The following is a 114732-nucleotide window of genomic DNA, read 5'->3' as shown; positions in this document are numbered from 1 at the left end:
CGCTGAAGATGGCGACATGGCTTATGTGTCGTCCAAAACTCATGGACTTTGCAGGATTTATGGCGCGTAAAATGGTGCCTATTTTACCGCGTTTTCTTGTTTATTCTAAATTCAATCTGTGGGGTAAAAATAGAGAGTTACCACCATTCCCAAAAAACAGTTTTAAAGAACTTTACAAAGCGAAAAAGGGTATTAAATGAGTTCACGCGAAGCCATTTTAAAAGCAATCAAAGAAGGCAAACCTCGAAGTGAAAACGCTTTGCCAGAGGTGAATATTCTTCATACGACCTATGAGGATTTGGATGCAAAATTTGCGACAACGCTATCTAGTGTGGGTGGAAATGCGGTTCATTTGGAAAATAAACAAGCCGTGGAAGCGTACATTAAAGAGCATTACAAAGATGCAACCGTCATCGTTTCAACCGTAGAAGATTTACATGTAAACACCAAAGAACTGAATGCAACAGACGATCCGCATACGCTTAAAGATGTGGATTTGGCGATCATTAAAGGTGAATTTGCCGTGGCAGAAAACGGTGCCGTATGGGTTAAAGAGGCCGATGCAAGGCATCGTGCACTTTACTTCATCGCTCAAAAGTTAATGATCATTGTTCCCAAAGGTGAGATCGTCCACAGCATGCACGAAGCTTACACGAGAGTACGCTTTGGTGACAAAGACATCTTTGGTCTTTTCATCAGTGGACCATCAAAAACAGCGGACATTGAACAGTCTTTGGTTATCGGTGCGCATGGCGCAACTGAGGCGTGTGTGGTGTTCATTTAGTTCGGATGCGCTCTGAGGATATAAGCCTCAGAGCGTATTTAAATAGATCGATTTTATCTTTACATGTAAAGTCTACGTTAACTTCTCTTTCGCTCTAAATCTAGGCAGTTGAGAGATAATAATTCCCCCAAAAATCACAAAGCTTGCCATCATTTCGGTTTGTGTCAACACTTCACCTAAAAGAAGGTATGCCAACAAAACCGTAAAAACAGGAATGAGGTTGACAAACACGGAAGCTCGACTCGCTTCGATGCGGCTCAGGGCGAGGTTGAACATGCCATACCCTCCAAGCGTAACGACAATCCCCAGATAACACATCCAGCTAAATACTTCCCATGTGATACTCATCGGAAGTGTCACATACTCCCACAGAGCAAGTGGTGCAAAGAAGATCGTGCCAATGAATGCTTGAATAGCAGTGAGAAAGAGTGCTGAAAACCTTTGGCTCAGGTATCGCACGGAGATGGCATACCACGTACCGCAGACCATCGCACAAAATTCTAGGAAATTGCCTAAAAGAGGGTTACTTGCATGCTCACTGCTTTGCGCTCCAAGACTGAGCCAAACAGCTCCTGCTACGGCTAATGCCGAGCCTATGACCACACGTTTGCTTAGGTACTCTTTAAGCACAAAACTCGCTGCTATGGCGGTCATAAGAGGCATCATAGAAGTAATCATACCTGCTTGCGAAGCGGTGGTGAGTTGCAGTGCTTTGGCTTCAAAAACAAAGTAAAGGCATGGCTCAAAAAAAGTGAGCAGAAGAATGTATTTGACATCTTTTTTGGTAAATTCAAGTTTGCGAAACCCGTTGATAAAATAGACAAAACAGAGGCTTGCAATGAGCATACGACCAAACATCAAACTCATAGGTCCAAGCGGACCAAGAGCAGCTTTAAAGGCTATAAACGAGCTCGCCCATGTCAACATAGCGGTCAATAAAAATAAAATACCAATCAAATCAATACGTTGTTGCTTCACGGGATCTCTTTATGAAAAATTGTGCGCCATTGTACCCTTAGTTTGCTAAAACCAGTGGAAAACACTCAAAGCATTTATCCACGCAAACGCTTTACAATCCCTTTTAAATACTCTTCCGCCAAGCGAGTAATTTCACCTTCAGCAAGGGTAATGGGTGTAGTTTGACTCGGTACATTGTTTAAGAGGACAGAAAGCTGTGTGCAGGTTTTAAAAAGCTCTTCAGGACTCATGGAAACCATTACATGTAAAACATCACTGGGAAGATTTTTAGGTTCTAATTGGTGAAGGGCGGTAATATTCGCTAAAAAAGTTTCAATCGTTGGATGCAAGTCTATTTCCTTATTTTTTGTGTGCAATTATGCCACATTCTTGGCTTATCTTTTACACTAACATTTACATGTAAGAACTTCTTTCAATCTTCCACGTTACAATCTAGCTATTACAGAAAAAAGGCTTTGCATGAGTATGTACGATCTTGAGGCGTTTTTACGCTCCATTCATCCGTTTCAACTGCTTTCCAAAACCGAGATAAGTAAAGCCATCGGTGCGATGAATATCGCCTACTATAAAAAAGAGACAGTCCTTTTCTCCGCTTCTTCGCCTTCTGAGTTTCTCTACATCATCATCAAAGGTGAAGTAGGGGAGTTTCATGAAGAGGAGCTTCTTAAAGTTTATAGCAAATCCAACTCGTTTGATGCGGACGCGCTCATTTACTCCAAAAGCGAGAGCAGCTTTAAAGTTTTAGAAGAACTCATTTGCTACGAGCTTAAAAAAGAGGATTTTTTAGCATTACTCGACAGCAATGCCTCATTTAAGGCTTATTTTATTCAAGACCTTGCCAATAAAATTCAATCCGCTAAAGCCAAAGAGTACACCACCGAGCTTTCAGGTTTTATGATGGCGCGCGTGCAAGATAGCTACTTGCATCAGCCGACCATTGTGGAAAAAGAGTGCTCCATTATGGAAGCACTGCGCCAGATGGAGGCGAAAAAAAGCAACTGCATCATCGTGCGCAATGGCGACGGGTATGAGTATGGCATCGTCACCGATAGTATTGTGCGCAAGCATGTACTTTTTGAGGAGTATGATAAACATGCCGCGATCGGCCCTATAGCACTTCACCCCATCATTACCATCGAAGCCGATGACTACCTTTTTAACGCATTGCTGGCTTTTACAAAACACTCTATCAAACGTCTTATCGTCACACGCGATGGAGAGATCATCGGCATTTTAGAGCAACTCGACCTACTCAGTTACTTTGCCAATCACACCTATTTGGTTGCCGTTCAGATCCGCAAAGCAACAACCATCGAAGAGTTGAAACAAGCCAGCAGTGATCTTATCAACATTGTGAAAAAGTTACATGTAAAAGGCACGAAGGTTGATTATATTGCGAAGCTTATCTCTGAGATTAACGAGAAGATCTATGAAAAACTCTATGGCATGATTGTGCCAGAGGCACTTGCCAAAAAAGCCTGTTTGATCGTAATGGGCAGTGAAGGGCGTAAAGAGCAACTCCTGAAAACCGACCAAGACAATGCTCTCATCATCGATGATAGTATGGATGCAAGCCTTTATATACCTTACATGCAGCGCTTCACAGAAACGCTCATCGACTTTGGATTTCCGCGCTGTGAGGGAAACATCATGGTCTCCAATCCGTATTGGTGCAAACATTGGAGTGCCTACCATAAGGAGATCGTACGCTGGTTTGATGCACCTACGATGGAAGATGTCATGAACCTTGCGATCTTTTTTGATGCCATCCCTGTAGCAGGCGATGCGTCGATGTTGCGTCATCTCAAAGAAGAAGTGTTTGAGCATGTGGAAGAGCAGAGTCCTTTTTTAGCAAACTTTGCCAAAGCTGCAACGGCATTTGAAACACCCATCGGCATCTTTACAACCCTCATTTCCGAGAACAATAAAATCGATGTTAAAAAAGGGGGCATCTTCCCCATTGTCCAAGGGGTTCGTGCCCTTGCGTTGGAACATAAAATTGAGCCAACCGATACGGTGACACGTATCAAAAAACTAGCAAAGCTCGATGTCATCGACAGTGATTTTGCGGGTGCTCTCACCGAGGCACTCGATACACTCTTAAATTTGCGTCTTAAAGAGCGTTTGGGGCGAGGTGAAGAGAAAGGGTTAGATAACTTTGTGAACATCGAAAATCTCAACCAATTAGAGCTAGAACTGCTCAAAGACAGCTTTAAAATCGTCAATAAATTTAAGAAGTTTTTGACGCACCATTTTAAACTCTCGATGGTCAGCTAACATGTTCGCCTCTTTTTTTGCCAAACGCAATGCCCGAAAACTCAACGATGAGCAGTACCGCTTTTTATTTGATAAAGCCCCCGAAGATGAAGTCGTAGTGTTCGATACCGAAACCACAGGACTGAACCCTAAAAAAGATGAGATTCTCTCTATCGGCGCAGTGAAGCTCAAAGGCAATAAAATCTTGATGTCCCAAAAGTTCGAGCTCTTTGTCAAACCCACACGTGAGATAAACGAGCAAAGCATCAAGATTCATCAAATTCGCAATATTGACTTAGAGAATGGATGCGAAGCACGCGAGGCGATCACGCAGTTTTTACACTTCATCGGCTCACGCCCACTGGTTGGCTATTACCTCGAATTTGACATAAAGATGATCAACAAATACGTTAAACCCTATCTTGGCATAAACTTACCAAACGACCAAATAGAAGTTTCAGGACTCTACCACGATAAAAAGATAAAGTTCATCCCCGATGGCGTGATAGACCTGCGATTTGATGTGATGATGAATGACTTGGGATTGCCCATCTTTGGAAAACATGATGCGCTGAATGATGCGGTGATGACGGCGATGATGTATATTAAACTTCAAAATATTTCAAAACTCTAGCACTTTCTATGAAGATCTTTGAGGGTAGAGTTTTTGAACATTTCATCAATAAGTTGTTTGGGTTTAGACCAACATTCATGCAATGCGCAATGCTCTCCTTTTCCACACAATCCTTCACCCATGATGCAAACATCATCATTAAGATCGTTCATCGCTTCTAAAATAGCATAAAGTGTTATCTCCTCCACAGGCTTTGAAAAAACAAATCCACCATTTTTTCCTCTTGTTGAACTAATAAATCCAGCTTTTCCTAGATTGGTCATAATCCTTGTAAGGTATTTGTAGGGGATATTCAGTGTTTGGGAGAGTTCTTTTGCTGTATGCTGCTCTTCATCGTGGAGGCTCATGTAAGATAAAATGCGTAGGGCATATTCTGAAGTTGTTTTAAGTTTCATGCTATTCTCCGTCAATTCATGGACTTCTTGATCTATAAAATCAATCGTATTGTGCTAAGAAGTCATTTGTATTGTATAGAAAAAATATTAAACACAGATAACACAGTAAATATAGTATTTTTAAAGTAAGAATCTATCAGCAATTTTTAATTTTCGCTTTAGTAATATTACATTGGTTAAATACTACCTATAGGTAGTAATAAAAAACAAAGGATGAGGTATGACGTTCTTGAACTCTTTAGAGTTGTTGGCATTCCACAATGTTGCCTATACCATTTATGCATTGCTGATTATTGCGATCATTGCATGGTTTGGGTATAACCTTACACGGAAGGAAGTGGCCAAACCTTTAGTGCGAATCCCTTTTTATGTGTTTATTGCATTTTTGGTCGCAGCGGGTGTCGGGCACCATATATTTACGTACAATGTCGTTCCTTGGGTTGCCCAGGACATTATGCGCGAAAGTATAAAACCTGATCAGGTTTATAAAGTGGTGATTGAAAAACATCAGTTTCAACTTCCTAGTGAAAAATTGGTGGTTGAATGCGGGCAAAAAATATTGTTTGATGTAACGAGTAAAGATTTGGTTTACGGATTTGGATTGTTTCGTAAAAATGGAACAATGGTAACGCAAATGCAAGTCAATCCTGGTTCTAAAAACACCATTTTATGGACATTCCATGATGAAGGTGTTTTTGATCTTATGTCCACGGAGTATTCAGGTCCCAAAGGAAATGGTATGTTTGTACCTAACATTATGGAAGTTAGAGGTTGTAAAACCACATTGTCTCAAGGAGGTTCTAAATGAGTTTTATGCATGATCTCATTCATGGCGCAGACAATCAATTTGATCATCTGAGTTTGAATGCTTTACAAAAAGCAACGCTAAGAGCGGTTGTCGTTTCATTTTTATTTTATGGATTGGCAGCATTAGAGGGTATGATTATGCGTGCAGCTTCCATCAACCCTTCGATTCCTCCTGTCAATGGCAGTGTCGATCATTACTTCTCCATCATGACCGTTCATCCCATCGTTGGTATTTTTGGCTCAACCTATCAGCTTGTCTTTGCGGCATTTCTCTTTTTAGTGCCATTTTTAACAAAAAAACCACTTTATAGCATTAAAGTAGCTAATGCGACATGGATTTTAATTACTATTGGAACCATCATGTCATGGTTGGCTTCATTTGTCTATAACTATGCGCCACTTTACACACTTTATTGGCCGTTACCTGCGGACACAACGCAGTTTAAAGCGATTGGCGGTGTGATGTTTATTGTGGGTGTTGCACTGATTATGGTGGGAACGTTACTGTTTATTTACAACATTTACGCAACCGTATTTTCAAAAGTAGGTGTTCATCAAAATAAAACAACCAAAGAGCTTTTGATTTCTGGTTTTGGTATTGACGGTATGCTCAATCTTTTCAATAAACTAACAGGCAAACAACCTTACTCGAAAGAGCCTGCACTCTCTTTACCTGTTGTTGCGATCTTTAGAGGAACCGTCGATACGTTTTTGGACGCATTGGTCATTTTATCCGCAGGTGTTTTAGTTCTTGTCTATCTTCTTGCTGATATGGGTGGTGTGAAATTAGACGTTGCTTCCATTGATGCACTTTTATATAAAAACTGGTTCTGGTGGGGACTTGATCTTGTAGCGGATGGCTTGGTGCTTATTTACGTTGCGGGTTCATGGTATCTTTTAGCAACGCTCATTACGGGTCAAAAGCTTTTTATGGAAAACGTTGCACGTGCGGCGTTAATGCTTGAACTTTTGGTTTCATGGATGGTTTGGTCTCACCACTTGCTTGCCGATCAAGGTCAACCTGAAATGATGAAACTTATCTCAGGAGAGATGGTCACCGCGTTCGAGCTTTTAACACAAGGTTTAGCCCTTTTTATTACGCTTGTCACACTTTGGAAAGCACGACCGCTTAAAATGACGATGGAACTCAAATACCTTCTTGGTGGTTTGATCGGCTTTGGTTTAGCTGTTCCTGCGGGTATCATTCAAGCCGATATGGCAATGAACCGTGTCCTTCATAACACACAGTGGATCATCGGTGCGCACGTTCATATCGCGATTATTGTTGGTCTTTATATGACACTTTACAGTGCTGTTTATGTGCTTTGGCCACTGGTAACCAACAATGCAAAGCTTTGGAGTACGAAACTTGCCAATGCGCACTTTTGGTTGCATCTTATTGGTGGTATCGGTATGGGTGCATTTATGGGTATGGCAGGACTTGATGGTATGCTAAGACGTCATCTTTATTTCAATGGCGAATACAATTTATTTATGATTCTTTCAGCGATTTGTGGCACGATGTTACTTGTTGCTTGGTTGCTTTTCTTGTTCAACGTTATTATGTCTGTTGGACTCAAAGGTCTTATTGGTATCTTCTTACCATCAAAGAACAAAGCGTCAAGCTATGGCATTGAGCCTGCAAATGCCTAACCTTTTTCGCACCGCTTTATGCGGTGCGATTTCTTGATAAAGTATAAACCATGATACATTTAGAGCGTGTTGCGCGAGAGATTAAGACGATTGGTCTTTATGATTTGGTCTATCAAGATGTGGAAAAAGTGCTTGGTAAAAAGAGTATCGAACTGATTGATATTGAGCAGTGTTTACGCACATATCCGCATATTTTAGAAGCCTACAAACAAACCAATCTTGAATATAACATTAGCAATATTCACCTCAAAAACATTGATGACAAAAATGTTGCGTTTACATGTAAAGAAGATGTAAGGCGAGTGAATGCGAATTTATCGACGCTTCGAGAGATTGAAAAATATACACTTGATTTTGAACAAAGCTCCATTTTAGTCATCATCATGTCCATCGAATTTTTTGTCCTCTTCTCCGTGCAGTATTTTATTGTCTTGCTCAATCTTAAAGCGTGGCAATGGGAGATTTACGGTGTTTTCGGACTCTCCGTGCTTTGGGCTTGGATATACGCTAAAAAAGAGCGCAAAAAATTTGAACAGCATGCAAAAACGTATGAAAAACTCTACAATGAGACACTTCACCTTTTAGATGACCTCGAAAAACGAGGTTGTATTGACAAAAAAAATTTAATGATTGAACAAACCAGTGATGAGCACATCTAAATATTTATAATATATTTTTATTATAAATATCATTTTTTAAAGTTGTATTATGCTTTTCTTAAGTATTAGGATTGTAAGGTTCTGCTAATTTTTATACTGCAAAAGGATGTTAATGTTGTTTACGACGATTAAAAGAAAATTGATTCTTATGTTGAGTGTTTTACTCATAGGTGTTGTAATTTTAGGATATGAGATTGTCATTTTAAGCCACGATGGAAAAATGACTGCAACAAGACTATGGATCATTGGAAAAGTAGAAACGCATGTAGCACAAAGCATGATGGAGTTAAGAGGTTACCAACTCTTTCTTGAACCTACACGGCTAGAAGCATTTGAAAAAAATTATAAAGACTCAATTTCTACCATCGATACGCTTTTTCCTATTTTGCTTGTAAAGGTGAATCAAGAAAGAATTTTAGCGTTAAAGCAGAATGTTGAAAAGTGGTATGGTATCAGTCAACAACGTATCACTTTACTCAAAAAATATGGTTCAATGTTCACAGAACCTACATTTATGCAAACACATAAACAAGAATACGATACGTTTATGAGCTTAACCACAGAATCTGCTACACTTTTTGACACGATTATTAATCAGACAAACGTTTTGGGTGAAAGCGTGAAAAAAGTCAATTATGATAGTTTGGATAATAATGCAATGTTGGGGAAAATAGCACTTGGTATGGTCTCTTCTTTCTTACTCCTTTTGTTTGTAATAACCAATCGAAGTATCCAAAATTCTGTTAATAATGCAAAAAAATGGATAGGGTATATCCAAAGTCATAAAGATTTACATGTAAAGATAGAAACAGGTTCAAAAGATGAAATTAATGACACAATGAACTCTTTAAATATACTTTTAAGTGAAATATCACAAACACTTAATGATGCAAAGAATAATGCTCTTGAAAATGCTTCTGTTGCAGAAGAACTTTCTCACACAAGCTTTCAAATAGGTCAAAGAGCAGAGGAAGAAGCGGGTATTGTCAACATAACGACAAAAGAGGCTCAACAAGTTTTGGTGCAGATGGAAGAGATGAATCAGAGTACACATGAGGCGGAGCGTATTACACTAGAGGCACAAAAAAGCTTAATGATTGCACAGCACTCCTTACATGAAACATTGATGAAGCTAAATGAAACTGTTGTGATAGAAGCGCAGATGAATGATAGACTCAATCATCTTTCAACCGAAGCGGTTCAAGTGAAAACTGTTTTAGATGTTATTAGTGAGATTGCCGATCAAACCAACCTTTTAGCGCTTAATGCTGCCATTGAAGCTGCAAGGGCTGGGGAACATGGACGTGGTTTTGCCGTTGTTGCTGATGAAGTGCGAAAACTAGCAGAACGTACGCAAAAAAGTTTGTTGGAAACCAATACAACGGTGAATTTGATTGTTCAATCCATCAGTGATATTAGCAATGAAATGAATGAAAATAATGTGCGTATTCAATCGTTATGCGATCTTTCCGAGAAAGTTTCTCTACAGACAGATGAAGCAGTCGTTATGCTCAATCAAACAACAGATGTCACACATCACGTCGTTCTTAAAATGAACGTAAATATGCAACTCGTTAATGATGCTGTGATTCATAAAATGAGTTTGATCAATGAACTTTCAAGTTCGAATGCAAGAAGCGTTGAAGAAATTGCTGCTTCTGCAAAACATTTATCTGCATTATCACAGACGCTTAGCCAATCATTGGCAGTGTTTAAAACAACATAAATATGAGGAGAAATTTCTCCTCATATCTGTTTTAACGCGATAGTTTAACGGCTTTCATCATATTGGTGAGGGCTGCTTTAGTCTCACTCCATCCTCTGGTTTTTAAACCACAATCAGGGTTGATCCAGAGTTGCTCTTTAGGAAGTACTTGCAAGAACGCTTTGATCTGCTCGCTCATCTCCTCCACACTTGGCACACGAGGGGAATGGATGTCGTACACACCTGGTCCTATTTGTGCCCTATAATTGGCCTTTTGGAAGACTTTGAGCAGTTTATTGCCACTGCGTGACGTCTCGATGGTGATGACATCGGCATCCATTCTCTCAATGGTGTCGATGATGTCGTTAAAATTGCTGTAACACATATGGGTGTGAATCTGCGTTTGGTCCCATGCTGTGCCAACAGATGCTTTAAAGCTCTCGACGGCCCATTTTTCATACGCTTTGATCTTCTCTTCGCGCAGAGGATAGCCCTCTTTGAATGCCGCTTCATCGACTTGAATGATCTTGATGTCACTTCGTTGTAACTCATCGACCTCTTCAGCGATAGCCGTAGCAACTTCGTAAGCGACTTCACTTTTAGGGATGTCATCACGTACAAATGACCAGTTGAGGATGGTCACAGGTCCTGTGAGCATGCCCTTCATTGGCTTCTCAGTCAAGCTTTGCGCATACACTGTCCAGTCAACGCTGAGAGGTTGTTTGCGTTTAACATTGCCGTATAAAAGCGGTGGCTTAACGCAACGGCTTCCATAGCTTTGTACCCAACCATTTTGACTGAATGCAAACCCCTCTAGAAGTTCGCCAAAGTACTCGACCATGTCGTTACGCTCAAACTCACCATGCACGAGGACATCCAGCCCTAATGCTTCTTGGAACTCAACGCATTCTTTGATGGATTCTTTTAAAGAGGACTCGTACTGCTCTTGTGAAATCTCCCCCTTTTTATAGGCATTGCGTACTGCTCTGGTCTCTTTAGTTTGAGGGAAAGAGCCGATGGTGGTGGTTGGGAAAAGCGGTAAGTTCAGCGCTTTTTGTTGTAAGACAAAACGGGTGGCATACGCTGATCTTGTGTACGAAATGCCACTATTTTTAAGCGATGGTGCTTTTTGGGTGCAAACACTCGCTTCAGGTTTTTCTCGTTTCTCCCAAAGTGTGTTGATCTGCTCTAACTCTGCTAGTTTTTCAAGTGCAAAACTCAGACGACTTTTGACTTCAGGTGCCAATTTCTCTTCAAAACGGGTTGAAAATGGCACATGGAGCAGCGAGCATGAAGTCGAAATGATGATCTGCTTAGGATCAATTTTATCGCTTATTTTCTCCAACAATTCATACGTTTTAGAAGCGTTATTTTTCCAAACATTACGCCCATCAATCACACCTGCTATGAGCATTTTGTCGTTTACATGTAAAAGTGCTTGAAGGTTCTCTTCGCCGTAAACAAAATCAAGCCCGATCGCCCAAATAGGGCAATTTCCCAAGATTTCAACGGCTTCATTGGCACGGTCAAAGTACGTTACAACAGCGATTTTAAGCGCTTTGCTCACCGAGCCTAAACGCTCATAAGCAATTTTAAGCAGACTCAAAAATTTTGGCTCTAACGTTTTGGCAAAAAGTGGTTCATCGAACTGCACAACGATGCCTTCTCCTAAACTCTCAATGGCGTGAAGTACTTTGACATACGCTTCAAGAACATCATCAAAAAGCGTGAAGATATCGCTTCCATCTACGGGATTGCAGAGCGCTAAAAAGGTGAGTGGTCCAATGAGATTGATCTTAGGATTAAACCCTTGCGCTTTGGCTTCAATGTATTCGTCGGCAATTTTGCTAATGTCAACGCGAAAAGCCATATGTGCATGAATCTCGGGAACAATGTAGTGGTAGTTGGTGTTAAACCACTTGGTCATCTCCATGGCTGAGCGTTGTTCATCGCCTCTTGCCATTGCAAAATAACGCTCTATTTTGTCTTCAATGCCTTGGAAACGAGGAGGAATGGCTCCAAGCATAACGGCGGTGTCAAGCATCGTGTCGTAGAGACTAAAGTCATTGCATGAAATAAAATCAACATGGCGCTCTTTTTGGTAGTTCCAATGGCGTTGACGTAAGGTTTTGGCGACGGTTTTAACCTCTTCAAAAGAGGAATTTCCTGCCCAATAGGCTTCTAAAGCAAATTTGAGTTCACGTTTTTCCCCAATGCGAGGGAACCCTGTAACGTAGGTTTTTGACATACTTCTTTCCTTGTTCATTTACACATCAAAAAAGCAGTGCTTTTTTGAGAAATTAAGCCAGCATGTATGCGTGGCAAAGCTCGTTGTTTAATGGTTGTAACAAAGGAAAAAATGGAGGATGAACACCGGTTCGGCGGAAGCTAAAGTAGCGGGAGTGGCAGTTGCATTTACGTCTTTTTTTGGCACGCTTTATGGCGGAGTGGGCGCGCTTTGCAAAAAGTCGACTACATTTGCAAAGTCTTGGGCGGTACGATGAGACAAATCCGAGAAGGGCAGGGCTAAGCGGTGGTGGATCGTCCTCAACTTCTTCAGGAGAACAGGTATCGGCGAAGAGACGCGTGGTATGAAGTAGGCGTGCGTGATGGCGTTTGGTTTTGACTTCGCTGGTCGAAGCTTGTATCGTGGCAAGAGAAAAGTAGCCTTTTTTACCAAAGCCCTGAGGCAGTCTCACGTACGTCCTTATTTTTTATTGCGGCATTATAGCACAATGGTTTACATGTAAAAACTATTTACCAAAGTTAGCTAAAATAGGAGATAAATTTTTAAAGGAGCTTGTATGGAAGTGTTTAAAACCGTCGTATTGTTGACCTTGATGAGCGTGTTGTTTGTATGGGTTGGTGGCATGATGGGAGGCACACAAGGTATGATGATAGCACTTGTTTTAGCGGGTGTCATGAACTTTGTGAGCTATTTTTACTCTGACCAACTCGTTCTTCGTCACTACAATGCGGTGCCTATTTCAAGGCAAGACGCCAATGGGCTTTACGCTATTGTTGAGCGTATCAGCCAAAAAGCCAATCTTCCTTTGCCTCAAGTGTATATCATTCCCGACTCAACGCCAAACGCATTTGCTACAGGACGCAATCCCTCACACGCCGCAGTTGCGGTGACAGAGGGACTGTTAGAGTTACTGGATGATGAGGAAATCGAAGCCGTTTTAGCCCATGAACTCAGTCACGTCAGACACTATGATATTTTAGTGGGTACTATTGCCGCGACGATTGCAGGTGCTATTGGCGTGATTGCCAATATGATGCAATTTGGAGCGATGTTTGGAGGGAGCAGGGAAAATCGTCCTAATCCCATCGTGATGATCGCGCTTGCCATTATTTTACCCCTTGCGGCTGCGGTCATTCAGATGGCAATTAGCCGTAACCGTGAATACATGGCTGACGAGGGTGCGGCGCGTTTGACAGAACATCCTGAATGGCTTCAAAGCGCACTGGCAAAGCTCTCAAACTACAACCGCCAAAGTATGGTTCACGAAGCGACACCTGAGAGTGCGCATATGTTTATCATCAACCCTTTTTCAGGCAAAGACATCTCGTTTGCTTCACTTTTTTCAACGCATCCTTCTACGGAAGACCGCATTGCACGACTTGAAGAGCTCAAATTAGAGTTGAAAGCATAAGGCGCACTTAAAATCTTTGCGCTAGAATAAAGCACTTTAAAAGTAAAAATTATCGAATATTATCGTTACATGTAAAGGATAAATCATGAAAAGATCTCTCCACGAAATAGCAAGTACGCCGCTTCAAGCAGGCGAAGGTGCAAGTATGCAAATGCTCATTGCTCCAAGCATTGAAACAAACTTTGCGATGCGAAAATTTGTCATTAAAAAAGACGGACATATGCCTTTTCATACGAACACCGTAGAGCATGAACAGTACGTTCTTAAAGGCAAAGCACGCGTTCGAATGGGAGACGAGAGTTTTATCGCCGTGAAAGATGACATTATTTTTATTCCAGCGGGTGTACCTCATTCGTATAATGTCATTGGTGATGAGGATTATGAATTTCTCTGTTTAGTTCCAAATAAAGACGATAACATAGAGATGGTTGCCTCAGGCGGCCAAAGTTGTGGCTGTTAGAGCGCATCTACAACCTATCATTGCAGGCGTTCTTGTCGTTTTTGCCTGCCTTGGGTTAGCTCGCTTTGCCTTTGGGATGATTCTCCCAAGTATGCAAGGCGAGCTTTTGATGGATGCCACGGAAGCGGGCATCGTTGGAAGTGCCAATTTTGTGGGGTACTTTATAGGGCTTTTTGTCACATCCCCGTTTTACCGCAAATTTGGGGCGGCAACGCTTATTACACGTTCGCTTCTCACACAAGCGCTTAGTATGGGATTGATGGTGCTGGCACCTAATTACTGGAGTGCAGCACTTATTTTTTCCATTACGGGCTTTTTTGGCGCTCTTGCCAATATCGCTATTATGACCTACATTGCGCAAGTTGTTCCTTCTCACATCAAAGGGCAAGCGACAGGTTTGGTGGTCGCGGGCATTGGTTTTGGTATTATCACCAGTGGTGTTATTGTCCCGTATCTTGAATTTTTCCCTTTCCCTGAATGGCGTTTGGGTTGGAGTCTGTTTGCACTCATTATTATGCTCATTGCGTGGTTTGCACACGGTACCCTAAAAGCTTTTGCCATTCATAGCTCCTTTTCATCGGATTACGATGCTCTCGAATTCAAAACGATTTTAAGCTCACGAGCTTTCTTGAAAACAGGTGTTTTGTTTGGAATTTTCGGTATGACTGCCATTATGTATATGACTTTTTTTGTTTTAACGGCTGTGCGAAAATGGGGCGTCAGCACAGAAATATCAGGAATATTTTGGTCAATTTTGGGTTTTGCAAGTCTCTTTTCGGGACCATTGTTTGGCATGGTTAGTGATCGTTTAGGACGTCACAAAACGCTAGGAGTTCTTTTTTTACTGCAAGCTGTGGCGCACTCTATGCTTGCTTCATCCTTGCCTCCGAGTTGGCTTTTTGTCTCGGCGACTCTTTTTGGACTCTCGACATGGGCGGTACCTTCCATTATGGCAACTTTGAGTGCAGAACTTTTTGGCATACACCATACGGCGCGTATTTTAAGCCTGTTAACACTTTTCTTCGGAGTGGGGCAGATCGCAGGACCATTGCTCTCAGGGGTGATGATAGACTTTACGGGAGATTTTAATGTGAGTTTTATAACATCATCACTCTGTTTGGTTGGAGCAGGTGTTCTTTCGTGGATAAGCCTCTAAAGAGGCTTATTGAGGCTTTCGAAGTTGCTCTAAATATGCAAGTCCTTCTTCCCAAAGCCCAAGATTGCTCGCGGTGTTGATATGCCCTTTTTCACCGACATTTATGAGCGTGCTTCCCCATGCCTTTGCAAGGTTTTTTGAGTATTCAAGGCTTGCATAAGGGTCATTACTGCTTGCGATGATGATACTTGGAAAGTCAAAAGCGTGCAGAGGTGTTTGCTCAAAGCCTTCAGCAATGCTTGGAAATACAGGCTCTTTAGGATCAGGTGGCGCTACGATCAAAGCACCGCGAATTGGGGCATGATTTTCCGTTGCTGCCCAATGTGCCAATGTCAAACACCCCATACTGTGTACGACTAAATAGACAGGTTCATCCAAACGTTTGAGCGTAGCTTCCAGTGCTTCTACCCACTCACTAGCGATAGGATGGTCCCAATCACGCTGATGAACGCGCTTAAAATCAGGATGTTTTTTCTCCCAGTATGTTTGCCAATGGGTCTCTCCAGAGCCTTGGTATCCAGGTAAAATCATAACAGAAGGTTTCATTCATGCCTCGTAGTTTAAAATGGTATTATTTTAGTTTAGAGTGCCTTAAAAAAGTCTAGTCAAAAAAAGTAAGGAGTTCTTATGAGTCTATTGGTAGAAGAGACAGCACTGTTATTGGTTGATGTGCAAGAGCGTCTTTTTGGGCATATTGAAAATCATGCGTTGATTGAAAAGCATTTGTTGGTTTTGGTGCAAGGACTTCAAAGTTTAGAGGTTCCCATTTTATGCAACCAACAATATACACAAGGGCTAGGCGAGACGATTGCGTCTCTTCGTGTACTGCTTGAGGATGGTGTCGTGTATGAAAAACGTACCTTTAGTTGTTGCCAAAACGAAGAGGTGATGGTGCGACTCAAAACTTTACATGTAAAGCGTGTGATTGTTGCTGGAGTGGAGAGTCATGTCTGTGTTTTACAAAGCGTGCTGGATCTTTTAGAGGCAGGATTTGAGGTGATGATTTGTGCCGATGCCATAGGTTCTCGTAAACGAAAAGATCACGAGATAGCACTGCGTCGTATGGAGCAAGAGGGCGCACGACTTTGTACAACGGAATCACTGCTGTTTGAGCTTTTACACAGCGCCAATCATCCGCAATTCAAAACCATTAGTTCGTTGGTAAAAGGGCTGTAAATCTTTTACATGTAAAGAAGTTTAAGACTTCTTTACATAGTAAGAGAGGCGATGTTCCGTGTGTTTGACAAAGTAGTTGTTTTCAGGAACGATGTCTGCATGCCCTAAGAAGAGCTTGCCTTCAGGCTTGAGTAAGTTAGCAAAACGTTCAATGGCTTTAAGGCGAAAATCATCATCGAAATAAATGAGCATATTGCGTGAAAAGACGATGTCATATTTGCCTAAAGAGAGAAATTCGTGATCAAAAATATTGACTTTTGTAAATGAAACCGAAGAAAAATACTCTCTTTTGACACGGTAAAAGCGATCTTCATGGGTAAAAAACTTCTCTTTAATCCGATCATCGAGTTTATGTAAAGAGCGTTCTGAAAAAAGTCCTTGTTGCGCTTTTGCAATGGCTTCTGCGTTGATGTCAATACCAGTAATGCTAAATTCTCGTGAATCTTTTTTCTTTTCTTGAAGTAGCATCGAGAGTGAATAGACCTCCTCACCTGAAGCGCATGGTGCGCAGAGAATTTTGACATTGGGGATAGCAAGCGCAAAATGCACCGCAAGATCAAGTTGCGACTCTTCTCGATAAAAATAAGTTTCATTGACCGTGACCAAGTCGATGAGATCTTGTCTCAATGTTTTGTCGTGTTGAAGTGTTTCAAAAAGCTTACGAAAACTGTAGATCTCTTTGCGTTCACAAAAGAGGCGAAGTTTGGTTTCAATCACACTGTTTTTTGAAAGCAGATCGACACCAATTTCACGTTTGATGTAGTGCAGAAGGTCTTGAAGCCCAAAGGTATTGAACTCTTGGGATGGTGACACTTCGTGTTTGGGCGCGACTTCAGGCGCTTTTTTCTTGTTCCAGAACCACATTAAGACTCTCCAAATTTTTTAATTGTTTGTACAATATCATCTAATGGTAACGAAACGATATTAGGATTAATTTCCATAGCACGCTTTGGCATTCCATATACTATAGCACTTTTTTCACTCTCAGCAATACAAGTAGCCCCATTTTTTTGCAATTCACTAAGCCCATTGGCACCATCATGCCCAATGCCTGTGAGCAAAACGGCTAAAATCTCAGCATCTTTGATATACGCAACACTGGAAGAGAAAAGTGAGTCGATGCTTGGATTGTAAGGGGTTTCCCCCTCAACAATGGGTTCAATACTGGGTGAAAAATCCCCTCTAATCATGTGACAATTTTGAGGACAGATATAAATATTCGAGGTTTTGAGGCTCATTTTTTTATCGATAGCATGCACCGGTAGATGCAACTCATTTTGAAATTGATTAATGAAACTTGGAATAAACGTTGCGTTCATATGTTGAGCAATGACAATAGCACCATTAAACGTAGGCGAAATAGCAGATAAAATCTTTTTAAGATGCCCAGGGCCTCCCGTAGAGGCTCCGATTAACACAATTTTTTGTTTCATAAAGCTCCAAGCTTATTTTTTATTTTCCTCAATCATCCAGTAAAGATTCATTCTTACCCCTGCACCTGTTGCGCCAGATTGGTTGTATCCCCATGCTTTTTCAAGGTAGGCAGGACCTGCAATATCAAGATGGAGCCATTTGTCTTTATTCTCATCTTCAATGAAGTTATCTAAAAAAAGACCTGCGGTAATCGCGCCACCATAACGGCTAGAGCTGATGTTTGACATATCTGCAACAGCGCTTTTAAGAAGCTTTTTAAGGTATTTGTTAAACGGTAATGACCCACTTAATTCACCACTTTTATCAGACGCTTTACGCATGGAGTGTTTAAGCTCGCTATTGTGTCCCATAATGCCTGTTGTGTACTCGCCAAGTGCTACAACGCATGCACCAGTGAGCGTTGCCATATCCACTAAAAGATCGGGCTTAAGTTCTTGCGCGTAGCAGAGACAATCGGCTAAAACCAAACGACCTTCTGCATCAGTGTTACGCACTTCGATGGTTTTGCCATTCTTTGCAACCAAAACATCATCAGGCTTATAAGCATCGCCTCCGATCATATTTTCCGTTGCGCCAATGATCGCATGAATCTCATAGGGAAGCTCAAGGGTAGCCGCACCTTTTAAGATAGCCATAACAGCAGCTGCACCGCTTTTATCGGCTTTCATGGTAACCATATGCTCACTAGGTTTTAGGCTGAGCCCACCACTATCGTAGGTTAAACCTTTTCCAACATAAACGAGACGTTTTTTTGCATTTTCAGGCTTATACGTTAAGTGAATCAGCCGTGGAGGATGTACGCTTGCACGATTGACGGCAAGAAATGCGTTCATGCCTTGTTCTTTGAGAAAATCTTCATTCATCACTTTACATGTAACGTTTGGAATGGAGGTTAATGTTTGCGCAACATCTGCTAATGCGATCGGTGTCATATCCTCTGGGGTTGCATTGACAATCGCTTTGGCGAAGTTGGTAGCTTCTGCTACGGCTGTCGCGGCACGTAATGCTTTTGTTGCGGTTTCCATCGAAACATCGGTACGGCTATAGTCTTCCAAACAGATTGTGATTTTTTCAATTTTTAGAGGGTCTTTTTTACTTTTATACGCATCAAACGTGTAACTTCCGAGGATAAAACCTTCCACAAGTGCTTTAATGTTAATGCCTGGGCAGTCATTGGAGTATGTTCCAATGCAAAGGCTTTTAAGCGTGGTTTTTTTTACCGTATCCAGTGCTTTTGAAGCGGCTAAACGAATCTCATCAGCATCAAGAGAATCACATCCAACATACACAGTTTTAGTTGAAGGGATAAAAACGCTCTCTTCGCTCTCTCCTTTAAAGCCTAAAAGCTCTAAAGTCTCTTTGTCGTTTACGACGGATGCGTGGGTTAAATCTTTATTGATAACAAAGACGATTTTAGCGTCTGCTTCTGTTTCATTTACTTTCTGATTGAGTGCTACGATATGCATGTTTTTCCTTAAATGTCTTGTCGGTAACTTTGTGAAAATAGTAAGAGATTCCTCCGCCAATAATACCCGCTAGTGGAAGAGCAAAATACCAGTGTTGTTTTGCCCAATGAATGACGATGAGAATTTCCTGACCAAAATACCATGTAGGCACAATGGTAAGCGCTGCCCAAAACCATGCGGAGATGAGATTGATTAAGGCAAACATCTTTCCACTGTAGCGTGTCAGTCCTATGGAGATAGGAATGACGGTACGAAGGCCATAGAGGTAACGTTGAATAAAAATAATAGGCCAACCATATCTTTTGAGTAAAAGATGCGCGAGAGCGAGTTTACGGCGTTGAGTCCGAAGCTTTTTATAGACGAATTTTTTATTAAAACGACCAATGTAAAAATAGACTTGATCCCCTGCAAAACCACCAAGTCCTGCAACAAAAATAGCAACAAAAATATTCATGTCACCTGTGTGAGTCAAAAGTCCTGCCATCACAAGTCCCATTTCACCCTCTAACATACCCCAGAAAAAGAGAATGATATAGCCATACTGTTTCATCAAGTAGATGAATTTGTTTTCTATGCCAACAACGGGTGCCATGTATAAAACATAGCCTAATGTAGAGAGTACAACAACCATAAAAAGCGTAAAAAGTTTTCCAGAGTGTTTATTGAAAAATTCACTCATCGCGCTATCCTATGTTCAAAATAGATTTTGCTTGTACCATATCTTTATCCCCACGTCCAGAGAGATTGACGATAATAACTTTGTTTTTGATCTCATCTTTAGGGATTTTTTTGAGATATGCCACAGCATGAGCACTCTCAAATGCAGGGATAATACCTTCTTTACGGCTCAACCAAACAAAGGCATCCAGCGCTTCTTGATCGGTAATATTGTCGTAATGTGCCACACCTTGCTCTTTCAGGTACGCATGTTCTGGTCCAATGCCCGGATAATCAAGACCCGCGGAAATAGAGTGCGCTTCGAGTATCTGTCCATCATCATCTTGAAGAAGATAACTCATCTGACCGTGAAGTACACCGGGGCTTCCTTTGGCAAGTGAACAGCCATGTTTATCAGTTTCGATGCCATGACCTCCTGCTTCTATGCCCACACATTTCACACCCTCATCGCCTAAAAAGTGGCTAAAAATTCCCATAGCATTACTGCCACCACCAATACAGGCAACGACCATATCAGGAAGACGTTTCTCTTTGACCAAAATTTGTGCCTTAGCTTCATAGCCGATGATCGCTTGAAAATCACGCACCATCATAGGGTACGGATGAGGACCTGCAACGGTTCCGATGATGTAAAAGGTATCACGCGCGTGCGTAACCCAGTAGCGAATCGCTTCGTTCATAGCATCTTTTAACGTTTTACTGCCACTTTTAACGGAGTGTACTTTAGCCCCTAAAAGCTTCATACGAAAGACATTGAGTTCTTGGCGCTCGACATCTTTTTCACCCATAAAGACTTCACATTCAAGGCCTAACAAAGCAGCAACCGTTGCGGTTGCAACACCGTGTTGCCCAGCACCTGTTTCCGCAATGACGCGTTTTTTGCCCATCTTTTTAGCGATTAAGCCTTGGACAATGGTGTTGTTGATTTTATGCGCACCCGTGTGGTTAAGATCTTCACGTTTGAGATAGATTTTTGCACCCAGCTCTTGGGAGATATTTTTAGCATAGTAAAGCGCTGAAGGTCGTCCGACATAGTCTTTCATGTAATGTTCGACTTCAGTCCAAAAATTTTCATTGAAGCGAAGGCTCTGGTACTCTTTTTCAAGCTCCAAAAGAACAGGCATCAATGTTTCAGGAACATAACGCCCTCCAAATATACCAAAGTGTCCGTTTTGATCGGGGTCAAATTTAGAAGCTCTTGGAATATACATTAGAACACCTCTAGCACAGAGTAAACAGAGGTTACTTTTTTAATATCAAGATCACCTTGTAAAAAGGTAAGGTTCATAATAAAACAAGCTTCGATACACTCAGCACCCGCTTTATTGATAAGATTAACCGCAGCCGTAGCCGTGCCACCTGTTGCAATAAGATCATCGATTAAAAGGACTTTTGGTTTTGATGTTTTGATGGCTGAAAATGCATCGATGTGGATACATACTTCATCGACACCATACTCCAAAGAGTATTTTTCACTGATGGTGGTGTACGGAAGTTTGCCAGGTTTTCGAATAGGCACAAAACGTGTTTTAAGACGTGTTGCCAAAGCAGCTCCAAAGATAAATCCACGGCTTTCAATACCTGCAATGTAATCAATGTCCATATTCGTATAGCGATCAACCAAGTGATCCATCAAAAGTGTAAACGCTTTTGCATCGCCTAGAAGGGTTGTAATATCTTTGAACTTAATGCCTGGTTTTGGAAAGTCTTCGATTTCACGAATGGAATTTAAAAGATAGATTTTATCAGCATCGCTTAATTGACTCATACAATAGCCTTTTTTACTTTTTTATACGCTTTTTAGGCAAAGCCTAAAAAACTACGTTAGCCTCTCGGCGCTAAAGCTTGCCTCTTTGAGGCAGAAAATGTTTACATGTAAACCATGAAAACAGCAAGAACAAGAACACAGGTACATTATAAAAGTGCTTCGATTTTTCCTTCGAGCTCTTTGATATGTTGGCGGAGTTTATCGCCTTCCATTCGGTATTGACTGTTACGTGTACGAAGTGATTTAAGATCATTTTTGACCTTTTTAAGTTCATCGCTTAAAATATCAATATTGCCTAGGGATCGTTGAAGCTGTACTTGATATTTTCGGATGACCACTTCAGCATCATTGAGTGTCTGTTTGACGACAATGTTACTGCGCTTCTCTTTACGTAGAAGTGTTTTAAAGTAGAACACCATAATTAACAAATAGGTACACGCTGAAAAAAGTACCGTGGTTATAATCCATTCTACTGCCATGGTCACAACTCTATTTTTTCAACACGTTCAGCGTGTCTGCCACCCTCAAATGAGGTAGTACACCATGCTTTGAGCATAGACTCAATGACACCCAGTCCAACGATACGTTGACCAAAACAGAGTACATTGGCATCGTTATGCGCACGTGCCATCTCTGCGGTGTAGGCATCATGGCAAAGAGCTGCTCGAATGCCTGTATGTTTATTGGCTGCCAAGCTCATTCCGATGCCTGATCCACAGATGAGAATACCTTGTGTTCCACAGTTGTTAAGAACTTCAAGGCAAAGTGCGTGTGCGTAGTCAGGATAATCAACGCGTTCATCATTAAACGGTCCAAGATCAATGACTTCATGTCCCATGTGCTGGAGCATGACAATGACATCGGGTTTGATGGCAATGCCGGCATGATCGGTTGCAATAAAAAACTTCAAGGAAATGTCCTTTAATAAGGGAATAAGGACGATTATAGCACAAGGATTATTATAAATTCCAAAAACAGACCTCCCTTGGGAAGTCTGTTAATATAACCATCCAATAACGTAGCGAATAGGTAGAAAAAAGTAGTGTGAAAGTGGTGTTGCAATGAAAATAATGAGAATAACCATCCCATAACGCTCCATTGACTCATAAAGACGCACGATAGAGTGCCATCCCATGATCATGGCAAGGTAGGTCAAGGCATGAGAGCCATCAAGAGGTGGAATTGGGTAGAGATTGAAAAGTCCTAAAACCACATTGTAAATGAGTGATTGAATGAGAAAATAGACCAGAAAATACTCAATAAAACTGTTGACTTCATGCAAGTCTTTAAAAAAGCTGAGTAACCCTGCACACACCAGTGCGAGTGTAAAGTTGTAAGCAATACCCGCTAGCGAGACATGAATAGCGGCTTTATACCCACCATTACGAATGACCGTAGGAATGAAAATAGGTACGGGTTTTGCCCAACCGAACATAAAAGGTGCACCACTAAAAAAGAGCACAGCAGGAACAATAATCGTTCCTACGATATCGACATGTACGATAGGGTTAATGCTAAGGCGTCCTTGGTATTTAGCCGTATTGTCACCATAACGGTACGCCACATAACCGTGCATAATCTCATGACCGATAATTGCCACCATAAGGGCTAAAACGGTAGCCGTGATCTCAAGAAGGTTTACAGTATCCATTAAAAAAAGCTCTCATCGTATTGCATCGTTTCTACAAAACGGCCAATGCGATTCCATCTGATTTTATACTCATCAAATTTTTTCCATGAAGCTAACTCACTTGCTGAGAGAAGTTTTTCTTCTTCAGCTCCTTTTTTTTCCCATGAAAAATAGATAAACCATGGTTTTCCGACAATGAGTTTGTAAGGGACACTTCCCCAAAAACGACTGTCATTGGAGTGGTCACGGTTATCGCCCATCATGAAAAAGTTGTCTTTATCCACTTTGGTGTAGAAGGCATTGAAGCTATAGCCTGAAATAGAAGGAAGCTCTTGGACCATTGCGGGTTTCATCGCCAGTTGATTTGCGTTTAGATACAGTGTCATTTGTTGGAAAAGATCAACAGAATCATCATACTGAATGCCATGGAATTTCTCTTTATATGGGTTATTCACCCAGAGTTTACCCGCAATCGTTTTAATTTTCTCAGGTGCGTAATTTGCTTTAATATATTCATCACCCTCTGCAAAGTGGATGTAGAGATTTTTCTCTTGGAAAAGAATCTCATCGCCTTCTGTAGCAACACAACGCTTCACATAATGCACTTTTTCATCTTTTGGGTAGCGAAAGACGACAATATCACCACGCGCTGGTCTGCTTCCCTCTATGAGGTGGCCGTTACCATTAAAATCAGGCAGTACTGGAATTTCAAGCCATGGAATATGCGGTGTTGCAATGCCATACGAGAATTTTTTAACAAAAAGATGATCTCCTACAAGGAGCGTTCTTTTCATTGAACCACTTGGAATCACAAACGCTTGAGCCACAAAAAAAATGACAAATAAAACAATAATAAGCGTACCTGTCCAGCTATTGGAAAAGGTATAAAAACGGTTGAGTAAATTTTTCATGAATTTCCTAATATTATAAACGTTGCCCTGCGGCTTTGATGGTGTTTTCCAACAACATCGCGATGGTCATAGGACCTACACCTCCAGGAACGGGCGTAATGTAACTGCATTTTGGTGCAACATTGGCATAATCGACATCGCCGACAAGACGTCCATCTTCAGTTTTATTGATACCAATATCAATCACAATCGCACCCTCTTTAACCATGTCAGCAGTAAGGAGGTTTCGCTTACCTACGCCTACAATAACAAGGTCTGCTTTTTGGGTATGTGCTTTAAGGTCTTTGGTAAAGATATGGCAAATATCAACCGTTGCACCTGCATTTAAGAGTAGGTTCATCATCGGTTTTCCAACGATATTGCTTGCACCCACCACACACGCATCTAAACCTTTTGGGTCAATGTTGTAGTGTGCTAAAAGACGCATAACGCCAAGAGGCGTGCAGGGTACAAAACCATCCAGTCCAGCAACCAAACGACCAACGTTGAAGGGATGAAAGCCGTCAACATCTTTTTTAGGGTCAATTGCTTCAATAATTTTTGTGGTATCGATATGTTTTGGAAGAGGAAGTTGAACCAGTACGCCATCGATGTTGGCGTTGTTATTAATCATAGCAATGGTCTCTAAAATCTTCTCTTGTGAAATCGTGTTTGGCATCTTATGAATGATCGAATAAACACCAGCAACATCACACGCTTTTTCTTTCATCTTGACATAGGTTTGACTCGCAGCATCATCACCGACTAAAATAACGGCAAGACCCGGTGTTATGCCTTTTTCATTAAGCTTGTTGCTCTCTTGTTTAAGCTCAATTTTGATTTGATCTGACAGTGCTTTTCCATCGAGGATCTGCATTCAAACATCCTTTTAGTTCATTTTTGATACTATACCAAATTACGAATAAAGAGAGGATAAAGCAGTTTTGATGCGGTTTTTGCTTACATGTAACGTGTTCTTATTTTTATCTTTTACACCGCTTTTGAGTGAGGATTTTATCTCTAAAATGGAGTATGCCAAAATGCTCTATTCCAATCCTAGAGGCATTGGCTGTAACAAATGCCATGGTGAAAAAGGTGAGGGCTCTGTTATCTCTAAATATAGCTCTAAAGGTAAAGATGTTGTGCTCTCCGCTCCTGCCATTACCAGCGTTTCCAAAGAGCGTTTTTTCCAAGCATTGACATCTCAGCACAAGGTCATGCCAACGTACTTTTTAACATGGCAAGAGATCGATAGCTTATATTATTACGTTTCGAGCGAAGTGAAAAAGTAGTTTGTTTAAAAACTTTCAGTAAAATAATAAAAAATGAATTAAGGATTTGTGACAATGCACTATGATAAAAGCATTAAAGCCTATGAAAAAGCTCGAAATGTCATCCCTGGTGGTGTTGATTCTCCGGTACGTGCGTTTAAAAGTGTTGGCGGAACACCGTTGTTTATCAAAAAAGGTGAGGGTGCTTATCTCTTCGACGTGGATGGAAACCGCTATGTGGATTACGTTCAAAGCTGGGGTCCACTGATTTTTGGGCATGCTAACAAAACCATTGAGAAAGCGGTCATCAAAGCCGTTAAAAAAGGGCTTAGCTTTGGCGCACCAACGAAGGCTGAAACCAAGCTTGCAAGCCTGATCTGCTCGCTCTTTCCTGAGATGGATAAAGTACGTTTTGTGAGCAGTGGAACCGAAGCGGTGATGAGTGCCATCAGACTAGCACGCGGCTTTACATGTAAAGATGACATTATCAAGTTTGAAGGCTGTTACCATGGACACAGCGATTCACTTTTAGTCCAAGCCGGAAGCGGAGCAGTCACCTTTGGATGTCCTAGCTCTCCAGGTGTTCCTGCTGATCTTACCAAACATACGTTACTGGCAAAATACAACGACATTAAAAGTGTAAAAGAGTGTTTTAAAAACTCTAAAAATATCGCATGTATTATCATCGAGCCAATTGCGGGCAATATGGGTTTTGTCCCCGCCGATCCAAAATTTTTAGAAGAACTTAGAGCATTGTGCGATAAACATGGAGCACTGCTAATTTTTGATGAGGTTATGAGTGGTTTTAGAGCAAGCCTCAAAGGTGCGCAAGGCATTTACCAAACCGAACCTGACTTGGTGACATTTGGAAAAGTCATTGGTGGCGGTATGCCTGTGGGTGCGTTTGGTGGACGCGCTGAAATTATGGATAAACTCTCCCCAGATGGTCCTGTCTACCAAGCAGGAACACTCAGTGGAAATCCTGTCGCAATGGCAGCAGGACTTGCTTCTTTGGAGCAAATTATCGAAGAGTCGGATTTATATGTAAGACTTGAGAAAAAAGCGAAAAGACTTGTTGAAGGGCTTAGAGATGCTGCAGCTCTTTCAGGCATTACGCTTCAAGTAGGCGCTATTGGCTCAATGTTTGGCTTCTTTTTTAATGACAAACCGGTGAAAAATTTTGACGATGCCCTTACGAGCAATACACAGTGTTTTGCGGCATTTCATCAAGGTATGCTGAGAGAGGGTTTTTACTTTGCGTGTTCTCAGTTTGAAACTGGCTTTATCTGTGATGCTATGAGCGATGAGATGATCGAAGATACCATTGAAGCAGCACATAAAGTATTTGAAGAGATTGCATGAGCGAAAAAGAAAAACCAAAATACGGTAAACTCATTGAAGGGGCTGAACAGCTCTCTTTAGGCATTTCTATTGTTGTAGCAGTCCTCATCGGTATTGGTGTGGGTATGCTCATGAGCAATTGGTTTAACACACCTTGGCTTTTATGGGTTGGTGTTTCTTGGGGTATTGGTGGAGCGATCCTCAATGTCTATAAAGCTTACAAAAAAAATGTTGCTTCCCTTGATGAACTCAAAGATGATGTGCGCTATAAAAAATACCAACAACCAAAAGATGATGATGAAAATGACGACGACAAGTAGGCTTTTACGTTTTTATTTTTTAGGTGATATTTTTGTCATTCTTCTCTCCTTATTTCAAGGAGGCGATTGGCTTTTGAACACACAAATGGCTTTTGCATGCTCACTGCTGATTACGTTGGCATCGTTTCGCTCATATCACACTTTTGTTCAGCGTCGTGTTGATGCAGGGCTTATTCCAGATGATAAGTTCGATAAATACTATGAAGACGATAAAGAAGAAGATGATGATGGTGAAAAAGAGAATGTTGCACCAAGAGTCGCTAAAGTAGGCTTTAAACAGAGTTTTCAAAATCTCGCTTTAAGCTATAAAAGTGCACTTTCGCTGTATCGTATCTTCTCGTATGGCGTACTGTTTTTAGCAGTACTTTTTTTAATTCGCCATGATACATTGGATGCGATTGCTTTTTTTGTGGGCTTAAGTGTGGTACCACTCTCAAGCTTTTTATCTGTTTTGTTTGTTAAAAAGGGTTTGAATGAAACGAATGAGTAATGAAGAGGCCTTACGTCTGATTCGTGAGGTTGACCTTAATACATTAGGGGAAATGGCGTTGAAGCGCAAAATGGAGCTTCACCCTGAAAATTTGACAACGTTTGTGGTCGATCGAAACATCAACTATACCAATGTTTGCTGGGTTGATTGTAAATTTTGTGCCTTTTACCGTCATCATAAAGAGGACGAAGCGTATGTGCTCTCTTTTGAGGAAATTGGACAAAAAATCGAAGAACTTATTGAAATTGGTGGAACGCAAATCCTTTTCCAAGGCGGAGTGCATCCGAAGCTAAAAATCGAATGGTATGAGGAGTTGGTGGAGTGGATAAGTACCAATTATCCAAGTATTACCATTCATGGATTTTCAGCCATAGAAATTGATTACATTGCTAAAATCTCGAAGATTAGCTACAAAGAAGTGCTGTTACGTCTTCAGAAAAAAGGACTTTACAGCATACCAGGAGCTGGAGCTGAGATACTCAGCGACCGTGTCCGTGACATCATTGCCCCTAAGAAATTAGGGACTGATGAGTGGTTGGGTGTGCATAGAGCTGCCCATAAAATCGGCATGAGATCAACCGCTACGATGATGTTTGGAACCTTAGAGAGTGATGAAGAGATCATCGAACATTGGGAAAAGATCAGAGAGCTTCAAGATGAAACGGGAGGCTTTAGAGCGTTTATTATGTGGAGTTTTCAAAGCGATCATACCAAGCTTAAAGAGGAACATCCTGAGATTAAAAAGCAGTCATCAAATCGCTACCTCAGGCTTTTAGCCGTGAGCCGTTTGTATCTTGATAATTTTAAAAATATCCAAAGTTCATGGGTCACGCAAGGCAGTTACATCGGTCAGCTAGCACTTATGTTTGGAGCGAATGATCTGGGTAGTACGATGATGGAAGAAAACGTGGTCAAAGCTGCGGGTGCGGCGAATCGTATGAATCAAACGGAGATGATTAAACTCATCAAAGACATTGGCTCAATTCCTGCCAAACGCGATACTTCGTACACGGTTTTGGAGCAGTTTGCATGAAAAAAGTAGTTTTAACGATAATGATTTTGTTACAAGGAGTATTAGTGGGTCAAGAAGTTAGTCAAATCAATGTAAATGGTGTCGAAATTCCTGTGGTATTTGAGAAAGATGCTTCTTTGCCTATTGCTTCGGTACAATTGGTGGTCAAAAATGCGGGTAGCATGGAAGATGGTACCAATGAAGGTATTGCGAAGTTTTTAGCAGCGATGCTGGGTGAAGGAACCAAAGAGATGGGTTCTACGGCATTTGCAGAAGAGCTAGAATTTCGTGCCATTAGTTTAGGAGCGCACAGTGGTGTTGAAACGCTTGTTTTTGAGGCTTCAGCACTAAAAGAGCAATTTCCTTATGCCTTGGAAATGATGAAAAAACTTCTCAAAAGTCCTAACTTTAGCAAAGAGAGTTTCGATAAAATCAAGCTTTTAACCCTTGGTATGCTCTCTAACAAAGAGAGCGATTTTGACTACATTGCTAACCTCAATCTTCAAAAACTCATTTTTGAAAATACGCCTTTATCGCATGCGTATAGTGGCGATGTTAAAAGCATAAAAGCGTTAAAACTCAAAGATGTAGAGAACTTTTACAAAGAACGTGTGAATTTAGAGAGCCTTATTATCGTTGCAGGTGGCGACATTGAACTTGAGGAGCTTAAAAAACTTCTTTTACCTGTCCTTTCTGAGATCAAACATGGTAAACGACGTGTTGTGAGCTATTTTGATGCTAATAAAAATGCTAAAGAGTTGATTGTCACGAAAGAGAGCGAGCAGGCGTATATCTATTTTGGTGCACCGTTTTATATGAAAAGTGGTGATCCTGAGGCCTATAAAGCTAAAGTGGCAAGCTTCATCCTTGGAGAGAGCGGTTTTGGAAGTCGTTTGATGGAAGAGATACGTGTTAAACGCGGACTTGCTTATTCGAGTTACAGCAGAAGCAGCATTGGAAAATCCAGTAGTAGTTTTACAGGACATCTTCAAACGAAAAATGAGAACTTGGAAGAGGCTAAAAAAGTCGTTGCTGCTGAGATCAAACGCTTTGTGGACGAGGGTGTTACTGAAGATGAACTAGCCCAAGCGAAACGCTTTTTACTAGGTAGTGAGCCTCTTCGCAACGAGACACTTTCCCAACGTCTATCTCGTGCTTTCTTTGAATATTACAGTGGGTATGAGTTAGGTCATTCTAAAAAACAGTTAGAAAAAATCGAAAAATTAAGCCTTGAAGAGCTTAACAGTTTCATTAAAAAACACGATGAGATCACAGCCCTTAGCTTTTCAGTAGTCACAAAACGTGCAAAACCTTGAATGTGATCCGCTAGACAAGGAACGCTTTAAAAAAATAGGAGTAGGAACGCTTTTAGACTTAGCGCTACTCCTTCCTCATTCGTATGAAAATACTACCCTCTCACCTGCTCCTCTTTTAGAGCAGATCAATACGTTACATGTAAAGGTACTTTCTCTCAAACAAAGCCCTAAAGTTTTTCAAATTATTTTCTTTTGCGAAGCGTGGGACACACTTCTTGATGGTGTCATTTTTATGGCAAAACCCTATCATAAGGCACTTTTTAAAGTGGGTAGTGAGCTGTATATTAATGGAAAAATAAGCTACAACAATGGGCGTTTGCAGATGGTGCAACCCAAAATTGTAACAGCAATTAATACCCTGATCCCCAAATACAAAACACCTCTGCAAAATAAAACAGTTATAGGTTTGATGGAGCACCATCTCAGCCTTGAATCACTCTTAAACGAGGGTTTACATGTAAATGAAGCTCAAACTATTTTAAGTTTGCATAGACCTAGTGCCAAAGAGGCAAGTACACTAGGAAGTTTTGGCTACTCGGAATCCATCCTAAAAGTGCTCAAATATGTCGAAATCCATAACTACCTCAAAAAATTATCTACCAAAAAGGTTAGTTTCCCTTCATGCGCAAAACTTGATGGCGATGTTCAGCCTTTTATCGCCTCACTTCCTTTTACCTTAACCGCCGATCAGCAAAAAGTTATCGGAGAAATTAAACATGATTTTTTAAGCGACACTGCGGCGAAGCGCGTCATCATGGGCGATGTTGGGTGTGGAAAGACGATGGTGATATTAAGTTCTGTCATGATGTCATACCCACAAAAAGCTATTTTAATGGCGCCCACCACAGTACTTGCAAACCAACTTTTTGAAGAGGCTCAGAAGTTTTTACCTTTACATGTAAAGACGCTTTTGATCACACAAGAAGCAGACAGTAAAGAGAATTTAGAAGAGTTTGATTTCATCATCGGCACGCATGCTCTGCTTTACAGGGAACTTCCCGTGTGCGCGCTTGTGATGGTCGATGAACAGCATCGCTTTGGTACAAAGCAGCGAGCACTGCTTTCAGCACTTGTTTCCAAACAAGCGTGGCATCCACATTATTTACAGTTTTCGGCGACGCCAATTCCTCGGACTCTGAGCATGATTCAGTCCTCGTTAGTTGATTTTTCGTTCATTAAGATGTTGCCATTTCCTAAAGATATTACGACCACCGTCATTGCTAAAAAAGATTTTAAAGCGTTAGTCGAGCATCTCAAAAGTGAAATTGCACAGAATCATCAGTGCATCATCGTCTATCCTCTTGTGGAAGAGAGTGAGATGGTGAACTACCAGTCCATTGATGAGGGGCGTGGTTTTTGGGAGAAAAATTTTGAAAAAGTCTATGTGACGTATGGAAAAGATAAAAACAAAGAGGAAATCCTTAAAACCTTTAAAGAAGAGGGCAATTTGCTCATCTCGACCACGGTTGTCGAAGTGGGTATCTCGCTTCCAAGGCTCTCCACCATCGTTATTGTCGGCGCAGAACGACTAGGGCTTGCCAGTTTGCATCAGCTCAGAGGGCGAGTTAGTCGTAACGGTTTAAAAGGGTACTGTTACCTTTATACCAATTTAGCACAAAGTGAAAGACTCACAAAGTTTAGTCAGACGCTTGATGGCTTTGAAATTGCCGAGCTTGATTTGCAGTTTCGCCAAGGTGGAGACGTGGTTGGTGGACTCATTCAAAGTGGTAAAAAGTTGGTTTGGTTTGAAATGGAAAGTGATGAGGAAATTTTAAGAGAAGCAAAAAGAAGAGTAGAGGAGGCAAAAAGCCTCCCCAAAGTTTAGGCTTAGTAAAGTCCAAATCTTCCGTCAGTTTTTTTATACATAACGCGGAATTTGTCTTCCATATCATGGAATACGATAAATTGTCTGTCTGAAGCTTTGAGTTCATTCATAGCATCTTCAACCTCGACAGGTTTGTAGCTGTTAAGACGCATTGGAACAATCTCATCATCGCTTCCCTCGGCATTTTCAACTGCCTCTGCAGCAACAATGCCTTCAATTGGTTTATGGGTATTGATTTTATCGTGGTGGCGGCGAAGCACTTTTTTAGCACGCTCAATCGCAAGATCAACCGCAGCATACACATCTTTGTCTTTTTGTTGAATAACAACGGTGTTTTTATGTGCCATGTTAATAGCAAACTCGACATTAAAGCCTTTTTTGCCATTTTTTTCATCCGCTGAGATCACAGTACGCACAGAGATAATGTCCAAATTGTATTTGCCAAGAGCATCAACCGCTCCTTCAACATAAGCCTTGATTGGCTCGGTCAAATCAAATTGTTTTCCTACGATACTTGTGTTCATCTTGTCTCCTTTTCCTTACCCCTTTTGGGTTGATAAAACAAGTATAACAAAACGAACCTTAAAGCAAAAGGAGGGTTCAAAGGCTTATTTTAAGGCTTTTGGATGGTGCGTCGATGAAGTCTGATAGGCTCTGTGGAGATATTATTCGCCGTAGTGGTTTGCACAATTGTGTCAATGATGACAGTAATGTTTGAGTCAGCAGTAGCTACAGTATTACTTAACGTATTACATCCAGCAGGAAGACCTCTCCCCATATAATTAAGAGTGACATTGATGTCAAAGAGTGCACCTGTTCCAATTTGAGGATACTGTATGTTAATGGCATTAAGACAATTATTTGTAGCGTTAATATCGTGACCACTAATTGCAAGAAGGGCAAATTCAGTCCCACTTTGTACTAAAAGTTCGGCTTGCTCCCTGAGATAAAGATCCGTGGTTTGCTTGGTTGATAATCCTGAAAAAGAGAGCGAAAGTGCTGCTATGGAAGCAATGAGTACCATAAAAATAATCGCAGTGATCAGTGAAAATCCTTTACGCATTAGTAAATTACCTTCTCTTTGCAAGCACTAAAGTCGAAGTTGCCACTTTGATTATTGTCATGAATGCAAAGCTTGATACGTACAACATCACCATCTTGACGAATACGGAAGGTGCTGACATGCTCAGCAAGGACAGTAGCTGTTCCATTAGCATAGGTTTCCCCTGTCCATGGTTGGTAGTTATACCTAAGGGTTAGATTAAAATCATTCGCACTACCAGTAGGCACAAGAGCATAGGCAGTATGCACAAGATAATATTGCTCATATAAATCTCCATTTGCGTTTCCATTCAAATTAGCCAATCCGGTAGGAAGACTAAAGGTTGTAAAATTGGCAGCACAATTGAATGCATTACATATAACCATGTTTTCATAGGTTTGAGTAGGGGGATAATAATTTGCAAAAGTACCAGGTTTTGTGCCTTTAAAAATAATGGCAGGGAATTTTCCTGCTGTTCCATCCATCGCAACAGTATTGTTGGTGAGCGCCTTGATTGTATCATTAGCAAAATCGAGTCTACTTCCAGGTGTTTCAAGCGTTTGTGTTGCAAAGGTAGTATTAGCATGCTCCATATCAATCAACCCACTCCATCCTGGTACGACAGATGTACCATTGTGTTCACCCAAAAAGCTTTCATTACTAATACCTATCCATTCGATAATTTCATAATCTGCATCTGCACTCGGTAATGCAACAGTTACTCTCACTCCATTCGCATCGATAGATCTTACGCTATCTTTTATGCGGTATTGTAAACGTTTTGCTATTTGCTCTAAAGTGATTTCCGTTTGACTTTGAAGATAGTTGATAGCGCGTGTTCGTAAGTAGTTTTCATAAAGCTTCGTAATAATCTCAGCGCCAATACTAGCAACGATGCCCAATACCACAATGACCATCACCAATTCGATCATAGTAAAAGCAGTGCGTTTTTTCATTGGTAAGGCCTTGATGGAAGGAGTGTTGATTCGCCAATGTTACATGTAAAGGCACGCAATGTAATGTTTTGATCGCCTCCTGAAACCGTGACAGAAATAACTTTAATATTGGTTGGTGTCGCAGGTGCGTTAGCAAAGTTAAGTGCAAAACCATTAAGTGGTGAAGCAGCATAATTTGCATTATCTGCCACATAATTAACCGTTGTTGTAAGATTTAAATCAAAAATATAATCCAATGTTCCAGCATCTTCTCCTGCTGTCACCGTTAATAGATTTGATGTTCCATCAAAATCATCAACATCATCTAAATCACCGCCATCTGCTCCTATGGCAGAAGCTTGCGTTGCTACTGGAAAAAATTTTCTTCGATTGTCAGTATCTATATGACCAACTCTACGCGGTGTACCTGCTGTTGCATTTAGTTCACCGTCTCCGTTTGCTGTATCAAGCACAAAAGAGTGTGAAGCTGTAGCATCATAACTATTTTCATCCCATTCATAAGTGAGAATATCGCCTATTTTGGCTTTGGCTGCAAGGATAGATTCTTGTTGCATCGCAAAAGCGTTGTTGTTTTGCACTTGTGTTAAGATAAGTGGTAAGCTCATCACCGCAATGCCCATAATAACTATGGCAAAGACAAGTTCTATCATCGACATGGCCGAACGCATTACCACTCCAACCTACGATTACTACGAACTGACGCATTACCATCAACTATCTCTCCAAGTTGCCCTTGCCCTGCCCAGTTTCCAGTGCTTATAAACTCAACATTAAAATCGTTAGTTGTTGCCCCTGTATTGAACGGATTAAAGAGTAGCCATGATGAAGGTGTCATTTTAATACGGTCAATATACGGCGCATTTGCATTTGTAAGTGTATGGCTGATATCAAATCCTTGAGCGTTAATAGTACTAAGATTTGGATTTGCAATGGTGGTATAGCCTATTGTTGTAAATTGAGAAACATTACCATCAGTGATTACATGTAAAGGGTTTTGGTACCAGCTTAGAGAAGTAGGGCTTTGCCTGCCAATTGCATTCAATCCCGTTACATTACAATCTTTACAGTAAACCTCATAACGGATCGTTGTATTTATAGGGCTAGCTTCTCGATAATCGGTTGAGTAAACACGTCCATAATAAAATAATGCATTCCCCATTGTACCATTTGTAATGCCGCTTTGATTGACAGTAGGATTGCTAATAACAGCACTATTGCTTGCATCTGTGTATGTTGATGTGACAGAAATATTCGATTCTGTTGCATTAACATCAAAAGGGTTGATGGGTTGCGTAAGATTGCGTGTGAAATTAAATCTTATTATTCTTGATAAGTTACTATCGTTCCATGCTATATGTTTGGTTCCTGCAGTAAAACCAAGGATGGCCGAAGTGATATTGGTGTCATTGGCTTTACCATAAAGCGTATCTCTGATGGATGGCGTTATGGATATGTTGTTTTCATACAGTGTTGAACTAAAATTTCTCGTTGTTGCCCCAAGTTTATTTTGTGCTGTAATATTGAAATCTAATTGAGCAGACATATTAAGATCATTCGAAAGATAGGTGAAATTTCCATCTAAAAAATCTACGATTCTAATATTTGAAGCACTAAATTGAAAAGGAATAAAAGTCAGATTCATATTTCCTTTTATGGTACGATTATTTTCTGGTGTATCGCCAGCATCAACAATCGCCCAGTTGGTATCGTTGATATCCAGTGTCATCTTCCCAACATCTGAGAACAAGATACCCATGGCATTTGTCATACCATTTGTAAAGCTGAAGGAAGTATTGCTAAAAGAAAAGATTCCTTGAAGTAGGTTGTTTGTGTCTTCAACACCAGTTGGTAACAATTTTGTTGGGGGTGTTTTGAGGTTTATATTATCTTTTGTTTGTGAATAGTTCTGTGACGCATTACCCAAATAATCTTTGGCAACAACGGTAACATTATAATCTTCTCCAGCTTTCAGCAGATTTACAGACCCTCCCGTATAACTTAGATCAAAATGGTCAGGTCGAATAGCAAAATTATCGGTAGAACAGTTCAAATCGGTGTAGTTATTATTGACTTTTTTAGCAAATTGGACACGGACATCTTTATAGGCACTTGGAATGGTTGTTGTGATTGTCGTAGGATTGTTGACAGAAAGATTAAGGTCTTTCCATGCGGTAATGGATGATGTTGTACCACTAGGACATTGCGTACTTTCTACAAGTCTCCATCCTACCAATCCTGAGGTGTAATTTTTATATTGAGAATTGTCAATAGATGCCGTTTTAAGCGTAAAGGGTTGATTGGTAATTTTTGTATAAATTTTACGGCTTGAGCTTGACGGAGGAGAACCCAAGATAGATGTTTCCCAACCATCAAAAAGACCTCCAGTCGTTGTGTTAGTACATTTTGCATAGCTTTGACTACTAATTGCAGTGTCATAGTAAATTTTTGAATCTACTCCTATATCGATATTTTTTGCAGAAAGAGCACCTTTTATATATGTTGGGCTCCCTAAATTTGCATCTTTTTCGACATAAATGACAGCATTAATTGTCGTACCGCCACCTCCTATATTTAAGTTGCCATTGATAAAGAGACGAAATGAAGTTGCGGGGAGTGTTCCAAAATTACCTTTATTGCCGGCACTGTTAATGCCGGGGTTGTTTCCTGGAGAAAAATTACCATCGATAAAAAAATTAATGAGCTGGTTCGCATCCAATGCTGCGACGGAAATGGAATCTGAGGTTCCTGGTATATCTAGCACTTGTGTATAGTAATTGCCTGTTGAAAGAAAAAGTGAACTGCTTGAAGAGGATTTAATTGTATTGGCTCTCAAAAGTATCGTTTTCCCTGCAGTATAAGGATAGATTGTGACTATAGCCTTGCCTTTCATATCGAGTAACCCAATATCAATTTCATCGGCATAGAGTGTAGTGCTCGAAGAGGTCCCTCCTACATCTGTTACGGTAAGAGAATTCATAGAAATTTTTGGCGCACGTAAAACAGTCTTTGTACTGAAAGCAGGATTAAAAGTTTCAGCTTGGATACTTGATGTGGCGTTAATATCAATCACTCCACCTATACTTCCTATCGTTAAGTTTTTGATATTCACTGAAGCCGAGTTGCTAATGTAAACTTTATTGCCAGGATTATTGCTTGATTGTAATGTTCCTATATTGACAATTGGATATGAATTAATAATAAGTTGGTCATTTGTTGTCATCGCATCAACATCATTAATATTTAAAGTAGCATTACCACTACTTTGTAATGTTAAAGAGTGCTCAGACCATGAATAGTCGATTTTATCAATATTGTTGGCAGCTGAAGTGGTATTTGTGGTGATCTGTAAATCTATAGAGTAATTTGGTGCAGGAGATGAATTAACTGAAACAGATGTTGGTGGATTATTATAGTTTATACTTAAAGTAGAGCCTGAAATTGTAGCCGCACTACAATCCGCCGTTATGCATGAAAATGTCTTACCGCTATTATCTGTAACGATGCACGTTGCCAATGTTGTATCTGGGTTGTTAATAATTTGAGCACCAGATTGAATAGTGACTGAACCAGCTTGACTCGTGTTGCATGCACCGCGCGACGTAATTGCTCCAAGAAATGTTCCACAGGTATTAAGATCGCCAGTATCTGAGGTTGGAATTTGTGTGTAAAGATATGTTTGAGGTATCACTTGAACATCTGTAATACCAGGTCCTGACCATAAAAGTCTTGCAACAGCACTCCCCAATACTTCAAAGTAATCCATGACAATAGGATAATAACCCGATGTTAAATAGAGTGAGTAGCTGTTCGTTGTTTGCCAATGGGATGTCCAGTTATTAATAATAAGTTGATTGTTGACTGTTAGTTTAACACCATCATCTGATTCTGTGTAAAATGTCCATGTTCCAGTCGTTGGTATATAAACGTATCCTACCCATTTAGCTTGAAAATAATCATACTGTATTGAAGAATCAGGTGACCCGAACCAGAAACTCCAATTGAAATCAATAGTAGTATCAATACGTGTCAAATCAGCTTGTCTCGTGATAGGGTAGTCAGGAGAAGTCAAAAAAGATCTATTGTAGTAGTTTCCAGTAAGGCCATCGCCTGATGCGTATAAGAAGTGAGTGATGAAAAGAAGACACACTAACCAATGATGTTTTCTTCTCACCGTAAACCTTTAATAAATAACGTAGATTTATGCTTTATTTAAAAACTTAGAAACGCACTCCATCAAGCCAAAATCAGGGTATTGGTTTGCGTCTAATACGACTTGAGCGACGCTTCCGTTATCGACATTAAATACAAGTGGTGCAATGAAATTAATCGTTGAGGTTTCAATAGGTGTCGCAATAATCATAATATTTAAAATAAGAATGTTCTTGGTCTGTTCAGTGATGTCAAGTAGGCTTCTGAAGTACTCAGGAATTTCAAATTCATAAGGGCGAATCATAAAAGGGTTAATAAGAACAAAGGTTGTTGTATCGGATTTTGATATAAATTTTACGAAGAAATCATCAACTTTCTCAAGTTCTGCTTCTTTAATTGATTCAAATCCAGGGATCGGCGCTTTAACAGAGAAGATCATAAACGTTCCTTTTTCAAAATAAATATTTTATCTATTGTATCATTTTTGTACGTTAAATGCGACAAGTTCATTGAAACAAATCGGTTAAACGGCGAAAAAAATTATTTTAATTTTAAGATAACAAAAAAGAAGATACAATAGGTTTTTTTAACACAAAGGATAGAGTGAATGAAGATAGCAAATGTTCTTATTGTGGCGTCATTGGTGGCTTTTATGAGCGGTTGTGCCTCGAAAGATAAAGATGTTTTCAATATGCCAGCCATTTATTGGTATGAAGAGATCGCCAAAGAGATTAAAAACCAAGATTTAGAAAAAGCAGACTCGCTTTACACCTCATTAGCAAGTGAGCATATCGAATCTCCTCTTTTGCCTGAGGCTATGATGATGTTGTCAAACGCACATATACAAGAAGAAGAGTACGTCTTAGCAAACTTTTACCTAGATGAGTATCTTAAGCGCTATGGTAATAAAGCGAATGCTGACCATGTTCGCTATATGAAAATCAAAGCAAATTACGAAGCGTTTCCAAATCCAAACAGAAACCAGCAACTTCTTTTAGATACGATTGTTCAAACGAAAGATTTTATTGTGCGTTATCCTGACTCTAAATTTCGCCCTTTAGCAGAAACGATTCTCGTACGTTTAGAGATGGGTGAGTATTTCTTAGATGGCAACATCAAAGATCTCTATACGCGCGTTGATAAGCCTGAAGCTGCGAAATCTTATGACGAAAAACTCAAAAAGTCTTCTTTAGGTGAAGCAAAAATCGTTGAGCCAAAGATTCCTTGGTATCGTTCATGGTTTGAAAAACAGTAGTTACAAAAACTTTTTATTTACTTCTTTACTATACAATCTAATTATCGCATAAGAGCTTGGCTCTTATGCCCTTACATGTAAAATTACAAAAACATAACAATATGGAGATTGAGCGATGAAACTCAGCGACTATACCGCGTTTCCTGCGGACATACCCATTGTCGTAGAAGACAATCTATTTTTATACCCTTTTATGATCTCACCCCTTTTCCTCAGTGATGAAGAAAACATCAAAGCGGCTAACGATGCCTTAGATCATAACTCTTTAGTGATGGTTTGTACTGCAAAAGTGGGCAGTGAGCATGGGCGTGATTTTAATGCCATTTATCCAGCAGGTGTTATCGGCTCTATTATGCGAAAAGTGGATCTTCCTGATGGACGCGTAAAGATTCTTTTTCAAGGAATGCAAAAAGGAAGAATTTTAAAAGAACTCTCAACGACGCCGCTTCGTGCAACGATAGATCTTATTCCTACGCATCATTCTGAAGCCATGAAAGTCGAAGCAACCTTGTCTGTTTTACGCGAAAAGATTTCGCAACTCTCAACTCTTGGTGGACAATTTCCTCCCGATTTGATTAAAACGATTGAAGATAACAGCGACATTCACCGCATCACAGACCTTGTTGCAAGTAGTATGAAGCTCAAAAAAGAGCAAGCGTATAAGCTTTTTGTGGAAGCAGACGATGAGACACGACTTTTACAGCTTATAGATTATGTCATTGAAGAGATTGAGTCTAGCCGTCTTAAAAAAGAGATTAAAACCAAAGTACATTCACAGATTGAAAAAGTGAACAAAGAGTATTTTCTCAAAGAGCAGCTTAAACAGATTCAAAAAGAGCTAGGAACGGACAATCAACGCGAAGAAGAGATCGAAGAGTACCGCAAAAAGCTTGAAACTAAAAAAGAGTATATGGAAGAGGATGCGTATAAAGAGATCAAAAAACAGATTGATAAACTCTCACGCATGCACCCAGATTCTGCCGATGCCAATTTGATTCAGAGTTATCTTGACTGGGTGATTGAAATTCCTTATGGAAAACTTTCAAAAAAGACACTCGACGTTTTAGAAGTCAAATCGCAACTTGACAAAGACCATTATTCACTCGAAAAACCAAAAGAGCGGATTGAAGAATTTTTTGCAGTACGTGAACTTCTTGCGAAGCGTGGCATTGCTGATAAATCGGCCAATGGCGCAATTTTATGTTTTGCAGGCCCTCCAGGGGTTGGTAAAACCTCGTTGGCAAACTCTATTGCCAAAGCACTCAAACGTAAGCTTGTTCGTATCGCACTCGGTGGACTTGAAGATGTTAATGAACTAAGAGGTCATAGACGCACCTACATTGGTGCTATGCCCGGACGCATTGTTCAAGGCATCATTGAAGCAGGGGAAATGAACCCTGTCGTGGTGCTTGATGAGATCGATAAAGTTGCACGAAGCTTCAGAGGTGATCCAACAGCGGTTCTTTTAGAAGTGCTTGACCCTGAGCAAAATAACAAATTTAGAGATTATTATTTGAACTTTAACATTGATCTTAGCAAAGTGATTTTCATTGCTACTGCCAATGAAGTAGGCTCTATCCCTGCACCGCTTCGCGATCGTATGGAGTTTATTTTTGTGAACTCTTATACGCCTCAAGAGAAGTATGAGATCGCTAAAAAATATCTCATTCCTCAAGAGCTGAAAAAGCATGGGCTAAAAAACAGTGAGATAAACATTTCTAAACCTACCTTGCAGCTTATTATTGCGAACTATACACGCGAATCAGGGGTAAGAAATTTACGTCGTAGAATTGCGGATATTTTACGCAAAGTGGCAAAACAGCTTTTGATTGATTCAACGATTGATAAAGTGAGCGTCACCAATAGCAATTTAAAAGATTACTTGCCAAAAACTGTTTTTGAAATTGACGAAGTCGATAAAGAAAACAGTGTGGGCATTGTGAATGGACTTGCTTGGACAAGTGTCGGTGGCGATGTGCTGAAAGTCGAAGCGATTCGTATACAAGGCAAAGGTGGCATTCAAATCACAGGCTCACTGGGGGATGTCATGAAAGAATCTGCCAAAATTGCACTCAGTGTTGTTAAAGTCTTGATCGATAATGGCAAGATAGATGTACCGCTCTCCATCATTCCAACAACAGGTACGGATAAAGAAGATACCGCTAAGAAGATTGAGCCAAGCGACGTTTACAGACGCTATGACCTGCATATACACGTACCAGAAGGCGCTACTCCAAAAGATGGCCCAAGTGCAGGTATAACGATGGCAACAGCAATTGCTTCAATACTTTGCGACAAAAAAGTTAAAAGCGATCTTGCTATGACGGGTGAGTTGACCTTAACGGGTAAAGTACTCCCTATTGGTGGGCTTAAAGAAAAACTCATAGCTGCGTACAAAGCGAAAATAAAAACAGCGTTAATCCCTAAGAAAAACTATGAAAAAGATTTGGATGAAATTCCTGATGAAGTCAAAGAGAAAATGAAAATCATCCCAGTGTCTCGTGTAGAAGAAGTATTAGAGTATGCGTTGGTGAAGTAGAGTGAAGAAGCTAGATGGGAGACCATCTAGCTTTACATGTAAGAATTATTGTTGAAGTTGTTCGAAAGGAACAGCAACAACTTTTTGAGTGTCGATGATGTATGGGATAACTGCAGTAGCACGAGCGCGTTTGATCGCTAGTTCTACCATCTCTTGATGTCTTTTGCAGTTACCAGTTAAACGACGAGGCATAATTTTGTATCTCTCAGAAAGAGAATGTCTCAAAATTTTTGCATCTTTATAGTCAACGTATTCTACTTTTGCTTCACAGTATTTGCAGTATTTACGTGCAAATTTTCTTTTCTCTGCCATTTTTTATCCTTTTATTTACTAAAACGGTATTTCGTCATCGTTAATATCGATGCTCGGAATTTCATGACCACTATATTCAGGAGTAGATTGTCTTGGATAGGCTGCGGGTTTTTGTTGGTTAGCGTTATAACCTACGTTTGGCGTAGCTGAAGGCTCACCATAACTTCCACCCATTTCTGCACCGCCTTCTTGTCCAGCACCACGTGAATCAATCATCTGGAGTGTCTCAACAGTGATAGAGTGCTTAGAGCGCTTTACACCTTGTTGATCGGTCCATTGATCGAGTTTCAAACGACCCTCTACCAATACTTTTTTGCCACGGCTTAAGTATTGATTTGCGATCTCTGCAGTACGTCCAAAAAAGGTGATGTCGATAAAGCACACTTCTTCACCTTGGCTACCATCTTGCTTTTTAAAGCGACGATTGGTCGCAAGTCCAGTGGTACAAACTGCTCCACCATTTGGTAGATAACGAAGTTCGCAATCACGTGTGAGGTTACCAAGCATAATTACTCTATTGAACATCATGGCTCCTTAATTAAGCTTCAGTTGTAACAGTTGGTTCTTCTACAATCTCTTTAGTTTCAACAACAACAGGAGCTGGTGCTTCACTTTTTTTAGTGATTTTCTCAACTTGTTTGTTCCAGAATCTAAGTTCTTTTTGATTTTCAAATTTAACAGTCATAAAGCGAATAAACTCTTCAGTAATTCTGATAAGTCTCTCAACTTCAGCAATAGCAGCTGTAGGAGCAGTAAAGTAGAATACTACGTATGTTCCGCGCTCAAATTTATCGATTTGATACGCAAGTTTGCGTGTACCCATCTCAAGTGTTGCAGTGATCACTGCACCGTTTTTCTCTAAAATTTCTTTTAGATAAGTTAGTTTTGCTTGTAGTTCTTCTACAGTTAATGTAGGTTTTACTACAACAAGCAACTCATAATGTCGCATCGTTTCTCCTTCTGGATTTCACCCAAATAGATCAGTATTTGAGTAAGGATTTTTTAGAATAGGCGTGGATTATACTGTAAACCACCTTATGCATTTCTTATTTAGCTAAGTGGGGAAGGTTATAAAGAACTTTGAAGTTTGATTAAGCTGGAGAGCAGGTAACTGGTTTTTTCGACATTTCCTACTTTTTTCAAACGGTATTCAGCGTCAATGAGTTGGTTCGAAAGCTTGTGATACGTAGCTAAATCAATTTTGATAGAGTGCTGTGAACGCTGAGCGGCAAGTTGAGGAGGAAGAGGGTACCCAAGAATTGCTTTGGCATCAAATGAGCCATGAAGTTTAATGTAAGCATGAAATAAAAAGAGCTGTGTTACATGTGATTGGATGGCATTAATAATGCGAATTTCCTCAACACCATCACCTTCGATGAGTCGTTCAAATTCCTCTTTAATATCTTTTTTCTCAAGAAGTTTGGTAATAAAATGATCCATTGAAACACTGCCAAGTCCGTACACAAGTGTGTTAATATCGTTAACTTGGATTTCCCTATCTAAGACCAAAAGCTTTTCAAACTCATTAACACACAATGAGAGATCTTCGGTGTGAATCATATAAAGATGTTGCAGCGCATAACGATCTATTGAAAGGCCAATAGAGCTTGCATGGTTTTGCAGTAACTGCATTGCTTCATTGAATTCTGCTTTAAAGAGGCGCACAAAAACACCATCATTTTGCTTATCGAAGAGTTTGGTAAGAGGGGTTGCTTTTTTATCTTCTCCAAAATACTGGTAGATAAAATAGCTAGAATCATTCTTTGCACAAAGCGCAACGAGTGTTTCAATTTCTTTGGTAGGAATGGTTTTGTCAGTCTTAACGATCAAGATATTGCGATCACCAAAGAGCGAAGATTGTGAGAGAAAATTTTTAGCAGACGTAAAGTTGTATTCATCAAAATACATCATTACTTTCTCTTCACTTCCAGCTTTTAAAAGAGTCAAAAGTTGTTGGGCAAGCACGTTGTTTTGATAAGCACAGGCACCGTAAAGAAGAGTTGATTTTGGGGCTTTATTTGCTTTTAAAAGTCCTTCAAATTCTCTTTTATACATCAAAACTCCTGGTCACTCGTGCGTAAATTCTAGCGGTGGCAATATTGCTCTCAACAATTTTAACTTCAATACGTTGTAAGAGATGTACATCATTGTCGAGCAAAAAGATGCGGGCACCTTTAAGTTCATCGTCCAGTTTTGCAATAGGATTTTGCTCGGTTTCAACAACAATTGCTTTGAAATTATCGCCTACATGTAACGCCATATAACGCGCAAATTTACGGTCCATATAATCCCAAGCAACTTTATCACTTTCTCGCTCTAGGTTACTTATTTTTTCACACAGTGGCGCAATGTCTTTCAGTAAGAATGTCAGCTTTTTCTCATCATTTGCCATCTTCGCTTTTAAAAGACGGTGCAAAGTAAGGTCACTGTAACGACGAATGGGGGAGGTGAAATGGGTGTAGATGTCAAAACCAAGTCCAAAATGCCCCTTGTTTTCAGGCTCATAAATCGCCTTTTTTTGGCTTTTAATGATGAGCTTATCGACTTCCTCACGAAGGTCTAACTCATCTGCTTTCATTTGAATCCCTTGAATCATTTTGGGAATATCCGCACTCAATTTTGCATTGATGCCAATGAGTGCAAGATCGTTTAAAAGCATTTCCATGCGCTCATACGAAGGACTTTCATGGGTTCTAAAGATACCAAAGCCTAGCTTCTTTGCTGCGGCTTTATTCGCTAAAAGCATACAATCTTCAATCAAGCCATGCGAAGGCGTCTCTTCTTCTACGGTGGTTGAGACTAAGTTTTGGTTTTCATCAACTCTCATTCTCACTTCAGAAGAGCGAAATGAGAAGGCATTTTCAAGTCTTATGTCACGAAGCTTTTGCGTAAGAGAATGCAGAGGTAAAAGGTACTCTAAGATCGTTTTATCTGCTGCATCAGCATCGTCTGTTTTACCTTGTAAAAAAAGATCAATTTTTTCGTAAGTATAGCGCTTAGACGAATGAATAACACTCTCAAAAAGCTCCTCATTGATAGGTTTACATGTAAGCGGATCAAGTGTGATTTTAAAGGTATAGGCAAGACGGTCAACATTAGGCTTTAGAGAACAGATATTTTCACTTAAAGAGCGTGGAAGCATCGGGATGGATTTATGTGGAAAATAGATCGAAAATCCACGTTCAACCGCTTCTTTATCGATAGGTCCCATTGGAAACACATACTCCGTTACATCCGCAATAGCAACGTAAAGGGTGTGTTTGGCTACATCAAAATAGATCGCATCGTCAAAGTCTTTCGCATCCACAGGATCGATCGTACAAAAAGGTAAATTGGTGAGATCAACACGGTTGGGATAGTACGATTTATCGACAAAATCACCGTGACTTTTAGCTTCCGTTTCCGCTTCTTTGGTGAAAAATTCTTTTTTATCAAATAGAGCTAACGAGATTTTTTCATCGACCATAGAGTCATTTAGGTTGCCTAAAACTTCTTCAATGACATTTGTGATGTTATCAATTTTTAAAACACTTCCCAAGGGGAGTTGTTTGAGCGATTTTTGACTGGCGGTAATTTCAAACAACGATTCGTTTTTGACATTACACCCAACCACTTTTCCTTTGCTCATTTTAGTGTAGACAATGCTTTTAGCAAAAGCGCGCTGTGCAATATACACAACCATCGCTTTAGCGCGTCCACCTCGCTTATTGATTACACGTTTGGCTACGACCAAATCACCACGCATAGCACCATGTAAGCCTGAAGCTTCGACAATAAGATCTTTGGAACGTGATGGCTCTAAAGAGCTTAAATAACCTGTTCCACTAAAGGCAACATCCATTTTACCTACGGTATACGCAGAATCAAGCGTATAAAGATCTTTTTTTGAAAGAAGAATTCCAAGTTGAACAAGAGCGTTAAAATGGGGGAGAAAAGGGGCAGGCACATCAGCTTGTGCCACCCCTTCTTTAAGGCTAAGAAGAAAATTTTTCACTGTTTAAATTGCTCTACGGTTTGTAAAAATGGCTCATGGCTTAAGCCGTATTCATCCAAAAGTTTAAGTGTGCGATTGATTGAGGCATCATCCAGTTGACCAAAGATATTGATGCTGTTTTTGACCACATGAAGGGCTACTGAAAAAGGCCTGATATGTTCTTGTGCTTCAAATGGTTCGTTAGAGAATTTAATAGATTCAACAAGTTCTGCTTCTAAATTCCATTGTTCGAAGATCATTGCCGTAATATCTTCATTTGTAAAGCCTACATACTCTTTTTCTAAAGTTGAAAGTTCATGCGGTGTTTTAACAGAGGAAAGAGCAGTTTTAAATGCGCCATCTTTTTGCTGTTCGATAAGTTCATGTGCGATGATAATCTTACCGACTTCCATCATAAATGAAGCAGGTTGAAGAACGTCTAGCATCGCTTTGTTGACTTTAGAGTACCACTTGAACATGAATGCGCTTTGAAGCGTACTAATTTCCAAAAAGATTGCATTTGTGAGATGGTAAGGTGCAAGATCGATTTTGATATTTTGTTTAATGGCGCTAGAAAGTGCAAAACCACGTACGGTAGCCATACCAAAAAGTGATACAGCATGAGCGATATTTTTAATCTCTCTGCTAAAGCCGTACAGGGGCGAATTAGAAGATTTTAAAATGTTGGCAGTAAGCATTGGGTCACTCTCAACCACCTTAACAAGATCAGCTAAAGAACTGTTTTTATCAACACAAATACGTTGTATTTTTAAAACAGTATCATCAAGAGGCGGAAGCGCTTTAATTTTTTTTAAAATATTTTCGTCCATAAGTGATTCCTAGTGATTTGTTTATATCCAAATTCTATCTCTTGTTGGTTTATAGTTTCCTTTGCCCGCGGATATGTAAAGTTTTTAAGTAACAATTCTGTAAAATACCGACATTTAATATTACATGTAAGGATTGACAAATGGCAATAACCGTCTTTTATGACAAAGATTGTGATTTAAGCATTATTCGCTCTAAAAAAGTAGCGATGATTGGTTTTGGTTCTCAAGGACACGCACATGCAGAAAATCTTCGTGATAGCGGTGTAGAAGTCGTTGTAGGTCTTAGAAAAGATGGTAGTTCATGGGCAAAAGCGGAAGCAAAAGGTTTCCGTGTTATGACAGTAGCAGAAGCCACCAAATATGCAGATGTTATCATGATCTTGTTGCCAGATGAAATGCAAGGCGATGTATTTGCAGAAGAGATTAAACCAAACCTAAGTGCTGGTAAAGCGATCGCTTTTGGACATGGTTTTAACATCCATTATGGTCAAATCACGACTCCAAAAGGTATTGACTGTATCATGGTTGCTCCAAAAGCACCAGGTCATACGGTAAGAAGTGAGTTTGTAAACGGTGGAGGAATTCCAGATCTTATCGCTGTAGACCAAGATGCAACAGGCAAAGCAAAAGCACTAGCGCTTAGTTATGCATCTGCTATTGGTGGTGGTAGAACGGGCATTATCGAGACAACATTTAAAGACGAGACTGAGACAGATCTTTTTGGTGAGCAAGCCGTTCTTTGTGGTGGTGCAACAGCGCTTGTAGAAGCAGGTTTTCAAACATTGGTAGAAGCAGGTTATGAGCCTGAAATGGCATACTTTGAGTGTTTACATGAGCTTAAACTAATCGTTGATTTGATGTACCAAGGTGGCATTGCTGATATGCGTTACTCTATTTCCAATACAGCTGAGTATGGTGACTATGTTAGTGGAAAAAGAGTTATCAATGCTGAGTCAAAAGCAGCAATGAAAGAGATTTTGGCTGAAATTCAAGATGGCCGTTTTGCAAAAGATTTTATTCTTGAGAGAAAAGCGGGATACACTCGTATGAACGCAGAACGTGCAAAAACTGAGAGAAGTCTTCTTAACCAAACAGGTGAGAAACTTCGCGCTATGATGCCTTGGATCACTTCTAAAAAAATCATCAATAAAGATAAAAACTAATTCATCATTTTGCCAGTGAAAGCTGGTACATATATGCAAGGAAGCAAAACTTCCTTGCATATTGATATAAATACGTAAAGAGGTTACATGGGCATTGTTATTACCGTAACGTCTGGCAAGGGTGGTGTTGGAAAATCAACAACCACAGCAAACCTCGCCGTTGGACTTGCAAATTTAGGCAAAAAAGTTGTTGCGATTGACTTCGACATAGGGCTAAGAAATCTCGACATGATTTTGGGACTTGAAAATCGCATTGTGTACGATGTGGTTGATGTAATGGAAGGTCGTTGTAACCTTGCACAAGCCCTTATCAACGATAAAAAGTCTAAAACGCTCTATTTTTTACCTGCGAGTCAGACCAAAGATAAAGATATTTTGAATAAAGATAAAGTTAAAGCGTTGATTGAAAATCTCAAAGAGAGTTTTGACATCGTTATGATCGATTCTCCTGCGGGTATTGAAAGCGGATTTGAGCACTCTATTTTCCTAGCGGATCGCGCACTTATCGTTTCTACTCCTGATGTGAGCTCTGTTCGTGATGCCGATCGTGTTATTGGTATCATTGATGCGAAAAGTGAGCGAGCTAAAAATGGTTTGGAAGTTGAAAAACACATTATTATTAATCGTATTAAACCAGAAATGGTCGAAGCTGGCAATATGCTCAGCGTTGATGATGTTTTAAGCATTTTAGCACTTCCTCTTATTGGTATTGTGCCAGACGATGAAGATATTATTACATCTACCAATACAGGCTCACCGATTGTTAACAAAGACAAGTCGCTTTCAGCTGAGGCGTATCGCAATATTGCACGACGTATTTTAGGTGAAGAGGTCGAATTTTTAGACATTCGTGTTAAAAAAGGGCTTTTCTCAGCACTTAAAGGAATTTTCAAATGAGTTTCTTCAGTGATCTTTTTGGAACGAAAAAAAATACGGCAGACGTGGCAAAAAATCGCCTTAAAATTATGCTTTCCCATGAGAGAGCAAGTTGTAAGTTACCTTATTTAGACGATCTCCGCAATGATCTGATCGCTGTCATTAAGAAATATACGAAAGTGGAAGATGTGAAAATCACCTCTCACAATAATCAAAATCTCGAGTTATTAGAAGTCGAAGTCATTCTTGGAAAGTAAATTGCATTCATGGTAAAAAAGATTAAAGAAAAACGACCTAAAAAAGAAAACCCTTCGTTCAATGAGATAAGATCAGCGCAGCTTAAAAAATACAGCCTGATCTTAATGCTTATTCTAACCCTTTCAATGATCGCTTTTGGAACCTATTTGTATATGACGACCTCGTATCAAAATTACAAAACGCTCCAAAAAGATCAGATGACATCCAGTGATGAGTTGATGCGTAAAATGAAGCAGATGTTAGAGGATGAAAAGGCACGTCAAACGACATTGCCACCACCACCTCCTCCTGTTGAAGCTAACATTACCGATGTGAATGAAAGCAATCAAAGCAGTGAAAAACCTCTTGAAAACAATGAAACACAGCCTGCACCTACGGTTACAGTGGCACAGCAACAGACTCTTGAAGAGGAGAGTAAAACGCATGAGCTTTCTGAAGTCCATGATTATCAGCGCAGTATTAGAGAAAGTGGTAAGCCTGCACGTCCTAATGAAGTTGTTCGCAAAAAATACCCTGAAGGTACAACGCCAAAGCTTGCCATTATCATTGACGACGTCTCTTTTCCTTGGCAAACACGTTCGATTAAAGAGATACCTTATAAAGTAACACCTTCTTTTTTCCCTCCAACCAAAGGGCATCCTGAAACAGTGCGCTTGTCGCATGAGTTTGAGTTTGCAATGATCCATCTTCCAATGGAGTCAAAGAATTATTCGTCTCCTGAACCCGATACTCTCAATGCGGTTGATTCAAGTGAAGTGATTGAGAAGAGAATTAAGCGTATTAAAGAGTGGTTCCCAGAGCTTGTTTATTACAATAATCATACGGGTGGTTCTTATACGGCAGATTATAATGCGATGGATCGTCTTGTCAAAATCATGAAAGAAAATGGTCTTGTTTTTGTTGATAGTCGTACGGTTGGTAACTCAAAAGCACCTGAAATTACGAAAAAATACGATATGTTTCTCTATTCGAGAGACGTTTTTCTCGATAACTCACTCGATAAAAACTTGATCCGTACACAACTGAGAGAAGCCGTTGTCAAAGCTAAAAAACATGGTTATGCCATTGCTATTGGGCATCCGCACAAAAACACGTTAGAGGTTTTAAGAGATTCAAAAGATCTTTTAGACGGTGTGGATTTGGTCTACCTTAAAGACTTATAATGATCCAAACGATAGACTTTCACGTTCCTGAATTGGAGATGATGAAAGTCTATCCCAAACCGCTTTATTACCTCGGCAATCCTGATATGCTCAAACGTCCTAAAATCTCCATTGTAGGCACACGTCATCCGATCACCTACACTAAAATGTATACGCAAGAGATTGCGCGTAAACTTTCCCTTGCAGGCGTGTGCATCGTAAGCGGTGGTGCGCAAGGGGTTGATGGACTTGCACATCATTCTGCTGGAGTGCATAATACGATTATGGTGGCTGTCACTTACAACAACAAACTTGAATTTACAAGAAAAAACTTTAATGGGTTTTTTACAGCATGTTAAAAAACTCAACGCATATCCATGAATTTTTTGAAAAACATGCAAATGCTACATATGAGCTAATTCAAATCCAAGACATACATCTTCAAGAAGAACCTTATTACTATATAACGGTGTTTAGAGATATTTATACTAACAGAAACGAAAACGTTTTAATACCACCAGAACTTTTAAGAATTAAATATAAACTGGGTTATTACTATAAAGCAGGGAAAAAGGTAGGTATTAATAAATCACTAGAAAAACAGTGGATTAATATTAAAGTATCACCCCATGATGAGATCAAACGAAATTTAATAATTTTTGGAGATGAATCGAAAATTTTGATCAATGGATTGAATCATCATCACAACCATTTTTTTTATAGGCAACCTTCTCTTGTTTATGAGCAAGAAGATTGTGTGTTGGTAATCCCATGCTCTGCTATTGCTATCAGATTTTATTTTCTCTCCTCTTCTATGAAAAAAGCCATTATGAATGGAAAGCTTGATGAATTGTATTATGATAAACCGCATTTTGAAAATAATGTGGTCAAGATTCTTATTAAAAAAAGAGCCAATAAAAAAGACCTCCCATTTTTATGCCGATTCTTGATTAATAAAGAAGCTGAGAGTAAATGCAAGTATTTTTTTAATCAAAGAAGTAAATCTTATTCCGAGACATTATATCCACTAAGGTGCCATTTCCCTGTTAGTGGTGAATTTAGGATACTTGCAACATATAAAGTTTTAGAATACACTCTTTTAGATAAGCCTGTTTTGTATGTTCAAAATATTATTAATGATGAATCTGAACTTGGGTTTGAAGAATTACTATATAAGCAAATAGTAGAAGGAGAAGACCCGAATAAAACTCCACCTATTAATTTCCCACTGGGAAAGAAAAAAAGATTTCAAAGGAAAAAATTTCCTAAAGACGATAAAATTAGAACAGGTACTCCTTCTCCTGAAAACCAATTTGAGATTATTTTTGAGTCTGCGGAGCGAGATGCAAATACTCGCAATTTACATGTAATGGGCGAAAATATTTATGTACCACCGTTGCCTGGTAATCCTGCTCCATCTAATGGTAAAGAGAATAAAACAGGAAGTCAAAGTTTCGAACCACCAGATACAAATGGCAACAAAAATATGAGTCAGGCAGCTTACGTTGAAGTAGCTCAAGACAAACCAGAAAAGCTTTTTACTTTGGCCGATTTTATTGAATTTTATGATACCTTAATGGAACACACAGGTGTGGAAGAATTAGATTCAATATCCTTGAATGTTGTTCCTCAAGTCATGAATAAAAAACGCAAAAAACTTAAAGCATTTTGTATCAATTGTCATAGAAATAAAGAAAGAAATTATCTCTTCTCAACATTTGCCTATAATAATCGATGCATCTATCTTGTTGAATTTGAACAAGACACTGCTTGGGCTCCTTCTACTTGGTTTTTTGTTTCAATGGATGATTCATCAACAAACTATGATATTGATACGATTGAAGCGATTATTCAATATTATTTTGAAGAAGAGAAAGTAACATATGCAATGCTGGAGAAGGAAGCTATCTCCAAATACAAATTAGCTTTTATCCATCATAATCATAAAAAAGATGAAATTGACGATATCGCAATTGATAGCTGGTGTGAGCTTTTATTAGATAAAATTATAAAAATATAAATGTAGTATGCAAGTATCTATTAATAAACATTTTGTATGTAAAAAAAAATCAAAGATAAAAACACTTTAAGAAAAGTCCATCAGTTTCTTACAGGAAGATAATGTATTTTCATAGCTTCATATGCTCTTGTGCTACGAGTGTTATACCTCAATCGTAACAATCCTCATCTCTTTAGCTTCCCCTTTATAACCTAAAGCATTGGTGATAAAGCGTTTATCATGACGCGTGTAGTCATAAGAGGTATGATTATGTCCGTAAATCCAAAGATTGGCACGCATTGTTTGAATCAATTCTTCTGCATTAAAACAAAAAAATGATGTGGTAGGATTTTTCTCCCAACCTGGTGTTTGATGTTTCATCTCAATGCTTGGATTGTAATGACTAATCATAACATCACAGTGTTGATGAATACTTTCTAATTTGGTATATTCTTCTTGGTATAGGGCATCGAAATAATCAATCTTCATGTGTTTCTTATCATTGATAGCATCACCCCAAAGATCTTGTAAAAAAGCTTCAATATCACCATAGTAATAGGCTAATGTTTGCATGGCTTTAAGAGAGTGAAGATTTTTTTGAACATAAGCACTGTTATACCACCCCATAGCACCACCAAAGGTGATTCCCTCTAATGTAACTGTGGTTCCATCGAGGACAATAAATCCATTATTACGATACGCTTCTTTGGCAGCTTCTGCTTTTTGAATGCCACCTTTTGTATAGGTAGTGATGTATTCATGTCCAATAAGATAATAGTCATGATTGCCTAAAACCAGAATAATCTCTTGATAAAAGACTTCTTTGAGATGTTTGAGGATATGAACATTTTGTTCAATACTGTGTCCAATATCTCCTGCTAAAACTAAATAATCCCCTTTAGGTTTAAAGGTACGCCAAAAACCAACCACGGCATCTTTCGAAGGAAAGAAGGTAGGACTTTGTGTATGAGGATAGCCAAACCAGCTATCAAAATGGGTATCACTGAGAATATCAATTTTCATGAGAAAGGATTTCCTTATTTAAGCACTCTAGCAGAGCTTTAAAGGCATAAACCGTGTGTGTTCCACACCAACATTCACACAACGCTTATCTTCGTTGATTTTAGAGTGAATATGCCCATGGTAGTTTAAATCACAGTGACACCAATCAAACAGAGTTTCTAATACTGCTTTTCGTTCATTCTCAATCTCTTTGGCATATACATCATGATAAAAGCAGGGGTAATGAGAGAATAAGATACGTTTGCCTTGAAAGTCTTGAATCCAACAAATACACGATGACAAGAGTTCTTGAGAAAAAGTATCATGCAAGCGTTGTTCAATCATCTGTTTTTCTTCCAAAGGGATATCAAGCACAATGGCATCAATCACTCTTTCAAAACCATGTTCTTTTAAAAATGCTGTGCTTTTTTTAAAATCATGATTGCCTTTTAAAAGGGTAATCCTTCCTTTAAGCACTTTGGCATAATCCCAGCCTTTGGATTTAAATGCAAAATCCCCTAAATGCCAGACGTCATCTTCTTCACTTACAACACTGTTCCATAAATCAATCATCATTTCATCATCAATACTTTCACGTGAAGGTTCATAGAGTTTAATATTGTCATGACCAAAGTGGGTATCTGCAATAATGAATAATGACACAACGTTACCTTTAAAATAGACGAAATGAATTTGCAGTTATTGTAACGAGGATATGATGAGTGGAAGATTAACCTTAAATTTGTGATAGTTGGATTGAAATTATGTATAAAGAATATTTTTATTTGCTATAATCTGATGAAATAATCATACAAAGAAGCATCGTGAGACTGATTCATTTTTCGGACACGCATTTAGGCTTTAACGATTTAGATACAATCAATGATGCAGGTATTAATCAGCGAGAGGCTGATTTTTACGATACCTTTACACAAGTGATTGATGCGATTCTTCTTGAAAAGCCAGATTACGTCATTCATACAGGTGACCTTTTTCATCGTCCACATCCGTCGAATCGTGCCATTAGTTTCGCCCTTTCAGCGCTAAAACGCCTTAGTATCGCAAAGATCCCCACAATTATCATAGCTGGAAACCACTCAACACCTCGTACCCGTACCGCTTCGCCCATTCTCTTAGCGCTTAGAACATTAGATCATATTTATTCAGTTTTCGAAGAAGCCTATGAAAAGATTGAGTTTGACGATATCGTATTTCATTGCATCCCACACATTAACGATGAAACTGACAATTTACAAGCCATAGAGCTTTGTGAAAACTCTGTCGTTACAGGTAAGCGTAACGTTATGATGCTTCACTGCTCTGTTGGTCAAAAGTACATCATGGAAGAGTACGGTGAACGTGTCTATCCTCATGATAAAGAGTCACTTTTTGCTCAAATGGATTATGTAGCACTTGGGCATTGGCATGGTTTTGGTAAAGTTGGAAAGCATCCTAATGTTTACTATGCTGGCTCAACCGAGAGAACTAGCAGTGCTGATGTTAGAATCGATAAAGGCTATGTACGCATTGGGCTTGATGAAGATTTATATGTAAATCTTCAAACCATCACTCTACGCCCAAATTATAGACTAACGATTGATGCAACTAAAGATATTATTTTACAGCTTGAAGAATATGCTCAAAAAGAAGATATGCAAGGTGCACTACTTTACATTACATTAGAAAATCTTACCATTACCCAATCCATCGATATTGCAAACCATGATATTGAAGCTATTTTCCCTACAGCGTTGAGTGTTCAAATTCAACGTAAATTTGCTCAAAGTGAAAGTTCCATTTCATCAGAATCTGTTAGTGCAGCTTCTTTACAAGAGCATTTTAGTGCCTTTTTAAAAGAACAAAGTAACGATGAAGATGAATTTAAACGACTCAATTCAAAAGTCACTGAACTCTTTGCTCAATACGACGAGGTCAATGATGACGCTTAAAACACTTTCCCTTCAAAACTTTAAACGCTATGCTTTCTATGAAATGGCTTTCGAAGAAGGGCTATGTGGCATTTTAGGGCGTAATGGCAGTGGTAAATCAACCATCTTTGAAGCCGTTTTCTTTGCGCTTTATGGCGAATATAAAAACAAAGAGCTTCTAAAAACTGCTGGTACAGAGGGTAATGTCAAAGTTGAGCTGACCTTTTTTATCAACGAAAAAGAGTACACCGTTATTCGTGAGTTTCGAGGTCGGGTGATGACAGCTTCTGCCTCATTGAAATGTGGTGATGAAACAACCACTACAGGAGCAAAAGAAGTCACTGTTGCCATCACTAAGCTTCTTGGTATGGGAAAAGAGGCATTCTTGCACACCGTCTTTGCCTCTCAAAAAGAGCTTACCGCCCTTAGTTCTATGAAAAACGATGATCGTAAGACCATGATGCGCCGTCTTTTAGGCTTAGAGAAGATCGATAAGATCGAGGGATTGATCCGAGATACCTTACGAGATCTAAACCGTGATATCAAAAACGACTCTGCTCAGTTGATGAGCGAAGAGGCACTCAAAGCCTTGCAAACAGATCAAACTGCAAAAGAGCAAGCACTCAAAGCCCTTGAAGTACAGATCAAAACCTTAGAAGCCGAACAGCAAAAGATCAAACAGGCATATGAAAGCGCTAAAGCTGCTGTTGATCTTCAACAAAAAGCCAAAGAAGCCAAAACTCAAAAACTTCAAGCCGTTACCAAAGCCGAACAAAGTATCACTATCCATCAACAGCAACTTAAAAGCCTTGAAGAAGAGCTAAAAGAATTACAGCTAAAACAAAATGCTTATGAGAAAGACCTTCCTTTAAAAGCGAAGCTCTCAGTACTTGATAAAGTATTAAGTGTCCAAGATACTTTAAAGACAACCTTTTTAAAAAAGGATGCTTTGGAAAAAGAACTTGCACAACTTCGTATTGAATTTAACAATCGTAAAAATGAAGTTGCGTCACTTTTAAAAGAAATAGAACCGCTTGAAGTATTAAAAAAACAACTCATTGAACACCAAACAACACTCACGCAACACAAAGCCTCTTTACAAACCATTGAAACAGCAATGAATAGTATGAAAACACTCATCGCTACTCAAAATGTAAAGCTTTCTGAAACCAATGAAAAAGTAAAAAACATTACCAAATTGGGACGTGACTCTGCATGTCCTGTGTGCACAAGACCACTTCTTGACCAGTACGATAATGTCTTAGCCTCTTTAACCAAAGAGATGAACGATGTCATTTCTAAACAAATCGATGATGCCACAAAATCTCTGCAAATAAAAACACAAGAGCACCAAGCACAACAAAAATACGTTCAAGAATCTGAACAACTTTACAATGCGACACATACCAAAATAGCCTTGCTCACCAGTAAAACACAAGACCTTGCCAAAGCACAAAAGCTTTTCAGTGAAGTCGAAACCAGGGGCAAAGCCAATAAACAAGCTCTTGATGCATTAGGAACAATTATTTACGATGAAAAAGTACACGAGAAGATAAAAATAGAGCATAAAGCACTTAAAATTCAAGTGGATGAACTGCTCAAGCTTGAAGCACTTATTGCGACCATTCCTTTGAAAACAACTTCGTTTATTACACTTCAAAAGCAACTTGCAGAAGAACAAGTGGGACTCAAAGAATTATACAAAATTCTCAGTGCTGACACCTACAAAGAAGAAGTTCACACAAAAGCCATCGAAGAAGCTTCGCGCATAGAAAAGCAAAAAGATGCTCATATTGAACTGATGCATAAAACAGCTCTTGAGCAGTCAAATATCATTCATAGTATTGAATCACTTAAAAAAGAAATAGCACAAGATACAAAAGCGCGTGAAGCATTGAAAGTCAAAGAGAAAGACCAAAGCGATTACATCAAGCTCAAAGAGATTATGACAGAGTTTAAAACGCATATCAACGCAAGGGTAGCGCCTCGTATCGGTGAAGTGGCAAGTGAGATGTTTGTACGCATCACCAGAGGTAAATACCAACACATTGAAGTCAGCCCTGAATTTGACTTCTTTATTTATGATAATGGGGTTAAATACCCTATAGAGCGGTTTAGTGGGGGAGAGATAGACCTTGCGAACTTAGTGCTTCGCATTGCTATTTCTAAAACACTAGGAGAACTAAGCGGTGGGGGCAATATTGGTTTTTTAGCTTTCGATGAAGTCTTTGGAAGTCAAGATGAGGAGAGACGCATTCGTATTATGGAAGCGTTTCATACGATAAGTGAATCTTACAGACAAATCTTTCTTATCTCTCATGAAATGGAGATTAAAGAAATGTTTGAGAGGGTTATTGAAATTTAAAAAAAGGATAAATGTGAATAGTGTCAATAATATCGAATTAAGAAAAGAAGTTGAAAAAAAGATTGATGAAATTGGTGAGTTTTATTATGAAAATAAAGCAGTAATATTAACTGAAACAGATTTGCAATGTATTCTTTACAATAAATTATTAGAAATTAAGTCATTAAGTAGATTGGAAAGAACAAACAATGAAGAAGATATTAAGACTCATTATGTGCATACTGAAGTGTCTTGGTTTGATAATTATAGAAAACTCACAATGAAGCCAGATATTAGTTTGATTAATCCTTCGAAAATAACTATTGAGAGTGGTAGTAAAATAAAAATGCCTGCAAAAGGTTTTTATTTTCTAGAAGGTGGAATTATTTTTGAACTCAAATTCAATAGATATAAAAATGATAAAAGATTTTTACTCTCAATAAAAAAAGATTTTGATAAATTCACCAATTTATTAGCTGAAAATCCAGAAATTTTTTGTTACTTTGTAGTTTTTAGTAAAACTGATAATATGAGTGATGAATTTAAAGATTTTTTGGAAAAAAACGAAATGGGCTCTAATCATAAAATGATATATAAAACTGGACATATCACAATTTAAAAATGGAGCATGAAACGTGGAACCAATATACTTAGATTTACATATTCACACTTCTGAGAATGAAGACGATTTAAACCAAGATTATAATGTAGATTTACTATTATCTAAAATTCAAGAAACCAGCAAAGGTTCTACATTTTTAATTTCTCTAACAGATCATAATACAATTAATAAATTTGCATACATGAAATTGCTTGAGAAGACTAAAAATATAATTTTAGGTGTAGAGTTGCATATATGGAATACAGAGACAAAACCGCCTTACCATTGTCACATATATTTTGATATGCAAGACATCACAGAAATTGAAATAGATAATATCAATAAAATATTAGATGAATTATATCCAACAAAAAAAATCCAACCTCCTTATGAAAAAAAAATTAATATTGAAGAGATAATACGTAGATTTGATAATTATGAATTTTTATTATTACCACACGGCGGACAGAACCATAGAACATTTAATCTATCAGTAGATTCAAATTTTGATACTAGATTGGAAAAAAGCCTTTATTACAATCAATTTGATGGATTTACTGCTAGAAATGAAAAAGGTTTGGAAGATACAATCAAGTATTTTAAACGATTAGGCATTAATGAATTTGTTAATTTAGTTACATGTACCGATAATTATAATCCAGTTAAATATCCTAATGCAAAAGATGATGAAGCTAGCCCATTTATACCAACATGGATGTTTGCAGAACCTACGTTTAATGGATTAAGATTGTCTTTATCAGAGTCTACAAGATTAGTATATTCCAATGAAAAGCCGAAAATTTGGGCAGAATATATTAGAAGTGTTAAATTGAATAATGAATTTGTGACAATAAATGTTAATTTAACGCCAGGATTAAATGTTGTAATTGGTGATTCATCTAGTGGGAAAACCCTTTTTGTAGATACAATTGTATGTAAAAGTTCTAGTGACTTTTCTAAATCAAAATATAAATCATTTTTGGTTCAAGATGTAGAAATAAACAACCCGACAAACACAATTCCACATTATATTAATCAAAACTATATTGTTGAATTAATTGGGAATGGAAAAAATGAAATTGAAAAAATTGATATTATTAAAAATGTATTTCCTGATGATAAAAGTGTTAGGTTACAAATTGATACTGCATTGTTAAATTTAGAAAAAGATGTCAAAGTATTTATAAAATCAGTAGAAAATATTGAAAAAGCTGAAAAAGTTTTACAAAAAATACCAAGTTTAAATACTTTAATTCAGTTTAATGGTATCCAAGAGAATATAATTAAATTATTGATTCCTTCTTCAGAATTAAGTGCTCGTATAGACTATCCTGTAGCTATTTATGAGCATCATACAAAAAATCTTAAAGAAATAAAAGAGTTTATAGCAAAAAATCCTTTTGTCAATTATCAGGAATCGGATTTTGAGGCTATAGAACGTACAATCGAAAATGCATATAATCTTTCAACCTTTGAAAATCTCATTAGAGAACATATTAATGCTTGTAAAATTAATATTGACAATTTATTGTTATCATTAGATACGGAAACACAATCTAAAAGAGATAATTTTGAAAAACTTATTCAGAATATAGAAGAATATACTTCGAATCTAAAATTTTTTCAAAAACAGCTCATAAAATTATTAGGTTATTCCATTTCAATTGAAAGTAAACAAATTGAATCTTCAGGGCATAAACTTTCAATAGAATATAACTTTCAATTGAGCCAAGAAATAATTTTAAATACCATTAATAAGTTTTTAAAAACCGATTCAAAAATTGAAAGCCTTGATAATCTTTCTCCAAAAAAATTATATTTAGAACATTATAAAGATAGTCCAAAAATTGGTACATATGATGATTTTATAACTAAAATCATTGCAGAATTTAAATCAAAAGATAAAAGAAAATATAAAATTATCACAAGTGATGGCAAAGAATTTGAAAAGCTTAGTGCTGGTTGGAAGACTTCAGTCTTATTAGATTTGATTCTTGGCTATAAGGAAGATAATGCCCCATTAATTATTGATCAGCCAGAAGATAATCTTGCAAATGGGTATATAAATAAAGGTTTAATTGATGCTATTAAAAAAATAAAAATCTATAAACAAATTATAATAGTTTCACATAACGCAACAATCCCAATGTTAGGGGACGCTCAAAATATTGTTCTTTGTCAAAATGATGGGAAAATCAATATATCCTCTAATCCTCTAGAAGGTTATTTAGATGGGAAAAGTGTTGTTGATCAGGTAGCTTCTATTACTGATGGTGGAAAAATATCTATAAAAAAAAGAGTTAAAAAATATAATATGAAAAATTTTAAGGAGACTAAATGAAGTTGGTTTTTTTTAAAGAGGCTGGACAAATTAAAGTAAAACTTAATAATAATGGCACTGATATGACTTTTGACTATATTAAATTTATTGAATATTTATATGATAATAATGAATTGGAAGAAACTGAATTTGACAATACTATATCAAGAAATGAACAAGAAAAAATCATGGAAATGATTGCTAAAATTAATGAGACAGTTGTAAGGAATGACACCAAGACATTAGAATAGTTCATAAACATGATATTCTTGACTTGATACGCATCAAATTAGAACAAAATAATAATATAAAAAATAAAGGATTAAGATGTTTCAATTAAAGTTTAGTCCAGTAGTAATAAAACACTTGGGGCTAAGTATGTATAGTACATTACCACCTGTTTTAGCAGAATTAATTACTAATTCATATGATGCAGATGCTTCAGAAGTAAAAATCACAATAAATCAAAATCATAAATCAATAGAGATACTAGATAATGGTTGTGGAATGAATGCAGATGAACTGAATAATGATTTTTTACATGTTGGCCGAAACAGAAGAGAAAAAAATAAAAATGATATAACACAAAAATTTAAAAGATACGTTACCGGGAAAAAAGGAATTGGTAAATTATCTGTTTTTGGAATTTGTACGAAAATCTATGTTGAAAGTTGCAAAAATGGAAAAATTAATGCGTTTGAAATGGATTATAATGAATTAATAAATCGTGAAGATGATCAGCCATTAGATCTTGATCCAATAATTAATAATCAAGATAGTGCAAGTGCAAGTTATACAAAAATAATTTTGAAAGATCTTATGAGAAAAACCGAAATTCCTGTATTGGATACAGCGAACTCAATTTTAATAAGATTGAATTTTTTCGATAAGAATTTCGTATGTGTGATTGAAGATGGTCAATCGAGAACAATGTTAACAAAAGAGGCCAGAGAAATCCTTATTGAAACAGATCGACAGTTCGCATGGAATCTTCCTCAAGACTTTAAGGAATTGAATATTGATGAAGAAACAAAAAAATATTTTATAGATAATCAAATTAAAGGACGAATTATTACAACTAAAGATACCATAAGAGAGGCATTTAAAGGGATTACTCTTTATGCAAGAGGAAAATTAGCTAATAATCCAGAATTTTATGGAGTCAAATTAAGTAATTCTCACGCTTTTTCTTATATGAGTGGTTCTATAGATGTTGATTATTTAGATAAGGAACGTTCGGAAGAAAATATTTCTACTGCTAGAAATTCATTAATTTGGGAAAACGATGAACCTAGAAAACTTATGTCTCATTTACAACATGTTATCAAAAAAATTGGTTTAAAATGGAGAGAAAGAAGAATTGATGCACGAACAACTGAATTACAGTTAGTACATAATATTGATACAGAATGGTATCAAACAACAATCCAAAGTGGAACAGATCAAAAATTGGCAAAAAAAATTACAGATATAGTTATTTCATCAGAATTAGAAGTTTCAAAAACAAAAAATCTTATAGATTATGTTAAAGGAGCCTTTGAATTCCAAGTTTTTAAAGAATATGCACATGAACTAGAAGAAAATCCTGATGCCGGAAAACTTTTACAATTGTTACAAGATTGGGAAATAATTGAAGCACGAGAACAATATAGATTAGCAATTGGAAGAATTGAGACTATCGAAAAATTTGAACAATTAATTCATAACGATACATTGGAGGTTGCCAAAAAAAGCATTGATTCAATGCATCACTTTTTAAATAAATTTCCATGGATATTGGAGCCAAGATTAAATAGTTTGACTGACGAAGTAACATATAAAAAATTTCTAAAAGATGAATTTAATGACGATTCTGATGTAGATGAAGATAAGAGAATTGATTTTATTTGTAAAGGCGATAGAGATACATTATTTATCATGGAAATTAAGCGCTCTCAAAAAATGATTACTAAAAAAGAATTAGAACAATTAGAAGAATATTGTGATTTTATAAAAGCAACTATTTTAGAGCGTGGTACTAAGTCAGATCGAGATAAATATAAATATGTTAAAGGATATATTATAGGTAAAGCATTATCTCAAGATACAAGAACTCAAGTTAAACTAGAGAATATGGAAAGAAATAATATGAATTTTCTAAGTTATGAAATAATGTTAGAGCAAGCAAAGCAATACCATAAAGAGTTTATGGAAAGTTATGAAAAACTAAATCATTTGATAAAATTAAACTAAATATACATTATATTTGAAGCGGTATCTTGTAATATGAATTTTTTAGTATATTGCAGCAATAAATGTTTCTCCAACAGCTTTAGATAACTTAACTGGAACAGCATTTCCTATTTGTTTTGCTATTTGATTAACAGAGCCATAAAATTCATAATTACTTGGAAAACTTTGTATTAATGCACCTTCTCTAAGTGAAAGAGCTCTATCTTGCTCAGGGTGCCCAAATCGACCACTATGATATTGATGAAATTTTGTAGTAATTGTTGCGCTTAGTTTATTCCATGCAAGTCTGCCATAATTGTCTTTGAATGATTCCTTTTTTTTATGACATGATAATTTAAGCTCATCGTTCCATGCTGACCTCAATCCACCATTTTTAGGAGTTGCTTGAATGCGTTTGAGGTTTAATGGAGTTAATTGTTTGGATTGATGGAGTAAATCTTGTTTTGATGGTTGGTCATGTCTTATAGCTTCTAAATCGCCTATAATATGTCGAAGTGTAATTGGAGTTTCATACTGCAAATTTTTGAAAGATAGATTAAGTTTTTTTATTCTTGTTGCTATTAAAAATAGTCTTTTTCGATTTTGTGCTACTCCAAAATCTTTTGCATTTAAAACTGTATATTCATATTTGTAACCATTTTTTTCAAGCATTTGTATAAATTGTGCAAAATAAGGATTCTCTTCATTTAACCTGCTGACATTTTCCATTAGAACAAAATGTGGTTTTACTCCATTAATAATTCTTCGAAATTCATCAAGTAGTGTTTTTCTTGAATCATTTTGTTTTTTTCTAGTGTTAATCATGCTATATGGTTGGCAGGGTGCACAACCAGCCAACATTGTGTAATCATTTTTATTTGTGTGTTCTTTAAAAAGATATTTGATTTCTTTAATTGTGATATCTTGTATACTCTTATTAATAAAAACTGCGTGATTATTTTTTTCATATGTATCTTTGCATGATGACTCAAAATCGATTCCTGCAAAAACATTAATTCCTGCTAATTTGAGCCCATGTGTCAACCCACCCGCCCCACTAAAGAAATCGATTGCTTTAATATTTTTCATGGAAGACCTTTTATGAAATTAAGATACATATAAGTTGTATTATTTTAATATAATTTATTATAAATGTCAAGGTTGTTATATGTTTGAAAAAAAGCACAAAAAGAGTCATGGTAAACCAAAGGAAACTTTGAGCCAAAAATCCTCTGTAACGCTTCCTCAGTTTAAAGAAAGAATTCAAAAATTAGGGTATGGAATTACATCTTTTTCGAGATTTAGTGGAATTGCAAGAACTACAATTGATGGCTGGAAACCTTGCGAAGAAGATAAAAAAAAAGGGATAATATATAAGGTTCCACTCTATGCCATTAGGCTTGTTGAAGCTCTTGAAAAACAAAATGAGCTTGAAAGAAGAGAAAGAGAAAGGCGTTTTCAAATGGAAAAATTATATGAAATTAATACAAAATATTTTAAAGATTTTCAAACCATTTAAAGTTTATATGAATATTTTATTCTAAAAAACTTGATATTTAAATAGGTATTGGTCAAGTGTATTTTTAAATACAGTTTTACTTGATCCATATCACCCACAAATATCACGTTGATATGCTAATATCCCGCTTTAAAAAACATCTTCTTTAGTTAGGGCTTTCGTATGAAAAAAGCATTGTTTCTTATCTCATTATTTTCACTTATGCTCAATGCTGCACCAACTGCATGTCCACAGTTTTATGTAGATGGAGAAGCACCAGATATCGTAAATGAGAAATTGGTAGCTCAAACCAAAGAATTATGTTTTGAAGCATTTGGTGTCATGCATTCTGGTATTTCTAAAACACCTTTATGGAGTGCAGAGTATTTAACAGCATCAGCTATTGATGCAGATGTTCCTAGAAAAGATAAATTTCATGAAGAAACTCTTTTACCTCAAAGTGAAAGAGCCGAACTCAAAGATTACGCTAAAAGTGGTTACGATAGAGGACATATGAGCCCTTCTGCTGATATGCCAACTGAATCATCTCAAAGTGAGAGTTTTAGTTTAGCAAATATGGTTCCACAAGACCATAATCATAATACAGGTATCTGGTCTAATATTGAATCAGCAACACGTTACTTAGCTAAGAAAGAAGGATCACTGTATGTCATTACAGGACCTATCTATAAAGGAACACTCAAATCCATTGGTAATGGTGTATTAGTACCAACTTACATCTATAAAATTATCTATTCACCTAAACAACAAAAAGCAGCAGTATACTTTACCAATAATGAACCAGGAAAAGCCTATCACGTTATCTCTGTTAAAGAGTTAGAGATATTAAGTGGTATTAGCTTCTTCCCTAAAATGAGTGAAGAGAAAAAAACACAACTGCTAGGCTTGCCAGAACCAAAAGCTATGAAATAGACAAAATATAATTAACAAAAAGGAACCCCATGATAAACGTAGCAGTTATTTTAACAGATAAATTCACAAATAAACAAATGCTTGTATCAAAGATGAATGAGTTTATAGAAACTCTTGGGACTATCGATCAATTTGAAGTAGTTACTACTCATGCATGGGAAATAATGAATGAAATCTTCAAAGACAATAATATTATTATTCCGTTGATTGATAAAAGAGAAGAACTTAGATTTCATGGCAAAAATAATAAAGTATTTTGTTTATGTGAACAAGCACAATATTGTATGTTTTTTTATAATGGGCACCCCAATAAACCTGCTAAAACAGCAAGTAAAGCAAAACAATATTCTCGAACAGGTAATGCGCTTGAAGAGTTATTAAAAAAATACCCAGAAAAAGCTCCAAATGTATATATTTATGCATATAAAAGTAAGGTATTTGATTCTGTTGTAACAAAAGATAATTTTATTGAAATTAATCTCGACAATGACCTTAGAAAACGTATTTTACTTCAAAGCATCATGCTTGATAAAAATAATGCAATCAAACTCGCAAAAGACATATTAGTTGCAGTAACTCAATTGGAAAATAATAAATGAAAGAAAAACTACTCTGTATTGATCCATATGCTAATGAAGAAGACGTTATCCGTATTAGTGAACTCGATATCGAGAATAGATTGGATAGAATCTCTATACATGGCTCTGTAGATATCACCAAAGATCAACAAGGCTTAGAATATGCCTTTGCCCTTAAACGTCAAATAGACACTATTGTTGAGTATTTAAAGAAGCAAGCACTACCTGAAAAGATTAGTGTTGAGAATGTGGCAAAAGAGGTAAAGAATCCATTTGATTCATAAAATATAGCTTTATTAATGATAGTTTTTAGCGAGTATCCTACAATAGGGATTTTTGATATAAAAAATTATTTGGTTATTCATCTGGAATGGAAAATTTTTTAATTTTTAATTTTTCTAGTGCTAAATCAGTTTGAATTTCAGATGTGATTCTTTGATAATTCTCATTTAGAGCTTCTAATGACTCAGATAAAATTTTTTTACTATCCGTATATCCCTGTTCTATCCATAAATCAATTTTACTAACATCAAATGCCAATGGATCTAGTATTGATGAAAAAGTATTGCTTTGAGGTCTGATTTCAATGATTGCAATATCTTTAAATAAAGGATCATGTCTATTAAAAAAGCTTCCTTCATTCAAATGACAAACAATTATATGTGTACATTTTTCTTCTGTAATTAAGGGGTGTGCTGGCGTATTTCCCCATTCGTTATTTATAGAACCTAAACAACCATCTCGATAATATGTTCCATCGACTTTAATAGCATCAAAGGCTATAGGAAGTGCAGCTGAAGCTAGAATGGCATTATAAATATCTTTTTCATTTAACAATTGCACTTTTTTAAAATTTGTTGATCCAAGATTTTCAATTTCAAATAATCGTAATATGTCAATCATGTTACCATGACTTTTTGTTAAACCTATATAGAAAGGAAGACCTTTTTTAAGTTTATGAAGAGGCGCGTATTTTTCTAGAATATTTTCTATTGGACGAGTTGTTAACAGACCTTTTTTACTATTAGCTACAGAAAAGCCTTGTACAAATTTTGCAAGTTTACTTACAGGGGCTAACGGACTAAAATATGTAATTACTTCAACAAGATTGATAAAAACTTTTTTCTTATCAAATTGAAGTGCGTTAGAATTTCCCATATCTTGCCAAATTTTTTCTATTAAAACAGCTGTTGTACTTGTATTTATGTTCGCAGAATAAATAGCACCATTGAGTGCTCCTATACTTGTGCCAGCAATTGCATGTGGTTGGATATTAAATTCTGCTAAAGCCTTTAAAAACCCAGCTTCATATGCTCCTTTCGCGCCACCACCAGATAATACAATTCCTAATTTTGGTTTCATCATATGATTATCCTTTTAAATGCTCAACAATACAATCTTCAATAAAGTCTTCATATGTAATAAAATTACTAATGTTGGACTGATTTTGAATTACTGCTTTCACTTCATCTTGAGGATAGGTAGAAAGTATACTTATTAAATCAGAAATTTGTACATATTCACGTTGTTCTATTAAGGAATTATAGTGTTGAGTACTAATAAAAGAAATTGCCTTTTTTTCTAAAATACTTAATTGATTAAATTTATGAGATATGTCATCATAATTTAAAAATATATTGTGAAAATTACTCCCTATCTCTTGTTTTATAAAGTTTTTTAATTCACTTTTTAAATAGATTATATTATCGTCATTTAAATTCAAGTTGTTATCATAATAAGTACCAAAAGATCCACTTTTTAGATTATCTAATAAAGAATAAATTTTAAGTGTAATATCATAACCTTTATATTTTTCTCCAGATTTGAGATAACTTATTTCCTTATCAATATCTGTTTTTATTTCAATAGTTGTTATACGCTTTTCACAAGAGATGAATCTTTCACTTGAATATTTTATAAACTGAGAAAAACTTTCCTTCAATAGATCAACATTGTTTTTTAAATTTTCATGTTGTATATAAAATTTCAAAATTTCGTCTTGTGTTCTTTCTAGTTCAACAACTAAATCAAAAATTCTATTATCTATTCTACTTAGGTGTCTTTCATGGTCTTGCAACCAAGATGTACAAGCATTGATTCCTTCAATAAGATTTTCATTTATTAAGTCTTGTCTTCGTCTTGCATTACCAGTGAGGCTATCAAAAGTTCTATGGAATAGTGACTGTCTAGTATTTGAAGTGTTTTGTAGGTCTCTAGCTGTTACATTAATACCATTAATAGCATCTAAAATAAGTTTTTGAGATATATATTTATGATTCTTTTCTAATGTTGCTAATTCTTCTTCATCGATATTAATGTTGAAAGTATCTAATATGGTCATTTTCTTATGCATGTGGTTTCTTGTTTAATTGAGAAATTTTTGTTATATTTGATATTCTGCGAAGTAACTTTTGGTTTACTCTTTGACAATATACAATATCCTGAATATTAGACATAACAAGATCACATTTTAGTGAGAGATTCATCATATCAATATGGAAGTTTGTTTTTTCATGTTGTATATATAATTTTGTATCTAATACTTGGTAAAAATTATTAATATGATTTTGTAATTCATTCAGTAAACTATTTAAACTATTTATAAAAGTCTTTTTTTCAATTTTAAATTTAGTTACATGATAAGATGTATCGTATCTTCCCCAATCATTATTTAATGTATTTAAAACAGAGTCCATAAATCCATCACCCTTTTTTCGTTGGATTCGTGTTTGCTTAAAATCAATAATTAATGACTGAAAAGCTTGCTTATTGACGGTGAATGAAGAAAGCTCAAATTGAGAGATAGATACCATTTTAAAGTTTCGATTTATGAACTCTAGTTCTTCATTGTATTTTAACAATTCATTATTAATGATTTTAGTTAGTAAATCTATTGCATTTTCTATAAATTCGTTAGCTTTCTTTTCATTTGAAAATACTAAGGCTTCATTTTTATAAAGAGCTGCTATTGTGTGATCATTCTGCGGTAAATAATTATGCAAGTTAAGTATTGTATGTTCTACATTCTGATAATGTGTACGTTTCAGTGTATCCATTAAATCTGTGAGCTCGCGATTCAATAATAAAATATTAAAAGATGATACCAATTGTTTATAAGATCGTTTTTTTTGGTTATTTGAGAGGGTTTCTAATTCACTTTGAAGTTGATTATAGATTTCTTTCAAGTGTTCTGTATATTTTAAATGCAATATTTTTAAACAATTCAATAATTCCACTAAATTCTTATTATTTTCAATCTTGCCTATATTATGAGCATTATATTTTTCTAGGATATCAAAAATTTTTATACTTTCTTTTATAATTTTGTTTGATTCATCAAGTAGCAAGTTATTATCAATCGGCACCATGGGATAAGAATTATGTTTGATAACATTAGCAAGTATATATTTCTTTCTAATTATCAATATAATAATTAGAAAAATTATACTAGTTGTTAGCGTTATAAGTTCTAAATTCAAGAAAATTCCCAATATAAATTAAAAAATATTTTATTAAGCAGAACATGCATTTCGTAAGTTAGTATAAATGATAGTCAAATTAGGATTAATATAAGATATAAGTAAAGCTAAATGGTTGTAATCAATTTTAATCTATCAAAAAATCCTCTATTATGAAAAAGTCTTTGTAAATTTGCTTTTATAATGGGAATTTTTTGTCGCTTTAAATATTCAATAGCATTTTTTACTTCTTCATACGTGACCATATTCCCGAATGCAATATATCGAGGGGTAATGTTATTAACGAGATTCTCATACCAAAAAGCTTTATATCGGAGATCTTTCATCATGTCCCAATGTGTTAAATGATTCATTGTGATAAATTGAGAAAAATGATTGGGATAGTCCTCAAATAAATACATAATAAGCCCAAAAAGCGCATATTTTTCAGCGACAGTGAGTTGTAAATGGGTAGATTGCTTTGAAGATAAGGAGCTTTTTAAACGATTTTCTAAGAGTTTAAAAAGTGGATGTTTATGAATAAAAGCAAAATTTCTACGTAATAAAATTAGCTTTGATAACTGTGTAATCGTATCCACAAAACAAAATGAGTATACGATGGATTCTCCTAGTTGGATATACCCATTTTCTATCATTTTTGTTAGCTTTTGATTAGCCAAAATACCAAAAGTATATTTATTACCAATTTTTTTGATAGGCGCTTTCTTTAAGTCATACCCACAGTAGTAACAAAACGTATAATCAAATGTATCATGATGCATTTGAAGAATCTCGATAGGTTTTTTGCATTTGGGACAAGAATCATATAAGAAGCTACAGTGTTTTTCACAGGTTGTTAGCAAGTTAACATGCCAGAATTTTTTGTAATAAGGAATATGTTCTTGTAAACATTGAGGACAAAATTGCATGTGTCCAAGATAACTATTATGTAATTCTTTGATTACACCTTCTCTTAGAATACCTGCATATGATTTAAGAATCATATCTTTAAGTGAAAAATGTGGGCTTGTGATTGTTTGTAGGCAGTTCAGTATTTCATCATTAATATGTGCATCCAGGCAATTTTTAAAATGATCTCTATGTTTGAGCCCAAGGTAGGTGTTTAAAAAAGTTTTTGGATGCATTTGATTTGCATACGCTAATCTGGCAATCCAAGAACTTAGAATTTCATCTGAGAATGGTACAGGAATAAGAGGAGGTCTTTTATGCAAGAATTCTTTGCGACAAAGACCTTTAATCATACATCTTTCAATTCGATATTTTGGTACAAGTTTTCTAAAGATACTTTAGTGGCGGCCTCGATGATATCTTTTTCAGTAATTTTTTCTTGTTTGTTTTCTAAGGCTATAATCGCTGCGCGTTTAATCAAAGCAACGATATCACCGATACAACCATATGAAAATTCAAGAATTCTTCTCCTTATCTTCGCTTGTAAAATATCGGATTCTTCCTTCAAGGGTATTGTTGTGAGTAGGGTTGCTAAAAAGTTTATATATTCTTGATCGAACTTCCATTTTTTAATATACGTTGGCCTAAATCGATTAATCAATTGGCGATCACTACCAAATGCTCTAAGAGCATCTTTTGTGCCAGCTAAAAGAATAGGGATTTGTAACTGATTACTAAGGTTTTTAATAGCATTGAGTACCTGTTTTTGCCTAACCGTTGAACCGCTGAGAAAATTATGAATTTCGTCTATAATCAGGATTTCAACATTTAGAAATTTTAAATAATATTCAACCAAATTGAGTTTCTTCTCTATCGAATCACCTTCTTTATAAGGGGCATTCATGCTTTTTAATATTCGATTATAGAGCCTCGATTCACTAGGTTCTGAGGGTGCCATCAGATATAAAACAGGAGTGCTAGTTGCTTCATATTGGTCAAAAAACTCTTTAGTAAGACTGTTCATATTATTTTGAAATAAATCATAGGCTGGATGTAGTTCCATAAATCTATGTAAAATGGAAGTTTTCCCATTGTGCGTTGAACCAACCAGTAAGTAGCTTGTTATTCTATGTTTATTCTTTTCAAAACGCAAAAGATTTTCAAATTGATTCAATATAAATTCTGCATTTGGATAATCAATCCAAGTCTTTTGTGCTATATAATCCATCCGCTCTTCAGCACTTTTAGAAAGCATTTCTTGTGCATCGGGTGTGAGTTCAAATTTCATGTTTGTTTTTCCTTGGTGCAACTTTATAGAGAGTGATGTTTTTGAAGAGAGAATCTAAATCATCTTCTTCTGGTGCTTCTTCTTTAATTTCTTTGGATTTTTGTATTGTACTGATTTTAGGAGCTTGAGATTTTCGTAGTTTAACTTTACCTTGTTTGTCTTTGACTTCTTTTTCCATCCGTTCAAGTTTTTCATACGCTTCAAACAGATCTTCTTCAGAGTAGTTTTGAATTTTATTCTCTTTAAGATAGCGTTTTGCCGCCAATAAATCCCAAAATGTCATGTCTGGAGCGTATATTTTACGATAAGGTATTTCAAAATACTGCTTAATTTCAGGGTCAAAAAAATAAATCTTTCTCAAAGAAAGAGGATCTTGCTTGATTTTATGTTTGATTTTTTTATTGTTTTTATCCGTAATCCCTATCCAAGCTCGTAACACATCCGAATAGTAAGTGATTCCATCTATAGTAATACCATCTTTTTGTACAGTGCGGTAAGAGGTGGGGAGTAGGGCAATTTTAATTGTATCTAGGTCTTCAATAATAGAAGGCAATACCCCCGTTCCAGGGGTGTTTTCATCGCCTAAAATGCCTTTTTGATATTTGTCATTGGGTGACATTTCAATACCAGTATGGTGTTTTGTGTGATAGATATTGACGATATAATGAATAAGCCATTGTGTCAGCTCATCAAGTGTATAGCAGGCATGCTTCGCAGAATCATACGTTGCTCTTTCTTGAATGTTAGAGCGTGTTGTGCCAGGAAGATTATGTATTTCACCATTGATAGTGCCAAAGAGCCTTTCAATATGTGAAGCAAATTGAGGTCTGCCAACAGGTCTTTTTAAAAGTGAACAACCAAATTCTTCACATGCTCGTTGTGTTTCTTCTGAAACAAGGTCTTGCCCATTATCCACGTGTATCATTCTTGGTATGCCAAAAATCTCCCACTTTCCTGATACATTGTAGTGTGCTAAATACGTATCTTTTTGAGAGAAGATACTGAGAATACATTGACTGACATTATAATAACCAGGTGATTGAAGGGAGAGATAAAAGCCTGCTATCATGCGAGAATAAACATCAATTGCTAAAGTGAGATAAGGCCTTCCTAAAGGCTTACGATAAGTCTTATCGACGACAATAATATCTAAGGGCGTATGATCAATTTGAACAACTTCAAGCGGATAGTTACCATAAGGATATTCTCCTTCAAAATTGGAAAATTTTTCATGCGCTAATTTAGCACTATACCTACGTTTAAGAGCCTCTTTTGGATGAATTGCTTTAATACGATTTCGAACAGTATTGGCATGAGGTGGTTCTAAGACTGCTTTTACACATTCTCTTGCAATTTTATTGTATATCCTTGGAAAACTATAGCGTTGTTTGTTTAAATAGAGGGTTTCTAAGCTTTCATCAATAATCGCTTCAACTTTTGGATCAACACGCGCTCCTTTTTTCCCTCTTTGGGATTTATTGGAAATCAAAGAGCTAATCTCTGCTGTTTGTTCGTATCTTCTTTTCCACGTATAAAGCGTTGTATGACTTACATTGTGTTGTGTACATATTTTTGAAATATCTTCTTTGGAGGCACTTTTATAGACGATATCCTTAATCATATCGAATCGTTTTTTGGCTTCATCCCATTCTCGTTGTGAATATTCCATAATATTTTTAGGAACCTCTGGTACTTCTTTGGAAGAGAGTTCTGTAATCTTCGCGTTAAGAAGCTTTTTTGTTTTAAGATGTTCAAGTCCTACTTCTGATAAATTCACAATTCTATAAATACAATATGGCTCGTTATTATAAAAAACATGAGAGCCTATTTTTAAATCAATTTTAGCCATGAGTAGCTCCATTTTTGTAAATTATAGAACACATGGTTAAAGGTAGATTCAAATTAAGCAAATGATGATTTTGAAAAAAATAATTCCATACATATGGCAAAATGTATTTCAATTCTTCTTGAGGATGGCAAAGAAGTGTTAAGAGCTGCTGTACATTGATAGAGGAAGTTGTCTTGATGTGATAATAGATCTGTTCATGAATGGATGTATGTAGCGGAACGAATGCAAATTTATATAAAAATTTGTAATTGTCTAAGATAACTTTTGTGATGTTTTGATCGGTAAAAACTTCAAACTCTATATTGTAGGTTTCTTGAATATATTGACGTAAGATTTCTATTTTTTTGGGAAGTTCAGGATATCTTGTGAAATCATTTGCATATTTCACTTCAAAAAGTTTTTGAGTCCCGTCAGTATAAGTCACTAAAGTATCAGGTGTATACCTGCGCTTTTGTGTATCTGAATAGTCATAATACATTTGTATCGGTTGTTCTTCGTACTTTAGAACAGTCGTATCAAATTCTAATATCATGTAGAAATCACTTTCTAAAATAGATTCAAAAGCAATTTTGCTTTGCCCATTTTTGTAACTGATAAAATACCCTACACAAGAGATATAACTCTTTTTTATTTTCCTGACACTCATGCTAAAATTATATAGTATTTTTGAAATTTTTGTAATATAAATTAATTAAATATTATTATTGTAAAAATCGACAAATTAAAGTTTTTACTTGTAATGAATAAATATTTTTTCTGTTTAAAAAATGTTCTTTAGCATTCTTTTTTATGCATTAAGATAAAATACATTTTTTACGAAAAATTCGATAAATTGGATGTTTTGAAGTAGTGAAACAATTTATTATCAATCAACATAAAGTTCAAGTTTGTTAATGGATATGACAGTGGCAGGAACTGGGCTTGATATTCGCTATCCTGCTTTACATGTAAAGCTAATTGAGGGGATTGAAAAAGAGGGATTGGTGCTCAGTCAATTTGAAGCAGGACAACCTTCCCTGAAGTGGAATTTTCCACTACGAAATGAACTTGTTGTTGCTCTTGGTGACGCGCTTGTTGTCACACAAGCTGATCTTAAAAGTGGCACAATGCACAGCATTGAGTTTGCACTTAAGATGCAAAAACCTATTTATGTGCTTCCTCACCGTTTGGGTGAGAGTGAGGGCACAAATTGGCTTCTCTCAAAAGGGTTAGCAAAACCTCTTTATGACATTGATGCCTTTGTCGCACTTTTTGGCAAAGTTGAACTTACATGTAAAGATGATTTTTTAATCTACTGTGATACACATCCTCTCTACCACGATGCTGTGGAAAAATTTGCACAAAAAGTATTTGAATACGAATGTTTAGGTAAAATAAAAGTTGAAAATGGACGCATCAAGCGCGCGTAAAGGAAGAATATGGGTTTTGAATGGATTTTAGCATTTTTAGCTTTGGGTTTAGTGGTTGGTTTTATGGCTGGATTATTGGGTATTGGCGGTGGTGGTATTATGGTTCCCATACTGACTTCAATTTTCTTGGCACAAGGCATTCCTGTTGAGCAAGTCGTACATATGGCACTTGGTACATCGATGGCATCGATTATTTTTACATCATTTGCGAGTATGCGAGCCCACCACAAAAAAGGTGCCGTTATGTGGAATGTCGTAAAATACATGGCAGGTGGCGTTATACTAGGCACTTTTGCGGCAACGTTTTTAGCAACCTACATGAAATCCGTTCACCTTGCCATCTTCTTTGCAGTTTTTATGGCGTATGTCTCCATTCAAATGGCAATCGATAAAAAGCCAAAACCGAGTCGGGAGCTCTCTACACCGCCATCGTTGTTTGGTGTTGGTTCTCTCATTGGCATCGTCTCAGCGCTGGTTTCAATCGGTGGAGGTTCTTTGACCGTACCTTATCTTGTGTGGCAAAATGTAGATCTCAAACGCGCGATTGCTACCTCTGCGGCGATTGGATTTCCACTCTCCATCGCAGGCACACTGGGTTATGTCATCAACGGTATGATGCACTCTTCTGGCTCAGAGATGATGTTAGGGTTTGTTTATCTTCCTGGTGTTATACTGATCTCAATTGTGAGCTACTTTACAGCCCCTTTGGGTGCGAAGATGGCACATACGCTTCCTGTTGGTAAACTTAAAAAGATTTTTGCTTTATTACTGATGATTCTTAGCATAAAAATGCTGACATCGGTTATCTAAACGTGTTACATGTAAAAAGGAAATAGTATGCAAAGAGGTTTTTTATGGGCACTTTTGGTGCCATCGTTGCTTCTATGTGCAAGTGCAAGCAATCTTTTTGAAGAAAATAAGCCACAAGTGCAAATCAATAGCTGTATGGAGCGTATTGAAATCAAAAACAGCCAAACGCCTGTTGATCTGTTTAACTCCAGTGCGAAGTGCATTGAAGAGGGAAAATACCCACAAGCGGTTGAGCTTTATCTGATTGCCACGGCATATGGCTATTATGATGGTGCAAGGGTGGTTGATAAAAGTACACGACAAGTCTTAGATACGCTCAAAACTGAAATTTTTGGACCGCTTGACGCCACTAAACGTAACCAGTTTGCTGAAGTTCTGCGTGCTAGATTGGATGATATGAAATCAAGCTGTAACTTTTTAGAAAAATTAGGTAAGCCCATGTATTATCCAAAGTACATGGTTCAAAATGGTGTTACACGTGGCGATGGACTTATCTTGAATTACGATGCGAGAACGATATGGGAAGATACACGCTTTAGCTATTTGAAATGCCCGTAAGCTTTACATGTAAAGATCTAAAGGTAACGTTTTGCCAGACCTCCGAGTGAGGTCTCTTTGTATTTGGTATTCATATCTTTTCCTGTTTCAACCATCGTTTGAATGATCTCATCAAAACTCACTTTATGCGCTCCATCGGTATAAGAAGTGTACTCAGCCGCATCAATAGCGCGAATCGCAGCCACAGCATTACGCTCGATGCACGGTACTTGCACGTAACCTGCAATGGGGTCGCACGTCATGCCAAGGTGATGCTCTAAGCCCATCTCCGCTGCGTAATCAATCTGTTGTAAATTGCCGCCAAAGAGGTACGATGCCATGCCTGCTGCCATCGAACATGCCACGCCCACTTCGCCTTGACAGCCCACTTCTGCGCCTGAAATAGAGCCATTGAATTTCACGATATTTCCCAGAAGCCCCGCAACAGCAAGGGCATGTAAACAATCAATTTGATCTAGGTTGTAAAGCTCTTTGAGGTAGCGAAGTACGGCTGGAACGACGCCACACGCGCCACAGGTGGGTGCGGTAACGACAATATTGCCCGATGCGTTCTCTTCACTGGTGGCAAGCGCATAGGCGAAGATGATCCCATGCGCTCTTTTTTCTTCTTTACGAGCTTTGGCAAAAAACATGGGAGCTTTCCTCGGGTATTGGAGGATTCCTGGGAGCACACCTGATTGTTTCAACCCTCGATCGATGGTATTTTGCATGCTCTTCCACACCTCTGCAAGATAATCCCAAATTTCTTCGCCTTCATACGTTTCGACGTATTGCCACAGTTCTTTGTGCTCTTTTTCACACCATTTTATAATTTCATTCAACGTTGTAAGTGGATAAATAGAAGGCTCTACGATAGGGTTTTCTCCCGCTTCTTTGAGCGCACTGCCTCCCACGCTGTAAACTTCCCAAGAGCCTAGAAGTTCTTGTTTTTCGTTAAATGCTTCAAAAAACATGCCATTGGAGTGAAACGGTTTGGTGATGTCGGGGCGAAAGAGTATCTCAACACCAGCTGAAGCTAAGGCTTGATGCAGAGCGTCATCGGTTAAGTGCCCACGTCCTGTAGCTGCAAGTGAACCAAAAAGAGTAACGCGGTACAAAGAAGCATCGGGAAAGCGTTTTTTAAAGATCGTCCCCGCGTTAAAAGGTCCCATGGTATGGCTTGAAGAGGGTCCATGCCCAATACAGTAAAATGATCTGAGTGATTGCATGCTACGCCTTTTACGCAAGAAAAATTGTGGTGGATTATAGCACAGAATGAGCTTTACATGTAAAGAGAAAAAGAGCGCTTTAAATCAATCTTCGGTAGAATAAATGTACATTGAACTAAAGAGTACTATTTGAAAAAAACAGCAAGTATTGATATTGGGCTAAAACGTATTGGTGTTGCACTCTGCTTGGCGGCGGGAATTGTCTCACCGCAAGAGGCGATACTGCGTAAAAATCGTGACCAAGCCGCACGCGATGTTGATGCTTTTTTAAATGAGTGGAGCATCGAGCTTTTGGTTGTGGGTCTTCCCAAAGGTGGTAGTAGTAGCGAAGAGATGGAACGGCGCATCAAACACTTTGTAAGCTTACTCCAATTTAGCGGAGAGGTGGTGTACCAAGACGAATACGGCTCAAGCAATGAGGCCAAAGAGATGATGCAAGGTGTCATCCGTCAAAAGCGCGATGGACGCATTGACTCCATGGCGGCAAAAGTCATTTTAGAACGCTATTTGGACGCACTAAAGGAAAGCCATGGTTGAGCTTGAAGTTGCCGAAATTATCGGTACGGTTGCTTTTGCGCTGAGTGGTTTTTACGTAGCAGTCAAAGAGAAGCTCGATCTTTTAGGTGTTTTTATCGCATCATTTTTAACAGCACTTGGTGGTGGGCTGGTTCGCGATATGCTCTCGGATCGCTCTCCCTACACCTTTACACATTTGATGCCTTCTTTCTTGGTGATTGCTGTGATCGTTTTGAGTGTTCTTTTGCAATTGCACCGTAAAGATGAGATTGAAAAGAAGTTCTATTTTATCATCAGTGACACATTAGGGTTGGTCTCTTTTTCAATTTCAGGCGCACTCATTGGTTTGCAAGTAGGGTTTAACTTCTTTGGCGTGGTACTTTTAGCGCTTGTAACAGCTGTTGGCGGTGGTGTTATTAGGGATATTTTGCTCAACCGTGTACCCTTACTCTTAACCAGTGAGTTTTACGGTACGGTCTCGCTTTTAGTGGGAGCAATTTTGTTTATGTTTGCACAGTTTGACATCAGTGGATATGTGCCTGTGATGGTCGTATTTGCTTTTGGCGTAGCGCTTCGGTTGCTAGCGTATTATAAACAGTGGAATTTGCCCAAAATTGGGTAAGGTTTTTTTCGCTATAATGGCGTTTTTTTAGAGGAGTACATGATGGATTTTGAAACAATGGATAAAGAGTATGTGTTGCAGACGTATGCGAGAAACTATGTCAATTTTAAACACGGTATCAATGCAACACTTTTTGATGATAAAGGAAGAGATTATATCGATTTCACCAGCGGTATAGGTGTGGTAAGCGTAGGACATGGCAATCAAAGACTTGCCGATGCGATAAGCGATCAAGCACGCAATATCATTCACACGTCTAATCTTTATATGATCGAGCCACAGGCAAGATTGGCTAAAAAAATTAATGAACTCACAGGCTATGATGTTGCGGTCTTTTTTGGAAACTCAGGCGCAGAAGCGAATGAGGGTGCCATTAAACTCGCACGAAAGTATGGTGAGAAAAAATTTGCCAATAAAAAATATAAAGTCTTAACCTTAGAGCATTCGTTTCATGGAAGAACCATCACAACAGTGAAAGCAACAGGTCAAGAGAGTTTTCATAAGAGCGCTTTTGCACCGTATCCTGAAGGATTTTCATACACAAAGGAGATCGCAGATCTTTACAATGCGATTGATGAAGAAACCGTTGCTGTAATGATCGAACTTGTACAAGGCGAGGGTGGCGTTAAAGCGTTTCCAAAAGCAGACATTCAAGCATTGGCAAAGTTTTTAAAAGAGAAAGAGATTTTGCTCATCATTGATGAAGTGCAAAGTGGTGTCTTTAGAAGTGGTGAGTTTTTAGCGACATCACTTTATGAGATTGAGCCAGACATCATCACGCTTGCGAAAGGTTTAGCCGGTGGCGTGCCTATCGGTGCGGTTGTGACCAAACACAAAGACATTTTTGAAGCGGGGGATCATGGTAGTACGTTTGGGGGAAATTTCCTCTCCACACGTGCAGGACTTGAAGCGCTTGCCATTTTAGAAGAGTACAAACAAAGCGGTATGCTGGATGAAGCACTGATCTATTTTGATAGCAAGCTCAAGGCTACATGTAAAGCATTTCCAAGTTTGTTTGAGAGTGTCGAAGGGCTTGGTTTGATGCGTGGCATTAAGTGCCAAAATGGCGATATTTTGGCAAGTGTCATCAAAAAAGCATTTGAGCATGGTGTCCTTGTGTTAAAAGCAGGCAAAAACACACTTCGTTTCTTACCACCACTCACGATCTCTAAAGAAGAGATGGATGAGGGCTTTAAACGCCTAGAGAATGCGTGTCAAGCGCTTTTATAAAAGAGATACGTGAAATTTAGCGAGTATATGCAAACGTGGCTCTATGGCAATGAGGGCTACTACACTAAAGAGCGAACCATCGGAAAAGAGGGTGACTTTTACACCGCTGTAAGTACGAGTATGTTTTTTGGTGGTTCCATTGCCAAAAGACTGATTTCAACCATTGAGAGTGGGTTTTTAAGCCCTTCGTCTTATGTGGTTGAGATTGGCGCGCACAAAGGCTATCTGCTTGCTGATATGATTCAGTTTATCTATACTCTCAAACCTGCACTGCTCCAATCCCTTACCTTTGTCATTGTTGAGCCTTTTGAGGCGAATCAAACAATGCAAAAAACCTACTTTGAAGAGGCATTTGGCGATGCCATTAAACTTTTACATGTAAAGCATTTGGAAGCGTTTACATGTAAAGAGGCGTTCTTTGTCGCCAATGAAATTTTCGATGCGTTTTCGTGCGAACTCATCAAAGAAGATGAGATGCTTTTTATTGAAAATGAAAAAGCTTTTTTTGCGACAATGGATGATGAAACACGAAAAAAAGCGGATGAATATGGCATTAAAAAAGGGGAGCTTTGCTTAGGGTATGAGCCTTTTGCAAAAGCGATGAGTCAGTGTTGTGAACGTTTTGAGTTTGTGACGTTTGACTATGGCGATAAAGAAGCGAGAAATGACTTTTCACTGCGTGTTTATGCTAACCATCAGGTCTATCCTTTTTTTGCACTCACCGATTTGGTTGAAGAAAAATTGCGAGAACCAAATGATTTTAATGTCTTTTTTGCAAAATCAGACCTTACGTATGATGTCAATTTTAGCCATCTTTTTCATGCCTTTGAAAAAAGCGGCATTAGCGTGTATGACTATAGCACGCAGATGAAAGCGTTAGTTGATTTTGGATTGGTTGAGCTTTTAGAACTGTTTGCTAACAACGTTTCAGAAAAGCAGTATGAGACAGAATTAAACCGTATTAAAACATTGATCGATCCCTCTTTTATGGGAGAGCGATTTAAAATGGCATGTTTTCGCAAAGGAGAAATGGAATGCAACTGATTATTAACGGTGAAAAAAAAGAGAGTAGGGCTAAAACGATTCAAGAGCTTATTGATGAATTGAGTATTGAAAGTAAAGTAATGGCAGCTGCGGTAAACATGAATGTTGTCAAAAAAGAGTTGTGGGAAAGCCACAAGCTTTGTGAAAATGATAAAGTAGAGTTTTTACAGTTTGTCGGTGGTGGCGCTTAGTGCCAAAGTTGTTGGGTATTTTTTTTGCCTTCAATGACCGCTACCGCGATAGCAAAACCATTGTCGTGTGTAATTGAGAGTGAAAAATCAGTAATCTCATACGCATCAATTAAATGACGTGAAAGCGTAAAGTAGGGTGCGTTTCGTGCATCTTTATAAATTTTTATATCAAAAAATCCACATTTTTCACTAATGCCAATACCAAGGGCTTTTGAAACAGCCTCTTTCGCGGCATAAAATCCAGCAGCAGTAGCATCACTTTTAGCGAGAGTTATTTCTTCCGTAGTTAAAAATTTAGTGAGCGCCTTGTCTCCAAAGCGCTCTTTGAGTTTTGTTATACGTTCAATCGAAACGAGGTCTATACCGATCATTGAACCACAAAGTCTGTAAAGTAGATGTTTTTGACTTGTCCATCGGAAAGATTTTCATTGATTTTATCAAGGACTTCTTCTTTGAGTTTGTCTTTACCCTTCAGTGTGCTAATCTCTTCAAAGGTTTTAGACGAGAATGTACGAATGATAATGTCTCTAATCAACGATTTTTTATGATCCATTTCAGGTTGAAGTTTAGCATCGCTTAGCTCTAAATCAACAGCAACTTTTAAAAAGCGGTTACCGCTTTCACTGAGCAAGTTCACAACAAACTGTGCCATTGGGTACATTGGTCCGATTGCTAAATGATCGGTTGATTTTTTACTACTACTTTTTTTCTTCTCAGCTTTAACATCTTGTGTTTGAGTTGGCGCTGCCTCTTCATGGCTACCACCAAGCATCAAAAATGCAGCAGCTCCACCACCAATGAGGATCACTACTAATAACGCAATGACAATGATGAGAACCATATTGCCTTTAGGTTTTTTTTCAACGCTTGTATCGCCATCTTCAGGTTTTTTGCCAGCCATTCTTCTATCCTTTTTTTACATGTAAAAACACTTTTCATATATATCGTTTTATTTTGGGAAAAATTTACATCCATTCGATCAATTTTGAAACTTCATCAATATTATAACACTTGATTCCCTCGATTTGCTCTAAGGGAAGGGATGGGACGACTGCTTTTTCAAACTGCTGCGACTTCGCTTCTTTAAGTCTAAGATCAAGGTTGAAAATATCGCGCACATCGCCAATTAAGGAGACTTCCCCAATGAAAATCGTATCTTTACTGATAGGACGATTGCGATACGAGCTAATAATGGCTGCAATAATGGCAAGATCAGCCGATGTTTCGCTGATTTTAATGCCTCCAGCGATGTTAATGTAAACATCGTACTGGTTAAACGGCAGATCAAGCTTTCGCTCTAACAGTGCTAAAAGCATGGTTAAGCGGTTAAGTTCATAGCCTGTAGCACTGCGTTTTGGGTTTGGATAACCGCTATCGCTGACCAATGCTTGCACTTCTAAAACAATTGGGCGGCTGCCTTCCATTAAAACAGTGATAGCAGAGCCTGCTTGCGCTTTGCCTCTGGTAAAAAACTTTTTAGAAATATCTTTTGCACTCACTAATCCCGCCTTGGTCATCTCAAAGATGCCCACTTCACTCGTTGTCCCAAAGCGGTTTTTAAAGCCACGAAGCAGTCTTAGTTCACGTGAAGAGTCACCCTCAAAGTAAAGAACGGTATCGACCATATGTTCCAACACGCGAGGTCCTGCGATAGAGCCTTCTTTGGTTATATGACCAATAATAAAAATAGCAATATTTTTCTCTTTTCCAAAGCGCATCAATTCAAACGTAATCTCTCGCACTTGCGAAACACTCCCTGGGGCAGAAGCGATTTTTTCGCTATAAATCGTTTGGATAGAATCTATAATTAAGACTTCAAAAGCGTGTTTTTCCAGCTCTTTAAAAATGGTGTCTAGTCTGATTTCTGGAAGTAAATAGAGATTGGGATAATTACTGTCCACACGGTTTGCACGAAGTTTAATCTGACTTGAAGACTCTTCTCCACTGACGTAAAGAACTTTTTTACCCTCTTTGGCAAGGTTTCCCGCAATTTTTAAAAGGAGGGTTGATTTACCTACCCCTGGGCTTCCACCAATAAGCGTAAGGCTTCCTTGAACGATGCCTCCACCTAGGACTAAATCCAGTTCTCGATCACCCGAGCTGTAGCGCTCAATATGTTCAAAACTCACTTCGGTGATAGGAATAGCATTACTTTGGGTATTTGTCGTAGGCTTAGAGTTAATCTCTTTAAGGACTTCTATCTGTTTATCGCTCAGCTCAATATACTCATCCCATGCACCACAATTTGGGCATTTACCAAGCCACTTGGCACTTTGATGCCCACAGGCTTGGCACTCAAAAAGAATCTGTTTTTTAGCCATTGGTTTGAGTGAAAATAGAGTCTAAAATAGTGTCGATGTAATCATCTGCGTTAAAAGGAATCAGATCATCTCTTCCTTCTCCCACACCCACATAAATAATAGGAAGTTCCAATGCTTTGGCAATACCAAAAAGTGAGCCACCTTTTGCTGTACCATCAAGCTTTGTGATGATAATAGCATCAACGCTAATCATCTCGTGAAAGGCTCTAGCTTGGTTGATAGCCGAAGTGCCTTGTGTTCCATCTAAGATCAAAATTTTACGATGCGGTGCACCGGTAAGCGCTTTATCGCAAATGCGTACAATTTTTTTCAGCTCATTGGCAAGATTGACTTGGTTGTGCAAACGTCCAGCCGTGTCGATGATGACATGATCGATTTTTTTGGCAACCGCAGAACTGATGGTATCGTATGCTACAGCGGAGGGATCATGCCCTTGTTGCGTATAGATGATGCCTACATCAATCTTCTCAGCCCAAATTTTAAGCTGTTCAATGGCAGCCGCTCTAAAGGTATCAGCAGCACCCAAAAGTACACTTTGGTTCTCTTTTTTGTAGTTGTGCGCTAATTTGGCAATGGTGGTGGTTTTACCAGCACCATTAACCCCAATAATCAGTTCCACAAAAGGGGTTTGGAGTGTTTCGACCAAAGGCGAAGTCTCGTATTTAAAATAGGCCTTGAGAACGCGTCTAACATCTTCACGGGCTACGGTTTGGGAAGGGGGAAGATAGTAGATGATTTCTTCAACCAGTTCATAAGGAATGTCGGATTCTATTAATATCTCTTCTAAAAGCGTTTTATCAATCTTCTCGACTTTTTCAGGCAATATCTCTTTAATCGCTCCAAGGGTTTTATCTAGCCCTTTTTTAATAAAGCTAAACATTAAAGTACTTTTTTGATGTCAGCGTCGATCATCTCTTCAGGAATAGCGCCTACATAGTGCGTAGAGTACTTGCCATTTTTGTCATACAAAAACATGAGTGGAATGTTTTTAACGCCACCCGCACTTTGCGCCAGTTTGAAATTTTCAGCACTGTTTGTAATGACATAATTAATGTTGTTATATTTCATAAAGCTATTGATCTCTTCATTGGATTTGTTCTCTTCTAAAAGTACACTAATGATGACAAAGTTCTCTTTATATTTTTCTTGAAGGTTGATAAGATGAGGAATTTCAGCTTTACACGGAGGACACCATGTGGTAAAGAAATTGACTAAAACGATTTTGTTTTCATATCCAGCAAAGCTAAATCCTTTATCAAGAGAAGTGACAACAATCTCTTTACCAGAAATATCTTGAAGCACAATTTTTTCATTTTTAACCTCTTCTTTTGCCTTAACAGATTTATTATCATCTGTTTTCTTTTTTTCGGAAGAACAGCCATTGAAAAAAAGCATCGAGCAAGAGATACACAGAGCAAACCAAAACTTCATTAGAATCCTTTTAATTAAGAGTTCTTATCGAACTCTATTTGATACGCTTTCTAAGAAAACTTAAAAAGCTACGTGAGCCACTAAGGCGCGTGAGCTTGCCTCAAATGAGGCAGAGACTTCTTGCAAAACGACACGAAGTCTATTATAATGGCTATGATTGTATTCAAACAAGCCTTAAAGTGACAACAATGCAAAAAATTAAGTTCGAGACTAAGTCACAATTTCGCTCTTATGCAAGAGGGAAATTGTGTTCGGTTCACAATGCTTATAAGCGTGATAAAATAGTTGAAAAACAAATTTTAGAGATGTTGAAACAGTTGAAAGTACGTTCAATTTTACTCTATGTTTCACTGCCTATTGAAGCCAATACTCGGGGCATTATCGCTACATGTAGACGAAGAAAATGTAAGGTCTATGTTCCGTTTATGGAAGGCGTCAGTTTCAAGATGGTAAAATGGAGATTGCCTTCAAGTAGAAAAAAATTTAACATAGAAGAGCCCAAGAACTCTTTTGCTGTTAAACCAAAAATTGATTTTGCGATAGTGCCTGTCATAGGGGTTGATGGGGCATTCAAAAGAATTGGTTTTGGTAAAGGGATGTACGATCGTTTTTTTGCATCGCTTGAACCTAAACCTCCAATATTATTTGTTCAAAGGGAGTTTTGTATGACACAAAGCCTTTTATCAGAAGAACATGATATTGCAGCTGATATTTATTTAACCCCCTATAAAACTATTATCAAAAGAGGGACAAATGGTCTTAGAGTCATTAGCGGTCGGTGGAGCTGCTCTAGCAAGCGGCGTTGCAGGATTTTTCATCGCAAAGAAGATGGAAGCTGCAAATTATGAGATACACGTTGCTCAAGCAAGAGCCAAAGCGAAAGCCATTGAACACGAAGCAGAGTTAATCCTTAGTAGCAGTAATATTAAGGTTAAAGAAGCAGAGTTAGAGGCAAAACGTAAATACGAAGATCGTACGATCACGCTTAAAAAAGAGCATTCTGAAAAAATACTAGAGCTTGATAAAAAAGAGCGTGGATACAAAGAAGAGCTCAAAAAAATCACTAAAGATCGTGAAGATCTCCAACTTTTACAAAACAATGCAAACTCACTCTTTGATGAGGGACAACAACTCAAAGATGAGTATAACATTAAAGTCAATGAAGCCCTTTTAGTTTTAGAGCGCTCCGCAGGGCTTACTCAAAATGAAGCCAAAGAGATTGTTTTAGCCAAAGTGGAAGAGCAATCACGTGCAGAAATAGCACACACGGTAAGACGCCTTGAAGAAGAGGCAAAACAAGATATTAAACGTCGTGTTAACTATATTTTAGCGCAAGCAACAACCCGTTTTGCAGGCGAGTTTGCGGCTGAACGTCTCATTAATGTTGTTAATATTAAAGATGATGAACTTAAAGGTCGTATTATTGGTAAAGAGGGTCGCAATATCAAGACTCTTGAGATGCTTTTGGGTGTTGACATTATTATTGACGATACGCCAAATGCGATTATCTTAAGTAGCTTTAACCTCTACCGCCGTGCGATTGCTACCAAAGTCATTGAACTTTTGGTGCAAGATGGCAGAATTCAGCCAGCACGTATTGAGGGTATTTATGAGAAAGTTAAAGATGAGTTTGACCAAAGTTTAGTGGAAGAGGGTGAAAATATCATCATCGATCTTGGTATCACTAAAATGCATCCAGAACTTGTCAAACTTATCGGTCGTCTAAAATTTAGAGCAAGTTACGGTCAAAATGCACTTGGTCACTCACTTGAAGTGGCTCATTTGGCAGGTATTATCGCTGCTGAAACGGGTGGTGATGTACTCCTTGCTAGACGCGCGGGTATTTTACATGATATTGGTAAAGCCTTAACGCATGAAACAGCGGGTAGCCACGTTGATTTGGGTGCTGAAATTTGTCGTCGTTATAAAGAACATGATGTCGTCATCAATGCTATCTTTGCACACCACGGACACGAAGAACCAACTTCGGTTGAATCTGCTGCTGTTTGTGCTGCCGATACACTTTCCGCTGCACGTCCAGGTGCAAGAAGAGAAGTTCTTGAGAGCTTCTTAAAACGTGTTCAAGACATTGAAGAGATTGCAAAAAGTAAACCGGGCATTAAGCAAGTGTATGCCATCAATGCTGGTCGCGAGATCAGAGTTATTGCCAACGCAAAATTGATTAATGATGATGAAGCTGTACTGCTTGCTAAAGAGATTGCTCAAGAGATTGAGAGTAAAGTTCAGTATCCTGGCGAGATTAAAGTCAATGTCATTAGAGAACTTCGCGCTATCGATTTTGCACGTTAAACACGTTTACATGTAGAGGCAACATGCCTCTGCATGACTGCTTTTAATGGAAATATAATGCACACACTCTACACTTTCAAAAATCTTTTTCAAGAGATAAAAAACTATAAAAAAGAGCTTATTCTAGCCAATGTGATCGCTTTTTTTGCTGTGCTTGTGAGTACGCCTGTACCTCTTTTAATGCCTATGTTGGTGGATGAAGTCTTGCTGGGTAAAAAAGGGTTTGTGACACATGTTGTCGATGGTGTTTTTGGGACATCCAATCCTGCTTATCTTTACATTGGTATTGTTTTAGTCATTGTTGTGACGCTAAGACTTTTCTTTTTTCTCTTAAACTACCTGCAAACAAAGCTTTTTACCATTGTTTCTAAAAATATTGCTTTTAAAATTCGTAAAGATGTACTCGATCATTTAAGCAATGTTGCCATGAACCAATTCGAATTTTTTGGCTCAGGTAAAGCTGCTTCACTGCTCGTCACCGATATTGAAACGATTGATAATTTTTTAGGTGTTTTTGTTAGTCGTTTGATCATTTCCGTATTCACTATTTTCGGTGTGGGTGCGGTGCTTTTGATGATTCATTGGCAACTAGGGCTCTTTATTTTGATTCTAAATCCTGTTGTCATTCTTTTTACGACCAAACTGGCAAAGAAAGTTGCAAAGCTTAAAAAAGAGCAAAACAAAGCTTTTGAACTCTTCCAAGAAGCGCTTTCTGAAACGCTTGATATGTTTGTGCAGATTCGTGCTACCAATAAAGAGAGGCTTTTTTTTGATAAAGTCGAAGATCATGCTCAAACGATTAAAAAGAGTTCAATCATTTTTGGCTATAAAAGTGATGGTGCAAGTCGGCTCTCCTTTTTAATTTTTCTCTCAGGTTTTGAGCTTTTCCGCGCAGCAAGTATCTTCGTTGTGGCGTATTCTGATCTTAGTATTGGCTCGATGCTCGCAATTTTTGGTTATTTATGGGTGATGATGCCTCCCATTCAAGATATCTTAAATATTCAATACACGTATCACAATGCGGGCAAAGCATTGGATCGTATTAATGAAATTTTGAGTTTGAAAACCGAAGAGAGAGGATTACATGTAAAGAATCCTTTTGTCAAAAACAGTACCAATGCGATTGATGTTAATGGGGTAAGTTTTAGCTATGATGGTGGAAAACAAGTTCTTGAAGAGATCAATCTGCATATTCCAAAAGGTTCAAAAATCGCTATAATAGGTGCGAGTGGAAGCGGTAAAACGACGCTTGCTCATCTGCTTGTTGGACTTTATCCCCTCGAATCAGGCGATATTTTGTTTGATGGCATTTCGGTGAAAGAGATTGGACTTGATGTTGTGCGCGATCATCTCTTTTTGGTACTGCAAAATCCACAACTTTTCAATGCTTCGATGGCTCAGAACCTGATGATTGATGAAAAAACCGATAAAACTTTAGTGCATCAAGCACTTCGAATCGCTCAGCTAGAGAGCTTTGTTGATGAGTTACCTGATGGTCTGCAAACGCAAATAGGAAAGCATGGCATTAAACTTTCAGGAGGACAGCGACAACGTCTAAGTATTGCGCGTATGGTGCTTCAAAACCCCAATGTGGTTATCTTAGATGAGTCAACATCGGCTTTGGATGTTCATACCGAAGCAAAGCTTTTTAATGCACTTGAAAATTACCTTGAAGGTAAAACGACAATTATCATTGCGCATAGGCTTAGTACGATCAAAAAGGCTGATTTTATCTATGTTATGGATAAAGGAAGAATCGTTGAATCTGGAACACAAGAGGAACTTATGCGTCAAGAAGGCGCATTTTACGAATATGTTGTACAAAATAGAAGGAGTAAAAATGATGAAAAAAATATGGCTTAGTGTGATAATGGGTGTATTACTCACCACAACCCTTTACGGTTCAGCAGAAGAGAAATTATTGGATTCATCCAATGCACTTAAAAATATGATGCGTGATTCAAAGATAAAAATTCCAGAAAAGGTTATATCAGGCGCACAAGCCATTGCTGTTTTCCCAGGAACGATTGAAATCAGTATGTTTTTAGGTGGTAAAACGGGAAGTGGTGTGATGGTTGTCAGACGAAGTGATGGTTCATGGAGTAACCCATTTTTTGTTAAACTTGGTGGTGCTGGATTTGGCTTCCAACTGGGTGTTGAGAAAAAAGATATTTTAATGATTTTCCAAAGTACTGACGCTGTGAAAAAACTGATGAACAACAAAATTACTTTAGGAGTTGATGCTTCTGTTGCTGCTGGACCTGCTGGAGAGAGTGCTGGCAGAGGGAGTGAAACAGACTTTAAATCCGAAGTCTATACCTATACAAAAACACAAGGTGCTTTTGTAGGTGTCTCTTTTGATGGCTCTGTTATGAACCATGATTATGATCAAAATATTGAGCTTTATGGTAACAATGTAACACCAGATCAGATTGTAGAATCCGATGGATTGCTCTCTTCGTATGCGATTGATGATTTCATCAAAACGATACAAAAATTGACAAGCAACTAAGGCATTACGTGGAAGATATTCTTAGCTCTCTCTCAACGTATGGTTATATTATATTATTTGCATATTCTTTTGGCGGCGGTATGATAGCGATCATCGCCGCAGGAGTACTTGCTTATGCAGGCAAGATGGATCTTACAACCTCGATCGTTGTCGCGGCCTTTGCAAACGTCATTGGTAGCTCTTTTTTATTTTACATGGGACGCTACAATAAAAAAGCACTGATGCCCTACATCAAAGCACATAGACGAAAATTAGCATTGAGCCACATTTTGATGAAAAAATACGGCGATAAGATCATTTTCATTCAAAAATTTATTTATGGACTCAAAACTTTGGTACCTATGACCATTGGGCTTACGAAATACCCACAAGCGAAATTTCATTTGCTCAATACAATCTCGGCCGTTGCTTGGGCCGTGATTTTGGGTATTGGTAGTTTTATGGCAGGTGAGCTTTTAATGCGCATTGCTGCTTATTTTTCAGATAATACTTTTTTAGCTCCACTGATTTTATTTTCAATCATTGGATTGATTTGGTTTTACTTCCAAACAGCTACTAAAAAGAAGAATTAACACACACTTTCTTATGACTTCCAGATATAGTTTGCTGGAAGTCTCTTTTTAAAAAATCTTATTACTTAAAACGAGCATCTTTTGCTCAAAACGGTTCATAAATTCATTGTATGCTTTGCGTGAGTGACTGATGGTACAAATTAAATTTTTCATCGAAAACTCCTTTAAAATTTTCATTATTGTAATAAAATTTAAAAATATGCTACAATAATATTTCAAAATGAAATATTGGAGGACAAAATGCCAGATATTTTAGCTGTTTTACATAAAGTTAAAGATATTCTCTCCCAAGAGTTGGGTGAACGCAAAGTATTTGATAAAGATGTGGCTGAAGCACTTGGTATAAACCAGCTAACCCTTGCTACTATGAAAAATCGTGCCAAAATTCCATATAAAGAGATCCTTGAATTTTGCGCTAAACGTAAAATATCCATTAATTGGCTTTTGTTTGATCAAATCGTTGAAAGTTTACAAGCAGAGACCGATAAATTTGCGCGTGTGCATTACTTTAGAGATATTTATGCCTCAGCAGGTGGTGGTGCTCTTAATGAAGATGAAGCGAGTGAGATGATGTATCTTGATGATGAAATTGTTCAAAAACTTGGTGGCATTGGAATGGTAAAGCATATTCAAGCTATTAATGTCTTGGGTGACTCCATGGAGCCAACACTTTTTAGTGGCGATGTTGTTTTCATCAACAAAGAGTATACCAATGCTTTAAAATCTGGAATTTATGTTGTTTCCACTCCTGTTGGTCTTTTTATCAAACGTCTTCAACTTCATGCCAATGGCACGGTAGCACTCGTCTCTGATAATGAAGCGTATGCACCAGAATTGATTAATGCGAATGATGTTCAGGTGATTGGAAAAGTGGTGGGTAAGCTATCTGCCAATGTATAAAAGAGAAGTTTACATGTAAAGAGTTTGGCTCTTTACATGTAAGAATATTTTAGAGTTTATCTTTGATCTCGATCGTGATCATTTTGTCATTTTGAGCGATACTGTCAAGTACTTTAAAGCTCTCTTTGTCATCTTTCGCGATTGCGCCAAAGACAGTGTGTACGCCATCTAAATGAGGGCAATCCACAAAGCAGATAAAGAATTGACTTCCTCCCGTATTTGGGCCAGCGTGTGCCATTGAAAGGCTACCACGTTTGTGTTTGCTTTTTTGACCTTTACATTCACATGCAATGTTCCAACCAGGACCGCCAGTTCCTCGACCACTTGGACAACCGCCTTGTGCCATAAAGTTTTTGATAACACGGTGGAAGATCAAACCATCGTAGAATTTATCGTTTGCAAGTGTTGCGAAGTTCGCAACTGCAATAGGCGTTTCTTCAGGGTTTAGCTTAATAACAATATCGCCTTTTTCTGTTTTGATAATAGCGTATTGAAAAGCATTTAATTGCTCTTTCGTGTAGTCGTATGTTTTTAGTTTGCTCATTTTATGAAGCCTTTTTAATGAATTAAGTCACGATTATAACAAGCGATTCCTATAAGCTCTATTAACTCGTTTTTTTAGCTGAAGACGTAGGCCCTGAGACTAAATTTTTAGGATAGATGGGATTTTGTGGAGGAGGGGAAGCAATGATGATATGTTTCAACACCTCAAGCTTTTGATGCTCTTTTGCAAATTCGACCAAAAGTTTATCCATGGGAAAAAATTTGAGGTATGTTAAAAAAGATTTTTCCCAATCTACCGTAGCATCTCTTTGTTCGTAGGCATCTTTGAGCTGTGCAATGTAGATTTTTCGTATAATGTTGGCAACGTTTTGCTTGCAGATCGAAATTTGCATGTAAGGTTCAATGTTGCTAAATACTTTTGCATACTCTTTTTCTTCAATCAACGCCATTTGTTCTGTTTGGAAAACTTGCTTCATTTGCTCAAGCTGTTCAACAAGGGCATAGTGGCTTTGAAGCTGGAACTGATCTTGTGTTTTCACTGCTTCAAAGAGCATTTTATGCTCGATTTGGTGCTCTAAAATGAGCAATGCTTTTGAAACTTCTTTGAGCCTATTTGCTTGGTTTTGGTAAGGTCTGAATTGATGCAAAATATCCGATAAAATGAGCGATTGCTTATAATTTTTTTCTTCTAAATATTTAAGTATTTCATTTTGTATGCGCTCTCCAACTTGAAGCACTTTTTGGTAGAGTGGGGTGGATTCTAAAAAGATATTTTGGGCTACCAGCCTAAAATAGAAACTAAAGTTTTTCTCTTTAACTGAATTTTCTGCCATCGTAAAGATGCCAGAGCGTTTGAGCATATTTTCAATAATAGGTTTTTTCTCTTCAACCTCTAAAAAATCTCGCAAGCTCTCTTGAGCTGCTTCTTTGTTTAAAAGAGGCTCACGTGCGAGTAATATTTGTGCCTTTTGAAGGTTTTTATTCCACAGTGATTCTAATTGTGTGAAAAGAGAACTTTTTCTCAGTTCTGGTTTGAGTTTTGCAAGATCATATGCAAGGACATACCTCATGCTTCGAATACAGCGTTGAAGTGCCATAAGATCAGGTTGTAACTCTTCGATTTCTCTAAATTCAAGTTTGCACTTTGGATGAAATAAAAAGGGTTCTGCTATCTTTTGTGCTTGCTCAATATCGCCACGAGAGAGCAAATTGATAACGGTCTCTTTCTCTTCAAGCCAATACTCATAAATCTTTTTGGTCTCACGATGGGACATTAAAAAGATGTTTTTCTGAAAGATTAAGCATGCTTCTTTAATCTGTTTGAGTTTGATATAGGTTATAAATTGCTCTTCAAATTCTCGGTGGTTGTAAAAGAGAAGCTCTCCCGTTTTAAATCCTATAATAAAGTTTTTCTGCGTCCTTGAAAGCGTTGTTAGCCCATGATAAGGGAGTTTTACTTGGTATAAAATATCGAGGGTTTTGACATAAACAGCAAAAAGGGTGGATTCTCGTGTTCCAACATAGACAAATTTTTTGCTGTGGGAAAGCACCATAACAGAGGGCCAAACGTTTTGATCGAGAATCATCTCTTTGAGTATTTTACCTTTGTAAAGATCAATTTTGATGATTTTGCCATTGCGCGTGATGGCAAGCAGTGTGTATTCATCTACAAAGGTCATCATTTCGATAACATCATTTAATTTTTGCTCAAATGCTATGCTGAAACTGTTGATTTTATAGACGATCAGTTCGTGTGAAAAAGAGGCATAGGCTGCTAGTTTATACTCCTCAGAGATGGCTACTGCACTGATAACATCGCTTGTTACCGGAAGGTCTGCTTGGATGGTACCGTCTTCAGGGCTGATGATGTAACTTCGCCCTCTCTCATTGCCAGTAATAAGAAATTGATCGTTTTCACTAAAGGCGGCTTTACTAACGACTTCATTTTGATTGTAATGAAAGGTGCTCACAGGCTCATTTGCTAAGCGTGTATCGATGATATGTTCCATGTTGTTTTGCACAAAGGAGATGTAGGCTAAATTTTTACCAACACTAAAAGGACGCTTATAATAATCAAAAAGAGAGTGCGTATAGGCATTAGAGAGAAGTGTATTTTGAGTGATTCTAAGTGCATTGAGATTAATGGTATGGAGATAAGACTGATTGTCTATGACTTGAAGCGTAGATTCATTCGCAACACTCGCATAGGAGATTGCCGAATGAAATGTTATCTCTCTTGAACTTGGCAGCATAATTCAAAATCCTCTTCTTTAACAATGCAAACTAAAAATCGGTTAGCTTCATAGTCACTTATTTTAACCAAAACGCAGAGCATATGTCCTATCGATTTAACAACTCCTTTAAAGGTGATATCCCCATCATACGGCCAGTTGTTTTTTATCTCTTCAACGTTGTTAAACAGATCCATCTCTTCAAAATCGATCAATGCTTTGAGTTGAAGCTCGTGCGTCGTAAGCTTGCCGAGTAAGCTCTCATCAATATGGTTACTCACGACCTCTTCAAAAAGTTTGTTGTAGGCTTGAAACGTGAGATTATTATCGATAAAGACAGAAGGGAAAGGAATGTGTTTTAAGAGTTCATCTTCTTTAACATTCAGAGCAAGGTGTAGATTATCTTGACTTTTTTGCTCATTCAGATCGTGTTGTTTTGTAAAATCTTGAAGGATGCCAATAAATTCAATAATTTCATCCTCATGATTTAAAATAGGTACAATGGTTGTGTAGTGATACAGAGGTGTGAGGTTCTTCGTTTGGTTAAGTATGATCCCCTGCCATGTCTTTTTGTCTAAAATAGTTTGCCAAAGATCTTTATAGAGTGCTCTACTGGTTGAAGGATGGCTGATAAGATGATGTGTTTTGCCTATGATCTCTTCTTTACTATAACCTGTTGCTTTGCAAAAATTATCATTGACGTCTGTGATAACACCATTTTTATCCGTGAGTGAAACCATTGTTGCTTTATCCAAAGCCTCTTTGTAGGCTTTTAGGATGGAATTTTTAAGATCAATCGATTTGGATTGCATGTTCGTAAATTTTTTAAGTTTTTCATTGGCAATCTCTAAATCATTTTTGTATTGGTTCAGTGCTTTTTCATGGGAAATGTATTTGACAATCGTGTAAAGAACATTGAGTATTTGGTCACTTTGAATAGGCTTGGTGATAAAATTGTTGACACCCAAATTGATGAGTTTAACAAGGTATTCGCTTTCATTGTGTGCGGATGTTACAAGAATGGGCTGATTAGGGTACAGCTCTTTAATCTTTTCAATCATCTCAACGCCATCCATGACAGGCATACGAATATCGGTAATAACGAGATCGTAATGGTTTTGAGCAAGTTTTAAAAGCCCTTCTTTTCCATTGATTGCGAGGTCAATATCGGCAAAAATATCACTTAAAAATAAGCTGACTTCTTCACGCAGAGCAAGGTCATCTTCGACGTATAAAACTTTGAGCTCTTTACTCCAAGCAATAAGCTGGTCGATCGTGTTTTGCATTACGACTCTCCCTATGGATTTTATAAGTTTATTATATACTTTCGGCGTTGTATTTGTGTTATATTTTTTGCTATACTTTGGCAAATGCGTGACATTTAGGGCAAATCTACTCATTGAGGAAAAAAAAGTGCGTGAATCGTTATCTTTACTCCTTGTGGAAGATGATCACTCTTTAAACGAAGAGCTTGGCATCTTTTTATCAGATTTTTTCGATACGATAGATTCATTTTATACTGCTGAAGAAGCATATGTCAAATACCTTACGACTTCATATGACTTAATCATCACCGATATTCAACTTCCCAATCAAAACGGTCTAGCTTTGGTTGAAAAGATCAAGAAAAAAAATCCTTCTCAAATGGTTATCGTGATCTCCGCTTATAAAGAAGTGGATTATTTTCTTAAAAGTATTGATCTTGGTATCTACAGTTTTCTGACCAAGCCTTTTGATTCTCAATTGCTGATCAATACCATGATCAAAGTGACGAATCAGCTTCAACACACAAAAGTCAAATCAGACACTACAACGGTACTTTTACACGAGGGTGTGAGCTTTGATCTGAAAACAAAAAGTTTACATGTAAAAGATGTTCAGCAAGAATTAACGGCAAAAGAGGAGCTTTTACTTTTTATTTTAGTGAAAAATGTAAATGCTTTTGTGCGCAATGAACAGCTGGCACAAGAAATATGGCAAAGCGATGAAGTCAACAACTCAACACTGCGAGCCCTTGTCAAGCGGGTGCGGGACAAACTAGGGTACGATGATTGTATCACCAATCTTAAAAATAGAGGTTATAAACTTACTGCACATCTTTCTTAGGGAGAAACTCTAAAGGTGCATTGAAAAAGTAGCCTTGGGAAAAATCCACACCCAGTTTTGCGACCATTTCAAACTCTTCTTTGGTTGCGACAAACTCTGCAACGACTTGCATCCCAATTTTTTTTGCCATCGAAGCAATCGATTCTACAATGTCTTGATTTCGCGGATTTGTGTCGATTCCTTTAATAAACTGTCCATCGATTTTGAGAAAATCCACGCCCACATTTTCCAAACGATTAAAGTTTGAACGATCACTGCCAAAATCATCAAGAGCAAGAAGGTAGCCCATTGTTTTGAGTACGTGTAGATTTTGAAGTGGCACACGGTTGATGTCACTGATGATAATGTCTTCTAGTATCTCAAAAGTGACTAAAGAGGGATCAATTTTGTAGAGCTTTTGCTTGGCTTGTAAAAAGTCTATAAACGTCTGATTGAGAAGGTCTTCGTTGGTGATATTCAGTGAAAATGCTACGTTTTGTCCTGCAAATATTTTAAAGGATTTGTTGATCATACTGCGTGTTAAATTGCTCATAAGTCCACTGCGTCTGGCAGCTTCTAGGAAGTTTGCGGGTGAAATAATCTCTCCATCATCTTCAATGCGTGCAAGACATTCGTATTTGACAATTTGACACGTGTGATTATCAACAATAGGCTGAAAGTAGGGCACAACACGGTCTTCTTCTAAAGCGATGCGAAACTTTTGAATCCATGTGGTTTCAATTTTGGCACGTTTGAGAAAAACATCTTGGGTATTGTAGATGTTGTATTGATTTGGAACACCTCGCATACGTGCTTCTCTAAGAGCGATACGTGCATTTGGAAGCAGTGAAGCAGTCGAATTTGCCGTTGCAATACCACACGAAAGGGTAATGTAAACAGGTTGATTTTCGTACTCTCCAATAGGTGTTTCTCTGAAAAAGGCTTGGATTTGAATAGCAACAAATTCAGGGTTAATAATCTGTGGGTCGAAAATAATGACAAATTCGTCTGAGTTGTATCGGTATAAATGCACATCTTGAGAGAGATTGTATTGTAAATATTCTCCTACTTTAAAGAGTGCCTCATCAGCAAAATCTGCTCCATATGTTTGGTTAATAAAGCTAAAATTATCGATATTATAAAGTATGATCGTCATGAGATGATTTTGCGGTATGTGATCTAAAAAGTTGTAAAGCATTGTGGCATTTTGTAGTTTCGTGACTTTGTCTATGGTTAAAAAATTATGGACAAGTTGATAATTTTCAGCAAGTTGTTTCGTCTGCTCATCTAATTTTTGTTGTAAATGAGCTTGGTTGGAGGCTTTTTCGTAGCGCTCTTTCACTAAAGAAGAAACCTTATAGAGTGTTTCTATGAGTTGATCAAAGTCGATAGGCTTCAGAATATAGCCATTGACGTTATTGCGAATACTCTCTAAAAAGTACTCTGTTTCATTATGTGCGGAGACGACAATAATAGGTTGTTTTGGGTTGATTGCTTGAATATTTCGGATGAGATCCATCCCATTCATGTGGGGCATATTAAGATCGGTAATGACAATATCATAACCGTTGGGGCGATCTTTATAGCATTTCAGCGCTTCCATTCCATCGCTTGCTTCGTCGATTTCACTGAAAAGATCTCGTAACAATGCCACCGTATTTTCTCGTAGTATTACATCGTCTTCAACGTATAAAATGCGTAATGGTGAGGTGATGTTAACAAGATCGGTAAGGCTAATTTGCACTGTGTTCTCCACGAATTTTAATGATAAATTTTGCACCCTGCGGCGTATTTTCGACATATAAAGAGCCATGACAGTGCTCTTCCACAATCGTTTTTGACATATAAAGCCCAAGCCCCGTACCATTTCGCTCCGCTTTAGTTGAAAAATAGGGATCAAATACTTTAGTCATGATTGATTCAGGAATGCCACCAGCATTATCCTCGATTTCAATGACAAAGAGGGCATTATCCTCATACGCATTAAGCCATATAGTACCATTTTCTAACTTTTTTTCGAGTATGGCATCTTGTGAATTCTTCAAAATATTGATTAAAACTTGTGTTAACTGGGTCTCATAAGTGATCAGTTCTTGCTTGGAAGTATTGTTTACATGTAAAACGATTTTATGAACATCTAAACTTTTCCCAATGATCTTGATAGCCCTCTCAATGATGCTAGCGAGTGAGCTTCGCTCTTGTTGTTGCTCGGGTCTAAAAAAGTTTCTAAAATCATCAATGGTTGTGGTAAGAAATTGAATGTAGTTTTCGATTTTACCAATGGCATTTATCAAAAATTCCTCTTGCTCAGCTCTTCCTTGCTCGCTTTGTAAATTAAACTTTTTAAGACTTTGTTTGAGTTTCATGCTTGCCGTTACCGTTGAGATAGCACCGAGCGGCTGACGCCATTGATGGGCTATCATGCTGATCATTTCACCCATCTGTGCAAGGCGTGATTGATAGATCATCATTTTTTGGGTTTCCATGTTTTCGATGACACCCTCTTTGATTTTTTTATCCATGGAGTCGTACAATTCTTGAAGCTCTTGGCTCATGGCACTAAAATTTTCCAGAAGCGTGTTGATCTCTAAAATGTTAGAGCGTTGCAATTTTGTGCTGGTAAGTTTATCTTTGAACTTTTTTGTGGCTTCGATGAGTTCATACAAAGGAGAGAGAATCTGCCTTGAAAATTTATCGGCTCTGGAGATAAGCACAAAAAGGAAGATAAGATAAAAAAGTGCCATCACCCCTAGCACAATGAATCCGATAAAATTTGTTTTTGCTTTAAGTTTCGTGCTAGTAGCAAGCAAGGAGTCTTGATCTAGTAGCAAAATAAATTTCCAATGTGTCTGAGGGATCGTATTTTGTGTGATTAAAAAATCAGCCTGTTTACTGTGAAACACTGAGATGTCACTGTTTTCTTGCACCATCCGACTCAGCGCCATGGCAAGCGGATTGGTTTTGTTGGTCAAAAGATTAAAATCTTGTGGTTTGCTGATTGTTTTTGCAATAGGCGCATTATAGGCGTGCTCTTTGAGCTCTTTGATGCCCAAATGTTGCTCAAGTGCCTCACTCATTCCTAAAATTGCGCCATGTTCATCGACAAGCATCGCCATAGAGACGTAGGGGAGTTCAATGGAGAGAATGTTCTTAATGAGTTGTTCAATGGTAACATCAATGCCCACAACACCTTCTAAAAATTCTCCTTTATAGACAGGAGCAATGGCACTGATCATCCAACCAAGCCCGGCAGGGTCTAAATAAGCATCTGTCCAAACCACTTTTTTGGAAGGGTTATGTGCTGCATCAGCGAGGTAGTAAAAGTTAAATGTTGGGATGTTAATGTCGTGAGCATATTGGCTGAGTGCGTCTGGCATAAAAGGGCAGAGCCTGTTCATGGAGTCATACGAATTAAAATAAACCTGAGCGATATTTTCATTTGTCTGTAAAACAGAATTGTAAAATGTATCTAATTTTTCTGTAGCGATGGCTTTTTCAAGACGGTGTGGTGTCTGTTTTTGAGCATTTGAAAAGAAGAGGGTGCATGCGTCTTCGCCTCTTTTAGTATTGGTGATGACCCCAGTGTTTGTGAGGGTATAACCACTCTCTTTTGTATTTACATGTAAAGGGTTATAGGTGGCAAAAAAGTTCTCATGTGTTTTTTGAAAAAGAGAGGTAATGTCAGAGATCGTTTTAAATTCAGTGTTAATGATGGTTGCGGAGCGTTTACTGATCTCTTTAATGTGTATTTTTGTCTCTTCAATCAGTACATTTTTGTTGGTTTCACTCACATACGCATTGCTTCCAAAATAAGCCCAAAGAAGCATCGCTTCGATAATTAATAATGGATATATAATCGATTTAACGTACTCTTTTTTGATGAGTTGCGAAAGGGTATTTTGGATCATGTTCCACTATCCTTCTTTAAGTTTAATGGTAAATTTAGCACCCTGTGCGGTGTTAGATGCCACAATGTATCCACCACAATGTTCTTCGATAATAGTTTTTGACATGTAAAGCCCTAATCCTGAACCATTTTTCTCACTTTTAGTTGAAAAATAGGGCTCAAAAATATGGGGTAAAACATGTTCAGGAATACCTCCCGCATTATCTTCAATACTTATGGTTTGCCATTTGTCTTCTTTGCTTATGGTAATTAGGATATTCGCGTTAATCGTTTCGCGCTCCTTGATGACATCTTCTGCATTTTTGAGAATGTTGAGGATGACTTGGGTTACTTCATTGGCGTAGGTGAAAATCTCATACGTTGCTTGTGTTTCAACTTTGATGGTAATGCCGTTAATCTCTAATGCTTTTCCAATGATCTCAAGTGTGCGATTGACCAGTTGGGAGAGGGTGACACTCTCTTTTTGTTTGTTGGGTTTGAAAAAGTTGCGAAAATCATCGATGGTGTGGGTAAGAAACTGCACGTAGGACTCAATTTTACTCATCGCCTCGCTTAAAAATTCTTTGCTTGCCTCTTGTCCCTCGGGGGTTGAATAGTCAAAGCGGTTGAGTGTTGTTTTGAGTTTTATGGTGGCAGCCACTGCTGAGATAGAGCCTAAAGGTTGACGCCATTGGTGGGCGATCATACTGATCATTTCACCCATTTGTGCAAGGCGAGATTGTTGCAAGATATGTTGATCTTTTTCCCTGTTTTTACGCACTTCTTCTTCAATACGTCGCTCCAACGTTTGGTTGATCTCTACAAGTTCAAGATGGTTTTTACAGGCATACACGGCATTTTCAAGTTTAGACTGAAATGAGGCGATGATGGCTTTGATAAGCTCTAATTCATTTTGAGAGGACTGAAACACAAAGACGATCCAGTTTTCTCCTACTTTTACATGTAAAAGAGATTTGCCACTGGTTTTATCGTAGCTGATGTCTTCATGTTTCATAAGCGAATGTGGCGTAATAAAGAGCTCTTGATAGGCTTTTTTCCCTTGAAAACAGAGCTGTTTATAGGCGCATGACTGTTGGTTATAGTCCCAGTAGATAGAGGCAAGAGCGCCCGTTTTTCTCGAAAAAACTTTTAAAAAGTGTTCCATCATCTCTTTTAGTTGAAGGGATGTTCCTATGGCACTGACACACTCATATGTGATTAAAAGCTGTTCATTGAGGTGTTGCATAAAAGACTCCTAGGATGCGTGTCTCACGAATAAGATTAAGATACCATAAAGATGCTGATACACACAACATTTTAAAGCGTACCCACCACGCAGGTATTGTTATAATATTCGATGCTTTCTTGGTTCGTATTGGCGATCTCTCCAAGGCTCACAACACCCCAAATAAGAGTCTTTGCAGCATACGCTTTGCTAACGGCTTGCAGCTCTTCTTTAAAGGATGTTTCTAAGAGTGAATACCGTGAAATACAATCCACCAAAAATACGGATTGGATCGCTTCTGGTTCTTTATCCGCACGTGAAATATCAGCAGCAGCCTTAGCCGCTTCAAGAAGTTCTTTTTTTTCACCTTTTAAAATGGATAAAACAGAATTTTCATCAAGTTTTCCAACTAAGACGATGTTCTTTCCGTTCGTTTTTACAGGTTCTCTTACCAGAAAGTCTCTGTTGTAGCGCACAATACCCAATGGATAGCATTGTGAAATTTTAAAAAAGGGTGTACTTTCAAAACGCATCTCGCTGTCTTTCTCAACCGCTGTTTTATAAACACTAAAGGCATCTTGAAAATTGATCTTTTCTAAAACATTATTTTTACACGATGTGGCTATAAAAGGTCCAAAAAGAGGTTTCCAACCATGTTTGACACCAATCCCTATGGTGCTTTTTGATGTGATGATGATGGCAGCATTCATGTAAAAGCGATACGTATCAAAAAGAATGGGTTCTTGAAGAAGAGATGTTTTTCCAGCTCCCCCACCGATAAGTTTTGTTTTTTCAGGTAGACGCGAGTAAGTTTCTTCCAAAAAATCGTTTATCTGTGTTGAAAATCCATCAACAATTGTTAAAACAGAGTTTGTATCGGTTGAGGGCTGAAATTGGTATGGGGTGTCCATGTCAATAATTTGTATTGAAGATGTAGCGTTGAGCTGTGCAACGATGATGCCACTGGCATAGGTCTTCCCTTTAAAAATGATTCTTGGGAAAATAGCTCCATGTATGTTCACATTTTTATATTTTGGTATTTCTAAAAAAGGGGTTTCTTCTGCAATAAGCAGTAAGTAAGAACCCTTTTTAAGCTTTACATGTAAATCTTCAATGCGTTCAACAAAAAAGATGCGTTCAAACATGGTTCACTCCAAATTTTTCTGAAACCATTTTATACCACAAGTGTTGCAAATGCGTTGCAAAATACGTTGAATGTACTGTTAAATAAGAAAAAAGGGATTTAGATTTTTGTCAGTGGCTCACATGTGGCGTTAGATGCATGTATGAGTACATCAGGAGAAAGGCAGAGTTGAACACCTCTAAGTCCTGCACTGACGTACACTTTTGCATGCTCTTTAATGGACGCATCGATGAATGTCGCGTAATGTTTTTTCATAGCAAGTGGTGAGCAACCTCCGCGAATATACCCGGTAAGTCCCAAAAGCTCTTTTACTGCAACCAATTCGCACCGTTTAGCATGTGCCACTTTTGCCAAAGCTTTTAGGTCGATTTCTGCTGCTGCGGGAATACACGCGACTAAGATGTGTTTGGCTTCATCCCGAGCCACCAGTGTTTTAAACACACATGCCGCATCTACACCCAGTGCGCTTGCTGCATGTGTCGCACTAAGGTCTTCTTCATCCACTTCATACGAAGTCATCTCATAAGGCAGTTTCAGAGTGTCTAAAAATCGTGCTGCATTAGTTTTCTTAAGGCTCATTTCTCAATCTTCTTATACGTAGTTTTGACACCTAAAAGGTTGGTCTCGATGGTTTTATCGTTTGTGATGTAAAACGTAATACCTGTGTTGGTTGTAGAGTCTATGACAGTGATTTTGGTGTCATCGATGGTGTATTTAACCATGGTTGTGACATTGAGCATTTGGATTTTTTCTTTGGCAAACTCAATATCGCCAACAGGTAAGAAGATGTTTTTACCCTGAGGTCGCCATTTCCCGATGAGAGGATTGGGCGTTTCATGTAGGGCAATCGCTACAATAACAGAGCCAATGATGACAGCAGCAACACCCATGAGGATTTTTGGGTGATGTTTTGGATTCCAGTCACGCTCTTGCATGCATTGGCGCATTTTTTCTAAAACAGATTCTCTTGAAGCGCTGTTCTTAGGGGTCATCCGAGGTTCTTGGCGTATGTTTTGATGCTCAAACTGACGATCTTCCTCTTCGAGTTGACGAAAAAACTCATCTTCGTCTTCTTGGTTTAAAGGGTCTTTGAGTGCTTTTGGTTTGTTTTTAAGCAGTTTGTCTGGATCCATATAATCAAGTGTTTCATCTTCTTTAACTTCAAAAAATTTCATAAATTTAGAAAACATTGCATACCTTGTTTATTAATTCTCTCATGGAGATGATTATAACATTTGATTCTTTTAATGACGATGAGGGCGTATTTTAAACTTTACATGTAAAAGGAAATCGCAAGATTTTTTAAAATGCTATAATGACAAAAGCGTAATACTTACATATAAAATTAACAAGGCTCCTGATGCTTTATGATGAGAAAACCCCTAAAAAAGCGAGAGCTAAGAGCCCAACGTCTTCAAAATCAAAAACAATGGCTAAAAAAGCAGTACCCAAAACCAGAAGACCTAGCTCCACTAAGAATTCCAAACGCCCTTCCTTACTTTTAAACCTCTTGGCAAGCGGTGTGGTTCTTTTCTTTGTTGCCTTTGGCATCAAATATGCCATCGACCACACGATCAACTACAATCCTTTGCTTGGAAAATGGAGAGCACAAACGGTTTTAGGCATTATGGAAATAGAGTTTGATCGAAGTAGTATGTCCTCTTTTGGCACTAAAAATCCCGTAACGTATGATGTTTCTGAAAGTAAAGTCATTGTAATTGACGATACCATTAAAATAGGAAATACCTATAAAATTGTCGATGAAAATACCATTTCCACTGAAGCAGGTGGTTTTAAAACGGTTTACAAACGGGTGAAGTAAAACGGATAATCACAAGCTTTGTCCCAAAGTGCTATAATTCTACTCTAATTTAGATACTCACTGAAATAGAAAATTAAAAAACGAAAGTGCTTCAAATGTTTCATAAAGAAAATAATACACTTGACCTTTTAGGTCAATTCTCCCAAAACAACACACCCGCTTTCAACAAGCAAAATGATGAAGAAAATCCTTTAAGAGAATTAGGGCAATTTATGACGCGTGCCGATAAAAAAGACGACAATCGCACCTTTGGAATTCCAAATTTCCTTTGGTACCTTGTTATGATTGCAATGTTTGGTTATTTACTAAGAGAACTATACTTTTTAAACCAAATAGACACGTCTCCGGAGTCAATTTCCACGATCAATAAAGCGATATCCAAAGAAACAAACAAAATGAAACAAGAAGTATTGGAAATGCAGCAAATGACCAATAAAGCTTTTCAAAATGCAAACACAAAAGAAGAACAAAAATAAAGGAACTCAATGCTTAAAAAATTGATAATGGCTTCTGTCCTCTCCTCATTACCACTTTTTGCAGGAGAAAGTACCGGTGTCGTAACCAAAGTCATCGATGGTGATACATTAACTGTCATGATCGATAAAAAAGAAGAGAAGGTTAGAATACTCTATATTGATACGCCCGCAAAATATAGTAGTGCAAAACTTGAAAAAGATGCAAAGAAAATGGGGATAGCTGTTTCAGATGAATTAGCGTTGGGGAAACTAGCAAGCGATTATGCTTCTAGGTTTTTTAAAAAAGGGGATAGTGTTCTCGTTGATTCCGAAAAGAAAGATCAATCTGGACGTATACTGGCAACGGTCACTAAAAATGGCGTGGATTATTCCAGTCAAATGATTGAAGATGGCTATGCGTGTATCTATAAAAAAGCAGCCTATCCCGGCGAGCTTGAAAAAGCTTTGAAACGGGCAAAAGAAGAGAAGAAAGGTCTTTGGTCAATCAATTATGATGTTATGAATAAGGTGTGTAAATAGAATATTTTTTACGCAAATCTCTTGCTTCACATCTTTTGACAACCTTTTACTGTGTCGTAGTGTGACCTGAGGCTTTAGACAATAGGCCTCAGAACGACGCTAAATGGCATATTATTGTGTTTTTGGCTTATTGCCCCGTGTATTGTAAAGGTATTTTGAGTTTCATCAAACTGGTAGTCTTGATAGTGTTGTGAAAAGCCCGTATGGTATTTATGCGAATCTAAATCACTAATTGTTATCGTATCAACATATTCTGGATTGTTCATATAAAACGTAACAGTTGCTATTGTTGACTCTACAAGATCATGATTGATGTAATAATTGACTAAAAATTTCTCTTTCCCTGTTCCTAGACTGTAAGTGATTTCATTTTTATCTAAGAAAGCCTTCATCATCACATTGCCTTTTTCACCCATTCAATCCCTCTTCATTTACAATTTTACTTTTGAATTTTATATTTCATCGTTTGTATTTTATCTTAAATATTCTAGTTAAGAAAATATTGTCAATCAAAGTGTTAAACTCGCCAGCAGAAAATAGAATTTTTGTGTTGAGTGGGAGATAAAAAGTTGAATGATTGTGTGTGAGAAAAAAGGGTGGATGGGGATATAGGATTCGAACCTATGAATACCACGACCAAAACGTGGTGCCTTACCGCTTGGCGAATCCCCAAGAAGAACATCATTTGAAAAACTGGTTGCGGGAGCCGGACTTGAACCAGCGACCTTCGGGTTATGAGCCCGACGAGCTACCAACTGCTCTATCCCGCGATATTATAAATATACAAAGGGAAATGAACCCTGATAACTGGAGCTAACCAGCTTATCTTAGCGCTTGGCGATATTCAACCAAGTCGTTAATTGAGGTGAAATTATAGTGATTTTTAATTTGTTTGTCAAGGGTTATTTACTATAATCAATTAAATTATTTATTTGGAGCGAAAATGCCGATACAAAGAGTCAAACAAGCGATAGAAGATATCAAGCATGGCAAGATGGTAATGATGGTCGATGATGAGGACCGTGAAAACGAGGGCGACCTTGTTTATGCAGCAACGTTCTCTACTCCTGAGAAGGTCAATTTTATGGCTTCAGAGGCGAAAGGTTTGATTTGTACGCCTGTCACCGAAGAGATCGCTAATCGTTTGGGTCTTAACCCTATGGTAAAAAACAACGACTCTCAACATGAAACAGCGTTTACCATTTCCGTTGATGCACGTGTCTGTACGACAGGTATTTCAGCGTATGAGCGTGATATTACGATTAAAATACTTGCAGATTCACTCAGCCAACCCTCCGAGCTTGTCAAACCAGGTCATATCTTCCCACTGATAGCACGTAAAGGCGGAACATTGGTTCGCACAGGGCATACAGAGGGTTCGGTCGATCTTTGTCGTTTAGCAGGCCTTCGTGAGGTCTCAGTCATCTGTGAAGTAATGAAAGAAGATGGACACATGGCACGCCGTGATGATCTTGACCTTTTTTGTAAAAAACATGACATCAACATTGTTTATATCTCTGATATCGTAGCTTACCGTATGCAGTCTGAGTCATTGGTTCGTGAAGTGGCTTCGGGAATCGTTGAGTTTTTTGGATCACATGCTCGCAAAATAGACATGGTCGATCACGAAGGCAATCACCACATCGTTTACGCTTTTGGCGAGATCGGTACAACCAGTGCTGTGAAGTTTCACCACATTTTGCCAGACAATGAACTTTTAGCGAACGACAAAAAATTTCAAGGTGTGCTAAAAGCGATTGAGTATCTTAAAGCAAACAATGGACTTTTTGTCTTTATCGACAACGAATACACTACAAACCCAGAGCTTCGAGAGTTTGGCATTGGTGCGCAAATTCTTAAAAAACTCGGTGTAGTCAATATCAATTTGCTCTCAACCACGAAGCGTAAAGATTATGTTGGGTTGTCAGGTTTTGGGCTTAATATTCACCAAGAGATCGTTCTATAAATCTTTACATGTAAAGGGTGTGCATGGATTTTTTCCTTCTTTCAGCGTTGGTACTTTTAGCAGTGACTGCTATTATGGTAACCATCTCAAAACATATGGGGCTTGGCTCTATTTTGGGATTATTGATTGCTGGAATTATTGTAGGTCCTCACACCCCTGGACCTATTGTCACAAGCGAAGTTGAAACGTTACGCCATTTTACGGAATTTGGTGTTGTTTTACTGCTTTTTGTCATTGGTCTTGAGATGCAACCTGCAAAACTCTGGTCAATGCGTAAAGAGGTTTTTGGTTTAGGTTCACTGCAAGTCATCGCTTCTGGTGTTGTGCTTGGTCTTTACATGAATTTTTTTGTCGAAAGCATAGGTGTTGCAATGCTTTTGGGCTTTACGCTTGCTCTATCTTCAACTGCTTTTGTCATGCAGATTTTGCAAGACAAAGGAAAACTCAACACGGAGCATGGTAAAAATGCTTTTGCAATTTTACTGCTTCAAGATTTAGCGGTTGTGCCACTTTTGGCAGTGCTTCCTCTTCTCTCAACGCAACAACAAACCGTAGATTCTTCGTGGTGGAAAACACTCATTGATGTTTTAGCGATGTTTGCATTGCTGATCGCTTTTGGGCGTTACATCATTCCCAAAGCTCTTGATAAAGTAGCAAAACAGCGTAATAAAGATGCTTTTTTACTGTTGACACTGCTGAGTGTTGTCCTCTCAGCGTATCTTATGAAGCATGCAGGGCTTTCGATGGCACTTGGTGCTTTTTTGATGGGTATGTTCCTCTCAACATCACGCTATAGCTTCCAAATCGAATCCAGCCTTGAGCCTTTTAAAGGTATCTTGATGAGCCTTTTCTTCATTGCTGTGGGTATGTCGATTGATTTTCAAGCGATTATGAACGATCCGTGGGTTTTTAGCGAGCATGTGGTGGTCATTTTAGTACTGAAATCTTTGGTCATCTTTGCCTTGATGCTTGCTTTTGGAGCGAGTAAAAGCGGTGCTATCAAGCTGGCATTTTTGCTCAATCAAAGTGGTGAGTTTGGTTTTGTTCTCTTTGGTGCGGCAAAGGCACTGGGTATCATCGACGATCAGCTCTTTGTTGTGGGCATCGGTGTTATTTCTATCAGTATGCTTCTTACCCCCGTTTTGTATAATTTTGGATGTTCCCTTGCGAATAGGCTTGCCAATGTTTCGCAATTTTCTTACTTCAATACTGATAATGCAAGTATGGAGCAAAAAGTCGTGGTTGCGGGCTACGGTAGTACGGGAAAAGTGATTGCAAAAATGCTTAAAAGCAGTGGTATTCCTTTTATGGTTTTTGACATTAACACGAATGAAGTGGCATTTGGTCGCAAAGAGGGCTTTCCTGTTTTCTTTGGAGACATTACGGACTTAAAACTGTTGAACACCATTAAACTTGACCAAGCTTCGATGATCATTGTCTCGATTGACCATAGTTTAAATGCGCTCAAAGTGGTCAAACATATCAAAGAAAATTATCCGCATATTAAGATTTTAGCACGCGCCTTAGACATCAAAGCCATGGATAAAATGCTTTTATCTGGAGCTAGTTGGGTGATTGCGGAAACATTGGAGAGTAGTATTCGTACCGGTGAAGAAGCCCTCAGCCAAATGGGTGTACCCTCAGATGAGATCTTTGTCATACTCGAAGCATTGCGTAAAAATGAGTATGAGCTTATCCGCGAGATCACGAAAGAAAAATAGCTTTACATGTAAAGTTTTAAGCAGAGACTTTTGGGGTGCAACACGCTTTTCGCATCTCAAGAAGGCTCTTAGCGTGAGAGCCTAACCCTTCAAGCTCATTTTGCGTTTCCATGGCATTGTATTCTGCTAGAAAGAGTAGGTCTTCCATTAGTTTTTGAAGCGTTTTAATCTCTTCTAATTGTGTTTCCAAAATCGTTTTATACTCTTCCACCGTGCGCTCTTTTCGTAGGGCTATCTCGATTTCTCCACGCATAATGGTAAGAGGCGTACGTAGTTCATGCGACGCATGGGTGTTAAACTCTTTGACGCCATGAAATGCTTTTTCAAGGCGGTCAAGCATCTCATTGAAGGCAATGGCGAGGTGATTTATCTCATCATTGTAAGGACGTTGTTGTATGCGAAGAGAGAGGTTGTTCGGTGTAATGGCTTTGATCTCTTGGAGCATATTTTGAATGGGTTGAAAGTATTTTGAGACCAAGACGTAACCGCCAATACTGGATAACAGCAAGATAAAAGGGTCTAAGATCCACATTCTCGTTAAAAAATGTTCGACCATTTCATGCGTTTGCAGTGTTGTGTAGGTTTTTTCATGTAAATTATGTTCTACATTGAGAAAAAGTGCATAATTAAAACTTGCCAAAATAAATGTTTGAATGGCCAGATACCACAACAACAATTTAACCTTGATCTGCATGATCGTCCTTTGTTAATGTCAAAATAACTACTTCACTGGGAGCATTAAAACGAAAGTCAAATCCCCAACTACCATACCCTGTGGTGACGAAGATTTGCGTTTTCCCTTGTCGGTGCAAGCCTTTTACATAGGGCTGAAACAGCCGTACGAGGTAGCCAAAAGGGTAAATCTGCCCACCATGGGTGTGCCCGCTGAGTTGTAAATCAACCGAAAACTGTTTTGCAAAACGAATGTCTTTGGGTTGGTGTGCGAGCAAGATGGAAGGACATTTTGTGTCCAGTTGTGCGAAAAGCTCTTTTTCATGGCGTTTGATGCCAAAATACCTGCTAAACGCGTCGCTAATACCGATGAGTTGAAGCGCTTCGCCGCCTAGGTTGAGCGTCACGATACGGTTATCTAACAGGATAAAACCAAGTTTTGAAACCTCACATGCGAGCTGTTTTCGTGTATAAGCAAGGTCATGATTACCGCTCACAAAATAAACAGGATGTTTTATGTGGCTTAGAATTTCAAGGTGTATTTTGATGTACTTCGTTCTTGCATCAAAAAGATCACCTGTGAGAGCAACCATGTCGATGTCAAGTTCATTGATCTTTGTGACCAAGCTTTCAAGCGCATGCAAGGGCGTTTGAGCGTTTACATGTAAATCACTGAGATGTACAATGGTAAAGTTTTCAAAAGAGGTTGGCAGGTTTTTGATACCAACCCTCATACTTTTGAAATTCAGCCTCGCGTACGCTTTTTCAAACATCATTGACTCTTTTATTTTTTTGCTAAAGCTAGGTCGTAAGAGATGGTAACTTCATCACGTACACTTAAAAAAAGCAACGTAGGAGGCTCGATACCAAAGTCGCTCATTTTGATGCTAAAGCCACCTTTGAGTTTAAGAAGATCGTTTTGATCTGTAATGTCCGCTTTTGTGTCGATCTCTTTGATCTGTTTGTTGAGAGAGAGTACGCCTACAAGATGGTAGCCATCCGCCTCTTTTTTGAGCTCTTTAAGTGTAAAGGTAGTGATGGGGTGTTCTTTTACATGTAAAGTTTCATGCATGTGTTCATCGCGCTTTTCATTTTCGCTTTTGAGGCTTAAAAGTTCCATTGAGATTTCACCCTTAAGGGATTCTAACGTTTCGTCCATACTGAGTTTGGTTGTAATATGGCTACATTTTGGCGCAATGTTGCTATCGCCTAAAATCTCTGTTTGAGCTTGGATGAATCCCTCTTTATAATTGACCTCGCGGGCGAAAGAGGCACTGGTAAGAAGAGAAGTTGTAAGAACGGCTAACGCAATTTTACTGAACATGGTTGATCCTTTTTTGAGAAGTTTGATAAATAAAACTATAAATTTCGGTACATAAAAGTACACAAATCATCATAACACCCACATAGGTGTAACCTCCTAGCGCACTCATAAGTCCACCACCACCTGCGATCCAGCCTGTAAAGACCATAATCATGCCAAGCAATCTAAGATTGCCAAGTCTTGAGAGTCGTTTCATAATGACAAAGTTGTAGTATGAAATGACAAACGGATAAATCATACTTAAAAGCACAGCTTCGCGCGCAGCGTAGAGCATGTAACTGAGTGCAAACAAAAGAGCGATGATAAACGAGTGATGTTCTCTAAGTGTGTCACGAAGCAGATACGCTACACCCATTCCCACGAGGTGAAACACCAAGATAATGTGCCATGTCTCCGCTCTCCAGATAGAGATGTCAGAACTACGTGAAAGTGTTTCAAAAAGGTTGGCATCTAAAAATGCCCAAACCGCCATCGCTAAAACCGCGTAGATACTCAAGCTCTCAGACTCTATTTCTTCAGGATGTTCTGGCAAACGGTGGATAAAAAAGCTACATGCAAACGCAATGAGGGAGAGTCCAATGGCTAGGTTACCCCTCAAAATAGGCTCATACGTAAAGAGTGCCGTAGAGAGAGCATAGGTAACGCCAAGGGCTATGGCGATTTCTGTGTAGTGACCTTTGGTAAATTTAATGAGCAGTGGAGCGCTCATACCAAGACTGATGCCAAGTGCGCCTAAAACCACAAGATTTAAAGAGGGGTAAAAGAGCGAACAGAGTGCTTGAAGCCCTACAAAAAAGATGATCTTTTTTTGGTCGGTGTTTAACCAGCCAAATGAGCGATACACCAGTAAACTTCCCAGAATACCACCGAGTGGAAGGGTAAAGAAAGCTTGGATGTCTGAGTGAAATACTTCAATAATTCCCGTTTGTGCGATGAGCAAATAGTAACAAAACTCACTCGCGACAAAGAGTGTAAAAAGGGCATTAAACATAGAGCCTCCTTTCAAATTTTGATGCAAACATAACATAAACAGATGCAAAAACAAGGTCATACAACGCAATGAGCATCGCTTCAATCCCCAGTTGATGGGAAAGATAAAGCGATAAAAACATAGCAGAAACTGCGATGCGGTTAAACGCACTTATTTTAGCAAGTATGAGCGCATAGGAAGGCTGTAGCAAACCAAAAAGGTGAATGATGCCAGTGGTTGTCATAAATGCAAAGACAATGTACTCGTACTTTCCTTCGAAACCAAATCCCAACAATGGGTACAAGGTCGCGGCAAAGATAAACAAAAAGATACCACCCAGTGCGTCAGAGAGAAAGCCTGTGAGGTGGTAGAGCCTTAGCGTATCAAGTTTTTCCACACCGAGTCCCAACTGTGGGTAAAAAAACCCGATGGTTACAAGAATAATGAACAGACCACACAACATTCGAATCGTCCACAAAAGGTTGATGTCCGCTTGCATAAAGCCCGCTTCCATCATTCCTGCTAAGGAGAGAGCAATGAGCATAAGTGTAAAGCCTAGTGTGTAAAAGAAGCTAAAGGCTTTTTGGTTGAGGTTTTTAAGATACGGTGACACAACTGCCATTGCCATAAAAAAGATGTTAACACCCATAGCGATGTGCGCATGGGCTACAACGAGGTCATTGCGGTGAAACAACCAGCGAATGGAAGGGATAAACAAGATGTTGCCCTCAATGTCCACAAACAAAAAGGAGTACACAGCGATGATGAGGAAAGGGTTATTTTTAAAGGTGATCTTTGCATCACTGAACCATTTAATCAAAAGCGGCACAAAACAAAGGGTAAGGTATTGGAAAAACCACTCTTGGTTGTAGCTAAGATCACCTATAAAAATGCGGTGTGCAACCGAAGCGATGTAACCCACAAGAGGAATGATCCACATCGCATGGTACTTCGCCACAAACGCCTCTTTGGCATGCAGTTTGATGAGGAGGTAAAAAAGTGGAATCAGTGTGTAACTCATGCCGAGCGTATTGTCTCCATGCGGTCCTACAATGGTTTTCTCCACTTGCCCAATGACAGGATTCATCAGCACTAAAAGTGCGATAGGAGAGGCGATGACAAGGTACAAAGAGACTTTGATCCACAATGGAATAACCTTGTACTCTTTGATGTAGTCATACAGCGCTAAGATGTAAAAAACACCCGAAAATGCAAGGATAAAATTGAGCTCATACGCAAAGTCATAAAAAACCAGCCCACGGTGAACGCCCATCAAGAGGCTAATGGTCATAAAGACCAAAAAAATGCACCAGAGAGTAAAGTAGGTTTTTAGTTTTTCAAGCCCTTTTTCACTGTGGATGTTCTCTTTTTCCATCAAAACAAATGGTAAAAAGGAGAGCATCAATGGCACAAAACCATAGAGCATCAACGAGACATGCACACTTCTTGCATTGACCGCTGAGAGTGTGGATGAGGGCAGGAAGTGTCCCAAAAGATTGAGTGAGTATTCAAAGCCAAATGCCAAGCCAAGCACTAAAAAGAGTGAGCTTATGGCAAAGGCTTTTTGTATAAAACTAGAGAATTTTTCCATCTTTTACCTCGATAATTTTGTCTGCATAATCCGATACCTTGCGGTCGTGTGTCGCGATGATGATCGTCGTGCCACTTTTGGAGAGCATTTTGAAAAGCTCATAGATATTTTGCGAATTGTGTGAGTCTAGGTTTCCCGTTGGTTCATCCGCGAAGATGATTTTAGGTGAGTTCACCAATGCCCTGACAATGGCGGCACGTTGGCGTTGCCCGCCTGAAATTTCATCTGGGTATTTGTCTTTAATCGCTTCGATGCCACATTGCTTAAAGAGCGTATCGATGTAGGTACTATTTTTATTGATCGCTGCGAGTTTAATGTTCTCTAAAATCGTTAAATACCCGATGAGGTAGTGAAACTGGAAGATAAACCCAATCTCTTTTTGACGAAACGCATCGATGTCTTTGATGAGTGTGTAGGCTTTTCCCTCAAAGAACAACTCGCCTTTAGTAGGGCGTAGCAAGGAGGAGAGAATGGAGAGTAGGGTGGACTTACCACTGCCACTTTCTCCAACGATAGCGATAAAATCGCCACGCTTGGCTTCAAAGTTGACGTTATCGAGTGCTAGATCATTTTTGTAGAAATGGGTAATTCCCCCTGCTTGAAGTATCATAGCGCACCCCTTTGAATGAGGATGATCGGGTCAATCTTTGATGCGCTATACGCTGGTAACAGTGCGCCTAAAAGTGCCATAAAAAGGGAGAAACAAAAAACAGCGATGATAGTTTCTAAACTGAGCTCACCATTCACATAGCCTTGAAATTTCTCGATGTGCGCGATCATAAAAAGTAACGCTTTGGAGAAGAGAAGCGCTGAGATAAAGCCAACACAGGTGATGACAAACGTTTCACCAACGACCATCGTTATGATGAAATTAGACGACTTTCCAATGGCACGAAGTATGCCAAACTCGCTTCTTCGCTCGTTAATCGTAATGCTTATAAGACTCGTAATTCCCAGCAATCCCATCAAAAAAGCCACCGCGCTGATGACGTTGGAGGAGGTTTCAATGATCTTGAATTGATTGTAATTGTCTACAAACTCATGCGTGGTTTTAGCCTCGATGTCTGAACTTTGCGCATTGATGTTTTCAATAAGTGCATTTGCTTCATATCCCCGCTCCATGCTTACAAGCAAAATGGACGCTTCTTTATTGAAAATAGCACTAGCATCCTCGCGGTTAAGCACAGCACCACCGTCTTCAAAACCGACACCATTTTCAAAGATGCCTGAAACGCTGAACGTTTTGTTCGAGATAGAGACAAATTTAGGTGCATGAAGTCTTGCGTTGATGTTTTTACCCAGGATGACTTCGCCTTTTTTTGGGTAAGCACCTTCGGTGAGCGCATAGGTTTTAAAACGATTTTCACTCACGCCATAAATCGCAGCGATGGGTAGATCGTTAATAGGACTAGCCCCTAAAATGAGTGCGTACACCTCTTTAACGCCAGCGATGTTTTGAATTTTATCTGCAAGTGAAACGTTCACATCGCTGAAAAAGGTATCGGCGATTTTGGCTTGCGTGACGATGATGTCGCCTTCGGTTTTGAGCATCGTGGAGTACATCCCGATGATACCCCGTGAAATCGACGTTATCATAAAGATAGCCGTGATTGCAACGGTGATGCTCGTGTAAATAAGAAATGTTTTAAAGCGATTGCGATTCAGCGCTTTGAAAAAAAGTCCAATCAAGAAAATTCCTTGTCGTGTAATAATTTAATGACAATTTTAGAAAACAAAGATGAACCGAGTATGAATTATCTTTACATGTAAAACATTTGAAAGCAAG

Annotated in this window: 120 protein-coding genes and 2 tRNA genes (1 of these 122 cut by a window edge); 58 read left to right on the top strand and 64 right to left on the bottom strand. The window is 38.1% G+C overall.

Translation table 11 applies throughout. The features are described 5' to 3' along the window. Both SAR02S_RS11575 and SAR02S_RS11570 read left to right on the top strand, forming a co-directional pair. Positions 1-200, top strand: the final stretch of a protein-coding gene (locus SAR02S_RS11575) for a lactate utilization protein B (protein ID WP_041959865.1). It extends 1174 nt beyond the left edge of the window; 200 of the gene's 1374 nt are visible here — the last part of the coding sequence; its start codon lies off the left edge, out of view; it ends in the stop codon at positions 198-200. After that, positions 197-784: a LutC/YkgG family protein gene (locus tag SAR02S_RS11570; protein WP_041959864.1), complete on the top strand. Its 588-nt coding sequence runs from the start codon at positions 197-199 to the stop codon at positions 782-784. Before SAR02S_RS11575 ends, SAR02S_RS11570 begins: the two co-directional genes overlap by 4 nt. A 72-nt stretch (positions 785-856) precedes the next feature. On the opposite strand, the gene SAR02S_RS11565 is transcribed toward SAR02S_RS11570, so the two are convergent. Both SAR02S_RS11565 and SAR02S_RS11560 read right to left on the bottom strand, forming a co-directional pair. Then, entirely contained in the window at positions 857-1762 is a 906-nt protein-coding gene (locus SAR02S_RS11565; RefSeq protein ID WP_052433628.1) for a DMT family transporter, read from the bottom strand. Between the two features lie 74 nt (positions 1763-1836). Further along, on the bottom strand, positions 1837-2091 hold the full coding sequence (locus SAR02S_RS11560; protein ID WP_041959863.1) for a hypothetical protein: 255 nt from the start codon (positions 2089-2091) through the stop codon (positions 1837-1839). A gap of 130 nt (positions 2092-2221) precedes the next feature. Between SAR02S_RS11560 and SAR02S_RS11555 the strand changes: the two genes are divergently transcribed. Continuing rightward, entirely contained in the window at positions 2222-4039 is a 1818-nt protein-coding gene (locus SAR02S_RS11555; RefSeq protein WP_041959862.1) for a putative nucleotidyltransferase substrate binding domain-containing protein, read from the top strand. A 1-nt stretch (position 4040) separates the two neighbouring features. Beyond that, the gene (locus tag SAR02S_RS11550) at positions 4041-4652 is read left to right on the top strand and encodes a 3'-5' exonuclease (protein WP_041959861.1); all 612 of its coding nucleotides are present in this window, start codon (positions 4041-4043) and stop codon (positions 4650-4652) included. Here the strand turns inward: SAR02S_RS11550 and SAR02S_RS11545 are convergent. Further along, on the bottom strand, positions 4649-5047 hold the full coding sequence (locus SAR02S_RS11545) for an RrF2 family transcriptional regulator (RefSeq protein ID WP_041959859.1): 399 nt from the start codon (positions 5045-5047) through the stop codon (positions 4649-4651). The genes SAR02S_RS11550 and SAR02S_RS11545 overlap by 4 nt on opposite strands. 220 nt (positions 5048-5267) lie before the next feature. Here SAR02S_RS11545 and SAR02S_RS11540 point away from each other — a divergent pair, with 220 nt between their 5' ends. The 4 genes from SAR02S_RS11540 to SAR02S_RS11525 all read left to right on the top strand — a co-directional run bounded on the left by SAR02S_RS11540 (position 5268) and on the right by SAR02S_RS11525 (position 9892). Beyond that, positions 5268-5855, top strand: coding sequence for a cupredoxin domain-containing protein (locus tag SAR02S_RS11540; RefSeq protein WP_041959857.1), 588 nt, complete (start codon positions 5268-5270; stop codon positions 5853-5855). Continuing rightward, positions 5852-7507, top strand: a complete 1656-nt coding sequence (locus SAR02S_RS11535; RefSeq protein ID WP_041959856.1) for a cbb3-type cytochrome c oxidase subunit I — start codon at positions 5852-5854, stop codon at positions 7505-7507. Before SAR02S_RS11540 ends, SAR02S_RS11535 begins: the two co-directional genes overlap by 4 nt. 50 nt (positions 7508-7557) lie before the next feature. After that, positions 7558-8166, top strand: a complete 609-nt coding sequence (locus SAR02S_RS11530) for a hypothetical protein (RefSeq protein WP_041959855.1) — start codon at positions 7558-7560, stop codon at positions 8164-8166. A 112-nt stretch (positions 8167-8278) separates the two neighbouring features. After that, a complete protein-coding gene (locus SAR02S_RS11525; RefSeq protein ID WP_041959854.1) occupies positions 8279-9892 on the top strand; it encodes a methyl-accepting chemotaxis protein in 1614 nt (537 codons plus the stop codon). A 31-nt stretch (positions 9893-9923) separates the two neighbouring features. Here SAR02S_RS11525 and metE read toward each other — a convergent pair whose 3' ends face one another. After that, on the bottom strand, positions 9924-12119 hold the full coding sequence (gene metE, locus SAR02S_RS11520) for a 5-methyltetrahydropteroyltriglutamate--homocysteine S-methyltransferase (RefSeq protein ID WP_041959853.1): 2196 nt from the start codon (positions 12117-12119) through the stop codon (positions 9924-9926). A 118-nt stretch (positions 12120-12237) separates the two neighbouring features. On the opposite strand from metE, the gene SAR02S_RS13455 reads away from it, so the two are divergent. Then, positions 12238-12375 (top strand): hypothetical protein, encoded by a 138-nt coding sequence (locus SAR02S_RS13455; protein WP_156961475.1) that lies wholly within the window; start codon positions 12238-12240, stop codon positions 12373-12375. A 300-nt stretch (positions 12376-12675) separates the two neighbouring features. Next, the gene (htpX, locus tag SAR02S_RS11510) at positions 12676-13530 is read left to right on the top strand and encodes a zinc metalloprotease HtpX (protein WP_041959849.1); all 855 of its coding nucleotides are present in this window, start codon (positions 12676-12678) and stop codon (positions 13528-13530) included. An 83-nt stretch (positions 13531-13613) separates the two neighbouring features. Here the strand turns inward: htpX and SAR02S_RS13705 are convergent, their stop codons facing one another. Then, complete coding sequence (locus tag SAR02S_RS13705) at positions 13614-13673, bottom strand: hypothetical protein (RefSeq protein WP_369385047.1); 60 nt, start codon at positions 13671-13673, stop codon at positions 13614-13616. A 2-nt stretch (positions 13674-13675) separates the two neighbouring features. On the opposite strand from SAR02S_RS13705, the gene SAR02S_RS11505 reads away from it, so the two are divergent. After that, positions 13676-13990 (top strand): cupin domain-containing protein, encoded by a 315-nt coding sequence (locus SAR02S_RS11505; RefSeq protein WP_369385046.1) that lies wholly within the window; start codon positions 13676-13678, stop codon positions 13988-13990. Further along, complete coding sequence (locus SAR02S_RS11500; RefSeq protein WP_198133105.1) at positions 13959-15146, top strand: YbfB/YjiJ family MFS transporter; 1188 nt, start codon at positions 13959-13961, stop codon at positions 15144-15146. Before SAR02S_RS11505 ends, SAR02S_RS11500 begins: the two co-directional genes overlap by 32 nt. 6 nt (positions 15147-15152) lie before the next feature. Here SAR02S_RS11500 and SAR02S_RS11495 read toward each other — a convergent pair whose 3' ends face one another. Beyond that, the gene (locus SAR02S_RS11495) at positions 15153-15692 is read right to left on the bottom strand and encodes an RBBP9/YdeN family alpha/beta hydrolase (RefSeq protein WP_041959844.1); all 540 of its coding nucleotides are present in this window, start codon (positions 15690-15692) and stop codon (positions 15153-15155) included. Between the two features lie 81 nt (positions 15693-15773). Between SAR02S_RS11495 and SAR02S_RS11490 the strand changes: the two genes are divergently transcribed. Beyond that, positions 15774-16322: an isochorismatase family protein gene (locus SAR02S_RS11490; protein WP_041959842.1), complete on the top strand. Its 549-nt coding sequence runs from the start codon at positions 15774-15776 to the stop codon at positions 16320-16322. Positions 16323-16343: 21 nt separating this feature from the next. On the opposite strand, the gene SAR02S_RS11485 is transcribed toward SAR02S_RS11490, so the two are convergent. From SAR02S_RS11485 to folD, 11 genes are all read right to left on the bottom strand, one after another. Beyond that, positions 16344-17186 carry a CheR family methyltransferase gene (locus SAR02S_RS11485; RefSeq protein ID WP_041959840.1) on the bottom strand — a complete coding sequence of 281 codons (843 nt, stop codon included), beginning with the start codon at positions 17184-17186 and terminating at the stop codon, positions 16344-16346. Then, positions 17186-17755 (bottom strand): CheB methylesterase domain-containing protein, encoded by a 570-nt coding sequence (locus tag SAR02S_RS11480; protein WP_041959838.1) that lies wholly within the window; start codon positions 17753-17755, stop codon positions 17186-17188. Before SAR02S_RS11480 ends, SAR02S_RS11485 begins: the two co-directional genes overlap by 1 nt. Positions 17756-17767: 12 nt before the next feature. After that, positions 17768-19222 (bottom strand): leucyl aminopeptidase, encoded by a 1455-nt coding sequence (locus tag SAR02S_RS11475; protein ID WP_041959836.1) that lies wholly within the window; start codon positions 19220-19222, stop codon positions 17768-17770. Further along, positions 19188-19901, bottom strand: coding sequence for a DedA family protein (locus SAR02S_RS11470; protein WP_041959834.1), 714 nt, complete (start codon positions 19899-19901; stop codon positions 19188-19190). Before SAR02S_RS11470 ends, SAR02S_RS11475 begins: the two co-directional genes overlap by 35 nt. 4 nt (positions 19902-19905) lie before the next feature. Beyond that, on the bottom strand, positions 19906-21111 hold the full coding sequence (gene trpB / locus SAR02S_RS11465) for a tryptophan synthase subunit beta (protein WP_041959832.1): 1206 nt from the start codon (positions 21109-21111) through the stop codon (positions 19906-19908). Continuing rightward, complete coding sequence (locus tag SAR02S_RS11460) at positions 21111-21668, bottom strand: adenine phosphoribosyltransferase (RefSeq protein WP_041959830.1); 558 nt, start codon at positions 21666-21668, stop codon at positions 21111-21113. Before SAR02S_RS11460 ends, trpB begins: the two co-directional genes overlap by 1 nt. A gap of 146 nt (positions 21669-21814) precedes the next feature. Continuing rightward, a complete protein-coding gene (locus tag SAR02S_RS11455) occupies positions 21815-22147 on the bottom strand; it encodes a membrane protein (protein ID WP_041959828.1) in 333 nt (110 codons plus the stop codon). Positions 22148-22149: 2 nt separating this feature from the next. After that, a complete protein-coding gene (rpiB, locus tag SAR02S_RS11450; protein ID WP_041959826.1) occupies positions 22150-22578 on the bottom strand; it encodes a ribose 5-phosphate isomerase B in 429 nt (142 codons plus the stop codon). Positions 22579-22665: 87 nt separating this feature from the next. Beyond that, complete coding sequence (locus SAR02S_RS11445) at positions 22666-23319, bottom strand: site-2 protease family protein (protein ID WP_041959823.1); 654 nt, start codon at positions 23317-23319, stop codon at positions 22666-22668. Next, positions 23319-24209, bottom strand: coding sequence for a signal peptidase I (gene lepB, locus SAR02S_RS11440; protein ID WP_041959821.1), 891 nt, complete (start codon positions 24207-24209; stop codon positions 23319-23321). Before lepB ends, SAR02S_RS11445 begins: the two co-directional genes overlap by 1 nt. A gap of 13 nt (positions 24210-24222) precedes the next feature. After that, positions 24223-25065 (bottom strand): bifunctional methylenetetrahydrofolate dehydrogenase/methenyltetrahydrofolate cyclohydrolase FolD, encoded by an 843-nt coding sequence (gene folD / locus SAR02S_RS11435; RefSeq protein WP_041959819.1) that lies wholly within the window; start codon positions 25063-25065, stop codon positions 24223-24225. Between the two features lie 70 nt (positions 25066-25135). Here folD and SAR02S_RS11430 point away from each other — a divergent pair, with 70 nt between their 5' ends. From SAR02S_RS11430 to recG, 7 genes are read left to right on the top strand one after another with little or no spacing between them, the layout of a single operon-like run. Beyond that, positions 25136-25480 (top strand): c-type cytochrome, encoded by a 345-nt coding sequence (locus tag SAR02S_RS11430; RefSeq protein ID WP_041959817.1) that lies wholly within the window; start codon positions 25136-25138, stop codon positions 25478-25480. Positions 25481-25534: 54 nt separating this feature from the next. Then, positions 25535-26821 carry a glutamate-1-semialdehyde 2,1-aminomutase gene (gene hemL, locus SAR02S_RS11425; protein ID WP_041959815.1) on the top strand — a complete coding sequence of 429 codons (1287 nt, stop codon included), beginning with the start codon at positions 25535-25537 and terminating at the stop codon, positions 26819-26821. Further along, positions 26818-27120 carry an AtpZ/AtpI family protein gene (locus SAR02S_RS11420; RefSeq protein ID WP_041959813.1) on the top strand — a complete coding sequence of 101 codons (303 nt, stop codon included), beginning with the start codon at positions 26818-26820 and terminating at the stop codon, positions 27118-27120. Before hemL ends, SAR02S_RS11420 begins: the two co-directional genes overlap by 4 nt. Next, positions 27098-27610 (top strand): hypothetical protein, encoded by a 513-nt coding sequence (locus tag SAR02S_RS11415; protein ID WP_232294050.1) that lies wholly within the window; start codon positions 27098-27100, stop codon positions 27608-27610. Before SAR02S_RS11420 ends, SAR02S_RS11415 begins: the two co-directional genes overlap by 23 nt. Continuing rightward, positions 27594-28643, top strand: coding sequence for a dehypoxanthine futalosine cyclase (locus SAR02S_RS11410; protein WP_041959811.1), 1050 nt, complete (start codon positions 27594-27596; stop codon positions 28641-28643). Before SAR02S_RS11415 ends, SAR02S_RS11410 begins: the two co-directional genes overlap by 17 nt. 44 nt (positions 28644-28687) lie before the next feature. Continuing rightward, entirely contained in the window at positions 28688-29938 is a 1251-nt protein-coding gene (locus SAR02S_RS11405) for a M16 family metallopeptidase (protein WP_369385042.1), read from the top strand. Then, positions 29925-31763, top strand: a complete 1839-nt coding sequence (gene recG / locus SAR02S_RS11400; protein WP_041959808.1) for an ATP-dependent DNA helicase RecG — start codon at positions 29925-29927, stop codon at positions 31761-31763. Before SAR02S_RS11405 ends, recG begins: the two co-directional genes overlap by 14 nt. 2 nt (positions 31764-31765) lie before the next feature. On the opposite strand, the gene hpf is transcribed toward recG, so the two are convergent. From hpf to fliW, 6 genes are all read right to left on the bottom strand, one after another. Beyond that, complete coding sequence (gene hpf, locus SAR02S_RS11395; RefSeq protein ID WP_041959806.1) at positions 31766-32287, bottom strand: ribosome hibernation-promoting factor, HPF/YfiA family; 522 nt, start codon at positions 32285-32287, stop codon at positions 31766-31768. An 89-nt stretch (positions 32288-32376) separates the two neighbouring features. Then, the gene (locus tag SAR02S_RS11390; RefSeq protein WP_052433627.1) at positions 32377-32826 is read right to left on the bottom strand and encodes a hypothetical protein; all 450 of its coding nucleotides are present in this window, start codon (positions 32824-32826) and stop codon (positions 32377-32379) included. Next, complete coding sequence (locus SAR02S_RS11385; protein ID WP_041959804.1) at positions 32826-33761, bottom strand: type II secretion system protein; 936 nt, start codon at positions 33759-33761, stop codon at positions 32826-32828. Before SAR02S_RS11385 ends, SAR02S_RS11390 begins: the two co-directional genes overlap by 1 nt. After that, the gene (locus SAR02S_RS11380; RefSeq protein ID WP_041959802.1) at positions 33758-34429 is read right to left on the bottom strand and encodes a hypothetical protein; all 672 of its coding nucleotides are present in this window, start codon (positions 34427-34429) and stop codon (positions 33758-33760) included. Before SAR02S_RS11380 ends, SAR02S_RS11385 begins: the two co-directional genes overlap by 4 nt. Beyond that, complete coding sequence (locus SAR02S_RS11375; protein ID WP_084218509.1) at positions 34429-37932, bottom strand: PA14 domain-containing protein; 3504 nt, start codon at positions 37930-37932, stop codon at positions 34429-34431. The genes SAR02S_RS11380 and SAR02S_RS11375 overlap by 1 nt, the downstream gene beginning before the upstream one ends. A 27-nt stretch (positions 37933-37959) precedes the next feature. Beyond that, complete coding sequence (gene fliW, locus SAR02S_RS11370; RefSeq protein ID WP_041959798.1) at positions 37960-38349, bottom strand: flagellar assembly protein FliW; 390 nt, start codon at positions 38347-38349, stop codon at positions 37960-37962. 168 nt (positions 38350-38517) lie between these two features. Here fliW and SAR02S_RS11365 point away from each other — a divergent pair, with 168 nt between their 5' ends. Both SAR02S_RS11365 and lon read left to right on the top strand, forming a co-directional pair. Beyond that, positions 38518-39165, top strand: a complete 648-nt coding sequence (locus tag SAR02S_RS11365) for an outer membrane protein assembly factor BamD (RefSeq protein WP_041959796.1) — start codon at positions 38518-38520, stop codon at positions 39163-39165. Positions 39166-39280: 115 nt separating this feature from the next. Next, positions 39281-41704, top strand: a complete 2424-nt coding sequence (gene lon, locus SAR02S_RS11360; protein ID WP_041959794.1) for an endopeptidase La — start codon at positions 39281-39283, stop codon at positions 41702-41704. A gap of 45 nt (positions 41705-41749) precedes the next feature. Here lon and rpsR read toward each other — a convergent pair whose 3' ends face one another. The 6 genes from rpsR to SAR02S_RS11330 form a co-directional block, all read right to left on the bottom strand. Next, positions 41750-42016, bottom strand: coding sequence for a 30S ribosomal protein S18 (rpsR, locus tag SAR02S_RS11355; RefSeq protein ID WP_041959792.1), 267 nt, complete (start codon positions 42014-42016; stop codon positions 41750-41752). An 18-nt stretch (positions 42017-42034) separates the two neighbouring features. Continuing rightward, on the bottom strand, positions 42035-42541 hold the full coding sequence (locus tag SAR02S_RS11350; protein ID WP_041959790.1) for a single-stranded DNA-binding protein: 507 nt from the start codon (positions 42539-42541) through the stop codon (positions 42035-42037). Positions 42542-42554: 13 nt separating this feature from the next. Then, entirely contained in the window at positions 42555-42965 is a 411-nt protein-coding gene (rpsF, locus tag SAR02S_RS11345) for a 30S ribosomal protein S6 (protein WP_041959787.1), read from the bottom strand. Between the two features lie 119 nt (positions 42966-43084). Continuing rightward, positions 43085-44071 (bottom strand): DNA polymerase III subunit delta, encoded by a 987-nt coding sequence (gene holA, locus SAR02S_RS11340; RefSeq protein ID WP_041959786.1) that lies wholly within the window; start codon positions 44069-44071, stop codon positions 43085-43087. Beyond that, on the bottom strand, positions 44064-46010 hold the full coding sequence (locus tag SAR02S_RS11335) for an RNB domain-containing ribonuclease (protein ID WP_041959783.1): 1947 nt from the start codon (positions 46008-46010) through the stop codon (positions 44064-44066). The genes holA and SAR02S_RS11335 overlap by 8 nt, the downstream gene beginning before the upstream one ends. Continuing rightward, positions 46007-46819, bottom strand: coding sequence for an HDOD domain-containing protein (locus SAR02S_RS11330; protein WP_041959781.1), 813 nt, complete (start codon positions 46817-46819; stop codon positions 46007-46009). The genes SAR02S_RS11335 and SAR02S_RS11330 overlap by 4 nt, the downstream gene beginning before the upstream one ends. Before the next feature lie 140 nt (positions 46820-46959). Between SAR02S_RS11330 and ilvC the strand changes: the two genes are divergently transcribed. The 6 genes from ilvC to SAR02S_RS11300 all read left to right on the top strand — a co-directional run bounded on the left by ilvC (position 46960) and on the right by SAR02S_RS11300 (position 52278). Further along, positions 46960-47982: a ketol-acid reductoisomerase gene (gene ilvC, locus SAR02S_RS11325; protein WP_041959779.1), complete on the top strand. Its 1023-nt coding sequence runs from the start codon at positions 46960-46962 to the stop codon at positions 47980-47982. Positions 47983-48069: 87 nt separating this feature from the next. Continuing rightward, positions 48070-48879 (top strand): septum site-determining protein MinD, encoded by an 810-nt coding sequence (minD, locus tag SAR02S_RS11320; RefSeq protein WP_041959776.1) that lies wholly within the window; start codon positions 48070-48072, stop codon positions 48877-48879. Then, positions 48876-49115 (top strand): cell division topological specificity factor MinE, encoded by a 240-nt coding sequence (gene minE, locus SAR02S_RS11315; RefSeq protein ID WP_041959774.1) that lies wholly within the window; start codon positions 48876-48878, stop codon positions 49113-49115. The genes minD and minE overlap by 4 nt, the downstream gene beginning before the upstream one ends. 9 nt (positions 49116-49124) lie before the next feature. Continuing rightward, the gene (locus SAR02S_RS11310) at positions 49125-50279 is read left to right on the top strand and encodes a divergent polysaccharide deacetylase family protein (RefSeq protein ID WP_041959772.1); all 1155 of its coding nucleotides are present in this window, start codon (positions 49125-49127) and stop codon (positions 50277-50279) included. Continuing rightward, entirely contained in the window at positions 50279-50617 is a 339-nt protein-coding gene (locus tag SAR02S_RS11305) for a DNA-processing protein DprA (protein ID WP_084218508.1), read from the top strand. The genes SAR02S_RS11310 and SAR02S_RS11305 overlap by 1 nt, the downstream gene beginning before the upstream one ends. Beyond that, the gene (locus SAR02S_RS11300; RefSeq protein ID WP_041959770.1) at positions 50611-52278 is read left to right on the top strand and encodes a hypothetical protein; all 1668 of its coding nucleotides are present in this window, start codon (positions 50611-50613) and stop codon (positions 52276-52278) included. The genes SAR02S_RS11305 and SAR02S_RS11300 overlap by 7 nt, the downstream gene beginning before the upstream one ends. A gap of 141 nt (positions 52279-52419) precedes the next feature. On the opposite strand, the gene SAR02S_RS11295 is transcribed toward SAR02S_RS11300, so the two are convergent. Beyond that, a complete protein-coding gene (locus SAR02S_RS11295; protein WP_041959768.1) occupies positions 52420-53280 on the bottom strand; it encodes a metallophosphoesterase in 861 nt (286 codons plus the stop codon). A gap of 27 nt (positions 53281-53307) precedes the next feature. Further along, on the bottom strand, positions 53308-53922 hold the full coding sequence (locus SAR02S_RS13295) for a metallophosphoesterase family protein (RefSeq protein WP_052433626.1): 615 nt from the start codon (positions 53920-53922) through the stop codon (positions 53308-53310). Positions 53923-54083: 161 nt separating this feature from the next. On the opposite strand from SAR02S_RS13295, the gene SAR02S_RS11285 reads away from it, so the two are divergent. From SAR02S_RS11285 to SAR02S_RS11260, 6 genes are all read left to right on the top strand, one after another. After that, on the top strand, positions 54084-55208 hold the full coding sequence (locus SAR02S_RS11285) for a metallophosphoesterase family protein (RefSeq protein WP_041959766.1): 1125 nt from the start codon (positions 54084-54086) through the stop codon (positions 55206-55208). Next, positions 55129-57552 carry an AAA family ATPase gene (locus SAR02S_RS11280; RefSeq protein ID WP_084218507.1) on the top strand — a complete coding sequence of 808 codons (2424 nt, stop codon included), beginning with the start codon at positions 55129-55131 and terminating at the stop codon, positions 57550-57552. Before SAR02S_RS11285 ends, SAR02S_RS11280 begins: the two co-directional genes overlap by 80 nt. A 13-nt stretch (positions 57553-57565) precedes the next feature. Continuing rightward, positions 57566-58150 (top strand): hypothetical protein, encoded by a 585-nt coding sequence (locus tag SAR02S_RS11275; RefSeq protein WP_156961474.1) that lies wholly within the window; start codon positions 57566-57568, stop codon positions 58148-58150. A gap of 16 nt (positions 58151-58166) precedes the next feature. Further along, positions 58167-60473 carry a PHP domain-containing protein gene (locus tag SAR02S_RS11270; protein ID WP_041959760.1) on the top strand — a complete coding sequence of 769 codons (2307 nt, stop codon included), beginning with the start codon at positions 58167-58169 and terminating at the stop codon, positions 60471-60473. Continuing rightward, positions 60470-60703, top strand: coding sequence for a hypothetical protein (locus SAR02S_RS11265; RefSeq protein ID WP_041959758.1), 234 nt, complete (start codon positions 60470-60472; stop codon positions 60701-60703). Before SAR02S_RS11270 ends, SAR02S_RS11265 begins: the two co-directional genes overlap by 4 nt. A 76-nt stretch (positions 60704-60779) precedes the next feature. Next, positions 60780-62684 (top strand): ATP-binding protein, encoded by a 1905-nt coding sequence (locus tag SAR02S_RS11260; protein WP_041959756.1) that lies wholly within the window; start codon positions 60780-60782, stop codon positions 62682-62684. A 42-nt stretch (positions 62685-62726) separates the two neighbouring features. Here the strand turns inward: SAR02S_RS11260 and SAR02S_RS11255 are convergent, their stop codons facing one another. Beyond that, positions 62727-63752, bottom strand: a complete 1026-nt coding sequence (locus SAR02S_RS11255) for a DNA cytosine methyltransferase (protein WP_041959754.1) — start codon at positions 63750-63752, stop codon at positions 62727-62729. A 79-nt stretch (positions 63753-63831) separates the two neighbouring features. Here SAR02S_RS11255 and SAR02S_RS11250 point away from each other — a divergent pair, with 79 nt between their 5' ends. From SAR02S_RS11250 to SAR02S_RS11235, 4 genes are all read left to right on the top strand, one after another. Beyond that, positions 63832-64182 carry a hypothetical protein gene (locus SAR02S_RS11250; protein WP_041959752.1) on the top strand — a complete coding sequence of 117 codons (351 nt, stop codon included), beginning with the start codon at positions 63832-63834 and terminating at the stop codon, positions 64180-64182. A gap of 162 nt (positions 64183-64344) precedes the next feature. Continuing rightward, positions 64345-65094 (top strand): DNA/RNA non-specific endonuclease, encoded by a 750-nt coding sequence (locus SAR02S_RS11245; RefSeq protein ID WP_041959750.1) that lies wholly within the window; start codon positions 64345-64347, stop codon positions 65092-65094. Positions 65095-65123: 29 nt separating this feature from the next. Continuing rightward, positions 65124-65693 (top strand): hypothetical protein, encoded by a 570-nt coding sequence (locus SAR02S_RS11240; RefSeq protein WP_041959749.1) that lies wholly within the window; start codon positions 65124-65126, stop codon positions 65691-65693. Further along, positions 65690-65956, top strand: a complete 267-nt coding sequence (locus tag SAR02S_RS11235; RefSeq protein WP_041959747.1) for a hypothetical protein — start codon at positions 65690-65692, stop codon at positions 65954-65956. The genes SAR02S_RS11240 and SAR02S_RS11235 overlap by 4 nt, the downstream gene beginning before the upstream one ends. A gap of 73 nt (positions 65957-66029) precedes the next feature. Here SAR02S_RS11235 and SAR02S_RS11230 read toward each other — a convergent pair whose 3' ends face one another. The 7 genes from SAR02S_RS11230 to SAR02S_RS13290 all read right to left on the bottom strand — a co-directional run bounded on the left by SAR02S_RS11230 (position 66030) and on the right by SAR02S_RS13290 (position 73708). Further along, positions 66030-67034: a patatin-like phospholipase family protein gene (locus SAR02S_RS11230; RefSeq protein ID WP_198133104.1), complete on the bottom strand. Its 1005-nt coding sequence runs from the start codon at positions 67032-67034 to the stop codon at positions 66030-66032. Positions 67035-67041: 7 nt separating this feature from the next. Then, a complete protein-coding gene (locus tag SAR02S_RS11225; protein ID WP_041959743.1) occupies positions 67042-68025 on the bottom strand; it encodes a diguanylate cyclase regulator RdcB family protein in 984 nt (327 codons plus the stop codon). After that, positions 68018-69151: a hypothetical protein gene (locus SAR02S_RS11220; RefSeq protein ID WP_041959741.1), complete on the bottom strand. Its 1134-nt coding sequence runs from the start codon at positions 69149-69151 to the stop codon at positions 68018-68020. Before SAR02S_RS11220 ends, SAR02S_RS11225 begins: the two co-directional genes overlap by 8 nt. Before the next feature lie 107 nt (positions 69152-69258). Beyond that, entirely contained in the window at positions 69259-70392 is a 1134-nt protein-coding gene (locus SAR02S_RS11215; RefSeq protein ID WP_041959739.1) for a TniQ family protein, read from the bottom strand. Further along, positions 70389-71327, bottom strand: coding sequence for a TniB family NTP-binding protein (locus SAR02S_RS11210; RefSeq protein WP_041959737.1), 939 nt, complete (start codon positions 71325-71327; stop codon positions 70389-70391). Before SAR02S_RS11210 ends, SAR02S_RS11215 begins: the two co-directional genes overlap by 4 nt. Beyond that, positions 71317-73176 carry a TnsB C-terminal domain-containing protein gene (locus tag SAR02S_RS11205; protein WP_041959736.1) on the bottom strand — a complete coding sequence of 620 codons (1860 nt, stop codon included), beginning with the start codon at positions 73174-73176 and terminating at the stop codon, positions 71317-71319. The genes SAR02S_RS11210 and SAR02S_RS11205 overlap by 11 nt, the downstream gene beginning before the upstream one ends. Beyond that, positions 73169-73708, bottom strand: coding sequence for a TnsA endonuclease N-terminal domain-containing protein (locus tag SAR02S_RS13290; RefSeq protein WP_052433625.1), 540 nt, complete (start codon positions 73706-73708; stop codon positions 73169-73171). Before SAR02S_RS13290 ends, SAR02S_RS11205 begins: the two co-directional genes overlap by 8 nt. 361 nt (positions 73709-74069) lie before the next feature. Between SAR02S_RS13290 and SAR02S_RS11195 the strand changes: the two genes are divergently transcribed. From SAR02S_RS11195 to SAR02S_RS11185, 3 genes are read left to right on the top strand one after another with little or no spacing between them, the layout of a single operon-like run. Further along, the gene (locus SAR02S_RS11195; protein ID WP_084218505.1) at positions 74070-74585 is read left to right on the top strand and encodes a DNA-processing protein DprA; all 516 of its coding nucleotides are present in this window, start codon (positions 74070-74072) and stop codon (positions 74583-74585) included. 9 nt (positions 74586-74594) lie between these two features. Then, the gene (locus SAR02S_RS11190; RefSeq protein ID WP_041959734.1) at positions 74595-75395 is read left to right on the top strand and encodes a sulfite exporter TauE/SafE family protein; all 801 of its coding nucleotides are present in this window, start codon (positions 74595-74597) and stop codon (positions 75393-75395) included. 27 nt (positions 75396-75422) lie between these two features. Further along, entirely contained in the window at positions 75423-75953 is a 531-nt protein-coding gene (locus tag SAR02S_RS11185) for a hypothetical protein (RefSeq protein WP_052433624.1), read from the top strand. A gap of 17 nt (positions 75954-75970) precedes the next feature. Here the strand turns inward: SAR02S_RS11185 and SAR02S_RS11180 are convergent, their stop codons facing one another. After that, a complete protein-coding gene (locus SAR02S_RS11180) occupies positions 75971-77161 on the bottom strand; it encodes an L-serine ammonia-lyase (RefSeq protein WP_041959731.1) in 1191 nt (396 codons plus the stop codon). A 129-nt stretch (positions 77162-77290) separates the two neighbouring features. Between SAR02S_RS11180 and ruvX the strand changes: the two genes are divergently transcribed. The 5 genes from ruvX to thiS are packed head-to-tail and all read left to right on the top strand — an operon-like array spanning position 77291 to position 80764. Continuing rightward, positions 77291-77698, top strand: a complete 408-nt coding sequence (ruvX, locus tag SAR02S_RS11175) for a Holliday junction resolvase RuvX (RefSeq protein WP_041959729.1) — start codon at positions 77291-77293, stop codon at positions 77696-77698. Further along, entirely contained in the window at positions 77691-78299 is a 609-nt protein-coding gene (locus SAR02S_RS11170) for a trimeric intracellular cation channel family protein (RefSeq protein WP_041959727.1), read from the top strand. Before ruvX ends, SAR02S_RS11170 begins: the two co-directional genes overlap by 8 nt. A 39-nt stretch (positions 78300-78338) precedes the next feature. Continuing rightward, positions 78339-79529, top strand: a complete 1191-nt coding sequence (locus SAR02S_RS11165) for an aspartate aminotransferase family protein (protein WP_041959725.1) — start codon at positions 78339-78341, stop codon at positions 79527-79529. A gap of 9 nt (positions 79530-79538) precedes the next feature. Continuing rightward, entirely contained in the window at positions 79539-80573 is a 1035-nt protein-coding gene (locus SAR02S_RS11160; RefSeq protein ID WP_041959724.1) for an SAM-dependent methyltransferase, read from the top strand. Continuing rightward, on the top strand, positions 80564-80764 hold the full coding sequence (gene thiS / locus SAR02S_RS11155; RefSeq protein ID WP_041959723.1) for a sulfur carrier protein ThiS: 201 nt from the start codon (positions 80564-80566) through the stop codon (positions 80762-80764). Before SAR02S_RS11160 ends, thiS begins: the two co-directional genes overlap by 10 nt. On the opposite strand, the gene acpS is transcribed toward thiS, so the two are convergent. The 5 genes from acpS to SAR02S_RS11130 form a co-directional block, all read right to left on the bottom strand. Continuing rightward, complete coding sequence (gene acpS, locus SAR02S_RS11150; RefSeq protein WP_041959722.1) at positions 80761-81135, bottom strand: holo-ACP synthase; 375 nt, start codon at positions 81133-81135, stop codon at positions 80761-80763. The two genes, thiS and acpS, sit on opposite strands and share 4 nt — an antisense overlap. Further along, entirely contained in the window at positions 81132-81665 is a 534-nt protein-coding gene (gene fliL, locus SAR02S_RS11145; RefSeq protein ID WP_041959721.1) for a flagellar basal body-associated protein FliL, read from the bottom strand. Before fliL ends, acpS begins: the two co-directional genes overlap by 4 nt. A 64-nt stretch (positions 81666-81729) precedes the next feature. Further along, on the bottom strand, positions 81730-83085 hold the full coding sequence (gene radA, locus SAR02S_RS11140; RefSeq protein WP_041959720.1) for a DNA repair protein RadA: 1356 nt from the start codon (positions 83083-83085) through the stop codon (positions 81730-81732). Then, positions 83078-83965, bottom strand: a complete 888-nt coding sequence (gene ftsY / locus SAR02S_RS11135; protein ID WP_041959719.1) for a signal recognition particle-docking protein FtsY — start codon at positions 83963-83965, stop codon at positions 83078-83080. The genes radA and ftsY overlap by 8 nt, the downstream gene beginning before the upstream one ends. Continuing rightward, on the bottom strand, positions 83965-84516 hold the full coding sequence (locus tag SAR02S_RS11130; protein WP_041959718.1) for a TlpA family protein disulfide reductase: 552 nt from the start codon (positions 84514-84516) through the stop codon (positions 83965-83967). The genes ftsY and SAR02S_RS11130 overlap by 1 nt, the downstream gene beginning before the upstream one ends. A gap of 188 nt (positions 84517-84704) precedes the next feature. Between SAR02S_RS11130 and SAR02S_RS11125 the strand changes: the two genes are divergently transcribed. The 6 genes from SAR02S_RS11125 to SAR02S_RS11100 all read left to right on the top strand — a co-directional run bounded on the left by SAR02S_RS11125 (position 84705) and on the right by SAR02S_RS11100 (position 90810). After that, the gene (locus tag SAR02S_RS11125; RefSeq protein WP_232294049.1) at positions 84705-85364 is read left to right on the top strand and encodes a 5-formyltetrahydrofolate cyclo-ligase; all 660 of its coding nucleotides are present in this window, start codon (positions 84705-84707) and stop codon (positions 85362-85364) included. Beyond that, on the top strand, positions 85270-86826 hold the full coding sequence (gene rny, locus SAR02S_RS11120) for a ribonuclease Y (protein ID WP_041959717.1): 1557 nt from the start codon (positions 85270-85272) through the stop codon (positions 86824-86826). Before SAR02S_RS11125 ends, rny begins: the two co-directional genes overlap by 95 nt. Positions 86827-86883: 57 nt before the next feature. Next, positions 86884-88689: an ABC transporter ATP-binding protein gene (locus SAR02S_RS11115; protein ID WP_041959716.1), complete on the top strand. Its 1806-nt coding sequence runs from the start codon at positions 86884-86886 to the stop codon at positions 88687-88689. After that, positions 88667-89338, top strand: coding sequence for a lipid-binding SYLF domain-containing protein (locus SAR02S_RS11110; protein WP_232294048.1), 672 nt, complete (start codon positions 88667-88669; stop codon positions 89336-89338). The genes SAR02S_RS11115 and SAR02S_RS11110 overlap by 23 nt, the downstream gene beginning before the upstream one ends. A gap of 8 nt (positions 89339-89346) precedes the next feature. Beyond that, positions 89347-89910, top strand: a complete 564-nt coding sequence (locus SAR02S_RS11105; RefSeq protein WP_041959715.1) for a DedA family protein — start codon at positions 89347-89349, stop codon at positions 89908-89910. Between the two features lie 240 nt (positions 89911-90150). Continuing rightward, a complete protein-coding gene (locus tag SAR02S_RS11100) occupies positions 90151-90810 on the top strand; it encodes a LexA family transcriptional regulator (RefSeq protein WP_041959714.1) in 660 nt (219 codons plus the stop codon). A gap of 49 nt (positions 90811-90859) precedes the next feature. Here the strand turns inward: SAR02S_RS11100 and SAR02S_RS11095 are convergent, their stop codons facing one another. The 3 genes from SAR02S_RS11095 to SAR02S_RS11085 all read right to left on the bottom strand — a co-directional run bounded on the left by SAR02S_RS11095 (position 90860) and on the right by SAR02S_RS11085 (position 94831). Beyond that, positions 90860-91354: a peptidylprolyl isomerase gene (locus SAR02S_RS11095; protein WP_041959713.1), complete on the bottom strand. Its 495-nt coding sequence runs from the start codon at positions 91352-91354 to the stop codon at positions 90860-90862. 61 nt (positions 91355-91415) lie between these two features. Beyond that, positions 91416-93566 carry a WD40 repeat domain-containing protein gene (locus tag SAR02S_RS11090; protein WP_041959712.1) on the bottom strand — a complete coding sequence of 717 codons (2151 nt, stop codon included), beginning with the start codon at positions 93564-93566 and terminating at the stop codon, positions 91416-91418. Then, positions 93542-94831: a hybrid sensor histidine kinase/response regulator gene (locus tag SAR02S_RS11085; RefSeq protein ID WP_041959711.1), complete on the bottom strand. Its 1290-nt coding sequence runs from the start codon at positions 94829-94831 to the stop codon at positions 93542-93544. The genes SAR02S_RS11090 and SAR02S_RS11085 overlap by 25 nt, the downstream gene beginning before the upstream one ends. Before the next feature lie 127 nt (positions 94832-94958). Between SAR02S_RS11085 and SAR02S_RS11080 the strand changes: the two genes are divergently transcribed. Continuing rightward, a complete protein-coding gene (locus SAR02S_RS11080; protein WP_041959710.1) occupies positions 94959-95651 on the top strand; it encodes a response regulator transcription factor in 693 nt (230 codons plus the stop codon). On the opposite strand, the gene SAR02S_RS11075 is transcribed toward SAR02S_RS11080, so the two are convergent. The 6 genes from SAR02S_RS11075 to SAR02S_RS11050 all read right to left on the bottom strand — a co-directional run bounded on the left by SAR02S_RS11075 (position 95632) and on the right by SAR02S_RS11050 (position 103075). Beyond that, positions 95632-97374, bottom strand: coding sequence for an EAL domain-containing protein (locus tag SAR02S_RS11075; RefSeq protein ID WP_232294047.1), 1743 nt, complete (start codon positions 97372-97374; stop codon positions 95632-95634). The genes SAR02S_RS11080 and SAR02S_RS11075 overlap by 20 nt on opposite strands. After that, positions 97364-99538 (bottom strand): sensor histidine kinase, encoded by a 2175-nt coding sequence (locus SAR02S_RS13285; RefSeq protein ID WP_052433623.1) that lies wholly within the window; start codon positions 99536-99538, stop codon positions 97364-97366. The genes SAR02S_RS11075 and SAR02S_RS13285 overlap by 11 nt, the downstream gene beginning before the upstream one ends. Positions 99539-99544: 6 nt before the next feature. Further along, positions 99545-100762 (bottom strand): sensor histidine kinase, encoded by a 1218-nt coding sequence (locus SAR02S_RS11065; RefSeq protein WP_041959709.1) that lies wholly within the window; start codon positions 100760-100762, stop codon positions 99545-99547. Between the two features lie 71 nt (positions 100763-100833). Then, on the bottom strand, positions 100834-101886 hold the full coding sequence (locus tag SAR02S_RS11060; protein ID WP_041959708.1) for an FIST signal transduction protein: 1053 nt from the start codon (positions 101884-101886) through the stop codon (positions 100834-100836). A 98-nt stretch (positions 101887-101984) separates the two neighbouring features. Beyond that, the gene (gene ybaK, locus SAR02S_RS11055) at positions 101985-102464 is read right to left on the bottom strand and encodes a Cys-tRNA(Pro) deacylase (RefSeq protein ID WP_041959707.1); all 480 of its coding nucleotides are present in this window, start codon (positions 102462-102464) and stop codon (positions 101985-101987) included. Then, positions 102461-103075, bottom strand: a complete 615-nt coding sequence (locus SAR02S_RS11050; protein ID WP_041959706.1) for a hypothetical protein — start codon at positions 103073-103075, stop codon at positions 102461-102463. Before SAR02S_RS11050 ends, ybaK begins: the two co-directional genes overlap by 4 nt. A 170-nt stretch (positions 103076-103245) precedes the next feature. Between SAR02S_RS11050 and SAR02S_RS11045 the strand changes: the two genes are divergently transcribed. The 3 genes from SAR02S_RS11045 to SAR02S_RS11035 all read left to right on the top strand — a co-directional run bounded on the left by SAR02S_RS11045 (position 103246) and on the right by SAR02S_RS11035 (position 104702). Next, positions 103246-103707 (top strand): hypothetical protein, encoded by a 462-nt coding sequence (locus tag SAR02S_RS11045; RefSeq protein WP_041959705.1) that lies wholly within the window; start codon positions 103246-103248, stop codon positions 103705-103707. A 95-nt stretch (positions 103708-103802) separates the two neighbouring features. Beyond that, positions 103803-104183, top strand: coding sequence for a hypothetical protein (locus tag SAR02S_RS11040; protein WP_041959704.1), 381 nt, complete (start codon positions 103803-103805; stop codon positions 104181-104183). Between the two features lie 9 nt (positions 104184-104192). Further along, positions 104193-104702 carry a thermonuclease family protein gene (locus SAR02S_RS11035; RefSeq protein WP_041959703.1) on the top strand — a complete coding sequence of 170 codons (510 nt, stop codon included), beginning with the start codon at positions 104193-104195 and terminating at the stop codon, positions 104700-104702. Between the two features lie 74 nt (positions 104703-104776). Here SAR02S_RS11035 and SAR02S_RS11030 read toward each other — a convergent pair whose 3' ends face one another. The 3 genes from SAR02S_RS11030 to SAR02S_RS11020 form a co-directional block, all read right to left on the bottom strand. Continuing rightward, a complete protein-coding gene (locus SAR02S_RS11030) occupies positions 104777-105097 on the bottom strand; it encodes a hypothetical protein (RefSeq protein WP_156961473.1) in 321 nt (106 codons plus the stop codon). 202 nt (positions 105098-105299) lie between these two features. Continuing rightward, a tRNA-Gln gene (locus SAR02S_RS11025) sits at positions 105300-105374 on the bottom strand. Between the two features lie 22 nt (positions 105375-105396). Then, positions 105397-105472, bottom strand: a tRNA-Met gene (locus tag SAR02S_RS11020). A gap of 173 nt (positions 105473-105645) precedes the next feature. On the opposite strand from SAR02S_RS11020, the gene SAR02S_RS11015 reads away from it, so the two are divergent. Both SAR02S_RS11015 and SAR02S_RS11010 read left to right on the top strand, forming a co-directional pair. After that, positions 105646-106668 carry a bifunctional 3,4-dihydroxy-2-butanone 4-phosphate synthase/GTP cyclohydrolase II gene (locus SAR02S_RS11015; protein WP_041959701.1) on the top strand — a complete coding sequence of 341 codons (1023 nt, stop codon included), beginning with the start codon at positions 105646-105648 and terminating at the stop codon, positions 106666-106668. Between the two features lie 23 nt (positions 106669-106691). Further along, positions 106692-108389 (top strand): monovalent cation:proton antiporter-2 (CPA2) family protein, encoded by a 1698-nt coding sequence (locus SAR02S_RS11010; protein WP_041959700.1) that lies wholly within the window; start codon positions 106692-106694, stop codon positions 108387-108389. Positions 108390-108405: 16 nt separating this feature from the next. On the opposite strand, the gene SAR02S_RS13280 is transcribed toward SAR02S_RS11010, so the two are convergent. Genes SAR02S_RS13280 through SAR02S_RS10975 form a run of 7 tightly spaced genes read right to left on the bottom strand, consistent with a single transcriptional unit; the run spans position 108406 to position 114635 of the window. Continuing rightward, a complete protein-coding gene (locus SAR02S_RS13280; RefSeq protein ID WP_052433622.1) occupies positions 108406-109083 on the bottom strand; it encodes a histidine kinase dimerization/phospho-acceptor domain-containing protein in 678 nt (225 codons plus the stop codon). Further along, positions 109067-109834, bottom strand: a complete 768-nt coding sequence (locus SAR02S_RS11000) for a metallophosphoesterase (RefSeq protein ID WP_052433621.1) — start codon at positions 109832-109834, stop codon at positions 109067-109069. The genes SAR02S_RS13280 and SAR02S_RS11000 overlap by 17 nt, the downstream gene beginning before the upstream one ends. Positions 109835-109845: 11 nt before the next feature. Then, entirely contained in the window at positions 109846-110385 is a 540-nt protein-coding gene (locus tag SAR02S_RS10995; protein WP_041959699.1) for a YceI family protein, read from the bottom strand. Next, entirely contained in the window at positions 110375-111376 is a 1002-nt protein-coding gene (locus SAR02S_RS10990; protein ID WP_052433620.1) for a hypothetical protein, read from the bottom strand. Before SAR02S_RS10990 ends, SAR02S_RS10995 begins: the two co-directional genes overlap by 11 nt. After that, positions 111369-112946 carry a heme-copper oxidase family protein gene (locus SAR02S_RS10985; protein WP_041959698.1) on the bottom strand — a complete coding sequence of 526 codons (1578 nt, stop codon included), beginning with the start codon at positions 112944-112946 and terminating at the stop codon, positions 111369-111371. The genes SAR02S_RS10990 and SAR02S_RS10985 overlap by 8 nt, the downstream gene beginning before the upstream one ends. Beyond that, positions 112930-113556, bottom strand: coding sequence for an ABC transporter ATP-binding protein (locus SAR02S_RS10980; protein WP_232294046.1), 627 nt, complete (start codon positions 113554-113556; stop codon positions 112930-112932). The genes SAR02S_RS10985 and SAR02S_RS10980 overlap by 17 nt, the downstream gene beginning before the upstream one ends. Beyond that, entirely contained in the window at positions 113553-114635 is a 1083-nt protein-coding gene (locus tag SAR02S_RS10975) for an ABC transporter permease (RefSeq protein WP_041959697.1), read from the bottom strand. Before SAR02S_RS10975 ends, SAR02S_RS10980 begins: the two co-directional genes overlap by 4 nt. Positions 114636-114732 lie beyond the last annotated feature (97 nt).

This window comes from Sulfurospirillum arsenophilum NBRC 109478, assembly GCF_000813345.1.
GTDB lineage: Bacteria > Campylobacterota > Campylobacteria > Campylobacterales > Sulfurospirillaceae > Sulfurospirillum > Sulfurospirillum arsenophilum.
Note: the sequence above shows the minus strand (reverse complement) of the source record. Positions and strands in the feature narration are given on the sequence as shown.

Coding starts and splice junctions, on each gene's coding strand:
- SAR02S_RS11570 (WP_041959864.1), top strand. CDS start 197: ATGAGTTCACGCGAAGCCATTTTAAAAGCAATCAAAGAAGGCAAACCT.
- SAR02S_RS11555 (WP_041959862.1), top strand. CDS start 2,222: ATGAGTATGTACGATCTTGAGGCGTTTTTACGCTCCATTCATCCGTTT.
- SAR02S_RS11550 (WP_041959861.1), top strand. CDS start 4,041: ATGTTCGCCTCTTTTTTTGCCAAACGCAATGCCCGAAAACTCAACGAT.
- SAR02S_RS11545 (WP_041959859.1), bottom strand. CDS start 5,047: ATGAAACTTAAAACAACTTCAGAATATGCCCTACGCATTTTATCTTAC.
- SAR02S_RS11540 (WP_041959857.1), top strand. CDS start 5,268: ATGACGTTCTTGAACTCTTTAGAGTTGTTGGCATTCCACAATGTTGCC.
- SAR02S_RS11535 (WP_041959856.1), top strand. CDS start 5,852: ATGAGTTTTATGCATGATCTCATTCATGGCGCAGACAATCAATTTGAT.
- SAR02S_RS11530 (WP_041959855.1), top strand. CDS start 7,558: ATGATACATTTAGAGCGTGTTGCGCGAGAGATTAAGACGATTGGTCTT.
- SAR02S_RS11525 (WP_041959854.1), top strand. CDS start 8,279: ATGTTGTTTACGACGATTAAAAGAAAATTGATTCTTATGTTGAGTGTT.
- metE (WP_041959853.1), bottom strand. CDS start 12,119: ATGTCAAAAACCTACGTTACAGGGTTCCCTCGCATTGGGGAAAAACGT.
- SAR02S_RS13455 (WP_156961475.1), top strand. CDS start 12,238: ATGAACACCGGTTCGGCGGAAGCTAAAGTAGCGGGAGTGGCAGTTGCA.
- htpX (WP_041959849.1), top strand. CDS start 12,676: ATGGAAGTGTTTAAAACCGTCGTATTGTTGACCTTGATGAGCGTGTTG.
- SAR02S_RS11505 (WP_369385046.1), top strand. CDS start 13,676: ATGCAAATGCTCATTGCTCCAAGCATTGAAACAAACTTTGCGATGCGA.
- SAR02S_RS11495 (WP_041959844.1), bottom strand. CDS start 15,692: ATGAAACCTTCTGTTATGATTTTACCTGGATACCAAGGCTCTGGAGAG.
- SAR02S_RS11490 (WP_041959842.1), top strand. CDS start 15,774: ATGAGTCTATTGGTAGAAGAGACAGCACTGTTATTGGTTGATGTGCAA.
- SAR02S_RS11485 (WP_041959840.1), bottom strand. CDS start 17,186: ATGTGGTTCTGGAACAAGAAAAAAGCGCCTGAAGTCGCGCCCAAACAC.
- SAR02S_RS11480 (WP_041959838.1), bottom strand. CDS start 17,755: ATGAAACAAAAAATTGTGTTAATCGGAGCCTCTACGGGAGGCCCTGGG.
- SAR02S_RS11475 (WP_041959836.1), bottom strand. CDS start 19,222: ATGCATATCGTAGCACTCAATCAGAAAGTAAATGAAACAGAAGCAGAC.
- SAR02S_RS11470 (WP_041959834.1), bottom strand. CDS start 19,901: ATGAGTGAATTTTTCAATAAACACTCTGGAAAACTTTTTACGCTTTTT.
- trpB (WP_041959832.1), bottom strand. CDS start 21,111: ATGTATATTCCAAGAGCTTCTAAATTTGACCCCGATCAAAACGGACAC.
- SAR02S_RS11460 (WP_041959830.1), bottom strand. CDS start 21,668: ATGAGTCAATTAAGCGATGCTGATAAAATCTATCTTTTAAATTCCATT.
- SAR02S_RS11455 (WP_041959828.1), bottom strand. CDS start 22,147: ATGGCAGTAGAATGGATTATAACCACGGTACTTTTTTCAGCGTGTACC.
- SAR02S_RS11445 (WP_041959823.1), bottom strand. CDS start 23,319: ATGGATACTGTAAACCTTCTTGAGATCACGGCTACCGTTTTAGCCCTT.
- lepB (WP_041959821.1), bottom strand. CDS start 24,209: ATGAAAAATTTACTCAACCGTTTTTATACCTTTTCCAATAGCTGGACA.
- folD (WP_041959819.1), bottom strand. CDS start 25,065: ATGCAGATCCTCGATGGAAAAGCACTGTCAGATCAAATCAAAATTGAG.
- SAR02S_RS11430 (WP_041959817.1), top strand. CDS start 25,136: ATGCGGTTTTTGCTTACATGTAACGTGTTCTTATTTTTATCTTTTACA.
- hemL (WP_041959815.1), top strand. CDS start 25,535: ATGCACTATGATAAAAGCATTAAAGCCTATGAAAAAGCTCGAAATGTC.
- SAR02S_RS11420 (WP_041959813.1), top strand. CDS start 26,818: ATGAGCGAAAAAGAAAAACCAAAATACGGTAAACTCATTGAAGGGGCT.
- SAR02S_RS11415 (WP_232294050.1), top strand. CDS start 27,098: ATGAAAATGACGACGACAAGTAGGCTTTTACGTTTTTATTTTTTAGGT.
- SAR02S_RS11410 (WP_041959811.1), top strand. CDS start 27,594: ATGAAACGAATGAGTAATGAAGAGGCCTTACGTCTGATTCGTGAGGTT.
- hpf (WP_041959806.1), bottom strand. CDS start 32,287: ATGAACACAAGTATCGTAGGAAAACAATTTGATTTGACCGAGCCAATC.
- SAR02S_RS11390 (WP_052433627.1), bottom strand. CDS start 32,826: ATGCGTAAAGGATTTTCACTGATCACTGCGATTATTTTTATGGTACTC.
- SAR02S_RS11385 (WP_041959804.1), bottom strand. CDS start 33,761: ATGAAAAAACGCACTGCTTTTACTATGATCGAATTGGTGATGGTCATT.
- SAR02S_RS11380 (WP_041959802.1), bottom strand. CDS start 34,429: ATGCGTTCGGCCATGTCGATGATAGAACTTGTCTTTGCCATAGTTATT.
- fliW (WP_041959798.1), bottom strand. CDS start 38,349: ATGATCTTCTCTGTTAAAGCGCCGATCCCTGGATTTGAATCAATTAAA.
- SAR02S_RS11365 (WP_041959796.1), top strand. CDS start 38,518: ATGAAGATAGCAAATGTTCTTATTGTGGCGTCATTGGTGGCTTTTATG.
- lon (WP_041959794.1), top strand. CDS start 39,281: ATGAAACTCAGCGACTATACCGCGTTTCCTGCGGACATACCCATTGTC.
- rpsR (WP_041959792.1), bottom strand. CDS start 42,016: ATGGCAGAGAAAAGAAAATTTGCACGTAAATACTGCAAATACTGTGAA.
- SAR02S_RS11350 (WP_041959790.1), bottom strand. CDS start 42,541: ATGTTCAATAGAGTAATTATGCTTGGTAACCTCACACGTGATTGCGAA.
- rpsF (WP_041959787.1), bottom strand. CDS start 42,965: ATGCGACATTATGAGTTGCTTGTTGTAGTAAAACCTACATTAACTGTA.
- holA (WP_041959786.1), bottom strand. CDS start 44,071: ATGTATAAAAGAGAATTTGAAGGACTTTTAAAAGCAAATAAAGCCCCA.
- SAR02S_RS11330 (WP_041959781.1), bottom strand. CDS start 46,819: ATGGACGAAAATATTTTAAAAAAAATTAAAGCGCTTCCGCCTCTTGAT.
- ilvC (WP_041959779.1), top strand. CDS start 46,960: ATGGCAATAACCGTCTTTTATGACAAAGATTGTGATTTAAGCATTATT.
- minD (WP_041959776.1), top strand. CDS start 48,070: ATGGGCATTGTTATTACCGTAACGTCTGGCAAGGGTGGTGTTGGAAAA.
- minE (WP_041959774.1), top strand. CDS start 48,876: ATGAGTTTCTTCAGTGATCTTTTTGGAACGAAAAAAAATACGGCAGAC.
- SAR02S_RS11310 (WP_041959772.1), top strand. CDS start 49,125: ATGGTAAAAAAGATTAAAGAAAAACGACCTAAAAAAGAAAACCCTTCG.
- SAR02S_RS11305 (WP_084218508.1), top strand. CDS start 50,279: ATGATCCAAACGATAGACTTTCACGTTCCTGAATTGGAGATGATGAAA.
- SAR02S_RS11300 (WP_041959770.1), top strand. CDS start 50,611: ATGTTAAAAAACTCAACGCATATCCATGAATTTTTTGAAAAACATGCA.
- SAR02S_RS11295 (WP_041959768.1), bottom strand. CDS start 53,280: ATGAAAATTGATATTCTCAGTGATACCCATTTTGATAGCTGGTTTGGC.
- SAR02S_RS11280 (WP_084218507.1), top strand. CDS start 55,129: ATGAAGATGAATTTAAACGACTCAATTCAAAAGTCACTGAACTCTTTG.
- SAR02S_RS11265 (WP_041959758.1), top strand. CDS start 60,470: ATGAAGTTGGTTTTTTTTAAAGAGGCTGGACAAATTAAAGTAAAACTT.
- SAR02S_RS11260 (WP_041959756.1), top strand. CDS start 60,780: ATGTTTCAATTAAAGTTTAGTCCAGTAGTAATAAAACACTTGGGGCTA.
- SAR02S_RS11255 (WP_041959754.1), bottom strand. CDS start 63,752: ATGAAAAATATTAAAGCAATCGATTTCTTTAGTGGGGCGGGTGGGTTG.
- SAR02S_RS11250 (WP_041959752.1), top strand. CDS start 63,832: ATGTTTGAAAAAAAGCACAAAAAGAGTCATGGTAAACCAAAGGAAACT.
- SAR02S_RS11245 (WP_041959750.1), top strand. CDS start 64,345: ATGAAAAAAGCATTGTTTCTTATCTCATTATTTTCACTTATGCTCAAT.
- SAR02S_RS11240 (WP_041959749.1), top strand. CDS start 65,124: ATGATAAACGTAGCAGTTATTTTAACAGATAAATTCACAAATAAACAA.
- SAR02S_RS11235 (WP_041959747.1), top strand. CDS start 65,690: ATGAAAGAAAAACTACTCTGTATTGATCCATATGCTAATGAAGAAGAC.
- SAR02S_RS11230 (WP_198133104.1), bottom strand. CDS start 67,034: ATGAAACCAAAATTAGGAATTGTATTATCTGGTGGTGGCGCGAAAGGA.
- SAR02S_RS11225 (WP_041959743.1), bottom strand. CDS start 68,025: ATGCATAAGAAAATGACCATATTAGATACTTTCAACATTAATATCGAT.
- SAR02S_RS11215 (WP_041959739.1), bottom strand. CDS start 70,392: ATGATTAAAGGTCTTTGTCGCAAAGAATTCTTGCATAAAAGACCTCCT.
- SAR02S_RS11210 (WP_041959737.1), bottom strand. CDS start 71,327: ATGAAATTTGAACTCACACCCGATGCACAAGAAATGCTTTCTAAAAGT.
- SAR02S_RS11205 (WP_041959736.1), bottom strand. CDS start 73,176: ATGGCTAAAATTGATTTAAAAATAGGCTCTCATGTTTTTTATAATAAC.
- SAR02S_RS13290 (WP_052433625.1), bottom strand. CDS start 73,708: ATGATATTAGAATTTGATACGACTGTTCTAAAGTACGAAGAACAACCG.
- SAR02S_RS11195 (WP_084218505.1), top strand. CDS start 74,070: ATGGATATGACAGTGGCAGGAACTGGGCTTGATATTCGCTATCCTGCT.
- SAR02S_RS11190 (WP_041959734.1), top strand. CDS start 74,595: ATGGGTTTTGAATGGATTTTAGCATTTTTAGCTTTGGGTTTAGTGGTT.
- SAR02S_RS11185 (WP_052433624.1), top strand. CDS start 75,423: ATGCAAAGAGGTTTTTTATGGGCACTTTTGGTGCCATCGTTGCTTCTA.
- SAR02S_RS11180 (WP_041959731.1), bottom strand. CDS start 77,161: ATGCAATCACTCAGATCATTTTACTGTATTGGGCATGGACCCTCTTCA.
- SAR02S_RS11170 (WP_041959727.1), top strand. CDS start 77,691: ATGGTTGAGCTTGAAGTTGCCGAAATTATCGGTACGGTTGCTTTTGCG.
- SAR02S_RS11165 (WP_041959725.1), top strand. CDS start 78,339: ATGATGGATTTTGAAACAATGGATAAAGAGTATGTGTTGCAGACGTAT.
- thiS (WP_041959723.1), top strand. CDS start 80,564: ATGCAACTGATTATTAACGGTGAAAAAAAAGAGAGTAGGGCTAAAACG.
- acpS (WP_041959722.1), bottom strand. CDS start 81,135: ATGATCGGTATAGACCTCGTTTCGATTGAACGTATAACAAAACTCAAA.
- fliL (WP_041959721.1), bottom strand. CDS start 81,665: ATGGCTGGCAAAAAACCTGAAGATGGCGATACAAGCGTTGAAAAAAAA.
- radA (WP_041959720.1), bottom strand. CDS start 83,085: ATGGCTAAAAAACAGATTCTTTTTGAGTGCCAAGCCTGTGGGCATCAA.
- ftsY (WP_041959719.1), bottom strand. CDS start 83,965: ATGTTTAGCTTTATTAAAAAAGGGCTAGATAAAACCCTTGGAGCGATT.
- SAR02S_RS11130 (WP_041959718.1), bottom strand. CDS start 84,516: ATGAAGTTTTGGTTTGCTCTGTGTATCTCTTGCTCGATGCTTTTTTTC.
- SAR02S_RS11125 (WP_232294049.1), top strand. CDS start 84,705: ATGCAAAAAATTAAGTTCGAGACTAAGTCACAATTTCGCTCTTATGCA.
- rny (WP_041959717.1), top strand. CDS start 85,270: ATGGTCTTAGAGTCATTAGCGGTCGGTGGAGCTGCTCTAGCAAGCGGC.
- SAR02S_RS11115 (WP_041959716.1), top strand. CDS start 86,884: ATGCACACACTCTACACTTTCAAAAATCTTTTTCAAGAGATAAAAAAC.
- SAR02S_RS11110 (WP_232294048.1), top strand. CDS start 88,667: ATGATGAAAAAAATATGGCTTAGTGTGATAATGGGTGTATTACTCACC.
- SAR02S_RS11100 (WP_041959714.1), top strand. CDS start 90,151: ATGCCAGATATTTTAGCTGTTTTACATAAAGTTAAAGATATTCTCTCC.
- SAR02S_RS11095 (WP_041959713.1), bottom strand. CDS start 91,354: ATGAGCAAACTAAAAACATACGACTACACGAAAGAGCAATTAAATGCT.
- SAR02S_RS11090 (WP_041959712.1), bottom strand. CDS start 93,566: ATGCTGCCAAGTTCAAGAGAGATAACATTTCATTCGGCAATCTCCTAT.
- SAR02S_RS11085 (WP_041959711.1), bottom strand. CDS start 94,831: ATGCAAAACACGATCGACCAGCTTATTGCTTGGAGTAAAGAGCTCAAA.
- SAR02S_RS13285 (WP_052433623.1), bottom strand. CDS start 99,538: ATGATCCAAAATACCCTTTCGCAACTCATCAAAAAAGAGTACGTTAAA.
- SAR02S_RS11065 (WP_041959709.1), bottom strand. CDS start 100,762: ATGCAACACCTCAATGAACAGCTTTTAATCACATATGAGTGTGTCAGT.
- SAR02S_RS11060 (WP_041959708.1), bottom strand. CDS start 101,886: ATGTTTGAACGCATCTTTTTTGTTGAACGCATTGAAGATTTACATGTA.
- ybaK (WP_041959707.1), bottom strand. CDS start 102,464: ATGAGCCTTAAGAAAACTAATGCAGCACGATTTTTAGACACTCTGAAA.
- SAR02S_RS11050 (WP_041959706.1), bottom strand. CDS start 103,075: ATGTTTTCTAAATTTATGAAATTTTTTGAAGTTAAAGAAGATGAAACA.
- SAR02S_RS11045 (WP_041959705.1), top strand. CDS start 103,246: ATGCTTTATGATGAGAAAACCCCTAAAAAAGCGAGAGCTAAGAGCCCA.
- SAR02S_RS11040 (WP_041959704.1), top strand. CDS start 103,803: ATGTTTCATAAAGAAAATAATACACTTGACCTTTTAGGTCAATTCTCC.
- SAR02S_RS11035 (WP_041959703.1), top strand. CDS start 104,193: ATGCTTAAAAAATTGATAATGGCTTCTGTCCTCTCCTCATTACCACTT.
- SAR02S_RS11030 (WP_156961473.1), bottom strand. CDS start 105,097: ATGATGAAGGCTTTCTTAGATAAAAATGAAATCACTTACAGTCTAGGA.
- SAR02S_RS11015 (WP_041959701.1), top strand. CDS start 105,646: ATGCCGATACAAAGAGTCAAACAAGCGATAGAAGATATCAAGCATGGC.
- SAR02S_RS11010 (WP_041959700.1), top strand. CDS start 106,692: ATGGATTTTTTCCTTCTTTCAGCGTTGGTACTTTTAGCAGTGACTGCT.
- SAR02S_RS13280 (WP_052433622.1), bottom strand. CDS start 109,083: ATGCAGATCAAGGTTAAATTGTTGTTGTGGTATCTGGCCATTCAAACA.
- SAR02S_RS11000 (WP_052433621.1), bottom strand. CDS start 109,834: ATGTTTGAAAAAGCGTACGCGAGGCTGAATTTCAAAAGTATGAGGGTT.
- SAR02S_RS10995 (WP_041959699.1), bottom strand. CDS start 110,385: ATGTTCAGTAAAATTGCGTTAGCCGTTCTTACAACTTCTCTTCTTACC.
- SAR02S_RS10990 (WP_052433620.1), bottom strand. CDS start 111,376: ATGTTTAATGCCCTTTTTACACTCTTTGTCGCGAGTGAGTTTTGTTAC.
- SAR02S_RS10985 (WP_041959698.1), bottom strand. CDS start 112,946: ATGGAAAAATTCTCTAGTTTTATACAAAAAGCCTTTGCCATAAGCTCA.
- SAR02S_RS10980 (WP_232294046.1), bottom strand. CDS start 113,556: ATGATACTTCAAGCAGGGGGAATTACCCATTTCTACAAAAATGATCTA.